The organism is Streptomyces sp. CA2R106 (genome assembly GCF_037034245.1).
Lineage (GTDB): Bacteria > Actinomycetota > Actinomycetes > Streptomycetales > Streptomycetaceae > Actinacidiphila.
In genome coordinates this window covers 1-112129 of the sequence record NZ_JBAGKC010000016.1, presented here as the reverse complement: position 1 = coordinate 112129, position 112129 = coordinate 1, and the positions used below count along the sequence as shown (strand labels likewise).

General features: G+C 75.1%; 104 protein-coding genes, 1 tRNA gene and 2 pseudogenes (1 of these 107 cut by a window edge). 59 read left to right on the top strand and 48 right to left on the bottom strand.

The features are described 5' to 3' along the window. Nucleotides 1–645: the 5' portion of an ACR3 family arsenite efflux transporter gene (gene arsB / locus WA788_RS22380; RefSeq protein WP_335980040.1), read on the bottom strand. The gene continues 453 nt to the left of window position 1, outside the view; the window shows 645 of its 1098 coding nt (coding positions 1–645); its start codon is at nucleotides 643–645; the stop codon falls past the left edge of the window. Beyond that, nucleotides 642–1040, bottom strand: coding sequence for an ArsR/SmtB family transcription factor (locus WA788_RS22375; RefSeq protein WP_335980039.1), 399 nt, complete (start codon nucleotides 1038–1040; stop codon nucleotides 642–644). Before WA788_RS22375 ends, arsB begins: the two co-directional genes overlap by 4 nt. A gap of 79 nt (nucleotides 1041–1119) precedes the next feature. On the opposite strand from WA788_RS22375, the gene WA788_RS22370 reads away from it, so the two are divergent. Then, entirely contained in the window at nucleotides 1120–1554 is a 435-nt protein-coding gene (locus tag WA788_RS22370; RefSeq protein WP_335980038.1) for an ArsI/CadI family heavy metal resistance metalloenzyme, read from the top strand. Between the two features lie 320 nt (nucleotides 1555–1874). Here WA788_RS22370 and WA788_RS22365 read toward each other — a convergent pair whose 3' ends face one another. Together WA788_RS22365 and WA788_RS22360 are read right to left on the bottom strand one after the other, a co-directional pair. After that, on the bottom strand, nucleotides 1875–2810 hold the full coding sequence (locus WA788_RS22365) for an NADP-dependent oxidoreductase (protein ID WP_335980037.1): 936 nt from the start codon (nucleotides 2808–2810) through the stop codon (nucleotides 1875–1877). A gap of 115 nt (nucleotides 2811–2925) precedes the next feature. Beyond that, a complete protein-coding gene (locus tag WA788_RS22360) occupies nucleotides 2926–3834 on the bottom strand; it encodes a dioxygenase family protein (RefSeq protein WP_335980035.1) in 909 nt (302 codons plus the stop codon). 139 nt (nucleotides 3835–3973) lie between these two features. Between WA788_RS22360 and WA788_RS22355 the strand changes: the two genes are divergently transcribed. The 3 genes and pseudogenes from WA788_RS22355 to WA788_RS22350 all read left to right on the top strand — a co-directional run. Next, entirely contained in the window at nucleotides 3974–4447 is a 474-nt protein-coding gene (locus WA788_RS22355) for a MarR family winged helix-turn-helix transcriptional regulator (RefSeq protein WP_335980033.1), read from the top strand. Beyond that, nucleotides 4444–4611, top strand: a pseudogene (locus WA788_RS36090) (NUDIX domain-containing protein); the annotation flags it as partial. The gene WA788_RS22355 and the pseudogene WA788_RS36090, both read left to right, overlap by 4 nt. Nucleotides 4612–4614: 3 nt before the next feature. Next, a pseudogene (locus tag WA788_RS22350) lies at nucleotides 4615–4818 on the top strand (transposase); the annotation flags it as partial. Here WA788_RS22350 and WA788_RS22345 read toward each other — a convergent pair. The 3 genes from WA788_RS22345 to WA788_RS22335 all read right to left on the bottom strand — a co-directional run bounded on the left by WA788_RS22345 (nucleotide 4805) and on the right by WA788_RS22335 (nucleotide 7842). Beyond that, on the bottom strand, nucleotides 4805–5365 hold the full coding sequence (locus WA788_RS22345; protein WP_335980031.1) for a hypothetical protein: 561 nt from the start codon (nucleotides 5363–5365) through the stop codon (nucleotides 4805–4807). The pseudogene WA788_RS22350 and the gene WA788_RS22345 overlap by 14 nt on opposite strands. 109 nt (nucleotides 5366–5474) lie before the next feature. Next, entirely contained in the window at nucleotides 5475–6512 is a 1038-nt protein-coding gene (locus tag WA788_RS22340; RefSeq protein ID WP_335980028.1) for a hypothetical protein, read from the bottom strand. A gap of 106 nt (nucleotides 6513–6618) precedes the next feature. Next, nucleotides 6619–7842, bottom strand: a complete 1224-nt coding sequence (locus WA788_RS22335; protein ID WP_335980027.1) for an ROK family protein — start codon at nucleotides 7840–7842, stop codon at nucleotides 6619–6621. Between the two features lie 17 nt (nucleotides 7843–7859). On the opposite strand from WA788_RS22335, the gene WA788_RS22330 reads away from it, so the two are divergent. Together WA788_RS22330 and WA788_RS22325 are read left to right on the top strand one after the other, a co-directional pair. Continuing rightward, entirely contained in the window at nucleotides 7860–9317 is a 1458-nt protein-coding gene (locus WA788_RS22330; protein ID WP_443034080.1) for an MFS transporter, read from the top strand. Between the two features lie 81 nt (nucleotides 9318–9398). Next, on the top strand, nucleotides 9399–10175 hold the full coding sequence (locus WA788_RS22325; protein ID WP_335980025.1) for a maleylpyruvate isomerase family mycothiol-dependent enzyme: 777 nt from the start codon (nucleotides 9399–9401) through the stop codon (nucleotides 10173–10175). 45 nt (nucleotides 10176–10220) lie between these two features. On the opposite strand, the gene WA788_RS22320 is transcribed toward WA788_RS22325, so the two are convergent. After that, nucleotides 10221–10610 carry a MarR family winged helix-turn-helix transcriptional regulator gene (locus tag WA788_RS22320; RefSeq protein WP_335980023.1) on the bottom strand — a complete coding sequence of 130 codons (390 nt, stop codon included), beginning with the start codon at nucleotides 10608–10610 and terminating at the stop codon, nucleotides 10221–10223. Between the two features lie 85 nt (nucleotides 10611–10695). Between WA788_RS22320 and WA788_RS22315 the strand changes: the two genes are divergently transcribed. Both WA788_RS22315 and WA788_RS22310 read left to right on the top strand, forming a co-directional pair. Next, nucleotides 10696–12210, top strand: coding sequence for an MFS transporter (locus WA788_RS22315; protein ID WP_335980020.1), 1515 nt, complete (start codon nucleotides 10696–10698; stop codon nucleotides 12208–12210). 234 nt (nucleotides 12211–12444) lie between these two features. Continuing rightward, the gene (locus WA788_RS22310; RefSeq protein WP_335980017.1) at nucleotides 12445–12918 is read left to right on the top strand and encodes a DUF6332 family protein; all 474 of its coding nucleotides are present in this window, start codon (nucleotides 12445–12447) and stop codon (nucleotides 12916–12918) included. 33 nt (nucleotides 12919–12951) lie between these two features. On the opposite strand, the gene WA788_RS22305 is transcribed toward WA788_RS22310, so the two are convergent. Beyond that, complete coding sequence (locus tag WA788_RS22305) at nucleotides 12952–14265, bottom strand: geranylgeranyl reductase family protein (RefSeq protein ID WP_335980015.1); 1314 nt, start codon at nucleotides 14263–14265, stop codon at nucleotides 12952–12954. A 143-nt stretch (nucleotides 14266–14408) separates the two neighbouring features. On the opposite strand from WA788_RS22305, the gene WA788_RS22300 reads away from it, so the two are divergent. Then, on the top strand, nucleotides 14409–15821 hold the full coding sequence (locus WA788_RS22300; protein WP_335980013.1) for a dipeptidase: 1413 nt from the start codon (nucleotides 14409–14411) through the stop codon (nucleotides 15819–15821). Between the two features lie 74 nt (nucleotides 15822–15895). On the opposite strand, the gene WA788_RS22295 is transcribed toward WA788_RS22300, so the two are convergent. The 4 genes from WA788_RS22295 to WA788_RS22280 form a co-directional block, all read right to left on the bottom strand. Next, nucleotides 15896–16930 (bottom strand): NUDIX hydrolase, encoded by a 1035-nt coding sequence (locus WA788_RS22295; RefSeq protein WP_335980012.1) that lies wholly within the window; start codon nucleotides 16928–16930, stop codon nucleotides 15896–15898. A 146-nt stretch (nucleotides 16931–17076) separates the two neighbouring features. Beyond that, nucleotides 17077–17988 (bottom strand): DUF2797 domain-containing protein, encoded by a 912-nt coding sequence (locus WA788_RS22290; protein WP_335980010.1) that lies wholly within the window; start codon nucleotides 17986–17988, stop codon nucleotides 17077–17079. 238 nt (nucleotides 17989–18226) lie between these two features. Further along, the gene (locus tag WA788_RS22285) at nucleotides 18227–18736 is read right to left on the bottom strand and encodes an ATP-binding protein (protein ID WP_335980139.1); all 510 of its coding nucleotides are present in this window, start codon (nucleotides 18734–18736) and stop codon (nucleotides 18227–18229) included. Nucleotides 18737–18970: 234 nt separating this feature from the next. Continuing rightward, a complete protein-coding gene (locus tag WA788_RS22280) occupies nucleotides 18971–19897 on the bottom strand; it encodes a LysR family transcriptional regulator (RefSeq protein WP_335980008.1) in 927 nt (308 codons plus the stop codon). A gap of 189 nt (nucleotides 19898–20086) precedes the next feature. Between WA788_RS22280 and WA788_RS22275 the strand changes: the two genes are divergently transcribed. The 7 genes from WA788_RS22275 (at nucleotide 20087) to WA788_RS22245 (ending at nucleotide 25944) form a co-directional block, all read left to right on the top strand. Then, entirely contained in the window at nucleotides 20087–20779 is a 693-nt protein-coding gene (locus WA788_RS22275; RefSeq protein WP_335980006.1) for a type 1 glutamine amidotransferase domain-containing protein, read from the top strand. A gap of 101 nt (nucleotides 20780–20880) precedes the next feature. Then, the gene (locus tag WA788_RS22270; protein WP_335980005.1) at nucleotides 20881–21396 is read left to right on the top strand and encodes an SRPBCC family protein; all 516 of its coding nucleotides are present in this window, start codon (nucleotides 20881–20883) and stop codon (nucleotides 21394–21396) included. Between the two features lie 79 nt (nucleotides 21397–21475). Further along, nucleotides 21476–22348, top strand: coding sequence for an alpha/beta fold hydrolase (locus tag WA788_RS22265; protein ID WP_335980003.1), 873 nt, complete (start codon nucleotides 21476–21478; stop codon nucleotides 22346–22348). 87 nt (nucleotides 22349–22435) lie between these two features. Further along, nucleotides 22436–23194, top strand: a complete 759-nt coding sequence (locus WA788_RS22260; RefSeq protein ID WP_335980001.1) for a molybdopterin-dependent oxidoreductase — start codon at nucleotides 22436–22438, stop codon at nucleotides 23192–23194. Further along, the gene (locus WA788_RS22255) at nucleotides 23175–23849 is read left to right on the top strand and encodes a cytochrome b/b6 domain-containing protein (protein ID WP_335979999.1); all 675 of its coding nucleotides are present in this window, start codon (nucleotides 23175–23177) and stop codon (nucleotides 23847–23849) included. Before WA788_RS22260 ends, WA788_RS22255 begins: the two co-directional genes overlap by 20 nt. Nucleotides 23850–23980: 131 nt before the next feature. Beyond that, complete coding sequence (locus WA788_RS22250; protein ID WP_335979997.1) at nucleotides 23981–25390, top strand: hypothetical protein; 1410 nt, start codon at nucleotides 23981–23983, stop codon at nucleotides 25388–25390. Nucleotides 25391–25557: 167 nt separating this feature from the next. Next, the gene (locus WA788_RS22245; RefSeq protein WP_335979995.1) at nucleotides 25558–25944 is read left to right on the top strand and encodes a hypothetical protein; all 387 of its coding nucleotides are present in this window, start codon (nucleotides 25558–25560) and stop codon (nucleotides 25942–25944) included. A 69-nt stretch (nucleotides 25945–26013) separates the two neighbouring features. Here WA788_RS22245 and WA788_RS22240 read toward each other — a convergent pair whose 3' ends face one another. The 6 genes from WA788_RS22240 to WA788_RS22215 all read right to left on the bottom strand — a co-directional run bounded on the left by WA788_RS22240 (nucleotide 26014) and on the right by WA788_RS22215 (nucleotide 33187). Continuing rightward, complete coding sequence (locus WA788_RS22240) at nucleotides 26014–26850, bottom strand: DeoR/GlpR family DNA-binding transcription regulator (protein WP_335979994.1); 837 nt, start codon at nucleotides 26848–26850, stop codon at nucleotides 26014–26016. A 79-nt stretch (nucleotides 26851–26929) separates the two neighbouring features. Continuing rightward, nucleotides 26930–29386: a right-handed parallel beta-helix repeat-containing protein gene (locus tag WA788_RS22235; protein ID WP_335979992.1), complete on the bottom strand. Its 2457-nt coding sequence runs from the start codon at nucleotides 29384–29386 to the stop codon at nucleotides 26930–26932. Nucleotides 29387–29539: 153 nt separating this feature from the next. After that, nucleotides 29540–30118 (bottom strand): Rv1733c family protein, encoded by a 579-nt coding sequence (locus WA788_RS22230; RefSeq protein WP_335979991.1) that lies wholly within the window; start codon nucleotides 30116–30118, stop codon nucleotides 29540–29542. 94 nt (nucleotides 30119–30212) lie between these two features. After that, nucleotides 30213–31040, bottom strand: coding sequence for an MOSC domain-containing protein (locus WA788_RS22225; protein WP_335979989.1), 828 nt, complete (start codon nucleotides 31038–31040; stop codon nucleotides 30213–30215). 55 nt (nucleotides 31041–31095) lie between these two features. Further along, nucleotides 31096–31680: a DUF6643 family protein gene (locus WA788_RS22220; protein WP_335979988.1), complete on the bottom strand. Its 585-nt coding sequence runs from the start codon at nucleotides 31678–31680 to the stop codon at nucleotides 31096–31098. A gap of 337 nt (nucleotides 31681–32017) precedes the next feature. After that, nucleotides 32018–33187: a glycosyltransferase gene (locus WA788_RS22215; RefSeq protein ID WP_335979986.1), complete on the bottom strand. Its 1170-nt coding sequence runs from the start codon at nucleotides 33185–33187 to the stop codon at nucleotides 32018–32020. A 137-nt stretch (nucleotides 33188–33324) separates the two neighbouring features. Here WA788_RS22215 and WA788_RS22210 point away from each other — a divergent pair, with 137 nt between their 5' ends. Continuing rightward, complete coding sequence (locus tag WA788_RS22210) at nucleotides 33325–34080, top strand: glutamate racemase (RefSeq protein WP_335979985.1); 756 nt, start codon at nucleotides 33325–33327, stop codon at nucleotides 34078–34080. A gap of 45 nt (nucleotides 34081–34125) precedes the next feature. Continuing rightward, nucleotides 34126–34677, top strand: a complete 552-nt coding sequence (locus WA788_RS22205; RefSeq protein WP_335979984.1) for a hypothetical protein — start codon at nucleotides 34126–34128, stop codon at nucleotides 34675–34677. Between the two features lies 1 nt (nucleotide 34678). On the opposite strand, the gene WA788_RS22200 is transcribed toward WA788_RS22205, so the two are convergent. Then, nucleotides 34679–35797 carry an O-antigen ligase family protein gene (locus WA788_RS22200; RefSeq protein WP_335979983.1) on the bottom strand — a complete coding sequence of 373 codons (1119 nt, stop codon included), beginning with the start codon at nucleotides 35795–35797 and terminating at the stop codon, nucleotides 34679–34681. A 188-nt stretch (nucleotides 35798–35985) separates the two neighbouring features. On the opposite strand from WA788_RS22200, the gene WA788_RS22195 reads away from it, so the two are divergent. After that, on the top strand, nucleotides 35986–36510 hold the full coding sequence (locus WA788_RS22195; RefSeq protein WP_335979981.1) for an NUDIX hydrolase: 525 nt from the start codon (nucleotides 35986–35988) through the stop codon (nucleotides 36508–36510). Between the two features lie 96 nt (nucleotides 36511–36606). Beyond that, the gene (locus WA788_RS22190; protein ID WP_335979979.1) at nucleotides 36607–36894 is read left to right on the top strand and encodes a hypothetical protein; all 288 of its coding nucleotides are present in this window, start codon (nucleotides 36607–36609) and stop codon (nucleotides 36892–36894) included. A gap of 73 nt (nucleotides 36895–36967) precedes the next feature. On the opposite strand, the gene WA788_RS22185 is transcribed toward WA788_RS22190, so the two are convergent. From WA788_RS22185 to dhaK, 3 genes are all read right to left on the bottom strand, one after another. Further along, on the bottom strand, nucleotides 36968–37453 hold the full coding sequence (locus WA788_RS22185; protein ID WP_335979978.1) for a PTS-dependent dihydroxyacetone kinase phosphotransferase subunit DhaM: 486 nt from the start codon (nucleotides 37451–37453) through the stop codon (nucleotides 36968–36970). Beyond that, nucleotides 37450–38127: a dihydroxyacetone kinase subunit DhaL gene (dhaL, locus tag WA788_RS22180; protein ID WP_335979976.1), complete on the bottom strand. Its 678-nt coding sequence runs from the start codon at nucleotides 38125–38127 to the stop codon at nucleotides 37450–37452. The genes WA788_RS22185 and dhaL overlap by 4 nt, the downstream gene beginning before the upstream one ends. 82 nt (nucleotides 38128–38209) lie before the next feature. Continuing rightward, a complete protein-coding gene (gene dhaK, locus WA788_RS22175; protein ID WP_335979974.1) occupies nucleotides 38210–39202 on the bottom strand; it encodes a dihydroxyacetone kinase subunit DhaK in 993 nt (330 codons plus the stop codon). Nucleotides 39203–39563: 361 nt separating this feature from the next. On the opposite strand from dhaK, the gene WA788_RS22170 reads away from it, so the two are divergent. From WA788_RS22170 to WA788_RS22160, 3 genes are all read left to right on the top strand, one after another. After that, nucleotides 39564–40103, top strand: coding sequence for a hypothetical protein (locus tag WA788_RS22170; RefSeq protein WP_335979972.1), 540 nt, complete (start codon nucleotides 39564–39566; stop codon nucleotides 40101–40103). A gap of 93 nt (nucleotides 40104–40196) precedes the next feature. Next, nucleotides 40197–41360, top strand: coding sequence for a sensor histidine kinase (locus WA788_RS22165; protein WP_335979970.1), 1164 nt, complete (start codon nucleotides 40197–40199; stop codon nucleotides 41358–41360). Next, the gene (locus WA788_RS22160; RefSeq protein ID WP_335979969.1) at nucleotides 41357–42085 is read left to right on the top strand and encodes a response regulator transcription factor; all 729 of its coding nucleotides are present in this window, start codon (nucleotides 41357–41359) and stop codon (nucleotides 42083–42085) included. The genes WA788_RS22165 and WA788_RS22160 overlap by 4 nt, the downstream gene beginning before the upstream one ends. A gap of 100 nt (nucleotides 42086–42185) precedes the next feature. On the opposite strand, the gene WA788_RS22155 is transcribed toward WA788_RS22160, so the two are convergent. Together WA788_RS22155 and WA788_RS22150 are read right to left on the bottom strand one after the other, a co-directional pair. Continuing rightward, the gene (locus WA788_RS22155; RefSeq protein ID WP_335979967.1) at nucleotides 42186–44813 is read right to left on the bottom strand and encodes an ABC transporter permease/substrate binding protein; all 2628 of its coding nucleotides are present in this window, start codon (nucleotides 44811–44813) and stop codon (nucleotides 42186–42188) included. Then, the gene (locus WA788_RS22150; RefSeq protein ID WP_335979965.1) at nucleotides 44806–46137 is read right to left on the bottom strand and encodes a quaternary amine ABC transporter ATP-binding protein; all 1332 of its coding nucleotides are present in this window, start codon (nucleotides 46135–46137) and stop codon (nucleotides 44806–44808) included. Before WA788_RS22150 ends, WA788_RS22155 begins: the two co-directional genes overlap by 8 nt. Before the next feature lie 433 nt (nucleotides 46138–46570). Here WA788_RS22150 and WA788_RS22145 point away from each other — a divergent pair, with 433 nt between their 5' ends. Continuing rightward, nucleotides 46571–47131 (top strand): signal peptidase II, encoded by a 561-nt coding sequence (locus tag WA788_RS22145; RefSeq protein WP_335979963.1) that lies wholly within the window; start codon nucleotides 46571–46573, stop codon nucleotides 47129–47131. 19 nt (nucleotides 47132–47150) lie between these two features. Here WA788_RS22145 and WA788_RS22140 read toward each other — a convergent pair whose 3' ends face one another. Then, complete coding sequence (locus WA788_RS22140; RefSeq protein WP_335979961.1) at nucleotides 47151–47381, bottom strand: hypothetical protein; 231 nt, start codon at nucleotides 47379–47381, stop codon at nucleotides 47151–47153. Nucleotides 47382–47471: 90 nt separating this feature from the next. Beyond that, nucleotides 47472–48419 carry a GlxA family transcriptional regulator gene (locus tag WA788_RS22135; RefSeq protein ID WP_335979959.1) on the bottom strand — a complete coding sequence of 316 codons (948 nt, stop codon included), beginning with the start codon at nucleotides 48417–48419 and terminating at the stop codon, nucleotides 47472–47474. A 336-nt stretch (nucleotides 48420–48755) separates the two neighbouring features. Here WA788_RS22135 and WA788_RS22130 point away from each other — a divergent pair, with 336 nt between their 5' ends. Then, on the top strand, nucleotides 48756–49241 hold the full coding sequence (locus tag WA788_RS22130; protein ID WP_335979957.1) for a hypothetical protein: 486 nt from the start codon (nucleotides 48756–48758) through the stop codon (nucleotides 49239–49241). A gap of 2 nt (nucleotides 49242–49243) precedes the next feature. Further along, nucleotides 49244–49546 carry a DUF3817 domain-containing protein gene (locus WA788_RS22125; RefSeq protein WP_335979955.1) on the top strand — a complete coding sequence of 101 codons (303 nt, stop codon included), beginning with the start codon at nucleotides 49244–49246 and terminating at the stop codon, nucleotides 49544–49546. On the opposite strand, the gene WA788_RS22120 is transcribed toward WA788_RS22125, so the two are convergent. Both WA788_RS22120 and WA788_RS22115 read right to left on the bottom strand, forming a co-directional pair. Further along, entirely contained in the window at nucleotides 49533–50501 is a 969-nt protein-coding gene (locus WA788_RS22120) for a GNAT family N-acetyltransferase (RefSeq protein WP_335979953.1), read from the bottom strand. The two genes, WA788_RS22125 and WA788_RS22120, sit on opposite strands and share 14 nt — an antisense overlap. After that, complete coding sequence (locus tag WA788_RS22115; RefSeq protein WP_335979950.1) at nucleotides 50494–51114, bottom strand: XRE family transcriptional regulator; 621 nt, start codon at nucleotides 51112–51114, stop codon at nucleotides 50494–50496. The genes WA788_RS22120 and WA788_RS22115 overlap by 8 nt, the downstream gene beginning before the upstream one ends. Before the next feature lie 140 nt (nucleotides 51115–51254). Between WA788_RS22115 and WA788_RS22110 the strand changes: the two genes are divergently transcribed. The 5 genes from WA788_RS22110 to WA788_RS22090 all read left to right on the top strand — a co-directional run bounded on the left by WA788_RS22110 (nucleotide 51255) and on the right by WA788_RS22090 (nucleotide 56989). Then, a complete protein-coding gene (locus WA788_RS22110) occupies nucleotides 51255–52481 on the top strand; it encodes a benzoate/H(+) symporter BenE family transporter (RefSeq protein WP_335979948.1) in 1227 nt (408 codons plus the stop codon). A 216-nt stretch (nucleotides 52482–52697) separates the two neighbouring features. Beyond that, nucleotides 52698–53195, top strand: a complete 498-nt coding sequence (locus tag WA788_RS22105; RefSeq protein WP_335979946.1) for a fluoride efflux transporter FluC — start codon at nucleotides 52698–52700, stop codon at nucleotides 53193–53195. Further along, entirely contained in the window at nucleotides 53192–53566 is a 375-nt protein-coding gene (gene crcB / locus WA788_RS22100) for a fluoride efflux transporter CrcB (RefSeq protein ID WP_335979944.1), read from the top strand. Before WA788_RS22105 ends, crcB begins: the two co-directional genes overlap by 4 nt. Nucleotides 53567–53688: 122 nt before the next feature. Further along, nucleotides 53689–54591 carry an oxygenase MpaB family protein gene (locus WA788_RS22095; RefSeq protein WP_335979942.1) on the top strand — a complete coding sequence of 301 codons (903 nt, stop codon included), beginning with the start codon at nucleotides 53689–53691 and terminating at the stop codon, nucleotides 54589–54591. 256 nt (nucleotides 54592–54847) lie between these two features. After that, the gene (locus WA788_RS22090) at nucleotides 54848–56989 is read left to right on the top strand and encodes a serine/threonine-protein kinase (RefSeq protein ID WP_335980137.1); all 2142 of its coding nucleotides are present in this window, start codon (nucleotides 54848–54850) and stop codon (nucleotides 56987–56989) included. A 32-nt stretch (nucleotides 56990–57021) separates the two neighbouring features. Here the strand turns inward: WA788_RS22090 and cpt are convergent, their stop codons facing one another. Next, nucleotides 57022–57576 carry a chloramphenicol phosphotransferase CPT gene (cpt, locus tag WA788_RS22085; protein WP_335979941.1) on the bottom strand — a complete coding sequence of 185 codons (555 nt, stop codon included), beginning with the start codon at nucleotides 57574–57576 and terminating at the stop codon, nucleotides 57022–57024. A 68-nt stretch (nucleotides 57577–57644) separates the two neighbouring features. Between cpt and WA788_RS22080 the strand changes: the two genes are divergently transcribed. Beyond that, the gene (locus WA788_RS22080) at nucleotides 57645–58493 is read left to right on the top strand and encodes an endonuclease/exonuclease/phosphatase family protein (protein WP_335979939.1); all 849 of its coding nucleotides are present in this window, start codon (nucleotides 57645–57647) and stop codon (nucleotides 58491–58493) included. A gap of 43 nt (nucleotides 58494–58536) precedes the next feature. On the opposite strand, the gene WA788_RS22075 is transcribed toward WA788_RS22080, so the two are convergent. Next, nucleotides 58537–59127, bottom strand: a complete 591-nt coding sequence (locus WA788_RS22075; RefSeq protein ID WP_335979938.1) for a DUF4865 family protein — start codon at nucleotides 59125–59127, stop codon at nucleotides 58537–58539. 54 nt (nucleotides 59128–59181) lie between these two features. Further along, complete coding sequence (locus WA788_RS22070) at nucleotides 59182–59757, bottom strand: isochorismatase family protein (protein ID WP_335979936.1); 576 nt, start codon at nucleotides 59755–59757, stop codon at nucleotides 59182–59184. 268 nt (nucleotides 59758–60025) lie between these two features. Here WA788_RS22070 and WA788_RS22065 point away from each other — a divergent pair, with 268 nt between their 5' ends. Further along, nucleotides 60026–60265, top strand: a complete 240-nt coding sequence (locus WA788_RS22065) for a DUF397 domain-containing protein (RefSeq protein ID WP_335979934.1) — start codon at nucleotides 60026–60028, stop codon at nucleotides 60263–60265. Nucleotides 60266–60333: 68 nt separating this feature from the next. Here the strand turns inward: WA788_RS22065 and WA788_RS22060 are convergent, their stop codons facing one another. Beyond that, nucleotides 60334–61041 (bottom strand): maleylpyruvate isomerase family mycothiol-dependent enzyme, encoded by a 708-nt coding sequence (locus tag WA788_RS22060; RefSeq protein WP_335979932.1) that lies wholly within the window; start codon nucleotides 61039–61041, stop codon nucleotides 60334–60336. Further along, nucleotides 61038–61691, bottom strand: a complete 654-nt coding sequence (locus tag WA788_RS22055; protein ID WP_335979929.1) for a pyridoxine/pyridoxamine 5'-phosphate oxidase — start codon at nucleotides 61689–61691, stop codon at nucleotides 61038–61040. Before WA788_RS22055 ends, WA788_RS22060 begins: the two co-directional genes overlap by 4 nt. 49 nt (nucleotides 61692–61740) lie before the next feature. On the opposite strand from WA788_RS22055, the gene WA788_RS22050 reads away from it, so the two are divergent. The 3 genes from WA788_RS22050 (at nucleotide 61741) to WA788_RS22040 (ending at nucleotide 65970) form a co-directional block, all read left to right on the top strand. Further along, a complete protein-coding gene (locus tag WA788_RS22050) occupies nucleotides 61741–62361 on the top strand; it encodes a CGNR zinc finger domain-containing protein (RefSeq protein ID WP_335979926.1) in 621 nt (206 codons plus the stop codon). Nucleotides 62362–62702: 341 nt separating this feature from the next. Continuing rightward, nucleotides 62703–65426 carry an ATP-binding protein gene (locus WA788_RS22045; protein WP_335979923.1) on the top strand — a complete coding sequence of 908 codons (2724 nt, stop codon included), beginning with the start codon at nucleotides 62703–62705 and terminating at the stop codon, nucleotides 65424–65426. 43 nt (nucleotides 65427–65469) lie between these two features. Continuing rightward, nucleotides 65470–65970, top strand: a complete 501-nt coding sequence (locus WA788_RS22040; protein ID WP_335979921.1) for a hypothetical protein — start codon at nucleotides 65470–65472, stop codon at nucleotides 65968–65970. 119 nt (nucleotides 65971–66089) lie between these two features. On the opposite strand, the gene WA788_RS22035 is transcribed toward WA788_RS22040, so the two are convergent. Both WA788_RS22035 and WA788_RS22030 read right to left on the bottom strand, forming a co-directional pair. Then, complete coding sequence (locus tag WA788_RS22035; protein ID WP_443034079.1) at nucleotides 66090–68087, bottom strand: N-acetylmuramoyl-L-alanine amidase; 1998 nt, start codon at nucleotides 68085–68087, stop codon at nucleotides 66090–66092. A gap of 320 nt (nucleotides 68088–68407) precedes the next feature. Further along, nucleotides 68408–69487, bottom strand: coding sequence for an aminoglycoside phosphotransferase family protein (locus tag WA788_RS22030; RefSeq protein ID WP_335979920.1), 1080 nt, complete (start codon nucleotides 69485–69487; stop codon nucleotides 68408–68410). Nucleotides 69488–69715: 228 nt separating this feature from the next. On the opposite strand from WA788_RS22030, the gene WA788_RS22025 reads away from it, so the two are divergent. Then, nucleotides 69716–71257, top strand: a complete 1542-nt coding sequence (locus WA788_RS22025; RefSeq protein WP_335979918.1) for a DNA-binding protein NsdB — start codon at nucleotides 69716–69718, stop codon at nucleotides 71255–71257. A 97-nt stretch (nucleotides 71258–71354) separates the two neighbouring features. On the opposite strand, the gene WA788_RS22020 is transcribed toward WA788_RS22025, so the two are convergent. From WA788_RS22020 to WA788_RS22010, 3 genes are all read right to left on the bottom strand, one after another. Next, on the bottom strand, nucleotides 71355–72833 hold the full coding sequence (locus WA788_RS22020) for a PP2C family protein-serine/threonine phosphatase (protein ID WP_335979917.1): 1479 nt from the start codon (nucleotides 72831–72833) through the stop codon (nucleotides 71355–71357). Between the two features lie 392 nt (nucleotides 72834–73225). Further along, on the bottom strand, nucleotides 73226–73804 hold the full coding sequence (locus tag WA788_RS22015; protein WP_335979915.1) for a GNAT family N-acetyltransferase: 579 nt from the start codon (nucleotides 73802–73804) through the stop codon (nucleotides 73226–73228). Beyond that, nucleotides 73801–75069 carry a helix-turn-helix transcriptional regulator gene (locus WA788_RS22010; protein WP_335979914.1) on the bottom strand — a complete coding sequence of 423 codons (1269 nt, stop codon included), beginning with the start codon at nucleotides 75067–75069 and terminating at the stop codon, nucleotides 73801–73803. Before WA788_RS22010 ends, WA788_RS22015 begins: the two co-directional genes overlap by 4 nt. A gap of 192 nt (nucleotides 75070–75261) precedes the next feature. On the opposite strand from WA788_RS22010, the gene WA788_RS22005 reads away from it, so the two are divergent. From WA788_RS22005 to WA788_RS21985, 5 genes are all read left to right on the top strand, one after another. Then, nucleotides 75262–75684 carry an ATP-binding protein gene (locus WA788_RS22005; RefSeq protein ID WP_335979913.1) on the top strand — a complete coding sequence of 141 codons (423 nt, stop codon included), beginning with the start codon at nucleotides 75262–75264 and terminating at the stop codon, nucleotides 75682–75684. Nucleotides 75685–75822: 138 nt separating this feature from the next. Continuing rightward, nucleotides 75823–75922 (top strand) — tRNA-OTHER (locus WA788_RS22000). Between the two features lie 97 nt (nucleotides 75923–76019). Next, complete coding sequence (locus tag WA788_RS21995) at nucleotides 76020–76901, top strand: helix-turn-helix domain-containing protein (protein ID WP_335979912.1); 882 nt, start codon at nucleotides 76020–76022, stop codon at nucleotides 76899–76901. Then, nucleotides 76898–77413 carry a DUF6907 domain-containing protein gene (locus WA788_RS21990; RefSeq protein ID WP_335979911.1) on the top strand — a complete coding sequence of 172 codons (516 nt, stop codon included), beginning with the start codon at nucleotides 76898–76900 and terminating at the stop codon, nucleotides 77411–77413. Before WA788_RS21995 ends, WA788_RS21990 begins: the two co-directional genes overlap by 4 nt. Continuing rightward, nucleotides 77410–77676, top strand: a complete 267-nt coding sequence (locus tag WA788_RS21985) for a helix-turn-helix domain-containing protein (RefSeq protein WP_335979909.1) — start codon at nucleotides 77410–77412, stop codon at nucleotides 77674–77676. Before WA788_RS21990 ends, WA788_RS21985 begins: the two co-directional genes overlap by 4 nt. Nucleotides 77677–77915: 239 nt before the next feature. Here WA788_RS21985 and WA788_RS21980 read toward each other — a convergent pair whose 3' ends face one another. After that, complete coding sequence (locus WA788_RS21980; RefSeq protein ID WP_335979908.1) at nucleotides 77916–79340, bottom strand: HEAT repeat domain-containing protein; 1425 nt, start codon at nucleotides 79338–79340, stop codon at nucleotides 77916–77918. 450 nt (nucleotides 79341–79790) lie between these two features. On the opposite strand from WA788_RS21980, the gene WA788_RS21975 reads away from it, so the two are divergent. The 3 genes from WA788_RS21975 to WA788_RS21965 are packed head-to-tail and all read left to right on the top strand — an operon-like array spanning nucleotide 79791 to nucleotide 83043. Continuing rightward, a complete protein-coding gene (locus tag WA788_RS21975; protein ID WP_335979906.1) occupies nucleotides 79791–80912 on the top strand; it encodes a glycosyltransferase family 4 protein in 1122 nt (373 codons plus the stop codon). 32 nt (nucleotides 80913–80944) lie between these two features. Then, nucleotides 80945–82138: a glycosyltransferase gene (locus WA788_RS21970; RefSeq protein WP_335980133.1), complete on the top strand. Its 1194-nt coding sequence runs from the start codon at nucleotides 80945–80947 to the stop codon at nucleotides 82136–82138. Continuing rightward, entirely contained in the window at nucleotides 82135–83043 is a 909-nt protein-coding gene (locus WA788_RS21965; RefSeq protein ID WP_335979905.1) for an SGNH/GDSL hydrolase family protein, read from the top strand. The genes WA788_RS21970 and WA788_RS21965 overlap by 4 nt, the downstream gene beginning before the upstream one ends. A 419-nt stretch (nucleotides 83044–83462) precedes the next feature. Here the strand turns inward: WA788_RS21965 and WA788_RS21960 are convergent, their stop codons facing one another. The 3 genes from WA788_RS21960 to WA788_RS21950 are packed head-to-tail and all read right to left on the bottom strand — an operon-like array spanning nucleotide 83463 to nucleotide 85794. After that, nucleotides 83463–84332 carry a biotin-dependent carboxyltransferase family protein gene (locus WA788_RS21960; protein WP_335979903.1) on the bottom strand — a complete coding sequence of 290 codons (870 nt, stop codon included), beginning with the start codon at nucleotides 84330–84332 and terminating at the stop codon, nucleotides 83463–83465. After that, nucleotides 84329–85021, bottom strand: coding sequence for a 5-oxoprolinase subunit B family protein (locus WA788_RS21955; protein WP_335979901.1), 693 nt, complete (start codon nucleotides 85019–85021; stop codon nucleotides 84329–84331). The genes WA788_RS21960 and WA788_RS21955 overlap by 4 nt, the downstream gene beginning before the upstream one ends. Next, nucleotides 85018–85794 (bottom strand): LamB/YcsF family protein, encoded by a 777-nt coding sequence (locus tag WA788_RS21950; protein ID WP_335979900.1) that lies wholly within the window; start codon nucleotides 85792–85794, stop codon nucleotides 85018–85020. The genes WA788_RS21955 and WA788_RS21950 overlap by 4 nt, the downstream gene beginning before the upstream one ends. A 225-nt stretch (nucleotides 85795–86019) precedes the next feature. Between WA788_RS21950 and WA788_RS21945 the strand changes: the two genes are divergently transcribed. From WA788_RS21945 to WA788_RS21935, 3 genes are all read left to right on the top strand, one after another. Then, the gene (locus WA788_RS21945) at nucleotides 86020–87492 is read left to right on the top strand and encodes a hypothetical protein (protein WP_335980131.1); all 1473 of its coding nucleotides are present in this window, start codon (nucleotides 86020–86022) and stop codon (nucleotides 87490–87492) included. A gap of 93 nt (nucleotides 87493–87585) precedes the next feature. Next, complete coding sequence (locus tag WA788_RS21940; protein WP_435136866.1) at nucleotides 87586–88470, top strand: hypothetical protein; 885 nt, start codon at nucleotides 87586–87588, stop codon at nucleotides 88468–88470. A gap of 136 nt (nucleotides 88471–88606) precedes the next feature. Then, nucleotides 88607–93256 (top strand): hypothetical protein, encoded by a 4650-nt coding sequence (locus WA788_RS21935; RefSeq protein WP_335979899.1) that lies wholly within the window; start codon nucleotides 88607–88609, stop codon nucleotides 93254–93256. A 30-nt stretch (nucleotides 93257–93286) separates the two neighbouring features. Here WA788_RS21935 and WA788_RS21930 read toward each other — a convergent pair whose 3' ends face one another. Continuing rightward, nucleotides 93287–93691 carry a hypothetical protein gene (locus WA788_RS21930; RefSeq protein WP_335979897.1) on the bottom strand — a complete coding sequence of 135 codons (405 nt, stop codon included), beginning with the start codon at nucleotides 93689–93691 and terminating at the stop codon, nucleotides 93287–93289. A gap of 189 nt (nucleotides 93692–93880) precedes the next feature. Between WA788_RS21930 and WA788_RS21925 the strand changes: the two genes are divergently transcribed. The 4 genes from WA788_RS21925 to WA788_RS21910 all read left to right on the top strand — a co-directional run bounded on the left by WA788_RS21925 (nucleotide 93881) and on the right by WA788_RS21910 (nucleotide 98219). Continuing rightward, complete coding sequence (locus WA788_RS21925) at nucleotides 93881–96637, top strand: sensor histidine kinase (RefSeq protein WP_335979896.1); 2757 nt, start codon at nucleotides 93881–93883, stop codon at nucleotides 96635–96637. Further along, entirely contained in the window at nucleotides 96634–97056 is a 423-nt protein-coding gene (locus WA788_RS21920; RefSeq protein WP_335979893.1) for a roadblock/LC7 domain-containing protein, read from the top strand. Before WA788_RS21925 ends, WA788_RS21920 begins: the two co-directional genes overlap by 4 nt. Before the next feature lie 35 nt (nucleotides 97057–97091). Next, the gene (locus WA788_RS21915; protein WP_335979891.1) at nucleotides 97092–97508 is read left to right on the top strand and encodes a DUF742 domain-containing protein; all 417 of its coding nucleotides are present in this window, start codon (nucleotides 97092–97094) and stop codon (nucleotides 97506–97508) included. Nucleotides 97509–97619: 111 nt separating this feature from the next. Beyond that, on the top strand, nucleotides 97620–98219 hold the full coding sequence (locus tag WA788_RS21910; RefSeq protein ID WP_335979890.1) for a GTP-binding protein: 600 nt from the start codon (nucleotides 97620–97622) through the stop codon (nucleotides 98217–98219). A 72-nt stretch (nucleotides 98220–98291) separates the two neighbouring features. On the opposite strand, the gene WA788_RS21905 is transcribed toward WA788_RS21910, so the two are convergent. Further along, nucleotides 98292–98681 (bottom strand): DUF962 domain-containing protein, encoded by a 390-nt coding sequence (locus tag WA788_RS21905; RefSeq protein ID WP_335979889.1) that lies wholly within the window; start codon nucleotides 98679–98681, stop codon nucleotides 98292–98294. Nucleotides 98682–98821: 140 nt separating this feature from the next. Here WA788_RS21905 and WA788_RS21900 point away from each other — a divergent pair, with 140 nt between their 5' ends. The 5 genes from WA788_RS21900 to WA788_RS21880 all read left to right on the top strand — a co-directional run bounded on the left by WA788_RS21900 (nucleotide 98822) and on the right by WA788_RS21880 (nucleotide 103855). Then, entirely contained in the window at nucleotides 98822–99742 is a 921-nt protein-coding gene (locus WA788_RS21900) for an NUDIX hydrolase (protein ID WP_443034078.1), read from the top strand. Beyond that, a complete protein-coding gene (locus WA788_RS21895; protein WP_335979887.1) occupies nucleotides 99739–100890 on the top strand; it encodes a molecular chaperone DnaJ in 1152 nt (383 codons plus the stop codon). Before WA788_RS21900 ends, WA788_RS21895 begins: the two co-directional genes overlap by 4 nt. A 102-nt stretch (nucleotides 100891–100992) precedes the next feature. After that, a complete protein-coding gene (locus WA788_RS21890; RefSeq protein WP_335979885.1) occupies nucleotides 100993–101919 on the top strand; it encodes a hypothetical protein in 927 nt (308 codons plus the stop codon). Between the two features lie 49 nt (nucleotides 101920–101968). After that, nucleotides 101969–103219, top strand: coding sequence for an adenylosuccinate synthetase (locus tag WA788_RS21885; protein WP_335979883.1), 1251 nt, complete (start codon nucleotides 101969–101971; stop codon nucleotides 103217–103219). Nucleotides 103220–103228: 9 nt separating this feature from the next. Beyond that, nucleotides 103229–103855: an NUDIX domain-containing protein gene (locus tag WA788_RS21880; RefSeq protein WP_335979882.1), complete on the top strand. Its 627-nt coding sequence runs from the start codon at nucleotides 103229–103231 to the stop codon at nucleotides 103853–103855. Here WA788_RS21880 and WA788_RS21875 read toward each other — a convergent pair. Further along, on the bottom strand, nucleotides 103849–106170 hold the full coding sequence (locus tag WA788_RS21875; RefSeq protein WP_335980128.1) for a glycoside hydrolase family 31 protein: 2322 nt from the start codon (nucleotides 106168–106170) through the stop codon (nucleotides 103849–103851). The genes WA788_RS21880 and WA788_RS21875 overlap by 7 nt on opposite strands. Before the next feature lie 409 nt (nucleotides 106171–106579). On the opposite strand from WA788_RS21875, the gene WA788_RS21870 reads away from it, so the two are divergent. Together WA788_RS21870 and WA788_RS21865 are read left to right on the top strand one after the other, a co-directional pair. Continuing rightward, a complete protein-coding gene (locus WA788_RS21870) occupies nucleotides 106580–108604 on the top strand; it encodes an acetoacetate--CoA ligase (protein WP_335979880.1) in 2025 nt (674 codons plus the stop codon). Nucleotides 108605–108734: 130 nt separating this feature from the next. Then, nucleotides 108735–109733, top strand: coding sequence for a hypothetical protein (locus WA788_RS21865; protein ID WP_335979878.1), 999 nt, complete (start codon nucleotides 108735–108737; stop codon nucleotides 109731–109733). 103 nt (nucleotides 109734–109836) lie between these two features. On the opposite strand, the gene ptsP is transcribed toward WA788_RS21865, so the two are convergent. Both ptsP and WA788_RS21855 read right to left on the bottom strand, forming a co-directional pair. Further along, nucleotides 109837–111507: a phosphoenolpyruvate--protein phosphotransferase gene (gene ptsP, locus WA788_RS21860; protein ID WP_335979876.1), complete on the bottom strand. Its 1671-nt coding sequence runs from the start codon at nucleotides 111505–111507 to the stop codon at nucleotides 109837–109839. A gap of 4 nt (nucleotides 111508–111511) precedes the next feature. Then, entirely contained in the window at nucleotides 111512–111961 is a 450-nt protein-coding gene (locus WA788_RS21855; RefSeq protein ID WP_335979874.1) for a PTS sugar transporter subunit IIA, read from the bottom strand. Nucleotides 111962–112129: the final 168 nt, after the last annotated feature.

The following is a 112129-nucleotide window of genomic DNA, read 5'->3' as shown; positions in this document are numbered from 1 at the left end:
CCGTTCGCCGAGCCGGCGGGTGAGGTAGCCGGCGGCGAGCGGAACGCCGAGGAAGACCAGCACGCTGCGGGTGAGGGTCCACACCGAGACGTCAAGGCCGGTCTGCCGCAGGCCGAGCCACCCCGGGAACACGGTGAGGTAGAACCAGCCCAGCAGGGAGAACGCGAGGACCTGGAAGACGGAGTTCAGCGCGACCAGGACCGCCGCGGCCTCGCGGTCGCCGCACGCGAGGTCGTTCCAGATGACGACCATCGCGATGCAGCGGGCCAGGCCCACGATGATCAGGCCGGTGCGGTAGGCGGGCAGGTCCGGCAGGAGGAGCCAGGCCAGCGCGAACATCAGGGCCGGGCCGGCGACCCAGTTCAGCAGCAGCGACGGCACCAGCAGGCGTCGATCGCGGGTGACCGCGCCGATCCGGTCGTAGCGGACCTTGGCCAGCACCGGGTACATCATCACCAGCAGCCCGAGCGCGATCGGCGCGGACACCCCGGCGACGGTGGCGCCGGACAGCCTGCTGCCCAGGCTCGGCACCGCACGGCCCAGGCCGATTCCGGCGGCCATCGCGGCCGCGATCCAGGCGGCCAGGTAGCGGTCGAGGAACGACAGCCCCTTCGCCACGCCCCCGCGGGCCGAAGGGGCGCTCACCGGGCGCTTTCCGGGACCGCGGGCAGCGGTTCGCCCGCGGGGCGGGTGAGGAGGGCGGCGAGGCGGTCGGTGGTGGCGGGCAGGGGGCGGTAGTAGACCCAGGTGCCGCGGCGTTCGCTGTCGATGAGGCCGGCCTGCTTCAGCAGCTTGAGGTGGTGCGAGATCGTCGGCTGCGACAGGTCGAACGCGGGGGTCAGGTCGCACACGCAGACCTCGCCGCCCGCCCGCGAGGCGATCATCGACAGCAGCCGCAACCGGACCGGGTCGCCCAGCGCCTTGAAGACCGCCGCCAGCTCGGCCGCCTGCTCCTCTTCCAGCGGCGCGGTCAGCAGCCCGGGGCAGCATCCGGCGCCGCCGTCGTCCTGGCCCAGCACCACCAGCTCTTGATTCGACATGCTTCTATATTGACGTCCTTCGATCTACGGCGCAAGCTTGTATCGACAGATATCAATACATGCTGATGGGAGTCCCGCCATGTCCCGTGCTCAACTCGCCCTGCGCGTCAGCGACCTGGAGGCGTCGATCGCCTTCTACACGAAGCTCTTCGGCGCCGAACCGGCCAAGCGGCGCCCGGGCTATGCCAACTTCGCCCTCACCGAGCCCCCGCTCAAGCTCGTCCTGATCGAGGGGGAGCCCGGCCACGACACCCGCCTGGACCACCTCGGCGTCGAGGTGGAGTCCACCGAGCAGGTCGACGCCGCCACCACCCGCCTGAGGACCGTCGGCCTGGCCACCTTCGAGGAGGGCGACACGTCCTGTTGCTACGCCCTCCAGGACAAGGTCTGGGTGCACGGTCCGGGCCGGGAGCCCTGGGAGGTCTACGTCGTCAAGGCCGACGCCGACACCCTCGGCGCGCGCGTCGACGGCCCGCGTGCCGCCACCGGGGACGGCTGCTGCGCGGGGACCTGACCGGCGGCGGGGGCCGCCGCCGCGCGGGCTCGGACGTTCAGGCCGCCGCGGCGGAGGACCGCCAGCACTCCGGGCAGCCACTCCGGCTACCGAACAAGCTGTTCCTTGGCCTCCGGCCGCGGGCCGGCCTGTGGAGCCGTGCCCGGAGTCGCGTCCGCATGCCATCCTCTCTGGTCAACGTGGTCGCGCGTCGCTGCGAGGACGCCGACGCACCCTGCCCGCCGCCGGTGGCGCGGAGCGGATCTCCTTTCTCGCCGGTGGGACGAGAAAGGAGATCCGGTGGTGTCGGCGGCGGGGCGGGCGGTGCGGGACCGTGGGGGTCAGGGGGCGAGGATGACCGTCTTGCCGGGCAGTCGCCCGGCGGCGGCGTCCTGGTGGACGGCGGCGAGCTCGGTCACCGGGCGGCGGGCGGCCACGTGGACCCGGAGCTTGCCGGCGTCCACCTTGGCGGCCAGCTCGGCCAGCTGGGCGCCGTCGGGGCGGACCCACAGGTTCGCGTTGCGCACGCCGCGGGCGGGGTCCTCGGGAATCGCGCCACCGCTGCTGGCGGCGACGCCGCCGTCGGCGACGTAGTCCGTCAGCCGCGCGAGGTCTTCCGGGGAGTGCCGCACGTGGTTCACCACGACCTGGAAGGGACCGCCCACGGCGGCCGGGCCGGCGGCGAGGTCGAGGGGCTCGACGACGCGCTCCGCGCCGTAGCCCAGGAGGCGGTCGGCGTGCTGCGGGCCGTCCACCGCGGTCACGTGCGCTCCCGCGTCGACGGCGAGCTGCACCACGATGCTGCCCACCGCGCCTGCGGCCCCGTTGACCAGGACCTTCTGACCGGGCTTCAGCTCGGCCAGTTCGAACACCGTCTGCCAGGCCGCGAGGCCGGTGAGCGGCAGCGCCGCGGCGTCGGCCAGGGCGAGGGTCTTCGGCGCCGGTGCGATGGAGTCGGCCGGGACGACGGCGTACTCGGCGGCGCCGCCGGCGGTGTCCAGGGGCAGCATGGCCACGACATGGTCGCCGACCTCCAGGTCCGTCACGCCCGCGCCGAGTTCGGTGATGGTGCCCGCGAGGTCGATCCCGGTCACGTAGGGGAGGGGGGTCGGCATGAGCTCGGCCAGGTGGCCGGCGCGGATGTGGTCATCGACCGGGTTGAACGAGGTGGCCGCGACCCGGACCAGCACCTGCCCGGCGCCGGGAACGGGCCGGTCCACGTCTTCGAAGCGCAGGACCTCGGTGCCGCCGAACTCGTGGAAACGCATGGCCTTCATGAGGGTTTTCTCCTGGGTGTGTTGATGCCGTCGCCGCGGATGGGGCGATGGGGCGATGGGGCGATGGGGCGATGGGGCGTGAGGGTGGAGCACGTCGACCGGGGTGTCGAGGTGTTCAGGTCAGTTGCAGCGACCGGGTCGAGTTGCCCATCACCATGCGGTCGATGGTGCTGATCGCGCTGCTGGGGTCGTCGGCTGCGCCGAGGGAGCACAGCAGCGGGACGAAGTGGTCGGCGGTGGGATGGGCGATGTCGGCGCCGGGCGCCTTGCCGCGGTAGTCGATGAGGGCGTCGGCGTCGCCCCGGGAGAGGGCGTCGACGGCCCACGCGTCGAAGGCAGTGGTGGCGGCGGCGAGTTCCGGCCGGCGGAAGACGGCGAAACTGTGGGTCATGAAGCCCGAGCCGAGCACGAGGATGCCTTCTTCGCGCAGGGGCCGCAGCCGCGCGCCGAGGCCGAGCAGGTCGTCGGCGTCGAGGCTGGGCATGGATAGCTGCACGACGGGGACGTCGGCCGCCGGGTACATGGCCATGAGCGGGATGAAGGCGCCGTGGTCGAGGCCGCGGCCGGTGAACTGGTGCACCGGCGTGGGGCCCATCAGGCCCGCCAGGCGCCGGGCCAGGTCGGTGGCGTCCGGGGTCGCGTAGGGGAGGGTCTTGTAGCGGGGGTGGAAGCCGTTGAAGTCGTAGTGCAGCGGGGTGCCGGCCGCAGCCCCGGAGATCGCGACCGGCGCCTGTTCCCAGTGGGCCGAGACGACGACGATGGCCCGCGGTTTGGGCAGCGACCGGCCCCAGTCGAAGAGGGCATCGAGCCACTGCGGATCGTCGAGGGTGAACGGGGCCCCGTGGCTGACGAAGAGGCTGGGCAGGGGTCCGTCCGACGGCTCCCACATCCTCTGCTCGCGTGCCTGGGGCAGGACCCGGGCGAGCAGGTCGTCGTACGCCGCGGCGGGTCCGCGTGATGCGAGAGGCGAGGTCAGATTGGTTGCCGGCGGCACAGTGATCAGCTCCTTGACTTGCCTGGGCAAGCGATTTTCCTTGCCGAGGCAAGTGAGAAGATACTCCGAAAGGAGTTGCCCAGGCAAGTGATGTCACTTGACCGGGCAAGTGATCACGGGGTTGCCGAGGCATGTGACGTGGGTTGCCTGGGCAAGTACGATGGGGTTCATGGACACGCCGTCACCCTGGCTCGACGACGAACAGCAGGCCCTGTGGCAGGCGCTGCTGACAGTCGTGATCGCCCTCCCCGCGACCCTCGACCGCCAGTTGCAGCGAGACGCGGGTGTCTCCAACTTCGAGTACGGGGTGCTGGCCCGGCTGTCCATGGCGGATGAGGACACGATGCGGCTCAGTGAGCTGGCCCGGGACTGCGACAGCACCCAGCCGCGCCTGTCGAAGGTCATGGACCGCTTCGAGACCCGCGACTGGGTCACCCGCCGCCCCGACCACGGCGACGGCCGGTACACCCTTGCCACCCTCACCGACGCCGGCCGGCAGAAACTCGCCGAGAGCGCGCCCGAACACGTCGCCCAGGTCAAACGGCTCGTGTTCGACCCACTCACCGCCGCCCAGCGGCGCCACCTCACCACCGCGCTCACCCGCATCGCCGCCACGCTGCGCCAGGAACTCGACAGGGGGTGAGCGCCGCCTCGGACGGAAACCTCTCGCCAGGCACGAACCTCCTCCTCCCCTGGGCGGAACCGTGTTGCGGGCGGCGCCCGGCGGCGGGGATCGAGGCGGGGGAGGCCCCGCGGGCCGCGCTGCGCCGGGAGCTGCGGGAGGAGGCCGGGCTCGTGGTGGGGGTCGATCCGAAGAACGTCCCCGGATGCGTCGTCCTGCCCCGCCGCTGGGTTGTGGAGCGCTCCCACGCCTGGATCATGCACGCCCGCAGACACGCCCGCGACTACGAACGCCTCATCCAGCACTCGGAATCGCTGATCACCTGGGCCGCCATCACTCACATGCCCCGTGGGAGCGTTGATGCCCCGCCGAACGCAGCTAGCGTCGGGTGGCAGTACGCCGGCCTTGCCGGCGCTGCCGTCCAAGGAGAGCTGTCTGCTCGGACTTGAGGCGTGCGAAGTTCTCGCGGGCGTAGGCGCGTATCGCGGTTGCCGGGAACGCGCGTGGTGGGTGCTCGATGGTCAGGTCCCCGCATTCCCATTTCGCGGCGGACAGTTCGTGCCAGGCTGCGTGCGCGTAGACCTCCAAAAGGAGGGGGGACATTTCGGCTTCGTCCATCAGGTCCGCTTTGGTGTTGACGAGGTCGCGGATGGCGCGGTGAGTGGGCAGGAAGACGGTGTTGATCCACAGCCGCCATTCGACCTGCTCGTCCTGGTGGGACAGCGGCTCGCGTCCTTCGGGGCGGGGGTGCTTCTCGCTGAAGGCTTGATACAGACGGCTGTTGACCTCAACCAATGCGAGAAGCGGCCCGTAGAACTCGGAGAGCTGGCGGTTCACCCGCGCCAGCCGTTCCTGCCGCTGCGTCAACCGCAGGCTGTTGAAGTAGGTGACGAGGTACCCGGCGAAACCTGCCGTGATGGTGACAACTACTGCGCCCATGGATGGCAACGCTAACGTCTGACAGACGCCTGGGACATGGCGTTGCAAGGCGTTCGGCGGCTCACCGGGCGGCCGGTGAACGGGCCTCCCCGCAGCGGGAGTTCGCCGGCTACGCGTGGATGCCGGGGTTGGCGGCCATGACGTCCTCGGCGGTCCCCCACAGGCGGGGCAGGAAGCGCAGGGTCCGCTGGGCGCCGGCCAGGAGGTCCGCGGTGGAGGTGATGCCGAGGTCGGCGACGGCCGCGCGGAAGGCGGGGGACAGGGCGCGGTGCAGGCCGGGGGCGTCCGCCGCCAGGATCGTGTGGCAGCGGGCGAACGTCGCGATGATCCAGAAGACGGCTTCGCGGTGGTCGCCGCGGTCGATGAGGTCGCGGCTGCCGTCGATGGCGATCGGGCGGGCGGCCGCGGTGATGTCGCTGCTGAAGAAGAACGGGGTGCGGGCCGCGGCGGCGGTGGCGTCGAACGTCTCGGCGAGCGCGGCCAGATGGTGCCGGACGCGCTCGGCGGTCAGCTGCCGGCAGCCGAGGAGGTCCAGCAACTCGGGGTAGCGGCCCGGGAGTCCGTGGTCGGCGAGGGCCGCGCGTGCGGCGGGGTAGCGCAGCCGCACCGTCGGGTTGCGCAGCGCGGCGGCCAGCAGGACGTGGGTGGTCACGCCGGTGGGGAAGAGCCAGGACGTCACCTGCTGGTGGAAGGGCGCGGCGGGGTCGAGGGCCGCGAGGCCGGTCTCGATCCGCCGGCGGGCGTCCTCGCACCTGCGGCGGACCCAGGGCAGCGCGGCGAACCGCGCCGCGATGTCGGCGTGCAGGGCGCGCAGGTGCCCGGTGGGGTCGTCGATGACGGTGTCGGTGCGGAAGCTGCCCGCCAGGTGGTACGACCCGAGGACGCCGTCGGCGGTGGCGAGCAGCGACCAGGGCAGGTAGCTGACTTCCAGGAGGACACCGTGGTGGCGGAGCTTGCCCGGCTTGGCCGGCGGGTCGTCCGCGGCGGTGACGACCACCACGTCGACGTCGGAGGACGGTGCCAGCTCGGCGCCGTCCGGCAGCCCGACCGTCGAGCCGCTGAAGTACGCCCCGCGGAAGCCCGCGTCCGGCCGGGCGTACCGCTCGACCCACGCGGACGCGGCGGACCGCCCCCTGCCCACGTTCACGTCGTCCCCTCCTCCCGCGCCCCCGCCCGAGGCCGCACCACAGTACGGGCTCAGGCTGCTCCGACGAAGCGGCCGGAGCGCGCGTCACCCTGCCGGGCCAGGGCGGTCAGGAGCTGAGCGCGCCCAGCGGGTCGTCCAGCACCGGCTGCCACGCCAGTTCCGCGGCGCCGACCAGCCCGTTGTGCTTGAGCTCGCACGCCAGCAGGGGCACGCTCCCGCTGCGTCCCCACAGGCTGCGGTCGGCGACCACGGCCCGCAGCCGGTCGGGGTCGGCGTCGAGCAGGTGGCCGTGGAGGCCGCCGAGCAGGATGCGGTCGGGGTTGAGCACGTTGACCAGCCCGGCCAGGCCCGTGCCGAGGCGGTCGATCAGGGTGTGCGCGGCGCCGCGTACGGCCGGGTCGTCGTACTCCGCGCGCAGCAGGTCGCGGCTCTGCTCCAGCAGCGAGACCTCCGGGCCGGCCGGGCGCCCGGCGGCCTCGAGGAAGGCGAGCGGGTCGGCCTCGACGTCGAGGCAGCCGCGCGAGCCGCAGTGGCAGGGGCGGCCGTCCGGCCGGACGGTCAGGTGGCCGACCTCCAGGGCGAGCCCGGAGCTGCCGGTGTGCAGGCGGCCGTCGAGCACCAGGGCGCCGCCGACCCCGCGGTGGCCGGAGGCGACCACCAGGAGGTGCTGGGCGCCGCGCCCGGCGCCGTGGCGGTGCTCGGCGAGCGCCGACACGTTGACGTCGTTGCCCACGAAGCAGGGCACCGGGCGGCCGGTGGGGCCGGTGATGCCGGCCTTGGCGACCTGCTCGGTGAACACGCGCCGCACGGGCGCGCCCGCCGGCCACGCCAGGTGCAGCGGGTTGAGCGCGGTGCCCTCGGGCTCGGCGACCGCGGACGGCACGGCGAGCCCCGCGCCCACGCACACCCGCCCGTGGGCGCGCAGCAGTTCCGCGCCGGCGGCGACGACCTCGCCGAGGACGTGCGCCGGGTCGGCCGGCACGGTCATGGAGCCGGGCGCGGTGGCCACGGTCCCGCCGCCGAGGCCGACCAGCGCGGCGCGGAACCCGTCGGCGTGCACCTGCGCGGCGAGCACGACCGGCCCCTCGGGGGCCACCTCCAGCCGGTGGGAGGGGCGGCCCTGGGCGCCGGAGGGCCCGGTCGGCCGGGTGTCGACCCGGATCAGGCCGAGTGCTTCGAGTTCGGCCGCGACGGCGCCTGCGGTGGCCCTGGTCACGCCCAGTTCGGCGGTGAGCAGGGCGCGGGTCGGGGCGCGGCCGGTGTGCACCAGGCCGAGCGCCGGACCGAGCGCGCCTCGGCCGCGCTCAAGCCTTGTCCGAATCTGTGTCACCAATCTATTCTCACTTTGTGCCGACGCTGAACAAAATAGGGACGGCGCTGTCCCGATCCCACCACACATTCGCCGCCGATCCGGGCCTGCGGGCCCTGCGCGTCGCGGTCACCGTCTTCTTCGCGGTCGACGGTTTCCTCTTCGCCGGGTGGGTGGTGCGCATCCCCGCGATCAAGGCCCAGGTCGGCGCCTCGGCGGGGCAGTTGGGGCTGGCCCTGCTGGGGGTGTCGGTCGGCGCCATCGCCACGATGGTGCTCACCGGGCGGCTGTGCCGCGTGTTCGGCAACGAGCGGGTGACCGTCGCGACCGCGGCCCTGCTGGCGGTGAGCGTGGCCCTGCCGCCGCGCACCCACTCCGCCCTCGCCCTCGGGCTGGTGCTGCTGCTGTTCGGCGCGTCCTACGGCGGCCTCAACGTCGCGATGAACAGCGTCGCGGTGGACCTGGTCGCCGCGCTGCGCCGCCCGGTGATGTCCAGCTTCCACGCCGCCTACAGCCTCGGCGGGCTGCTCGGCGCGGGCATCGGCGGCCTGCTCGCCTCGCACCTGTCGCCCGCCACCCATCTGATGCTGCTCACGCCGATCGGCTTGTTGACGGTCCTGTTCGCGGGGCGGGTGATGCTGGCGCACCGGATCGGCCACGCACGCGTGACGGCGCCCGCCGCCCGGGCCGAGGCCGCACCCCGTCCGGAGGCGGCCGGGTCTGCCGGGACCGTCGGGACCGGCAACAGCGGTACAGCGTACGGCGATACGGCGCACGGCGGAACGGTCCGCGCCGATCCGGTCCCCGGCGGGTCCGCCGGCGGCGGGCGGCGCACGACGGCGCCAGGGGCCGTACCGGAGGCCGTACAGCGAGCCGTGGCCGAGGCCGCGGCGGAGGGCCCACCGGCGCGGGCCGGTGCGCGCGGTGCGGCGGCCGGGCACCGGACCGCCCTGCTGGTCGCCGTGTTCGGCCTGATCGCGGCGTGCTCGGCGTACGGCGAGGGGGCGCTCGCCGAGTGGGGTGCCCTGCACATCCAGCAGGACCTGCACAACGGGCCCGGCGTCGCGGCCGCCGGCTACGCCTGCGTCACCTCGGCGATGACCCTCGGGCGGCTGTCGGGCACCGCGCTGCTCACCCGCCTCGGGCAGAGCCGCGCGCTGGTGCTCGGCGGCCTGACCGCCTGCGGCGGCATGCTGGTGGGCGCGCTCGCGCCGGTCACGGCGCTGGTGATGGTGGGCTTCGCGCTCACCGGGCTCGGTCTGGCGAACCTCTTCCCGACCGCCATCGCGCGTGCCGGGGCGCTGACGGGCGCCGGCGGGGTGGCCGCCGCCTCCACCCTCGGCTACGGCGGGATGCTGCTCGGCCCGCCCTCGATCGGCTTCCTGACCGACGCCGTCGGCCTGCCGACCGCGCTGACCACGGTCTCCGTGCTCGCCGCCGTCGCCGCGGTGATCGCCTGGTCGGTCCGGCACACCTCGCCGCCGCAGACGGCCTGACCTACGGAAACCGGGTCCTCGAAGGGCTCCCCCACGGCGGCGCGCGGTTGACGGGCGGCGCTGGAGCCGCACAATTCCCTTGTGGAGAACACCGAGTTCGTCGAGACGCTGCGCCGTGAGGGACCGCTGCTGGCCGGGGCGGCGCGGCGCGCGGGCCTGGACGCGCCCGTGCCCGCCTGCCCGGGCTGGCAGGTGCGCGACCTGCTGCGGCACACCGGGGCGGTGCACCGCTGGGCGGCCGGGTTCGTGGCCGAGGGGCGGACCGAGCCGGTCGGGATGGACGAGGAGGCGGCGCCGAGCGGCAAGGGCGCCGACGGCAGTGGGGACGACGGCGGCGAACTCGCCGACTGGTATCTGCGCGCGCACGCGCGGCTGGTGGAGGTGCTGGCCGCAGCCCCGGCGGACGTGGCGTGCTGGACCTTCCTGCCCGCGCCCTCGCCGCTGGAGTTCTGGGTGCGCCGCCAGGCCCACGAGACGGCCGTACACCGGGTCGACGCCGAGTCCGCCGCCGGCCTCGCCCCGGCGCCGATCGACCCTGCCTTCGCCGTGGACGGTGTGGCCGAGATGCTGCTCCGCTTCGAGCTCAAGGGCCGCAAGCGGGCGCGCAGTCCGCAGCCCCGCACCCTGCGGGTCCGTGCGGACGACGTGGCGGGGGACCCCGGCTGGACGCTGCACTTCACCCAGGAACCGCCCCGCGCCGAGCGCGGCGGCCCGGACGGCCCAGCCGACTGCGAAGTGAGCGCGCCCGCCGCCGAGTTGTACCTCGCCCTGTGGAACCGCCTCCCGCACGACCGCCTCACCCTGCGCGGCGACCGGTCCGTCATGGACCTGTGGCACGCCTCGGGCGCCGCGTCCTGAGCCGCGCCTTGAGGAGCGGAAGCGGGACGGGCCCGGCGGGACGGCTCAGGACTTGACGAGCATCCGCTCCAGGACGGCGCGGTGGTGGGGGCGGGCCTGCTCGTAGCGCCTGCGGCCGGCCGCGGTGATGGCGACCTTCACCCCGCGCCGGTCCTCGCTGCAGGTGCCGCGGTCGACCAGGCCCTCCTTCTCCAGGCGGGCCACCAGCCGGGACAGCGCGCTCTGGCTGAGGTGGACGCGGTCGGACAGCTCCTGCACGCGGAAGGAGCAGCCGTCCTCCGCGTCGCCGGCCAGTACGTCCAGCACCTCGAAGTCGCTGGCGCCGAGTCCGTACTGATGCAGCTCGCGGTCGATCTCACAAGCCGTACGGGCGTGAACAGCGAGGATGTCCCGCCATTCCTGCACGAGCGCGCGCTCACCCTTGTCGCCGGTCATGGCGCCACGGTAGCAGAAAACGGACGATTATGCACGAGCAATTAATGCGCTTGCATTGGATGCGTATGCATGTACTCTTCTCGGCATGACCTCTCCGTCATTGCCGTCCCCTACCGTCCCCCGCCACGACGAGCGATGGAGCGCCCTGCAATGGGGCACCCTCCTCGTGCTGTGCGCCGCGCTCTTCCTCGACGCCCTCGACGTCTCGATGGTCGGCGTCGCGCTGCCCTCGATCGGCAGCGACCTCCACCTGTCCACGTCCTCGCTGCAATGGGTCGTCAGCGGCTACATCCTCGGCTACGGCGGCCTGCTGCTCCTCGGCGGCCGCGCGGCCGACCTGCTCGGGCGGCGCCGCGTCTTCCTGATCGCGCTCGCGGTCTTCGCCGTCGCCTCGCTGCTCGGCGGCCTCGTCGACTCCGGCGACCTGCTGATCGCCACCCGCTTCGTCAAGGGCCTCAGCGCCGCGTTCACCGCGCCCGCGGGCCTGTCCATCATCACCACGAGCTTCGCCGAGGGCCCGGTCCGCAACAAGGCGCTGACCATCTACTCCAGCTGCGGCGCCACCGGCTTCTCGATGGGCCTGGTGCTCTCCGGCTTCCTCACCGAGGCCGGCTGGCGCTGGACGATGCTGCTGCCCGCGCCCGTCGCCGTGGTGGCCCTGGTCGCCGGGCTCAAGCTGATCCCCAAGTCGCCGCGCGAGAAGGCCGGCGGGCGGGGCTTCGACCTCCCGGGCGCCGTCACCGGGGCCGGGGCCATGCTGCTCCTGGTGTTCACCGTGGTCTCCGCGTCGTCCGCCGGGTGGGCCTCCGCCCGCACCCTCGGCTCCTTCGCCGCGGTCGCCGCCCTGCTCGCCGCGTTCACCGCCATCGAGCAGCGCTCGTCCCACCCGCTGGTCCGGCTCGGGGTGCTCCGCGACTCCCGGCAGGTGCGCGCCAACCTCGGCGCCGCCACCTTCTTCGGGTCCTACGTCGCCTTCCAGTTCCTGGTCACGCAGTACCTCCAGAACATCCTCGGCTACAGCGCCATGCAGACCGCGCTGGCGTTCCTGCCCGCGGGCTCGCTGGTGGCGATCCTGTCCACCCGGATGGGGCCGGTCGTCGACCGCTTCGGCACCCCGCGGGTGATCGCGGCCGGCTTCACCTCCCTGGTCATCGGCTACGTCCTGTTCCTGCGGCTGAGCCTGCACCCCAGCTACGCGGCCGTCATCCTGCCGTCGATGCTGCTGCTGGGCGCCGCCTTCGCCACCGCCTTCCCGGCGCTGAACATCCAGGCGACCAACGGGGTGCGCGACGAGGAGCAGGGCATGGTCTCCGGGCTGCTGAACACCTCCTTCCAGGTCGGCGGCGCGATCTTCCTCGCCGTGGTCACCGCGGTGGTCACCTCCGGCGCGAGCGGCCACGCCGCCAGCCCGCAGGAGACCCTCGACAGCTACCGGACCGGCCTGTGGGTCGTCACCGGCGTCGGCTTCGCCGGGCTGCTGCTGACCCTGAGCGGGCTGCGCCGGCGCCGTCCCAGCTACGGCATCCTCGTGGCCTCCTCCGAGACCGAGGCGGCCCGCGCCGCCGAGGACGACGGCAGCCGGGTGACCGTACGCGACTGACCCGCAAGACCGTACGCGACCGAACCACCGGAGCGTCCCCACGGACGTCCCGGCACGACCGGCCGGCCCCGCGCGAGGAGGGAACGCGCGGGGCCGGCCCGTTGTTGTCACCGGCGGCCGACCGCCGGGCGCAGCACGCGCCTTCGGGGGAACGCGGCCGGACCGTACGCCGTCTACCGCCGTGCCGGCGCCATGGGCAAGGGGCGGGCGGCGCGAGCGCAGGGGGAGGCGGACATGAGGAACACCGGGAACAGGGCCGGCAGCGGCGGGCACGGGCTGACCGGGCGCCGGACCCAGGCCGAGCGCGAGGCCGCCGCGGTCGAGGCGATGTACGCCCTGGCCACCGCCGCGGTGCTCGGCGCGGCCGGGTTCGTGGTGGCGGCCGCGCCGGTGCTGGCGGGCGCGGTGCGCGACACGTGGCTCGGGGCCGCGGCGGTCCTGGCGGCCGGGCTGTTCTTCGGCCGGGTCGTGCTCACCCTGCACCGCTTCGAACGCCGCACCCGGCAGCAGCGCCGGGCCGCGCCGCCCGCACCGGCGCTCCTCCCGCGCGGCTACGGCGGCGGCCCCGGCGACACGGCCGCCCCTGACACGGCTGCCCCTGACACGGCCGCGCCGCTCGTACCGCTGGTCACCCCGCACCGGCCGCGGCGGGTGGTGCGGCAGGCCGCCCGCAGCGGCGGCGAGCGGCGGGCCGACCGGCCCGGCTGAGCACCCGCCGGCCCGGCCCCCCCGCGCGTCCGGTCAGGTGCGGTCGACGGCGTCCAGCGCGCGGCGGGCGAGGGAGTGCGTACGCACCAGCTCGGCCAGCGACCGCTTGCCGCGGGTTATCCCGGCGAACGCCCGCCAGGCCGGCGGGAAGGTGGTGAGCGCCGCGTGCAGCAGCCCGGGGCGCCGCTCGAACAGCGCCAGCATCCGCCGCCCCACGCCCATCTCGACGCCCAGCCCCGCCTTGACCGCGAAGGCGTAGTTGAGCGCCTGGCGGCGCGCGTCCACCGCGTCATGGGCCTCGGCGATCCGCACCGCCCACTCGCCGGCCAGCCGGCCGGAGCGCAGCGCGTACGAGATGCCCTCGCGGGTCCAGGGCTCCAGCAGCCCCGCCGCGTCGCCGCAGACCAGCACCCGGCCGCGGGAGAGCGGCGAGTCGTCGGCGCGGCAGCGGGTCAGGTGCCCGGAGGAGACGCTCGGCTCGAACCCGGCAAGGCCCAGCCGGGCCACGAAGTCGTCGAGGTAGCGCTTGGTGGCGCCGCCGTCGCCGCGCGCGGAGATCACGCCCACGGTCAGCGAGTCGCCCTTGGGGAAAACCCAGCCGTAACTGCCCGGCAGCGGGCCCCAGTCGATGTGCACCCGGCCGGCCCAGTCCTCCGCGACCGACGCGGGCACCGGGATCTCCGACTCCAGGCCCAGGTCGACCTGGTCGAGCTTCACCCCGACATGTGCTCCTATCCGGCTGGCACTGCCGTCGGCGCCGACCACCGCGCGGGCGTAGACGGTCTGCTCCTCGCCGCGCCCGGCCCCCGCGCTGCCGGTCACCACGACCGCGACCGTACGGCGGTCGGGCACGCCCGGGCCGTGCTGCTCCACCCGGGAGACGGTCACCCCGGTGCGCACCTCGGCGCCGGCCTCGCGCGCGGCGTCCACCAGCCCGGCGTCGAACTCCGGCCGGTTGATCAGGCCGAAGAGCATCTGGCGCGAGCGCTTGGTGCGGGTCAGCCGGCCGTTGAGGCTGAAGGTCACCGCGTGCACGCGGTCGCGCAGCGGGAGTTCGAAGCCCGGTGGCAGCGAGTCCCGGGACGGCCCGATGATGCCGCCGCCGCACGTCTTGTAGCGCGGCAGCTCGGCCTTCTCCAGCAGCAGGACCCGCCGGCCGGTCACTGCCGCCGCGTGGGCCGCCGAGGCGCCCGCCGGTCCCGCGCCGACCACCACGACGTCCCAGACCGGCTCGGTCCCGTCGTTCTCCGCACTGCTGCCCTGGGCCGGCTGCTCACCGCTCACGTCGTTTTCGCTCCCGCTCGCCACGCTCGGCTGTCCTCGCTGTTCAGCGCTGTCCGCAAGCATCCTATTGCGCCCGTGGCCCAGGGCTCGCTGTGGCACCATCGGCAGCGGCCCGCCGGCCCCGGCGGGGGCGCCGGTCTGCCGGTGCCTGTCACGCTTTGCCGGCGTTCGTCCGGCCGTGCCGCCCGTCCCTACCAGGAGCGTTCATGTCGTCAGATCCGAAGTCCGAGGCCCCGCAGCCGTCCGAGCCGCAGGCTGAGCCGTCCGGCCCGCTGGCCGGCACCGTCGCGTCGCTGATGCCCCGCGCCAGGACCGAACTGGCCGAGCTGGTGTCCTTCGCGTCGGTGGCCGACGAGCGGCAGTACCCGCGCAGCGAGTTGCGGAAGGCGGCGGACTGGATCGCGGCGGCGCTGACCGCGGACGGCTTCGAGGACGTCGCCCTGCTCGACACGCCGGACGGCACCCAGTCGGTCTACGGCCTGCTGCCCGGCCCGGCCGGCGCGCCCACGGTGCTGCTGTACGCGCACTACGACGTGCAGCCGCCGCTGGACGAGGCGCAGTGGCTGTCCCCGCCGTTCGAGCTGACCGAGCGGGACGGCCGCTGGTACGGGCGCGGCGCGGCCGACTGCAAGGGCGGCCTGCTGATGCACCTGACCGCGCTGCGGGCGCTTCGCGCGCACGGCGGTGTACCGGTCAACGTCAAGGTGATCGTGGAGGGTTCGGAGGAGCAGGGCACCGGCGGCCTGGAGCGCTACGCCGAGGCGCACCCCGAACTGCTCACCGCGGACGCCATCGTCATCGGCGACACCGGCAACTTCCGGGTCGGCCTGCCCACGGTCACGGCCTCGCTGCGCGGCATGGCGATGGCCGAGGTGCGGGTGTCCACCCTCGCGGGCAACCTGCACTCCGGGCAGTTCGGCGGGGCCGCCCCCGACGCGCTGGCCGCGCTCATCCAGATGCTCGCCTCGCTGCGCGACGCCTCCGGCGCGACCACCGTGGACGGCCTGGACAACACCGGCGAGTGGACCGGACTGGCCTACGAGGAGGCCGACTTCCGCAAGGACGCCAAGGTGCTCGACGGGGTCGGCCTCGTCGGCGGCGGCGCCATCGCCGACCGCCTGTGGGCCCGGCCGGCCGTGACCGTCCTCGGCATCGACGCCCCGCCGGTGGTCGGCGCCACCCCGTCCGTCCAGGCGGAGGCCGGCGCCCTGGTCAGCGTCCGGGTGCCGCCCGGCACCGACGCCGCCGAGGCCGCGGAGGCGCTGGAGAACCACCTGCGCGCGGCCGCGCCGTGGGGCGCGAAGGTGCGGGTGGAGCGGCGCGGCAGCGGCCAGCCCTTCGCCGCCGACACCGCCAGCCCCGCGTACGCCTCGATGTCCGCGGCCATGCGGGAGGCGTACGGCCAGGAGATGGCGATCGCCGGCCAGGGCGGTTCGATCCCGCTGTGCAATACCCTCGCCACCCTCTACCCGTCCGCCGAGATCCTCCTCATCGGCCTCAGCGAGCCGGACGCGCAGATCCACGCGGTCAACGAGAGCGTCTCGCCGCAGGAACTGGAGCGCCTGGCCCTGACCGAGGCGCTCTTCCTGCGCCGCTACGCCGCCGCCCGGGCGAACTGACCCGTCCGCGCTCCCGCGGCGCGCCCGGCACCCGCGGAACGGGGCCGGGCGCGGCGCGGCCGGTCGGCGGCCGGTCAGCGGGCGGGCTGGCCGGCGGCGAGGTTGAGGGCGCGGCCCTGTTCGCGGGCGCGCAGCGCCCAGCGCAGCCGGTCCAGCCGGATCGGGGGCAGCAGTCCGGCGGCCTCGTCCTCGGTGACGAAGCGCCAGCCGCGCAGTTCGGTGTCGGGCAGCAGCAGCCGGCCGATGTCGGACGAGGGCATCCGGCCGCCGTCGAAGAGCAGGCGCAGCCCGCCGTGGCCCGGCGGCTGGGGCGGTTCCCAGTCCACGACGAGCAGTTCGAGGCCGCCGGTCAGCTCGATGCCCAGTTCCTCCGCGACCTCGCGGTGCCCGGCCCGGACCGGCGACTCGCCGCGCTCGACGATGCCGCCGGGGAACTCCCAGCCGGGCTTGTATGTCGGGTCGACCAGCAGCACGCGGTCGGCGTCGTCGAAGAGCAGGACACCCGCGGCCACCGTCTCCGCGCGCGGCTCGGGCGTCTGCACGATGCCGCACACACCCTCGCCGCGGCCGACCGCCTCGGCGACGGCCACCGCGGTCTGCCGCGGGTCGAGCCCCGCGGTGTCGACGACGTACGCGTCGCCGGTCAGCCAGGGCAGCGCCGCGGTGTAGTCGGCGATACGGTCCAGTGCCCAGCGGCGGGCGGCGTCGTCGGCGCCCGGCTCGCCGGGGTGTTCGGCCCGGGCGGTGATCCGGGCGCGCAGGATCGTTTCTCCCGGGTCGAGCAGGATGTGCCGCACCTCGATGCCGCGGGCCGCGAGCGCGCCGAATATCTCGTCGCGGTGCTCCTGGCGCAGCAGCGTCATCGGTGCGACGAGCACCCCGCCGACCTCGGCGAGCAGCGAGGCCGCGGTCTCCACCACCAACCGCCGCCAGATCGCCAGGTCCTGGTAGTCGGTGGCCTCCTGGAGCCGCTTCTCCGGCAGCAGTCGGCGCAGGCACTCGCCGAGCACCTCGGGCTCGTACAGGGTGCTCTCCGGTACCAGGTCCAGCATTTCGCGCGCCGCGCCGGACTTGCCGGCGCCGAACGCCCCGTTCACCCAGATGATCACGGTGCCCCCTTCTCCGTAGACCCCTACGAATTGCCCGGAACTTCGGGCCCGGCAAACGCGCCCGGTCACGTGGTGAGACCCGCCCGGTCCACCGCGCGCCCGCGCAGGGCCGGCGCACGGTGTCCGGCGCGCCGTCGGAAGAGCGGTCAGAACAGGGCCTCCGGCAGCGGGGGAGGGGAGCGCAGCGGCGCGGTCGGGGCCGGGGCGGACACCGCCGGGTCCTGGTCGGCGGCAGGACGGCGCAGCGGCCAGCCCGCCGCCAGCCGCGCGTCGAAGAGCAGCGGGCCGCCGGGCGTGTCCAGGTACACGTCGTGCCCGGCGACCGCGCGGACCGTGCCGGCCAGGGCGTGCCCGGGCAGCAGCGCGGTGACCTCGGCGGCCGGGGGAGGGGGCGGCGGGTCGGCGGCGAGCCCGAACAGCCCGGCGTGGTCCACGCAGCGCGGCTCCGCGAGGGCGAGCGCTTCCGGCAGCCGGTCGCGCAGGGCCGTGACCCGCGCGTGCAGCCGCGCCACTTCCGCGGCGCGGTCCGCCGGGCCCGGCAGCCGGTGCCGGGCCGCCCGTTTGGCCGGGTCTGCGACCCGGTCCGGCACGCCGAGGGCGGCGCCCAGCACCGATTCGGTGCGGCGTGCCGCCATCAGGGGGCCCTCGCCGAGGAAGGCGAAGCACACCGCGGCCTGCTCCAGCAGACGCAGCCGCCCGCGGGCCGCCGCGGTGATGCCGACCTTGAGCAGGCCGGGCCCGAAGTACGCCAGGTACACGCGGTACGGCCGCGGGTCGTCCGGCACGGTGTCCGCGGCCACCGACGACCTGCGGTCCAGCGCCCCGCACTCCTCGCACTGGTCGCGCCGCGCGGCCGGCGGCAGTTCGGCGCCCCGCGGGCAGGGGACGGCGCGGTCCGCGCGCCACACGCCCGCGCAGCGCCGGACCGCGGCGGCGTCCAGCGCCAACCGCAGCTCGGCGCCGAGCGGCAGCGGGCTCGCACGCCGGCCGTACGAGGGGTGCCACCACGTCCAGCGGGCGCCCTCCTCCCGCCAGCCCATGCCTGTGCTCCGCCACATGCCTCCACGGTAGGGCGAGGGTGTGACAACGCCGCCGGCCCGCCGGACGACAACGCCGCCCGCCTCCCGCCCTCCTGCCGGACGACAACGCCGCCCGCCCGCCGGACCGGCCGCCTCCTCCCTGCTCACGGGAGGCGGCGGCCGGTCCGGCGCTCACTTCTGCGGTGCATGCCCGCGGCTGCGGTGGGGCGGGGTCGGGCCGCTCGGGCCGGTCGCGTCCGGCGGGCCCGGCGGGCGGTCAGGCGACCGAGGCGACGGCGAGTTCCGGGGCCGCGGTCGCCGCGGTCTCCTCCAGCGGGACCGTGACGGACCGCAGCGGGACGAGCTTCGGCTGCTGGGTGGGCGTGCGCAGCACGAACCACACCACCTTGCCGCTCTCGTCGGGCAGCAGGTCGGTGCCCCAGCTGTCGCACATCGCCTCGACCATCGCCAGCCCGCGGCCGGTGGTGGCGGTCGGCTCCATCGGCTGGAGGTGCGGCAGCCGGGTGTCGTGGTCGGTGACGGCCACGGTGAGGCGGCCGGGCACCAGGGTGAGCTGCACCGCGCACTGCTTGTCCGGACGCGCGTGCCGGTGCACGTTCGCCAGCAGTTCGCTGATGCCGGTGGAGGCCGCGTCGACGAGCGACTCCACCCGCCAGTAACGCAGTTGGGCCGACACGATGCGGCGGATCTGCTGGATGCGGTACGGATGCGCCTCGAGTTCGAGTGCGCACTCATGGCGTACCGGGTCGGTCTGGTCGGATTGCATGATCACGGCTGCGACTCCCTCCGCGGTGGGGCCGGCGCCCTGCGGGGCCGGGATGCACCGCTCCGATGGGAACACTTGAGCGGGAATGCGTAGAGTGACTGCGGCAGTACTCCGTGATGCGTAATCAGGTTCACCCGTTGTGGGGGCGGGCGCAACTCGGAGTCTTACGGCGCCTTTACCGCCCGCCCGTCCGGAGCGCCCCCGCACCCGCGGCCCGCCGGCGCGGCCCCGGCGCTACCAGGCGGCCGCGGCCTGCCGCAGCCGGTCCTGGACGCGGCGCACGTCGGGATGGGTGTCGGCGCCCGGCCGCCGGACGAGGAAGAGGGTGTTCAGCGGCGGCTCCGCTGGGTCGTGCAGGAGCGCCAACCGGCCCGTGTCCAGGTACTCCTGGCACAAGGAGCGAGGCAGCACGCTGTATCCGGCGCCCGCGTTCACCGCCGACAGCACCGCGTACAGGTTCGGCACGGTGACCGCCGGGCGGGCGCCGAGCGGCCGGCCGAAGACGGTGCGCCAGTAGCGCCGCACGATCGGCAGGTCCTCGGCGTACGCCACCAGCGGGACCTCGCGCAGCGCCGCGCACAGGCCGTCCCCGCCGGTGCGCGGCGGCAGGCGCCCGGCCCAGGCGGGGGCGGCGACCAGGACGTACTCCTCGTCGGCGAGCGGCACCGACTCCAGGGCCCGGCCGCGCGGGCGCCGGGTGGCGATCACCAGGTCGTGCCGGCCCGAGCGCATCTCCTCCAGCAGCGGTTCCGGCAGCCCCTGGGCGACCCGGAGCCGTACGCCGTCGGCCGTCAGCGGGGCCAGCGCGGGCAGCACGCGTACGCACAGCAGCTCCGACGGCCCGGCCAGCCGGACCGGCGCGGCCACGGCGCCGGTCTCCGCCAGCGCGGCCAGGGCGTCCAGCGGTCCGGCCGCCTGCCCGGCCAGCTCGTGCGCGTACGGCGTGGGCTGCGCGCCGCGCGGCAGGCGGGTGAACAGCTCGCGGCCGGTCTGCTGCTCCAGGGCGCGGATCTGCGCGGTCACCGTGGGCTGGGAGAGCCCGAGGCGCGGCGCGGCCGCCGTGAAGGAGCCGGTCCGGTACACCGCCAGGAACGTCCGCAGCAGGTTCAGGTCCGCGTGTGGCGGCAGCTGCTTGCCGTCGGCCGGTATCGGGTGCCCCATGGCCGCCACCGTAACAATCGGCGGCATCGGAGTTCCGATGGCGGACATCGGCGGACCGATTGGTTGCCGGATGGCGTTTCGGCCTACGGTCGAAGAGGCAGCCCGTCGGCCCCGGCGCCGACGCGGGCGGCGGCCGCCCCGGCCACGGCGGCGGCAGCAGACGGCACATCGAGGACACGGGAGAGACACGTGGCGAAGATTCTGTTCGTGATGACCGGAGCCGACCGGTGGACGCTGGCCGACGGCACCGCCCACCCCACCGGCTACTGGGCCGAGGAGGCGGCGGTCCCGTACGAGATGTTCCGGGCCGCCGGCCACGAGATCGCCGTCGCCACCCCGGGCGGCGTGGTCCCGCCGGTGGACGGCGCGAGCCTGGCGCCCGCCGTCAACGGCGGCGCGGACAACGCCCGCCGGGTGCGGGACATCCTGGACGGCGCCCCGGAGTTCGCGGCGCCGATCGCCCTGGCCGACGCGGATCTGGAGGGCGTCGACGCGGTCTACGTCCCCGGCGGCCACGGCCCCATGGAGGACCTGGCGGTCGACGCGGACTCCGGGCGGCTGCTGACCCGGGCCCTGGAGCGCGGCCTGCCGGTGGGCGTGGTCTGCCACGGCCCGGCCGCGCTGCTCGCCGCCGTACGGCCGGACGGCACCAACGCCTACGCCGGCCACCGGATCACGGCCTTCACCAACGCCGAGGAACGCCAGGGCGGACTGGCCGACCAGGCCAGGTGGCTGCTGGAGGACCGGCTCAACGCGGCGGGGGTGGAGGTCTCGGTCGGCGAGCCGTGGGCCCCGCACGTCGAGGTCGACCGCAATGTCGTCACCGGCCAGAACCCGGCCTCCTCCGGCCCGCTCGCGGCCGAACTCCTCAAGAAGCTCTGACCGCGCCGCGCCGCGCCGAGAACCGCTGAGCCAGCCGCGCTGACCGAGCCGCCGCCGGCCGAGAACCGCTGACCCACCGCACGACCGCGAAGGACCCCGTCATGACCACGCAGAACGCGATCAACTGGCCCGAGAAGTACCTGCCCGGCACCGGCGACAACTTCGTCTCCAACGAAGTCGTCGTCAGGGGCGTGACCGCCGCGCAGGTGTGGCGCCTGCTCACGGACACCTCCACCTGGGAGTCGTACTACGACAACGTCGCCGACATCTCCTTCCCCGACGGCGGCGGCCCGGTGCTCGCGGACGGCCGGGACTTCCGCTTCGGCACCTTCGGCTTCCCGCCGCTGGCCGCCCGGGTCGTGGAGTTCGCCGCCCCCGCGGCGGGCACGCCCGGCCGGCTGTCCTGGACCGCCCGGCAGGACGGCGGCCCCGATGAGCGGCTCGACGTGCTGCACGCGTGGCTGGTGGAGGACCTCGACGGCGGGCGGGTCCGCGTCCTGACGCAGGAATCCCAGATCGGCCGGCCCGCCGCGGAACTGGCCGGGCAGGTGCCGAACCCGATGCTCAACGGCCACCAGGCGTGGCTCGACGGACTTCTCCGCGCCGCCGCACGGTGACAGCCCGCCGCACCGGGGCGTACCTTGCCCGGCACGGGGCCGACCGGGGCGCCGCCGGACGGGCAGGGGGAAGCGCCAGGTGGGCACGGTAGCCGTGGGCGGGGTCACCATCGGGTACGACGACAGCGCCGGGGAGGGAGACGCGCCCGGCGGCGGCAGCACCGGGCCGGTGCCGCTGCTGCTCGTCCACGGGCACCCCTTCGACCGCACGATGTGGGCCCCGCAGGCCGCCGCGTTCGGCGCCGCGCGCCGGGTGGTCGTCCCCGACCTGCGCGGCTACGGCGCGAGCACCGTACAGCCCGGCCGCACCGGACTCGACGTGTTCGCGGGCGACCTCGCCGCGCTGCTCGACGCGCTCGGCATCCCGCGGGCCGTGCTGTGCGGGCTGTCCATGGGCGGCCAGGTGGTGCTGGAGTTCCAGCGCCGGTTCGCCGGGCGCGTGGCCGGGCTGGTGCTCGCCGACACCTTCGCGCAGGCCGAGACCGAGGCCGGCCGCAAGGAGCGGTACGACCGGGCCGCGGTGCTGGAACGCGACGGCATGGCGGCCTACGCGCACGGCGTGCTGGACTCGATGGTCGGCCCCGCGACCGTACGCGACCGCCCCGAGGTGGCCGCGCACGTGCTGCGGATGATGCTCGGCGCGCCACCGCTGGGCGCCGCGGCCGCTCTGCGCGGCCGGGCCGAACGCCCCGACTACACCCCGACGCTGGCCCGGATCGCGGTGCCCACGCTGGTGGCCGTCGGGCGCGACGACGTCTTCACACCCGTCTCCGACGCGCGGTTCCTGCACGAACACATCGCCGGCTCGCGGCTGGTGGTCGTCGAGGGCGCCGGGCACCTGCCCAACCTGGAGCAGCCCGCCGCCTTCGACGCCGCGCTGGCCGACCTGCTCGCGGCCGTCGACGCGGCAGCCGACGGGGCAGCCGACGGGGCCGGGCCGGGCGGGAGTTGACGGGCCGCGGCCCGCCGCCGGTGTGAGGAAGGACGGAATCGGCCGCCGCCACTGGCTTTCGGCACCTGCGCGTGCTCGAATCGTTGCATGGACAACCAGACGGCCGGGCCCGCGGCGGACGCCGCGCCCGGCCCCGAGGACGGCCGCGGCACGCCGGTCGGGCGGCGGGTGGTGCTGGGCATGCTCGGCCTCGGCGCCGCGGGCGTCGCGGTCGGCGGCGCCGTGCAGGGCCGGCTCGACTCGATCCTCGCCTCGGTCAGCGCGAAGGACCCGACCGGGGTGACCGGACTGCTGCCCGGCGGTGGCGGTTTCCGGTTCTACTCCGTCTCCGACTCCATCCCGCACCGCGGCGAGAGCGACTACCGGCTGACCGTCGGCGGCCTGGTGGACCACCCCGCCTCCTACGCGCTCGCCGACCTGCGCGCGCTGCCCCAGGTGCGGCTGGTGCGCGACGTGCAGTGCGTCACCGGCTGGCGGGTGCCGAAGACCGCGTTCTCCGGGGTGCGGCTGTCCACCCTGCTCGACGCCGCGGGCGTGAAGTCCCCCGGCGCCGCGGTGCACTTCACCTGCTTCGACGGCGTCTACACCGAGAGCCTCACCCTCGCCCAGGCCCGCCGCAGCGACATGCTGGTGGCCCTGACCATGAACGACAAGCCGGTCACCGCCGCCCACGGCGGCCCGGTGCGCCTCTACGCGGCCCCGATGTACTTCTACAAGTCCGCGAAGTGGCTGTCCGGCATCACCGTCACCGAGCACGTGCAACGCGGCTACTGGGAGCAGTACGGATATGACGTCGACGGATGGGTCGGAAAGTCCAACGGCCGCCATGACGCGCCGACGTCGTGACCGCCCGGCCCCGCCGGGCACGGTACGGCGCTTCACCCGCGCCGAGACCTGGGTGCACCGCACCCTGAACACCCTCATGGCGGTCTGCGTGGCCAGCGCCGCCTGCCTGTACTTTCCGCCGCTCGCCGAGATCGTCGGCCGCCGCCGGCTGGTGGTCACCGTCCACGAGTGGTCCGGCATCCTGCTGCCGGTGCCGCTCCTGCTCGGCCTCGCCTCGCGCGCCTACCGTGCCGACACCCGGCGGCTGGGCCGGTTCTTCCCGCACGACCGGGCCTGGCTGCGCACCGCCCTGCGCGAGCGGCGCCGCGACCGGCTGCACGCGGGCAAGTTCAACGCCGGCCAGAAGCTCTACGCGGCCTTCGCCGTCGGCGCGGTCCTGGTCATGCTGGGCACCGGGCTGCTCATGTGGTTCCCGCGGCTGAGCCCGCTGGTGTGGCGCACCGGCGCCACCTTCGTGCACGACTGGCTCGCGCTGCTGGTGGCCGCCGTCATCACCGGGCACGTCTGGTTCGCCGCCGCCGACCCCGAGGCGCGCCGCGGCCTGCGCACCGGCCGGGTGGAGCGGGCCTGGGCCCGCCGCGAGCACGCCCTGTGGCGCACACAGCCGCCCGCCCCGGGCGAGGGCGCGCAGGACCGGGCCGAGGACGCCCGCTGACGGTGCTCCCGCCGCACCGCGCGCCCCCAACTGCCCTGGTTCCGCCGCCCGTTCCGTTCCGTTACAGCCAGGACACCGTACGGCCGCCGGACAGCCACCGGGGTTTCGCCGCCCGCACCTAGCGTCACCGCATGACCACGTCGCAGTTGACGAGCCGAGGGGCCGCCGGGCCGGCCGAGCCCGAGGCGCGGTCGACACCGCCCGCCGCCCCGCCCGAGCCCTACCGTGCCCGCCGCCGGCTGCGGCTGCGGCTGACCGGCCCGGGCCTGCTCGGCGCCCGCGCGGCGCTGGCCGTCCTGCTACTCGCCGCCCTGTGCGCCACCGCCGTGATCGGCGCGGTCACCGTCCGCGGCGACACCTCGCGACTGCGCACGACGGTGTCCGAACGCGCCGCCGTCGCTGCCCAGTTGAGGTTCGCGCTGGCCGACCTCGACGCCCAGCACGCCGACACCCTCGCGCCCGGCATGTCCGCCGACGGCAGCGGCGCCTACGTCGGCAACCAACTCGAAGCGCTCATCACCGCCCAACAGCGGCGCACGGAAGTCAGCGACGCGCTAAGGCAGTTGAGCGGCGACAGCGCCCACAGCGACCAGATGGGCGCACTCCTCGACGGACTGAGCCGCTACGACGACCTCAGCGGCCGCGCCGCCTTCGTCGACGAGCAGTCGCCCGACCGCCTGGCCGGCCACCCGCCCGCCGTCACCGTGGCCATGAACGCCCAAGCCGGCGCCGTCATGACGCAGACCCTGCTGCCGACGGCCGACAAGCTCGCGGCGGACTACCGGCAGCAGGCCGGCCGCGCCGCCGCGAAAGTGCACACCGACACCCGCCGCTGGATCGCCGTGGTCGGCGCGCTCGGCGCCGCCGCCCTGCTCTTCCTGCTGTGGTGGCAGCGCGAACTGGCCCGCGCCTACCGGCGGTTGCTCAGCCCGCCGCTGGTCGCCGCGACCGCCGCGGTGCTCGCGGTGTGCCTGGCCGGCACCGTCGCCCTCAGCTCCGGCGCGGGCGCCGCGGGCACCGCCGACAGCCAGGGGCTGCGGCCCTGGTCCCGGCTGGCCGAGGCGGGGGCGGTGGCCGCGCAGGCGGCCGCGGCCGAGAGCCGCTGGTTCGTGCAGGGCGACGACCTCGGCCGCAGCGACGCGGCCCGCTACACCGCCCTCACCAAGCGCCTCGACACCCTGCTGGCCCCCGACGGCTACGCCACCGCCGCCGAGCGCCCCGCCTACGAGGACGTCCTCACCCGCTACCGCCGCTTCCGCGCCGACGACACCGCGCTGCGCCGCCTGAAGGACGCCGGGCGGACCGACGAGGCGGCGGTGCTGCTGACCACCGTCGGCCGCGGCGACATCGCCTTCGACTTCTGGGACTTCGCGACCACCCTGGACCAGCTCGCCGCCCGCCGCCTCGACGACTTCGCCCACCACGCCGGCGACGCCCGCGGCGCCCTCGGCGGGTGGCCGGCCGTGCCGGCGGGCGCGCTCGGCGCCGCCGCGGCGCTGGTACTGCTGGCGGTCCGGCCGCGGCTGGCCGAGTACCGTTGAGCGACGGCCCCGGGCCCGCCCGGCACCCCGGTTTTCCGGGCCGCTGCCGGAGCCCGCGCCACCGGGCGCCGCACGAACGTATATTGGATCGAAGCCGTACCGCCTGGGGGAGGCGTGCAGCCCGGCACCTCACCCCGGCCGTCCTGGACGAGATGAGAGCCCGCCCGATGACCACAGACTCCGCGCCCACCCCGGAAGGGGAGTCGTCCATCCCGGACGAGGTGTGGGAACAGTTCCTCTCCGACAACGAGCGGGACATCCGCGCGTCCGCGCCCAAGGAGCCGTCCGCGCGCGCCCGGATCGTCGCGCGCCGGCTGCGGGAGCAGCAGGAGCAGGCCGCCGCGCAGGGCGGTCGGCGGCGCCGCGGCCGGCGCAGGACCGCGGCCGCACCGGCCGACACCTCCTGGCGGACCGGCCGCACCGACGAGGGCGACCGGCGGACGCTGCGCCGCGGCCGGCTGCGCGGGGTGGCCGCTGTGCTGCTGCTCGTGGTGGTCCTGCTGGTGGTGCTCTCCCCGAGCCACGCGTGGTCGCTGGTCACCGGCAACGGCTGAACCGGCAGCGGCTGAACCCGCTGCGGCCGCGGCCGGCCCGGCGGCCATCCGGCCCGCGCGCCGCCGCGGTCAGTCGGCGGCGGGCGGGGCGGGCTCGCCGGCCACGATCAGGTCCGGCAGGTGCTCGGCGATCTCCTCGCGCAGCACCTCGGGGATGCCCGCGTCGGTGACCAGGGTGTCCACGTCCTCCAGGGCGGCGAAGGAACTCAGGCCCACCGTGCCCCACTTGGTGTGGTCGGCGATCACCACCACGCGCCGCGCGGAGCGGACGAACTGGCGGTTGGTCTCGGCCTCCGCGAGGTTCGGCGTGGACAGCCCCGCCTCCACCGAGATGCCGTGCACGCCCAGGAAGAGCAGGTCGAAGTGGAGCGACTGGATCGCCCGGTCCGCGACCGGCCCGACCAGCGTCTCGGACAGCGTCCGCATCCCGCCGGTGATCACCACGGTCGCCGCGCCGGCGCCGTGGGCGCCGCCGGCCGTGCGCTGCCCGGACTGGAAGACGTCCGCGACCCGCACGGAGTTGGTCACCACCGTCAGGTCCGGCACGTCCAGGAGCTGCTGGGCCAGTGCGTAGGCGGTGGTGCCGCCGGCCAGCGCGATCGCGGCGCCCGGCGGCACCAGGGTGGCGGCCGTCCGCGCGATCGCCTCCTTCGCGCCCAGCTCCAACCCGGACTTCGCCTCGAACCCCGGTTCGTGGCTGCTCGGCTCCACCACCGGCACCGCGCCGCCGTGCACCTTCTCCACCACGCCTTGGCGGGCCAGCGCGTCCAGGTCGCGGCGGACCGTCATGTCGGAGACGTTCAGCCGGCGGGTCAGCTCGTTGACCCGCACACCGCCGCGCCGCCGGACCTCGTCCAGGATCAGGGCCCGGCGCTGCTCCGCGAGCAGGTTCTGGTTGTCGCTCACCCGTGACCTCGTCCCGTCCGTGAGGTTGTCCTATGGGCCGACCGCTTATCTTAGGCCGACTCCACCGCCGGGTCAGCCGTCACGTCAGGTTGGGGAGATCTTCGGGGTACAGCAGCTGGAGTTCGTCGTGGGTGGGATCGTCGACGTGCGCCATACGGACCGCGTGCCGCTCGATCATGCCCTCGAAGGTCTGGCGCGCGGTACGGCCGTTGCCGAAGGCGGGACCCTTGGGGATCGCGCTGAAGTACTTCAGCAGCGCCTCGGCGGCGTCGTCGCCGAGCCGGTACTGGTGCTCGGTCGCCTGCGCCTCCACGATCTGCAGCAACTCCTGCGCGGTGTAGTCGCCGAAGGTGATCGTGCGGGAGAAGCGGGACGCCACACCCGGGTTGGAGGCGAGGAACCGCTCCATCTCGGCGGTGTAGCCGGCCACGATCACCACGACCGCCTCGCGGTGGTCCTCCATGAGCTTCACCAGCGTGTCGATCGCCTCGCGCCCGAAGTCGCGCCCGGCGTCCTCCGGTGCGAGCGCGTACGCCTCGTCGATGAAGAGCACCCCGCCGCGCGCCCGGTCGAACGCCTCCTGGGTGCGGATCGCGGTCGAGCCGATGTGCTCGCCGACCAGGTCGACCCGGGCGACCTCGACCAGGTGCCCGCGCTCCAGGACGCCGAGCGACGCCAGGATCTCCCCGTACAGCCGCGCCACCGTGGTCTTGCCGGTGCCGGGGGAGCCGGTGAAGACCAGGTGGCGGCGCGGTGAGGGCGCCTTGAGCCCGGCCTGCTCCCGGCGCCGCCCGACCGAGATCAGGTCGATCAGGGTGCGCACCTCGCGCTTGACGCTGTCCAGGCCGACCAGCGCGTCGAGGTCGCCGAGCACCACGTCGCTCTCCCGCGTGGCCACCCGCACCGGCGCGTCCTGCGGCGGCACCTCGGCCGGCCGCTGCGCCGGGACGCCGCCCAGCAGGCCGTACGACTGCGTGCCGGTGCTCAGCGCCCGAGCCGGCGGCGTACCGTCCGCGGCGGACCCGCCGGCGGTGTGCGCCGCGGACGGTACGGGCGCGGGCAGGTCGTCGGTCGCGGCGCGGTCGCTGGTGCAGTCCTCGGTGACCGGGCCCGGCTCGGCGAACTCGTAGCCGCCGCGGGCGCACCGCTCGGTGCGGCAGCGGGTCAGGTGGGAGCGGCAGCCGTCGATGATGTGGAAGCCGAAGCCGCGGCTGCCGACCACCCGGCAGCCGGTGAAGGCGCCGCGCCCGCCGGCCGAGACGTACACCCCGGCCTCGGCGGGGTTGGTGACGGTGCAGCGCTCCAGCGCCGGGTCCGCGCCCTTGGTGACGATCACCCCGGTCGCGGTGTCGTCCACGGTCACCTGGGAGAGGGTGCCGCCGCTGCCGTGGTCGCGGAACCACGCGCCGGTGGCCGCCTCCTTGATCCGGCAGTCGTCCAGCTGCACGCTGGCGCCGTCGCTCACCGACACCGCGGTGTTGCGGATCTGCGTGAAGTCGCTGTCCACGACGTCCGCGCGCGAACCGCGGTCCAGCACGAACAGCGCGTCCGGCACGTCGTGCACCCGGCAGGAGTCCAGTATCGTCACCGCGCCGTCGCTCACCCACACCGCCGGGTAGTCGCCGGTGCTGTCGTGGATCTCGCACTGGTTGGCGTCCGCGCGGGTGCCCGGGTCCCAGACCGACAGGCCGTTGCGGCCGAAGCCGCGGATCGTGCTGCGGGTGAGGGTCAGCACCGAACGGGCCCGCAGGTCCACCGCGTTCTCGGGGATGTCGTGGATGACGCAGTCGGACATCGCCAGCACCGCGTCGGTGTCCAGGGTGATGCCGTCGCCGGTGGTGCGGTGCACCTGGCAGTCGGTGAACTGCCCGCTGCCCTGCGCCGACAACTGCACGCCGGTGCCCCGGACTTCGAAGACCTCGCAGCTCACCGCCTCCAGCGAGCTGCCCTCGCCGGTGACCGACAGGCCCGCGCCGGTGGCGTGGTGGACCCGGCAGCGCTCCAGCCGCGGGGTCGCGCCGCCGCGCACCGCGAAGCCGTTCTGCCCGGCGGAGACCACCTCGCACTCCTCGAACAGGCCGCCCGCGTCCTCCAGCAGGCTCACCCCGACCCCGGCCGGGTTGTCCACGGTGCAGCGCCGTACCGTCGGCCGGGCGCCGTCGCGCACCTCCAGGCCGACCGCCGAGCGGGTGCTGATCCGCACCCCCGACAGCTCCGGGGCGCCCGCCTCGACCAGCAGCGCGGCCGACGTGACGTCCTGGCACTCGACCACCAGGTCCTGCACCAGCGCGGCCCCCCGCAGCGTGAGCGCCACCCCCGAGGTGGGGGCGAGCCGCACGGTGCCGGGCCCGTCCGCGCAGCGCAGCGTCACCGCGCGGTCCACCAGGAGGTTCTCCCGGTAGGTGCCGGCACCCACCGAGAGCACGTCGCCGTCGCCGGCCGCGTCCAGCGCGGCAGCAAGGGTCTCGTACTCGCCTGTGCGGCGGCGCCACCGAGAACTGCTCGGATTGGTCACCTGCACCACGCCATGTGCCATCGGGCTGCTCAGCCCCCACCCTCTTGCGTCGCCGACCGGGGATCAAACCGTAGCGCGGCCGGAGGCATGCTGGTGACGCGCGGCCACCCGGTGGACATCGTAACGGGCTTGCGGCAGCGCGCCGGTGGGCGGTTTCGCGCCCCCGCGGACGGGTCAGCCGCCGGCGCCGGCGCGGCCCCAGTCCTGGCCGACCCGGGCCCACTCGCGCGCCCAGGACTCCAGCCGGCGCAGCATCAGCCGCCACATCAGCAACTGGCGGGAGAGAACCAGCAGTCCGGCCGCGGCCGACCCGGCGGCGACCCCGGCGAGCACCGCGTGCGTGCCGGCGGTGGCGGAGTCCAGCGGCGGCGGCGCCAACCTGCCGGCGCGGTCGGTCCAGACCTTGATCCGGCCCTGCTGGAGCACCTCGATGTCGGAGGAGACCGTGGCGGTCCGCGTGCTGCCGTCGGGGCCGGTCCAGCGCAACTGCTCGGTGGGACGCGTCTTTGAGCCGGACGCCTTGTCGCGCGCGAGGGTCGCGGTCACCAGGGTGCGCTCGGCGTGCTCGGTGGCGACCTCGTGGCTCAGCACGCGGCCGACCGATCTGTCCGCCCACCAGCCCAGCAGCGGTGTCGCGCACAGGGCGACGGCGAAGAACAGCGCGAGCCATGTCTCGACCACGTCCGTGCGCCGGCGCAGCGGATTGCGCCGCCAGCGCCATCCGCGCACGGTGCCTGTCGTGCGACCCTTCATCGGCGGCCACCCCCTTCACACCCATCAACTACCGCAACCGGCGCGGTTCAATGCACGCCCTTTCCGCGGGGGTGCGGAAAAGGCGGGTGGAACGTCAGTCCACCACGCTCAACGCGTCGCCGACGTGCAGGGTTCCTGACGACTCGGGCACGAGGTTCTGGCCGAAGACCAGCCGGCCGTCGAGGTTGCGGTGCCGGCCCAGGGAGCGCAGCGGCTCGCGGCCGCGGACGCCGGTGCGCTGGTCGGTGGTGGTGATCACGCACCGCCCGCAGGGCTTGGGCACGCGGAAGACGACCTCGCCGATCCGGACCCGCTTCCAGCCGTCCTCGGCCCACGCGGCGGTGCCGTCCACGACGGCGTTCGGCCGGAACCGGTCCATCGGCAGCGGGCCCTCCTTCGCCCGGTCGCCCGCGGCGATCAGCTCGTTGAGCGCGTCGAGCGACGCGGTGGTGGTGACCAGCAGCGGGAAGCCGTCGGCGAGGCTGACGGTCTCGCCGGGCACGGCGTACTCGGGCGCGATCGGCCGGCGCAGGTCGGGCCGGTCGAGGTGGACCAGCCGCACCGGGGTGCCGAGGTAGCCGGTGAACCACCGCGCGGCGGCGTCGCCGGCGGCGCGCACCTCCAGCGATCCGGCGAAGATCCGCGCGGTCTCCAGCGGGCCGGGCGGCGGCACGTCGACATGCAGGGGCGCCCGGCCGGGTGCGGACAGCCGCAGCCCGCCGCGGTCGTCGAGCGCGGTGTCCACCAACGCCAGCCGGGCGTCCTCACGTTGCGTGACCGCCTTGCCGGTGGCGGCGTCGACCAGCATCCAGCGGCGGTCCCCCGCGAGCCCCCACGGCTCCACGACCGCCGCCGGCGTGCTGGTGGCACGCATCGACTTGACCGGGTAGAGGTGCAGCGCGCTGACGGTGGGCATGGTCATGCGACCATCGTGCCATCCGGTCAGCTGCCGCCCGCAGCCCGGCCTGCTGTTGGGCTCAGCCCTGGTAGTAGCCCCCTCCGGGCTGTGCCGGCGGGACGCCGAGGCCGAGGTTGCGGCGCTGGTAGTTCTCCTCCGGGTGCCCGACCGGGCCCTGCCGGGGCGCCATCGGCCGCGGGGGTGCCGGGCGGGCCGCCTGGTAGCCGGACGGCGACGCCTGCTGCGGTTGCGCAGGGTAGCCGCCGTAGCCGTTGGCCGGCGCCGGGCGCTGCATGGCGGCCTGCTGCGGCGCATATGCCGCGGGCTGCTGCTGGTAACCCCCGCCCTGGTACCCGCCCGGCCCCTGCTGGTGCTGCGGCTGGGGCTGCTGGTGTTGCTGGCCCATCTGCCCCGCCGGGGCCGAGGGGCCGGCCGGCAGCGCCGGGAGCGCGGCGGGCAGGGCAGGCAGATTCCCGCTGCTGCCAAAGGAGTTGTAGCCGCCGGAGTCGTACGAGGGGTACGGCGCGGGCACGCGGATGGGGGCGATCTGCGGGGTGCCGCGCTCGGCCACGAGGCTGTCGTAGATCGGGGTGTCCGGGAAGGACGCAGACGAAGGGTAGTAGCTGCCGTAGCCGCCACCGTACGAACCGCGGGGGGTGGTCATGGGCCATAAGTTAAGCCCACGATGTGGTCGTTGGGGAGACCGATTGGATGGTTGTTTTGCGTGCTGTGAGTGACCTTGGTTCATTAATACGAGCGAATCCCCGGAAAACGGTCACCATCTCAGGATGTGATCAGGTAAAAGCCTCGTTTCCCGGGTGTGCCGCGCGGGTGCTCCGCCGCTCCTGACGATACGTCAACAAGCCCGCACGCAGGGCGGAGAGCGCCGGACGGTACGGTTGAGGAGGCGGTCGCGCGGCCGTACGGCCACGCCGTACGCCGCCGGTCCGCCGTGCCCTCACGCCTGCGCCGGTCCACCGCCTCCGCACGCCCGCCCGCCGTCACACGGTCGCGTCGGGCTTCGCGTAGGTGCGGCCCTTCCACGCCGCGCCCCGGCCGCGGTAGTGCTGCACCGCCGAGTCCACCGTCATCAGCAGGTACAGCGCCGCGGTGTACGGCAGCAGCGGGGCCAGCGCCCACGGCTGGCCGTAGTAGCGCAGCATCGGCAGATAGGTCCCCGCCATCACCGCCCACGCCGCCGTGCCCAGCACGCACAGCGGCCACGCGCCCGCGACCGCCCCGCCGACCGCCGCGACCGGCGGCACCAGGTAGATCAGCGCCAGCCCCAGCACGGTCCCCGCCAGCACCAGCGGATTGTGCCGCAGTTGGGCGTACGCGCTGCGCGCCACCATCCGCCACAGCTCGGCCAGGTCCGGGTACGGGCGCACGCTGTCGACCTGCTCGGCGAGCCCGAGCCAGATCCGCCCGCCGGACCGCTTCACCGCGCGGGCCAGCGCCACGTCGTCGATCACCGACTGCCGGATCGCGTCCGGCACGTCCGCCGCCTTCGCCGCGGACGCCCGCAGCAGCACGCACCCGCCGGCCGCGGCCGCGGTCCGCCCGCGCGGGCGGTTGATCCAGCGGAAGGGGTAGAGCTGCGCGAAGAAGTACACGAACGCCGGGACGATCAGCCGCTCCCACCCCGTCTCCACCCGCAGCCGGGCCATCTGGGAGACCATGTCCAGGTCCTCGCCGACCGCCGCCTCCACCAGGGCCCGCAGGCTGCCCGGGCGGTGCGCGATGTCCGCGTCGGTGAGCAGGAAGTACTCCGCGCCGGTGCGCTCACCGGCCAGCGCCATCCCGTGCCGCACCGCCCACAGCTTGCCGGTCCACCCCTGCGGCGGCTCGCCCGGGGAGGTCACCGTCAGCGGCAGCGCGCCCGGCCGCGCGCCCAGCTCCCGGGCCAGCTCGCCGGTGCCGTCCGTGCTGCCGTCGTCCACCAGGAAGACCTCCGCGCGGCCCGGGTACTCCTGGGCGAGCAGCGAGGACAGGCTGATCCCGATCACCTCGGCCTCGTCCCGCGCCGGCACCACCACGGCCACGTCCGGCCACGCCCGCACCGGCGCGCGCCCGCCGCCCCGCGGCAGCCGCACGTCGGTGCGCCAGAACCCTCCCTGCCCCGCCAGCAGCCACACCCACGCCACCAACGACACCCCTGCGATCCCAGTCATCACGCTCACCCCCGCAGTCTGCCCGAGTTCCCGCCCGGCGCCCGCGCGGGGCACCTCCTGCGGCGCGCCCGGGCCCGCGCGGCGGTGCGGGCCGCGGCAGCGGCAGCGCGTCGCGGGGGAGCGCTTAGAGTGGTGGCGTGAAGATCGGCTTGGTGGATTCGGGTGTCGGGCTGCTCGCCGCTGCCGCGGCGGTGCGGCGGGTGCGGGCGGACGCCGACCTGGTCCTCGCGTCGGACCCGGCGGGCATGCCGTGGGGCCCGCGGTCGGCGCAGGACGTCGCGGCGCGGGCCCTGGACTGCGCGCGGGCCGCGGCCGCCTACGGGCTGGACGGCCTGGTCGTGGCGTGCAACACCGCCTCGGTGCACGCGCTGCCCGCGCTGCGGGCGGCGTTCGAGCCCGGGCTGCCGGTCGTGGGCACCGTCCCGGCGATCAAGCCCGCGGCGGCCGCCCACCGCGAGGTGGCGATCTGGGCCACCCCCGCCACGACCGGCAGCAGCTACCAGCGCGGCCTGATCGCCGAGTTCGGCAACGGCGCCCGGATCACCGAGGTGCCCTGCCCCGGGCTGGCCGACGCGGTGCAGCACGCCGACCAGGACGCCGTCGAAGCGGCGATCGCCGCGGCGGCGGCCCTCACCCCGTCGGCGGTAAGCGCCGTCGTCCTGGGATGCACCCATTACGAACTCGTCGCCGACCGCATCTCCGCCGTCCTACCGGGCGCCGCGCTGTACGGGTCCGCCGACGCCGTGGCCGCCCAGGCCCTGCGCAGGGTGGCCGCCACGCCCGGCGGCGGCACCCTCGAGGTCCTCCTCAACGGCCGCCCCGCGCCCCTGCCCGCCGCCGCCCTCGCCTACCCCCAGGGCGCCGCCCTGGCCGTGACGGCCGCCACGGCCTGACGTCCGGACGGTGCCAGGCGCGCCGCGGGTGGGTACGCTGCGGGCATGACGCACGCTCCCCGGCCGGAGACCGGCGCGTCCCGTGTGTGGACGGGCCGGGCCCGCAACCGTATGCAGTGGGTTCCCGCTGCCGTGGGCGCCGCCTGTGTGGCGCTCGGTATCTCCCTGGCGGTCGAGGGCCCCGGCCCCACCGCCAGCCTCGTCCCGCTCGTGATGTCGGTGGTCGGCTGCCTCGCCGTGGGGCTGCTCGTCCTCTTCGGCACCGTGGCCTTCACCCACGTCCACGTCCGGGTCGACCGCGAGGCGGTCCAGGTGCGCTGCGGGCACATCGGTGTGCCGCGCCGCCGCATCCCCATGGGCGAGGTCAGCGGCGCCCGGCTGGCCCCGGTGATCAGCCCCCGCTCCTGGGGCGGCTGGGGCTACCGCTGGCGACCGGAGAAGGGCACGGCCGTCGTCGTACGGCGCGGGCCGGGCATCGTCATCGACCTCGGCGGCGGCCGCTGGTTCACGGTGACCGTCGACGACGCCGAGGGCGCGGTGCGCGCCATCCGCGAGATGCTCGGCCTCGCCGCGCCCCAGGACCCCGCCGGCCGCTGAGTCAGCCCGCCGGCGCCGGCCAGGGCCGGGAGGTGGCCACGCCCGCCAGGAGGCCCGCTGCCGAGGTGACCGCCGCGTAGCTGAGCACATGGTCCACGGTGGCGAGCAGGCCGAGCCCGGTCAGCGCGGCGGCGGCGGTGAGCACCGCCGGAGTGGAGCGCGGGGAGCGCCACAGCGCGCACAGCGTCCACAGGTACGCGCCGCCGAGCAGGACCACCCCGGGCACGCCCTGCTCCGCGGCGAGTTGGAAGGGCGCGGACTGGGGGGTCTGCGCGGTCGGGGTGTCCGAGGGCAGCGGGGTGCTCTCCTCCGCGAAGCGCCCCGGCCCGACCCCGCGCAGCGGATGCCGTTCGGCCAGCTTTACCGCCTCGTGCCACAGCGCCACCCGCGGCTGGGTGAGCTGCCCGGTCAGCGACTGCGACAGCCCGCCGGGCAGCGCGTCGACCGCGGTCGCGTAGCTGCCGCCGACCGCCAGCGCCGCGGCCAGCGCCAGCCCGGCCAGGCCGGTCAGCCGGTGCCGCATCCGGGCGGCGGCCAGCGAGCACAGCACGACCGCCACGCCCGCCGCGAAGGCCGCGGACGACCCCAGCAGCAGCGCCGAGAGCGCGCAGGTCAGCGCCAGCAGCCGCAGCAGGCTCCGCCACACCACCGCCGGCAGCCGCCAGAGCGGACCGGTGACGCCCCAGGCCGCGCAGCAGGCCGCTCCGGCGGCGAGGACGAGCAGCGCGGCGTCGGCGTTGGCGTAGCCCAGCGGCGGCGCGCTCCCGCCGCGGGAGAGCCGGCCCGCCGGGACCAGCACGAGCGCAGGCACGGTCACCGCGCCCGCGGCGAGCGTCAGCTTCGGCAGCATCGCGCCGAGCACCCGCCCGGCCGCGTATCCGGCGGTGACCGCCAGCAGCGCGAGCAGCGCGCCCTCCGGCCGGGCCGCGCGCCCGCCGGCGCAGACCACCGCCCAGACCGCGCAGCACGCCAGCACGGCCATCCCCGCGGCGTCCACCCCGCTCGCCGACGGCCGCCGCTCCTGCCGGGCCTGCCGCAGCGGCCGCCCGCCGGGGCGCGGCCCCGTGGCGCGGCCCGTGCGGCCGCCGTGCGGCGGCGCGCCGCCGGTCGTCGTGTCCATCCCCGACCCCCTGCCGCCACGCGGACGCGACGGTGCCGCCGCACCCGCGTTCCCCGCGTGGGCGCTGTTGTCCGGATCACCGTAACGGGTGACGGCCCACCCTGTGGACACGTCGCACAGGAAGCTCTTCGAGCGCGTGAAACCTGGTGCTGATGTGGCGTTCACCTGGCATCTCGTAGGCTCGGGGCATGGCGACTCCCAAGTTCATCCAGGACATCCGCGGCAAGGCGGGGAACGTTCTCCTCCTGCTGCCCGGCGTGGTCATGGTGGTGTTCGACGACCGCGGCAGGGTGCTGCTCAACCGGCGTACCGACACCGGCCGCTGGGCGCTGATCAGCGGCATCCCCGACCCGGGCGAGCAGCCGGCCGAGAGCGCGGTACGGGAGATCCAGGAGGAGACCGGTGTCTCCGCGGTGGTCGAGCGGGTGCTGAGCGTCTTCAGCAACGAACCGGTGGTCCACGGCAACGGCGACCGCGCGCAATACATCGACATCGTGCTGCGCTGCCGGGCGGTGGGCGGCGAGGCCCGGGTCAACGACGACGAGTCGCTGGACGTGCGCTGGTTCGCACTGGACGAGCTGCCGCCGCTCGGGCCGATCGCCCGCGGCCGGATCGAGGAGGCGCTGCGCGACGAGCCGACGTGGTTCGCGCCCGCCCCGGCGCCGCCGGTCGACCCGGCCCCCGGGACCGCCGCCGCGGGCCTGCTTCCGTAAGCGCCGAACCCCCGCCCGGCCAGGGGGCTTTGTCAGTGCTTGGCGGTAAAATCGACAGTGTTCGAAAGCGTGGGCCGACGCCTCAGGAGGAAGCCGATGGCCGCTGCCGCACTGCCCCTGGACCACCGCCGACAGACATCCCCGCCGCTGGCCGCACTGCCGAAGAAGCCGCTGCCCGCGGGCCTGCCCCGCGAGTGGTATGTAGCACACAACCGCCGTCTGAAGACGATGCGCCTGACCATCGCCCTGCTCGACTCGGGGGTCTACGAACCGGCCCAGGCCGGAAACGGGAGGATACGCCGCACCGCCGAGCGGATCGGCGTCCACCCGCCGTCCGACATCACCTGCCGCATGGTCCGCAACCTGCTCCGCTACGGGCGCTGACCGCCCGCGCTGACCCCCGCGCCGACCGGCGTGCCCCGGTGCCCCCGCCGCGTGCGGGGGCACCGGGGAACCGTCACTGCTTGCGGTAGGTGTACGCCTCCGCCGCTGCCGCCGCCACCGCGTCGAGGTCCGCGCCCGTGGACGCGGTGACGACGGCGGCGACCGCCCCTTCCAGGAAGGGGGCGTCCACCAGCCGCGCCCCGGCGGGCAGTTCCTCGTCGGCCAGCAGCGCCTTCACGGTGAGCACCGCGCTGCCGAGGTCGGCGAGCACCGCCACGCCCGCCCCCCGGTCGACGCTGCGCGCCGCCGAGGCGATTAGGTCGGAGCTGGTGCCGAGCCCGCCGTCCGGGCCGCCGCCGGCCGGGGCGAGCGGGACCTCGCCGCCGCCGCTGAGCGCGGACGCCAGATCGGCGACGGCGTTCGCGGCCGCGGCGCTGTGCGAGACCAGCACGATCCCGACCAGCGCCTGCGCGGACTCCCCGCCGGTGCCGGTGCTTGCGCCGGTGTCAGTGCTGCCAGTGCGGTCAGTGCGGTCAGAGGTGTCGGGGCTGCCGGTCATGAGGAGGACGCCTCCCTTGCGGTGTCGGCGAGCGCGGTGAGCAGGAGGGCTGCCGAGGTCGCGCCCGGGTCCTGGTGGCCGATGCTGCGGTCGCCCAGATAACTCGCCCGGCCCTTGCGGGCCCGCAGCGGGGTGGTCGCCACGGCGCCCTCCTCCGCGGCCCGCGCCGCCGCGGTCAGCGCCACCGCGGTGCCGTCACCGGCCGCCAGCGCCGCGCCGAACGCGTCCAGCGCGGGCACCAGCGCGTCCACCATCGTCTTGTCCTGCGGCACCGCCCCGCCGAGCTGGCACAGCGCCTCCACCCCGGCCGCCAGCCCGTCCCTCAGCTGCGCCGCGGTGACCGCCGGCGCCTCGCCCAGCGCCTTCCCGGTCCGCCGCAGCAGCGTCCCGTACAGCGGGCCGGAAGCGCCGCCGACGGTGCTGATCAGCTGGCGGCCCACCGCGACCAGCACCCCGCCGGGCGTGTCCGGCGGCTCCTGCTCGATCGCGGTGCGCGCGGCGAGGAATCCGCGGCGCATGTTGCTGCCGTGGTCGGCGTCGCCGATCGGGGAGTCCAGCTCGGTCAGCTGGGCGGCCTCCCGCTCGATCACGGTCGTCGCCGCGTCGAGCCATCGGCGCAGCAGGGCCGCGTCTATGTCGGCCGGCAGTTCGGGCTGTTCGGGCACGGCGTTCATACGGTGAGCCTTTCCACGGTGGGTCGAACCGGCACGGCGCGCGGTGCGCGCCCGCGGACCCGGCGCCGGCCGGGCACCGCGGTCAGCAGCCCCAGCGCAGCGCCGGGGTCGACACGGGCGCGTCCCACAGCCGCAGCAGCTCCTCGTCGGCCTGGCAGATCGTCACCGAGGCACCCGCCATGTCGAGCGAGGTCACGTAGTTGCCGACGAGGGTACGGGCCACCGCGACCTTGCGGGCGGCCAGTACCCGGTGCACCTCGGCCGCGAAGCCGTACAGCTCCAGCAGCGGCGTCGCCCCCATGCCGTTGACCAGCAGCAGCACCGGCGCGTCCGGGCGCAGGTCCTCCACGACCGCGTCCACCGCCACGTCCGCGATCTCGCCCGAGGTCATCATGGCGCGGCGCTCCCGGCCCGGCTCGCCGTGAATGCCCACGCCCAGCTCCAGCTCGCCCTCGCCCAGGTCGAAGGTGGGGCCGCCCTTCGACGGGGTGCTGCACGCGCTGAGCGCCACCCCGAAGCTGCGGGAGACCTCGTTGACCCGGTGGGCGAGGGCCGCGACCTGGTCCAGCGGGGCGCCCGCGTCGGCCGCCGCGCCGGCCAGCTTCTCCACGAACAGCGTCGCCCCGGTGCCGCGCCGGCCGGCGGTGTAGAGGCTGTCGGTCACCGCCACATCGTCGTTGACCAGCACTTTCGCCACCTGCACGCCTTCGTCCTCGGCGAGCTCGGCGGCCATGTCGAAGTTGAGCACGTCGCCGGTGTAGTTCTTCACGATGAACAGCACGCCCGCGCCGCTGTCCACGGCGGCCGCGGCCCGCACCATCTGGTCCGGCACCGGCGAGGTGAAGACCTCGCCCGGACAGGCCGCGGTGAGCATGCCGCGCCCGACGAAGCCGCCGTGCAGCGGTTCGTGCCCCGACCCGCCGCCCGACACCAGCCCGACCTGCCCGTCGTACGGCGCTCCGCGGCGGACGATCACCCGGCGCTCCACGTCGACGGTCAGGTCGGTGTGCACCGCAGCGAAGCCCCGCAGCGCGTCCGGGACGACGGTCTCCGGTACGTTGATCAGCATCTTCACGGGAATCTCCTCGCCAGGCCGGCAGCCAGGGCAGCCGCCTGTGTCGTAGCAGGTCAGAGGCTGGGTCAAGGGTGCTGGGTGACGGCGTCCCGCGGGTGTGCGCGGTGCTGCGGCGCGGCGGGTCCGGGTACGCCGGGGCCCGGTGCGCAGGTCACTCGTCCGGGCGTGCGATCCATGCCCTCCAGTATCCGCCGGTGATCGGAAAACGTCACGACGTGGAGCGCGGTCCGCATCTCCACCCGATCTCCACCCGGATCTCCACCCGGGGGTGGATCGCCCGGCCGGGAGCGGCGCCTAGCGTGCGGGTGTCGGCGGCATGCCGTGCGGTGTGCCGGTGGAAACGCACGTGGGAGGGCCCGGGATGAGCCCCTTGGACATCGTCTTCCTCGTGTCCGGCGTCGGCTACGTCCTGGCCCGCCGGACGCTCGGCGAGGCGCCGCACGCCGGGCTGCCGCTGGTGGCGCCGGTGGCACTCGCCTGCGAGGGCCTGATCTCGCTGAGCGGCGCCCACCCGACCGGCCCGGCCGCGGCCACGGCCGCACTGGCCGGGGCGGGCTGCCTGCTCAGCGTCGCCGTCGGGCTGGCCCGCGGCGCGGCCGTACGGATCGGCGAGCGGGACGGCGCGCCCTGGCTGCGGTACGGCTCCGGCGCGCTGCTGCTGTGGCTGCTCGACGCGGCGCTGCACACGGCGCTGGCGCTGCTCGGATGGTCCCGGGGCGTGCTGCTCGCGGTCGGGCTCGGCATGGTGGCCGAGACGCTGGTGGCGCTGCACCGGGCCGCGCGCTGCGGCCGTACGGCGCCCGGGGCGCCGCACGATCCGCATGACCCGCACGACCTGCGCGCCCCGGATGGCGGGAGGGCACCGAGGGCGCCGGTGCCACCGTTCCGTCGGCGCTGGTAGCTTTTCGCAGCAGCTGGCCGGCAGGCCGCTCGACCGGCTGATCAGCAGACCGGTCGGCCGGGCGCCCGGCCGACCGCGGGAAGAGAGCTTCAGTTGCACCGACTTCGCGCCACGGCCCACTGGCTCGCGCAGGACAACAACCTCCTCCAGCTCTTCATCAGCGGCACCGGCATCGCGGTGTGCGCGGTGCTGGTCCACCCGCGCGGGACGTCCGGCACCGGTCTGGTGGTGCTGTGCCTGCTCGTCCTCAACTCGCTGCTGCTGACGATGCGGCTGATCCCCGAGGGGGCGCTGTCGCCCGGGCCGCAGACCGCGCTGCTGTGCTTCGGGGGCGTCGCCGCGGCCGCGCTGATGAGCCAGGACCACTCCGGGGCCGCCTCGCTCTTCGCCTTCTACCTCGCCGGCCACGCCGGGTTCCGCCTCGAACGCCGCCGCGCGCTGGCGGTCGCCGCGGCGACCGCCGTGATGTGCGCGGCCGTACGGCTCTTCCCGATCGGCAGCGACCCCGGCGAGGTGCCGTGGTACCTGGGGGTGCTGGCCGGAACCACCGTGCTGGTCGGCATCTCCAACCGGCTGCACGCCGAGTCGCTGCGCTCGGCGCGCTCGGCCGCCGAGCAGGCCGAACTGGCCGCGCGGGCCGAGGCGCGCGCGGAGGCCCTGGCCGAACGCGCCCGGATCGCCCGCGACGTGCACGACGTGCTCGCGCACTCGCTGGCCGGGGTCAACATGCAACTGGAGGTCGCCGACGCGCTGTTGGAGTCCGGCGCCGCCGCCGAGGCCCGGCAGGCCACCCAGCGCGCGCAGAGCCTGGTGCGCGCCGGGCTGACCGAGGTCCAGCGCACCGTCCGAGACCTGCGTGAGGACGCGCTGCCGCTGCTCGACACCCTGCGCTCCATGCTCGGCTCGATCCCCGGCACCGGTACGCTGACCCTCGACGGTCCGCCGCACGAACTGCCGGTCCGGCCCGCCCAGGTGATCGTGCGCTGCGCCCAGGAGGCGCTGACCAACGCGCACAAGTACGCGCCCGGCGCACCGGTCCGGCTGCACCTCGCCTACGGGCCGGAGGCGACCACCTTCGAGGTGGTCAACTCCGCGCCGCCGGACGGCTCCCGGCCGCTGGCCGGCGCCGGCAGCGGCATGGGGCTGGTCGGGATGCGCGAGCGCGTCGAGCTGGTGGGGGGCACGGTGACGGCCGGACCGATCGTGGACGGTGACGACGCGGGAGGTTGGCAGGTGCGTGTGGTGATACCGGCATGAGCGGCCGCGACCCGGGCCGGGTGGGCCCGCAGCCGTACGGGGGCGGGGCGGAGCGCGGCGAGCAGCCGGTGCGGGTGGTCGTCGCCGACGACCAGACCGCGATCCGCGAGGCGCTGGCGGTGGTGCTCGACCTGCAACCGGGCCTCGAGGTGGTCGCCACGGCGCGCGACGGCGGGGAGGCGGTGACCGCCGCGGAGCAGCACGCCCCCGACGTGATCCTGATGGACCTCAACATGCCGCGCACGGACGGCGTGGAGGCGACCCGGCTGATCTCCGAACGCTTCCCGGACGTCGCCGTGGTGGTCCTCACCACGCTCGCCGACGAGCAGTACATCCTCGCCGCGCTGGGCGCCGGGGCGCGCGGCTATCTGACCAAGGAGTCCGGCCGCGAGGACATCGCGCGCGCGGTGCGGGCGGCCGCCGCCGGGCAGGCCGTTCTCGATCCGGCGGTCCAGGAGCGGCTGCTGGCGGCCGCGGTGAAGAGCGCGGCCCCGGTGGAGCAGCCGCTGGCCGGGCTCGCCCCCGACCTCACCCCGCGGGAGGTCGAGGTGCTCACGCTCATCGGCGAGGGGCTGACCAACCGCGGTATCGCCGAGCGGCTGGTGGTCAGCGAGGCGACGGTGAAGACCCACGTCAACAACCTGTTCGCGAAGGCGCATCTGCGCGACCGGGCGCACGCGGTCAAGTACGCGTTCGTCCACGGGCTGGTGAAGGCCCGTGGATGAGGTCGGGGACAAGGCGGCGTAGGGCGGCGGGCGCGCCAAGGGGCCGGGGACACGCGGTACGTGTCCCCGGCCCCGTCAGCCGCTGCCGCCGGAGGCGGCGTCAGCTCGTGCCGACCGGTGCCATCTGGTCGACGATGTCGGGGTTGTCCTTCACCCACTTCTTCACGCCGTCGGTGGTCCCGCCCTGGCCGGCGGCCTGGATGTCGGCTTCGAGCGAGCTGAGCTGGGACTCGCTCATCTTGAAGTTCTTCATCCAGGTGGTGACCTGGGGGATCTTGGTGGCGCTGTTCTTGTTCGCGACGTTGTGGATGGAGTCGCTGGCGCCCCACAGGCCCTTGGGGTCGGTGAGCTTGGTCAGCTTGTAGGTGCTGTAGGCCCAGTGCGGCGACCACAGCACGACCGCGACGGGCTTCTTCTGGTCGTAGTCCCGCTTGAGTTCGGCGAGCATGCCCGCGGTGGAGCTGGCGACGAGCTTGTACTCCTTGTCGAGCCCGTAGCCGGGCAGGACCTTGGTGCTGAGCAGCTTCATCTCGCCCGCGCCGGGCTCGATGCCGATGATCTTGCCGCCGAACTGCGAGGACTTGCCCTTGAGGTCCGCCATCGACGTGACGCCCTTGACGTAGGACGGCACGGCGATCTCCAGGGACGTCTGGTCGTACCACTTGCCCAGGTCCGACAGCTGACTGCCGTACTGCTTCATGTAGGAGGCGTGGGTCGTCGGTAGCCAGGTGTCGGTCAGGTAGTCGAAGTTGCCGTTGGCCAGGCCGGTGTAGGCGGCGCCGGGGTCGTAGGTGTTGACCTGCGTCTTGTAGCCGCGCTCGTCGAGGACCTCCTTCCAGAGGTTCGCCGAGGCGATCGACTCGTCCCAGTTGAAGTCGCCGATCTTGACCGTCTGGCCCTTGCCCACGTTCGTGGCGCTCGACCCGGCGACCGGTGCCATCTTGTCCACGATGCCGGGGTTGTCCTTCATCCACTTCTTCACGCCGTCGGCGGTCCCGCCCTGGCCGGCGGCCTGGATGTCGGCTTCCAGCGAGCTGAGCTGGGACTCGCTCATCGTGAAGTTCTTCATCCAGCTGCTGACCTGGGGGAGCTTGGCCGCGCTGTTCTTGTTGGCGATGTTGTGGATGGAGTCGCTGGCGCCCCACAGCCCCTTGGGGTCGCTGAGCTTGGTCAGCTTGTAGGTGCTGTAGGCCCAGTGCGGCGACCACAGCACGACCGCGACGGGCTTCTTCTGCTCGTAGTCGCGCTTCAGCTCCGACAGCATGGCCGCGGTGGAGCTGGCGACGAGCTTGTACTCCTTGTCGAGCCCGTAGCCGGGCAGGACCTTGGTGCTGAGCAGCTTCATCTCACCGGCGCCCGGCTCGATGCCGATGATCTTGCCGCCGAACTGCGAGGACTTGCCCTTGAGGTCCGCCATGGACGTGACGCCCTTGACGTAGGACGGCACCGCGACTTCCAGCGAGGTCTGGTCGTACCACTTGCCGAGGTCGGTGTAGCTGCCGGCGTACTGCTTCATGTACGAGGCGTGCGTGGTGGGCAGCCAGGCGTCCGTGAGGTAGTCGAAGTTGCCGTTGGCCAGGCCGGTGAAGGCGGCGCCGGGGTCGTAGGTGTTGACCTGGGCCTTGTAGCCGCGCGCGTCCAGGACTTCCTTCCAGAGGTTGGCCGAGGCCACGGACTCGTCCCAGTTGAAGTCGCCGATCTTGACCGTCTGGCCCTTGCCCACGTTCGTGGACGCGGTCGTCGGCGAGGAGCTGTCGCTGGTGCCGGAGAAGGCGCCGATGCCGCCCGCGACCAGTGCGAGGACGACCACCGCGGACAGGCCGATCGCCGGGCGCGGCCGGTAGTTCAGCACCTTCAGGCCGTGCGTGGCGCTGCGGGCGCGGGCCAGGGCGCGGCGGCCCAGCGGCGAGACCTGGTCGCCGAGCGCGCCGGTGATCCGGTCCAGGTAGATGGCGAGCACCACCACGGAGATGCCGCCCTCGAAGCCCAGGCCGATGTCGACCTGGCTGATCGCGCCGAAGACGGTGGAGCCCAGGCCCTCCGCGCCGACCATGCCGCCGATGACGACCATGGACAGCGCCAGCATGATGACCTGGTTGACGCCGGCCATGATGGTCGGCAGCGCCAGCGGCAGCTGGACGCGCAGCAGGGTGCGGGACGGCGGGGTGCCGAACGCCTCGGCCGCCTCGACCAGTTCGGGATCGACCTGCCGGATGCCCAGCTCGGTCATGCGCACGCCGACCGGCATCGCGAAGACGATGGTGGCGATGACGGCGGGCACCGTGCCCAGGCTGAAGAAGATGATCGCCGGAATCAGGTACACGAACGCGGGCAGCGTCTGCATCACGTCGAGCACCGGGCGGATCAGCACGCTCGCGGCGCGCCGCCGCGCGGCCCAGACACCCAGGGGCACCGCGATCACCAGCGCGATCACCGCGGAGACGACCACCAGGGACAGCGACTGCATCGCCTCGTCCCACTGCGCGACGGAGTCGATGAGCGCGAAGCCCACGAAGGCCAGCACACCCGCGGTCAGCCCGCGCATCCACAGCGCGAGCACCGCGAGGATCGCGGCCATCAGCAGCGGTGACGGGCCGCCGAGCGCCCACTCCACGCCGTTGTACATGCCGTTGACGATGTGGCTGACGAAGTCGAAGAGCCAGGACAGGTGGTGGGTGAGCCAGTGGACGACGTCCTCGGCCCAGTTGCCGAAGTGGAGCCTAGGCATGGGTGGCCTCCTTGCCCTCGGCGTCGTCACCGTCGTCGGGGCTGCCGCTGCCGCCGCTGTCGCCGCCGTCCGGTCTGTCCGGGCCGTCCGGCGCGGGGCTGTCGTCCAGCGCCACGAAGTCCGGCAGCCGGTGGCTGCCGGTGTCCTCCTGGCCCTCGCCGAGCGCGGCGAGCAGCGTCACCCGGGGGATGACGCCGGTCAGCCGGCCGTTGTCGTCGAGCACCGCGAGCGGCAGCTTCGACTGCGAGGCGGGGGTGAGCAGCTCCGACAGCGGAGCGTCGGCGTGCGTGGTGACGCAGTCGGTGTCCATCAGGTCGCGTACGGTGCCCTCGGCCTTGCGCAGCGCCTCGGTCACCCGGCCCTCGGTCACCGTGCCGACCAGCCGGCGCCCGCGCTCGACCACGAAGGCGGCGGACGCCTGGTCGGTGCGCAGCGCGCGCATCGCGGCGCGCGGCCCGTCGTTGGGGCTGACCATCACCCGCGGCTCCTCCATGATCGAGGCCGCGGTGAGCACCCGGGAGCGGTCGACGTCCTGTACGAAGCTGGCGACGTAGTCGTTGGCCGGGTCGGTGAGGATGTCCTCGGCCGTGCCGATCTGGACGATCCGGCCGTCGCGCATCACCGCGATCCGGTCGCCCAGGCGCATCGCCTCGTTGAGGTCGTGGGTGATGAAGACGATCGTCTTGTGCAGCCGCTGCTGGAGCTCCAGCAGCTGGTCCTGCATGTCGCGGCGGATCAGCGGGTCCAGCGCGGAGAACGACTCGTCCATCAGCAGCAGGTCGGCGTCGGTGGCGAGCGCGCGGGCCAGGCCGACGCGCTGCTGCATGCCGCCGGACAGCTCGTCGGGCCAGGACTGCTCCCAGCCCTCCAGGCCGACGAGGGACAGCGCCTCGGCCGCCTTCGACTCGCGCTCCTGGGCCGGGCGGCCCTGGACCTCCAGGCCGTAGGCGGCGTTCTCCAGCACGCTGCGGTGCGGGAAGAGCGCGAAGTGCTGGAAGACCATGCTGATCTTGCGGGAGCGCAGGTCGCGCAGGGCCTTCGCGGACAGGCCGGTGAGGTCCTGGCCGTCGAACATCACCCTGCCCGAGGTGGGCTCCAGCAGGCCGTTCAGCATGCGCAGCAGGGTGGACTTGCCCGAGCCGGACAGGCCCATGACGACGAAGATCTCGCCCTGCTCCACTGCGAAGGAGGCGTCGATCACCGCCGCGGTCGTGCCCTCCTCTCTCAGTTCCGCACGGTCGGCTCCCTCCTGAAGCCGCCGGATACCTTCCTTCGGCTTGCGGCCGAAGACCTTGAATACGTGCTCGATGACGAGCTGTGACACGTTTGCCTCTCGGGGCAGGGGACAGGCCGAACCCGAGGGCCGTCGGAGCGCGGCCGGCGGGTTCCTCACGAAACTAACCGGCGGCGAACCGGGTGTCCTGGGGCGGCGACCGCCCCCTGGATGCGGACCCTCTGGTTCGCGTCGCCGCCTACCCCGTGCCGTGCACAGTGCAAACAACTTCGGAAAAGCCGGTGGCTTTTGTCCTCTTGTGTCCAGATATGAAGACCCGTTTATCGTGACCGGATCGTGCTTCTTATGACATCGATCCGCAGGCTGGCAACTGTTGACCCGGCCTTGACCAAGTGTTAACGATTTCTGTGGCAATTCTGTGGGCGTAGAGTGCGTGAGGGTGAACGTTCAGCCATTGCACGGGCATGGACACGGGCATGGACATGGACGCGGGCAGGGGCACCGGAGCGCACGGAGGCGGCCGATGGCGGACAGCGCGGACACGGCGGACAGCGCGGGTACCGCGGACACGGCGGGCGGCGTGAGCGGTACGGGGCGGGGCGGCTCGCCGCGGCGGGCGCTGTGGATCACGGCCGCGGCCGGGCTCGCGGTCGACCAGGTGACGAAGGCCGTCGCCGCGGTCACCGTGGAGGGCCGGCAGCCGGTGCACGTGCTCGGCGGCGGCGTGACCCTCACCGCCTTCCGCAACCCCGGCGCCGCCGGGTCCTTCGCGCCGCACGCCACCGTGGTCTTCACGGTGCTGGCCGCCTGCGTGCTCGCCTTCATCGCCTGGGCGTCGTCGTCGGTACGCTCGACCGGCTGGGCGGTCGGCCTCGGCCTGCTCTTCGCCGGGGCCGGCGGCAACCTCACCGACCGGCTCTTCCGGCACCCCGGCTTCGGCCGCGGCGCGGTGCTCGACTTCCTCCAGGTCGGCCACTCCGGCATCTTCAACCTCGCCGACCAGTGCGTGACGTTCGGCGCGCTGACGATCCTGGTGCAGACGTTCCGCGGCGTGCCGATGCGGGCGGACAGCCCCGCGCACTGAGCGCCGTCGGGAGGCCTCGTCAGGAGGCGTCGTCCGGCACGGTCCACACCTCCGGGCCGCCGCCGTGCCAGACGAACAGCTCGGGGTCGTCGAGGCTGACCTGGTCCGGGTCCAGGCCCGCCCGGCGCAGGAACTCCAGCAGGTCACGCGGTCCGCGGGCCACCCCCAGGGACTCCCGGCCGACCCGTATCCGCCGGCCGCCGGGGGTCGGCGGCTCCACGATCACCTGCGTTCCGTGTTCCGCGTCCATGCCCTCCAGCCTGCCCACCCGCTCCCGTCTTCGCACATCGGTACGTTCGCACATCGGTACGAGGGAAAAGGGCGGGCGCCGCGGGCGGTGTCAGCGCCGGGCACCGAAGGCGCGCCGGTACGCCTGGGGGCTGACGCCGGTGGTGCGCTTGAAGCGGTCGCGGAAGGCGGTGGGGGAGCCGAAGCCGACCTGCGCGCCGATCCGCTCGACGGTGTGCGGGGTGGTCTCCAGCAGGTGCTGGGCCTGCCGGACCCGGGCGCGGTGCAGCCACTGGAGCGGGGTGACCCCGGTCTGGTCGCGGAACCGCCGGATGAGGGTGCGGGTGCTCATGCCGGCCCGGGCGGCCATGTCGGCGAGGGTCAGCTCGCGTCCGAGGTCCTCCTGGAGCCAGGCGAGCAGTGGTTCCAGCGCGGCGCCCTGCGGGCTGGGCGGGTAGGGGCGGGTGATGAACTGGGCCTGGCCGCCCTCGCGTTCGAGCGGGACCACGGACAGCCGTGCGGCGTCGGCGGCGACCGCCGAACCGTGGTCGGACCGGATCATGTGCAGGCACAGGTCGAGACCGGCGGCCGCGCCCGCGGAGGTGAGGATCTGGCCGTTGTCGACGTACAGCACGTCGGGGTCGACCTCGACCTGCGGGTAGGTGGCGGCCAGCAGGTCGGTCACCAGCCAGTGCGTGGTCGCGCGCAGGCCGTCCAGCAGGCCGGTGGCCGCGAGCGGGAACGCGCCGGTGCAGATGGAGGCGATGCGGGTGCCGCTCGCGGCGGCGGCGCGCAGCGCGTCGCGGACGGCGGGGCTGATCGGCGCGGTCGGCACGGCCGTACCCGGCACGACGACCGTGTCCGCGCCGGCGAGCGCGTCCAAGCCCCAGCGCGCGGTGAGGGTGAAGGCGCCCGCGTCGACCTGGGGCCCTTCCGCGCAGACGCGGACCCGGTACGGCGTCCGCCCGTCCGGCAGCCGGGTGCGGGCGAACGACTCCAGCGGCGTGGACAGGTCGAACGGAATCACCTGGTCCAGCGCGAGTACGGCGACGGTGTGCATGGCGCGAACATACCCCGTCGAATTACGGGCTGACGGGGCCGGACGTCCCTTGACGCGTGCAGATACCCAGCTCAGGCAGTACAGGACGCCGGAGCACGGGTGTTGGCGAGATCCCGTTGGAAGGTGGCATTGGTGCCACTGGAGCGGCGCCGGCCGGCACCTTAGCGTCAGGGGCGAACCGGCCCGACCGGCCCCCGCACCCGAAGGAAGCTCCATGCGCGTCCCGTCCGCCCTGCCGTACCCCCTCGCCGCCCCCGCCCCGACACCGGGCGGCGCTGACCCGGGCGGCGCGGCGGCCGCGCGTCGCCCGGCGGCCGGGAGCGCGGGGCGCCGGCCGTGACCAAGTTCCTCCTCTCCCTGCACGTCCTCGCGGCGCTGCTGAGCATCGGCCCGGTCGCGGTGGCCGCGAGCATGTTCCCCAGGACCCTGCGCGCCGCCCGGCCCGCTGCCGACGGCACGGCCCCCTTCGACGGCGACCGGTCCGTCGCGACCCTGCGGCTGCTGCACCGCATCTGCCGCGTCTACGCGGGGATCGGCGTCGCCGTGCCCGTGCTGGGCTTCGCCACCGCGAGCAGCCTGGGCGTGCTGGGCAGCGGCTGGCTCATCGCGTCGATCGTGCTGACCGCGGTGGCCGCGGCCCTGCTGGCGCTGCTGATCCTGCCGGCCCAGGAGCGTGCCCTCGAGGCCGTGCCGTCGGCCGGGGCGGCTCCGCTCGGATCGCTCGCCGGGCAACTCGCCTCGCTCACCGGCGTGTTCAATCTGCTGTGGGCGGCGGTCACGGTGCTGATGATCGTCCGCCCCGGCTCGACGACGGGAGCGTGAGCATGCGGACGCCCGCCCTGCGCGTCGCCGCGCGCGTCGAACTCCTCTCGCTCCTCGTCCTGCTGGCGAACCTCGCCACGGTGCACCTCAAGGCGGTCTCGTCGCTGGTCGGCCCCGCGCACGGCTGCGCGTACCTGTTCGTGGCCGTGGCGACCTGGCGGCTGCGCGCGGCCGACCGCGGCACCAGGGCCGTGGCGTTCGTGCCCGGCGTGGGCGGGCTGCTCGCGCTGCGCCGGCTCGCGGCGGCGGACGGTGCGGACCGGGGGGAGGGGGCGGCCGGTGCGGCCGGGGTCAGCTCTCCGTGAGGGTCCTGGCGTAGACCGAGCAGCTGCGCCGCACCCGCATGCCGAGGTGCTCGTACAGCGACAGGGCGCCGGTCGCGGAGTGGGTCCACAGGGTGCAGCCGCGGCGCCCGCGCCGGTGGAAGGCGCGGAACGCCTCCCGCAGCAGCACCCCGGCGATGCCCCGGCCGCGGTGGTCGGCGCGTACCGCGAGCCGGTCGACGTAGCCCTCGGCCGATCCGGGTACGTCCAGGGCCACCAGCGCGCCGACCATCTCGCCGCCCGCGAACGCCACCGGTGACATCGCGGGCGCGAACGCCGCCTGCTCCACGGTGAGCCGGGCCCACTCCGGATACGGCAGCCGGCGCCGCTGCCAGCCCTGGAACGCGTCCTCCACCAGCCGGTGCGCGGCGTGCCCGTCCCCGGCGTGGAACGGCCGTACGGTGACGCCCGCCGGCGGATCGGGCACCTGCGGCTCGTCGGGCACCTCGATGCCCAGCAGCCACTGCGTCACGAACGGCGCGTACCCGCGCGAGCGCAGCAGGGCGATGGCCGCCGTGTCGCCGTCCTCGGCCGGCTGCGCCAGCCGCACCCCGCCCGCCCGGCGGGCCCGCGCCTCGGTCCAGTCGAGCAGTGCGGTGCCCAACCCCCGCCCGCGGTGGGCGGGATGGACGTCCACCTCGCTGCGCCGCCCGGCGTGCACCCACGCCCGGGCCACCAGGCGGGGCCCGGGAGCGGACGGGGGCGCGTGGACCAGCAGCGTGTCGAGCTCGGGGTCGAGGCCGGGCAGCGCCAGGCGCGCGGCGACGGCCTCGGGGCCGGTCTCCGCGCGGCCGAGCAGGTCCCGCTCGCAGGCGGCGACCAGTCCGTGGATCGCGTCCGCGTCGGCGCGCGTGGCCGGGCGGGCGCGATACGGCGCGGGGAGCCGGGGGACCAGGGGGAGTGGGGGCCGCGCGGCGCCGCCGGGGGCCTCAGGCACCGGCGCCGCCCGGCAGCTCGGAGACGGGCTCGCCCGCCTCGCCCCCACTGCCCTCCGACCCGTCCCCGAGCGTGTAGCGGACGAAGAGCACCGCCTCCACGTCGCCCCGCGGCGCGCTGTACAGGTGCGGGCGGTCGGCGTGCCAGTGCGCGTACTGCCCGGGGCCCGCGGTGACCGGCGCGGCGGGCTCGCCGACCACCGCGGTGCCGTCGAGGACGTACAAGTGCTCCTGGACGCCCGGCAGATGGGCCTGCGAGTGCTGGACCGCGCCGGCCCGGATACGGAGCCGGAAGACGTCGGTGACGGCGCCGGGGCTCTCGTGCCGCTCGGTGAGCAGCGCCGTGACGACCTGCTCGGCGCCGCCGACGGGCGCCGCGCCCGGCGGTTGCGGCGCGGGCGGGCCGAGCGGATCGGCGAGCACCGAACTGAGCGGGGTGCCGAGCGCGGTGGTGAGCGCGTACAGCGTCTCCAGGGTGGGGTTGCGGCGGCCGCCCTCCAGCTCCGACAGCGTCGCCTTGCCCACGCCCGACCGCCGGGCCAGCTCCGACAGCGACAGCCGCCGCCCTTCGCGCAGGGCCCGCAGGCGCCGCCCCACCTGCTCGTTCAGCTCCATCGACCTTCCCAGCGCCGCCAGGCCGCGGCCGTAACCGATTGACGGCCGCGCTGCGCCCACTCTAGCGTTCCGTTCGCGGAACGTTCCGTATGTGGAACGGTCGCGTCCCCGCATGTTCCGACCTCCCCGGGAAGTACGCCATGTCCACCTCCGCGCCCCGCCGCGCCACGGCCCTCATACACGCGGCCGCGCCCCCGTCCGCGGTCACCGCCGGCCTGGTCACGGTGCTGGTCGGCACCACCAGCTCGGCCGCCGTCGTCCTCGCCGCGGCCCGCGCCGCCGGCGCCGGCTCCGCCGAACTCGCCTCCTGGATGCTCGCCCTGGGCGTCGGCCTCGGCGCCACCTGCATCGGCCTGTCCCTGCGCTACCGCGCGCCCGTGGTCACCGCCTGGTCCACCCCCGGCGCGGCGCTGCTGGCCACCGGCCTGACCGGCGCGTCGATGGGGGAGGCGGTCGGCGCGTTCCTGCTGTCCTCGGTGCTCATCCTCCTCAGCGGCGTGACCGGCTGGTTCGCCCGGGCGATGGCCTCGATCCCGGTGCCGATCGCCTCGGCCCTGCTGGCCGGGGTGCTGATGGAGTTCGGCACCGGGCTGTTCCGCGCCATGCACGGCAGCTTCGGCGTCGTCTTCCCGATGTTCGCCGCCTACCTGCTCGTACGCCGCTTCCAGCCGCGCTACGCGGTGCTCGCCGCCCTCCTCGTCGGCATCGCCGCGACCACCGCCGCCGGGGACTGGGGCGGCGCGGCGGGCCACATCCGCCTCACCCCCGCCGCACCCGTCTTCACCGCGCCGCGCCTCGACTGGCACACCCTGATCGGCGCCGGGGTGCCGCTGTTCGTGGTCACCATGGCCTCGCAGAACCTGCCGGGCGTCGCGGTCCTGCGCGGCGACGGGTACGACGTGCCCGTCTCGCCGCTGATCGGCTGGACCGGCGCGGCCGGCGCCGTCCTCGCGCCCTTCGGCGCCTTCGCGCTCAACCTCGCCGCGATCTCCGCGGCCATCTGCACCGGCCCCGACGCCCACCCCGACCACGAGCGGCGCTACCTCGCGGCGGTGTGGGCGGGCGTGTTCTACCTGTGCGTCGCGGTCTTCGGCGGCACCATCGGCGACCTGCTCACCGCGATGCCGCAGGAGTTGGTGCTCGGCACCGCGGGGGTCGGGCTGCTCGGCACCGTCGCGAGCTCCCTGTCCAGCGCGCTGGCGGACGGCGCGGACCGCGAAGCCGCGGTCGTGACCTTCCTCGCGACGGCCTCCGGGGTCACCCTGCTCGGCATCAGCTCCGCGTTCTGGGGGCTGCTCGCGGGGGTGTTCACCATGGCCGTCGCCCGGGTGCGCCTGCCCGCGAGGGCGGAGCGCGCCGCCGGGTGAGGCGGCCGCTGCCGGCGGTGGCGGCCCCCGCGGCACGCGGGCAGGCCGCTACCATGGTCGGTGCGGACCTCCTTTGGGCCGCACGGCGGTGGGGCCCGCCGTACCCGAACCGCGGCAAGGATGCCGCCAACGGTCCCTGCTTGCGAAGCGCACCCGCGTGCCCGCGCCCCGAGGCGCGGCCGGGTGCGCCGTACCGATGCGAGTAGGAGACTTGAGGTGGCAGAACCGCGCCCAGCCCTCTTCGAGGAGCCGGTCGACCCCGACATCGACCTGCACGTCCCCGATCAGCGCACCGAACTCGGCAAGCACCCGGCCGTGGTGCTGTCGGTGATCGCGGTCGGCGGCGCGATCGGCGCGTGCGGCCGCTACGGCGCCGCGCTGCTGTGGCCGACCGCGCACGACGCCTTCCCCTGGACCACGTTCGGGGTCAATGTGGCGGGCTGCGCGGTCATCGGCGTGTTCATGGTGCTGATCACCGACGTGTGGGCCGCGCACCCCCTGGTCCGGCCGTTCTTCGGCACCGGGGTGCTCGGCGGCTTCACCACCTTCTCCACCTACGCCACTGACATCCGCGGGCTGGCCGACCACGGCCATCCGCGGCCGGCGCTGGCCTACCTGGCGCTGACCGTGGCGGCCGCGCTGTGCTCGGTGTGGGCGGGGGCGAACGCGACCCGGCGGGTCGTGGCCGCGGTGACCGGCCGGGAGGTCCGGTGAACTGGCTACTGGTGATCGCCGGCGCGATGGTCGGCGCCCCGGCGCGCTACCTCACCGACCGCGCGGTGCAGGCCAGGCACGACACGGTCTTCCCCTGGGGCACCTTCGCGGTGAACGTCAGCGGGTCGGCGATCCTCGGCCTGGTCGTCGGCGCCGCCGCCGAGGGCGCCCTGTCCGCCCACGTCCAACTCCTGCTCGGCACCGGCTTCTGCGGCGCCCTCACCACCTACTCGACGTTCTCCTACGAGACGTTGCGGCTGGTGGAGAACCGCGGCCGGTTCTACGCGGCGGCGAACATCGCGGGCAGCCTGACCGCGGGGCTGGGCGCCGCGTTCACCGGGAGCGCGCTGGCCCAGGCGATCTGGGGCTGACCGGTCCGCGCCCTCCGCCCGCCCGACCGCGCCGACTACCGTGGACGGGGAAAGGTGAAAAGCGAACGGTGAGCGGTGAGCGGTGTACCTTGCCGCGGTCGGGCACGGCGGAGGAGGCGGCCATGCACGGTGCGGACCCGAGTTCGTACCCCAGCCCGAGCCCCGACCCCGACGCCGGGCTCTTCGGCCCGGACTCGGTGACCTGGCAACTGCACGCCGACCCGATCATGTGGATCGCCGGCATCCGCGCGCTCTACCTCCAGGCGCTGCACCCGCGCGCGGTGCGCGGCGTCGCGCAGAACTCCGACTTCCGCCGCGACGCGTGGGGCCGCCTGCTGCGCACCGCGTCCTTCGTCGGCCGCATCACCTACGGGACCGCGCCGGACGCGGAGGCGGCCGGGGCCCGTATCCGCGGCATCCACCGCCGGCTCTCAGCCGTCGACCCCGCGACCGGGGAGCGGTTCGGCGTCGACGACCCGGAACTGCTGCTGTGGGTGCACTGCGCGGAGATCGACTCCTACCTGCACGTCGCGCGCCGCTCCGGCTTCCCGCTGACCGACGCGCAGGCGGACGCCTACGTCGGTGAGCAGCGCGAGGCCGCGCGGCTGGTGGGCCTGGACCCGGCCGGCGTGCCCGGCGACACCGCGCGGCTGGCCCGCTACTTCGCCGAGGTCCGCCCCGAACTGGCCGCCACACCCGAGGCGTTCGACGTGGTGCGGTTCCTGACGGCGCCGCCGGTGCCCGCAGTGCTGCGCCCGCTGCGGGCGCTGGTGTGGCCGGCGGTCGCGGGCACGGCGTTCGGGGCGCTGCCGCCGTACGCCCACGCGCTGTACGGGCGCGACGCGCCGCCGCGGGCGGCGGCCGACCGCCCGCTGCGGGTCGCGGGGCGGCTGCTGCGGGCGGTGCCGGCCGCCGTGCGCTGGCGGCTGCCGCCCGGCCACATCCCCAAGGCGGTCGCCCGGCTCGGCCCCGACACGCGCCCCTCGGTCCGGCGTCTGCCGTCCGGCGAGCCCGAAGTGCCCTGACGCGCTGTCCCCCTTTGTCGCCCCTCCCAGCCATACTGGGGGCGGGGAAGCACCGAAGAGCACCGACAGGCACGGGGGCACGGCGCTGATGGAGGCTGGACACCGCAACGGCCAGTACGGACCCGGCGGCGCGGCACCGCCCGCCGACCGGTCCGCCGGCATGACCACCGGGATGACCACCGGTACGGACACGAGAACGGCGACAGGGACGGCGGGCGTGGGCACTGCGGAGCCGAGAGGCGGCCGCGACGACAGCATGCTGATCCAGAGCCGCTACCGGCTGCACGAACTGATCGGCCGAGGCGGCATGGGCGAGGTGTGGCGTGCGCTCGACGAGTCACTGGGCCGCCGGGTCGCCGTCAAGTGCCTCAAGCCCATGGGGCACTCCGGGGACGCCGGGTTCACCCGTGTCCTCCAGGAGCGGTTCCGGCGCGAGGCGCGGGTGGCCGCCGCCCTCCAGCACCGCGGCATCACCGTGGTGCACGACTTCGGCGAGCACGACGGGCTGCTCTTCCTGGTGATGGAGCTGCTCGACGGCCGCAACCTGCTCCAGGTCCTCGACGACGCCGGGCGGCGCCCGCTGCCGGTGCCCGACATCAGCGACATCGCCGAGCAGGTCGCCGCGGCCCTGGCCTACACGCACGCCCAGGGCGTGGTGCACCGCGACCTGAAGCCGGCCAACATCATGCGGCTGACCGACGGCACCGTGAAGATCTGCGACTTCGGCATCGCCCGGCTCGGCCACGACATCGGCTTCACCTCGCGCCTGACCGGTACCGGCGTGGCCATGGGCACCCCGCACTACATGTCGCCCGAGCAGATCGGGAACTCCGCCGTCGACCAGCGCAGCGACCTGTACTCGCTGGGCTGCGTGCTGTACGAACTGGCCACCGGCCACCCGCCGTTCGACCTCGGCGACGCCTGGTCGATCCTGGTCGGGCACCGCGACAACACGCCCGAGCCGCCGCGCGCGCAGCGCCCCGAGCTGCCGGTGGAGCTGGAGCGGCTGATCCTCGACCTGCTCGCCAAGGACCCCGACGACCGCCCGCAGGACGCCGCCGGCGTCGCCGGGCGGCTCAAGGCGATGAACGCGGCGGAGAAGGCCGCGCTGCCGCCCGGCGGCGCGGTGCCCGACTGGGCGCGACGGCTGACCACCGGACCGCAGGCCCGCTCCACCCGGCCCCGTACGGCCGCCGCCGGCGCCCGGCACGAGCTGACCGGTGCCTGGTCCACCCGCACCGTCACCGCCTCCGCCGACCCGACCGCGCTGGCCGAACTCGCCGCCCGCCAGGCCGAGGCCGACGACCTGGGCCGGATCGGCAACTGGCAGCAGGCGTACGAACTGCACACCGCCGTCGCCACCGCCCGCGACCGCGCCCAGGGCACCGAGCACCCCGACACCCTCGCCAGCCGCCACGAAGCGGCCTACTGCCTGACGCAGCTCGGCCGGGCCGAGGAGGCGCTGCGGCTGTACGCGTACGTCGCCGAGGTGCGCCGCCGGGTGCTCGGCCCCGACCACGGCGACACGCTCGCCGCGCGGCACGAAGCGGCGTACGCGCTCGGCTCGCTCGGCCGGCACCTGGAGGCCCACCAGGAGTTCTCCGAGGTGCTCGACGCCCGCGAGCGCACCGTGGGCGCGGAGCACCCCGACACGCTGCGGTGCAAGCACAACCTCGCCTACAACCTGGCGCAGTTGGGCCGCACCCAGGAGGCGTACACCACCGCGGTGGAGGTCGCCGACGCCCGGTCGCGGGTGCTCGGCCCGGAGGACCCCGAGACGCTGGGCACCCGGTTCGAGGTCGGTTTCACCCTCGGCCGCTCCGGGCGCTGGGCCGACGCGCTGGAGGTCTACCAGGAGGTCGGCGCGGTCCGCGCCCGCGTGCTCGGCCCCGAGCACCCCGCCACGCTCGCGGTGCGCTACGAGACGGGCATCTGCCTGACCCGGCTGGGCCGGGCGTCCGACGCGCTCGCGCTCTTCGAGGAGCTGGTCGCCGACCTCACCCGGACCGTCGGCTCCGGCGACGAGGAGACGCTGCGGGCCCGGCAGGCGCTCGGCGTCAACCTCGGCCGCCTCGGCCAGTGGGACCGCGCGCTGGCCGAGGCGCGCGACGTGGCCGCCGTCCGGCAGCGGGTGCTGGGCGCCGACCACGCCGACACCCTCGTCAGCAAGCGGGAGATCGCCGTCTGCCTGGGGTGGCTCGGCCGCTGGGGCGACGCGCTGGGCGTCTACCGCGAGGTCGCCGACGCGCGCGAGGCCCTGCTCGGACCGGCCCACCCCGACACCCTCACCAGCCGCAACGACGAGGCGCGCTGCCTGGAGCACCTCGGCCGCACCGAGGAGGCCCAGGCCCTCTACCGCCAGGTCGCCGCGCACGGCGACGGGCCCGAACGCCTTTAGGCCGTGTCCCAGGGGCCCCGCCGGTTCACGTTTCACGGCACGACGTGGGACGCGATCGTACGGGCGCAGGCCGCCGGGCCGGTGCGGGTGGTGTCGACCTCCAGGTCGTAGTCGACGCCGGTGTGGACGACGGCCGCCTGCCGGGCGGCCATGCCGGGCGTGCGGTCGCCGCGGGCGGCCTCGCGGGCGGCGGCGACCGCGGGCGCGCAGCGCACCCCGACCCACAGCACCCCGAGCCCGGCGGTCGCCTCGCGCCAGCGGGCCTGGGAGGCGGCGCCGCCGAGGAAGACCTCGTCGATGACCAGGTGCGCGCCGGCGCGGGCGGTCGCGGCCATGCCCAGCGCCCAGGCGTCGTCGAGCCGGCGGAACTCCTCGCCCGGCACCACCTCGCCGTCCGGCCCGAACGCGATGCCCCCGCTGCTCGCCGCCGTGCCCTCCCCGCGCATCCGGGCCGGCAGTGCCGCGACGAGCGTGTCGGTGCCGAACGTCAGCCACGGCGGGCCCGGCAGCACTTCCTGGAGGGCGCGGGCGATGCTGGTCTTCCCCGCGCTGGAACCGCCGTTGAGAATGATCACCTGAGTCGACATCCCGCCACCGTAGGCGGACCGGAAGGACGGGCCCAGTGAATTCCGACGGCACCGCAGCGATAAGGGTCATGACCTGGAACCTCTGGTGGCGGTTCGCCGGCTGGCGCGAGCGGCGCGAGGCGATCCTGCACACGCTTCAGGCCGAACGGCCGGACGTGCTCGGCGTGCAGGAGGTGTGGGCGGACAGCGGTCCGGGCGGCGAGAACCTGGCCGGGTGGCTGGCCGAGCGCCTCGGCATGCACTGGACCTGGTCACGCGCCACGGCGCAGGAGCGCTGGCACGCCCGCAACGGCGGCGACACCGGTGTCGACGTCGGCGTGGCCGTGCTGAGCCGGTATCCGTTCCTGGCGGTGGCCGAGCGCGCGCTGCCCACGCCGCCCGGCCACCGCGACGACGGCAAGACCGCGCTGCACACCCTCCTGGACGCCCCCGGCGGGCCGCTGCCCTTCTTCACCACCCACCTCGACTCCGGCCTCGCCGCTTCCGAGGTGCGCTGCGCGCAGGTCCGGGAGCTGGCCGCGTTCGTCGCCGAGCACGCCCGCGGGCCCTACCCGCCGGTCGTCACCGGCGACTTCAACGCCGAACCCGACTTCGACGAGATGCGGCTGATCCGCGGCTACCAGACCGCGCCCGCCGTCCCCGGCCAGGTGCTGCTGGACGCGTGGCGGTTCGCCGATCCGGCGCTGCCGCAGGGCACCTGGGACATCCGCACCCCGGAGGCGGTGAACTTCGGCGGCCGCCCGAGCTGCGTCGACCACATCCTCGTCGGCCCGCCGGGGCCGGACAGCCGCGGCTGGGTCCGCACTGTCCGCCGCACCGGGGACCGGCCGGTCGCCGGGGTGTGGCCCTCCGACCACGCCGCCGTCCTCGCCGAACTCAGCCCGCCGGGCCCGTCGTTGCGGCTGAGCGGCGCCTGACCGGGCCCGCCCGCCACCGGGGCGGCCGCCGTCCGCGCAGCCCTCAGGCGGGGCCGGCACCGGTGTCGATGGTGTCGAGCCCGGGGCGGGAGAGGTGCAGCACCTGGAAGCGTTCGGCGCCGGGCTCCTCGGGGGCCGCGTCCCGCCAGAGCGTGAAGTGCAGCAACTCCCAGTGCCGCGGGTCGAGCAGCAGCGCCGCGCAGTGCACGCCGGGCCGCGCCGCGTCCTCGCGCAACTGGGCGGACGCGCGGGCCGCGACCTCTTCGAGCGGTTCGTCCGCGCGCAGCGGCCGGGCCGCGCGGGTGGCGGCCGCGGGCACCTCGGCGGCGGCCGGGCCGCGGGCGAAGGCGAGTCCGGTCCAGTGCTCGACGGCCGGGCGGCCGAAGTCCGCGACCAGGCCGCGGAATCCGGGGCCGCACAGGAAGCTGTTCATCCCGTGGGCGGTGTTCCACAGGTAGAACGGGGCGTACTCGTTCACGGGCGACCCGTCGGTGCCGCGCTCCCGGATCAGATACGCCTTCAGCCCCAACCCCGGGAAGGCGTCCAGCAGATGGCCCCGGGTCTCGACGCGGCGGCGGATGACGCCCATGTCGTAGTCGGCGGGCAGGACGATGCGGTAGTTCATGCCGTGCATGGGCGGCTGCTCCTGGGGTTCGGTTCCAGCGGGCGGTCGGGACGGTCGGGGCGGTCAGGCGAAGCACACGTCGGCGCAGGCGACCACCGTGCCGAAGCGGGGGAAGTCCAGGGTCACCGAGGCGTCGTGCTCGGCCGCGGTCATGCCGGACATCGCGTCGTGGGCGAAGACCAGCCGGTAGCCGAGGTCGGCGGCGGTGCGGGCGGTGGACTCCACGCCGACGTTGGTGGCGATCCCGGCCAGCACCAAGGTGTCGATGCCGTGCGTCCGCAGCAGCGCGTCCAACTCGGTGCCGTGGAACGCCCCGATGGAGCGCTTGACCACCAGCGCGTCCGCGAGCGCGGCGACCTCCGGCACCAGGTCGCTGCCGGGCGGCTGCTCGGCCGCCCCCGAGCGCTGCGCGCGGACCGCCACCACCGGCGCGCCCGCCGCGCGGAAGGCCGCCGCCAGCCGCACCGCCGCGGTGACCACCTCCGGCCCCGGGTACGGGGCGAGCGGCAGCGCGACGAGCCGGTCCATGAGGTCGACGAGCACGAGTGCGGTACGGGCGGGGTCCAGACCCGGCGCGAGCGGGGACTCGCGCTCGGGGACGCCGCCGGCCGCGCGGTAACCGTGATCATGTGCGGTCATGATCGCGACCATACCGGCCGCGTCCGGCGTGCGGGCGGGATTCGAACAGCCATGTACGGCACGGGAGTTGGTCCGCGGACCGGGGCGCGGGTGGGCGCGGAACGGGTTCCGGGCGGCGCGCGGGGCGGGTGCGGCGAGCGCGCGCCGGGAGCGCCATACCGTATCGGGGCGGGGCCACGTGCGGGTTCCGGTATGTTCCGCAGGTCCCGGGCGACCCCGATAGTGTGGGGGCGGACGTCGATGCGGGAGATGTGGGAGGAGTCGGGACGTGGCCGAGAGCACTGCCGGACAGCCGTTGGCCAACGGGAAGAAGCCGCAGGTGGATCTGACCGGGGCGGAGTGGCTGTCCAGCAGCCAGGGCACCGGGGACGTGCAGATCGCCTTCGTGGAGGGCTATATCGCGATGCGGGACGGCCGCAACCCCGACGGCCCCGCGCTGATCTTCACCCCCGCGGAGTGGCGGGCGTTCGTGCTGGGTGCGCGCGACGGCGAGTTCGACCTGACGTGACCCCGTCCGGCGTCGCCGCCCCGTGCTCCCCTGAATGCGGGGAACGCGGGGCGGCGCCGCCGGGTCCGTCAGGGCCAGGTGCCCAGACGCGGCAACTCCGTTGCGGTCAGCGGGAGTTCCGGATGGCGACCGGCGAGCCAGGCCGCGAGGTCGGTCAGGCGGCCCGCTACGGGCAGCGGTGTCCCGGAGCCGTACGTCCGGGTGAACTCCGCGTCGGTGGCGGTGAACGTCACTTCGTAGCCGGCCGGGACGCGTGACGCGAGGAAGCCGATCAGGTGGACGCACAGGGGCGCCGGCCACTCGTGGGTGCCGTAGCCGAGGTCGGCGTCGGCGGTGTGGATCTCCAACTCCCGCCACCAGGCGAGCCCGGCGTCCCGCAGGGTGCCGTCGCGGTAGCGCACCGGCCGGTCCCAGTCGTCCGGCCCGACCGCGGACCAGGACGCCTCCACCTCGTCCAGCGCGTCCGCCAGCGCGGGCGCGAGCTGCTGCACCGGGCGCCGGTGCCCGGCCTCGATGGCGGCGTCCCGCGCGGCGCGGCCCCCGTCGTAGACCTCGATGAGCTTGCCGCGCAGCGCGTAGCGGGCCTGCCGGGCCAGGGCGAGGCCGACCCCTTCGAGGTGGGTGAGCACATGGCCGCGGGTCCAGCCGGGCAGCGGGGTGGGCCCGCGCAGTATCCCGTCGGTCAGACCCGGCAGCAGGGAGCGCAGCCGCGACTGCCCCGCGGCGAGCGCCGTGGGGAGCGCGGTGGGCAGTTCGGCGGGCGAGATCCCGGTCACGGCCACAGCAGTCCACGCTCCCAACCGGCGTCCGTACGGCGGTAGTCGACGCGGGTGTGCCGCCGCTGCTTGTCGCCCTGCCAGAACTCGACCTGCTCGGCGCGCAGGGTGTACAGCGTCCAGCCGGGTGCGACCGCCCCCGGTTCGGCGGCGATCCGTTCGGCGGCGGCGCGCACCTCGGCGTCGCGGAGCGCGAGGTCGCTCAGCGGGGTGCTCTGCCGGCCGAGCAGCGCCTCGGCGCGCGCGCCGGGGGAGCGGGCGAGGAAGTCGGCGGCGGACTCCTCGGGGCCGCCGGGGCGCACCGTGCCGCGCACCCGCACCTGGCGGGCGAGCGGCGACCAGTAGAAGGTGAGCGCCGCGGCCGGGTGGCTCGCGAGCTCCCGGCCCTTGCCGCTGCCCGCGTCGGCGGCGAACTGCCAGCCGTCGGCGGTGACGTCCTTGCAGATCAGCACGCGGGCGGACGGGTGGCCGTCCAGGCCGGTGGTGGACACGGTCACCGCGTGCGGTTCGCGCACGCCGGACCGGATGGCGGTCAGCAGCCACTCGACGAACAACTCGTGTGGGTCCGCGGGCAGTTCCGAGACGTCGAAGTCCGGCAGCTCCCCCTCGAACACCTCGATCTCGCGCAGTACCTCGCGCAGGTCGGACACGAATACCCCCTCTGCGTGTAATGGTGTGTGGCGACGATACCATTAGCCCATGCCGGTTGATCATCTTGCCCTCGCCCTCGCGGTCACCGTCCGCCACGACGGGCACGGCGGCGTCGCGGACGACCTCGCCGACCCCGACGGCCTGACCGCCTGGCTGCGGCAGCACACGGGCGCCCTGGCGGAGTACGGCTTCGCGGACGGCGGCGCCGCGGCCGACCCGGCGATGCTCGCCGCCGCCGTCGCGGTACGCACCGCCCTGCGCGCCCTGTTCGCCCGGGCGGTGCTGCCCGGGGCGCCCAGCAAGGCCGACGCCGGGCGGCTGCCCGACGCCGGCGCGGCCCTGGACGGGCTCAACGCGGCCGCCGCCCGGGTGCCGGTCACCCACCGCCTGCTGTGGCCGGCCGGCGGCGCACCGCTGGGCGGCTACCGCGTGGCCCGCGACCACACCCGCGCCGACCTGCTCGCCGCCGCCCTGGCCCGGGCCGGCATGGCCTTCCTCACCAGCCCCGACCGCACCCGGCTGCGCGCCTGCCCCGCCCCCCGCTGCGTGCGCTACTTCGTCCAGGCGCACGCCCGCCAGGAGTGGTGCAAGCCCTCCTGCGGCAACCGCGCCCGCGTCGCCCGCCACCACGCCCGCCACCGCGACCAGCCCACCGACAGCCCCGGTTGACCTCCCTCGCGCGGAGCAGCGGCAGGCAGGCGCTGGCAGGGGCGCGCCTTCGTTACGGCGGGTAACGGGGGCGCGTGCGGGGCGCACAGGAGCTTTGGCGGGGAGTGGGGCCCGGCCGCGGTGGTGGCGGGCCCGGCCCCCGTGGGAGGGTCGCGGCGGGCCGACCGGGAGGCACCGCCTCCCCGGGAACCGCGGGGCTCCACCTCGCCGGTACGCCTCCTGCCAGTGGCGTACCGGCACCGTCGTACCCCCTTACCCCACGCATCCGACGGCGTACGCTGTGAACCCACCGGACTGAGTGCGCCGGGCGCGCGCCCCGCCGGTCGGCCAGGGGAGAGACCATGGTGGGACGGACGGTCGGCGGCGCCCGCACGCTGTTCGAGCGCGACGCCGAACTGTCCGCCGTCGAGGAGGGGTTGGCCGCGCTCTGCGACCCGGCGCCCGGCCGGCGGCGAGGCGGCCTGCTGGCGTTCGCCGCCCCGGCCGGCCTCGGCAAGACGACCCTGCTCGCCGAAGTGCGCTCCCGGGCCGCGGACCGCGGCTGCACCGTGCTGTCCGCCCGCGGCGGCGACCAGGAGCAGCAGGTCGCCTTCCACGTCGCCCGGCAACTCCTGCAACCGCCGCTGGCCGGCGCCACCGAGGCCGACGTCCGGGCGGCGCTGGGCAGTTGGTACGGCATCGTGGGCCCGGCGCTCGGCCTGTGCACCGCGCAGGCCGCCGGCCAGGGCGCCGCCCCCGACCCGCAGGGCCTGCGCGACGGCCTGGACTGGGTGCTGACCCATGTCGCGGTCCAGCACGCCCCGGTGGTGCTGGTCCTCGACGACGCGCACTGGGCCGACCCGCAGTCGCTGAACTGGCTGGCCGCCTTCGCGCCCCGCACCGACGACCTCGCGCTGCTCGTCGTGGTCGCCTACCGCCCGGACGAACTGCCGCCGTCCGCCGAGGCGTTCCGCGGCCTGCCCGGCCGCGCGGGCCACCGCCCGCTGGGCCTGGAGCCGCTGACCGCGGACGCCATCGGCCGGCTGGTACGCGACCGGGTCGGCGCGCACGCCGACGAGGAGTTCTGCCGGGAGTGCTGGGCGGTCACCGCCGGAAACCCCTTCGAGGCGGTCGAGTTGGCCGTCAAGGTCCGCGACCGCGGGCTGCCGCCCGACGGCGGCAGCGTGCACCTGCTGCGGGACCTGGCGGCCGCCGCCAAGGGCAGCGGGCTCGTCGCCCGGCTGGAGCGCCTGGGCCCCTCGACGGTCCGGCTGGCCTGGGCCGCCGCCGTGCTCGGCACCGAGATCCAGCCCGCGCTGGCCGCCACCGTGGCGGGCCTGGGCAGCCAGGAGGCGGCCGACTGCGCGGACCGGCTGCGCGCCGCCCGCGTCCTGACCGGCGGCCGCACCCTGGAGTTCGTCCACCCGCTGATCGCCACCGCCGTCTACCGCGCGATACCCGGCGCGATCCGCGTCGCCCTGCACGGCAAGGCCGCCTTCGCGGTGCTCGACGCGGGGCTCGGCCCCACCGCCGCCGCCCGGCACCTGCTGGAGACCCACCCGGAGGAGGACCCGTGGGTGGTGCACCAGCTGCGCGCCGCCGCCCGGGAGATCCTGCGGGCCGGCGCCCCCGAGGCGGCCCGCGACTGCCTGGCCCGGGCGCTGCGCGAACCCCCGCCGCCCGGCGAGCGCGCCGCCGTGCGCTACGAACTCGGCTGCGCCACCCAGCTGCTGGAACCGGCGACCACCGCCAACCACCTGCGGGCCGCCCTGGAAGAGCCGATCGACGACCCCGAACTGCGCGACGGCATCATCTTCCTGCTCTCCCAGTCCCTCGCCCACTCCGACCTGATCAGCGAGGCCGCCGAGGTGGTGGCCGCCGCCGCCCGCACCGCCACCGCGCCGCGCACCCGGCTGCGGATGCAGGCCGAGCAGTTCATGTGGGACGCCTTCCGCGCCGACGAGCCCGACTCGCCCGGCCGCTCCCGCCGGCTGGCCCGCCTCGCCGACCGCCTCACCGGCCGCGACCTCACCGAGCGGTACATCATCGGCCTGCGCGCCTGGGACGCCATTTTGCGCGGCGAGCCCACCGGCACCGTCCTGCGCCACGCCGCCCGGGCGCTGCACGGCGGCCTGCCCTGGGTCGAGGAGGGCCGCGGCTTCGAGGTGCCGGTGCTCGTGGCGATGACCTACGCCTACGCCGACCGGCCCGAGCGCGCCGAGGAGCTGTTCGCCGAGGGCATCGCCGACTTCGAACGCCACGGCTGGCGCGGCGCGCACCTGTCCTTCGGGTACGTCCTGCTCGGCTACGTCCGCCACCGCTGCGGAAGGCTCGCCGAGGCCGAGGAACTGGCCCGCGACGGGCTGCGGCTGGCCGAGCGGGTCGGCCGCGGCACCCCCGTGCAGTGGTACGCCGTCGCGGTGCTCGCCGGGGTGCTCGTCGCACGCGGCCGCGCCGCCGAGGCGGCCGAACTCGCCGCCGGCTACGCCTTCGCCGCGCCCTTCCCGGCCGCCGTGACCTTCCCCGACGCCCAGGCCGTGCACGGCGAGATCCTGCTCGCCCTGGGCCGCCGCGAGGAGGCCGCCGCGGAACTGGCCGCCGTCGGGCGGCGGCTCGACGCGCGCGGCATGCGCAACCCCGGCTGGTGCCCCTGGCAGCTGCACCTCGCCCTCGCGCAGGCGCCGGACGACCCCGGGCAGGCGGTGCGCACCGCGCTCGACGCGGTCGCCAGAGCCCGGCAGTTCGGCGCGCCGTCGGCGATCGGGAGCGCGCTGCGGGTGGCCGCCGAGGTGATCGGCGGCCCGCGCGGCCTGGACCTGCTCGCCGAGGCCGTCGCCCACCTGGAGGCGTCGCCGGCCGCCCACGAGCTGGCGGCGGCGCTGGTCGCCCAGGGCACCGCGCTGCGCGCGGCCGGCCGGGGCGGCGCCGCGCAGGCCCTGCGGCGCGGTCTGGACGGCGCGGTGCGCTGCGGCGCCGACGGCCTGGCCGGCACCGCCAGGACCGAACTCGCCCGGGTGCCCGCGCCGCGCCGCCCGTCCGAGGCCGGACCGCAGGCCGCGCCGTTCGCGGCACCGCGGGAGACCTGAAACGGGCTCCCGTCAAGACCCCGCCACCACGTACGATGGCGGCATGTCCTTCCTCCGCCGCCGTAGCGCAGCCACGCCCACCGGGCCGGACTTCGATGTCCTCGCGATGGACCCGGGGGACTGGCCCGGCGACCTGGGCGCGGGGCTGCTGCCCGGCGCCGACGGCAGCTGCCAGGGCATCTACCTGCGGTACGACCTGTTCGGCGGCCGCGGCCCCTCGATGCTGATCGGGAACCTCCCCGAGGGCTCGCCGGCCCGCGAGCTGGAGGAGGGCCAGGTGCCCTTCGAGGTGGCGCAGCTGCTGGCCGCGCTCGGCAACGACGAACCGGCCGAGGTCGTCGACATCGAGGGCACCCCGGTGATGCTCGCCGACGGGCCGCTCATCGTGCGCCGGATCAAGATCTCCGAATCCCGGGTGGCCTGCGTGCAGTTCGACCGCAGCGACGGCGTCCAGGTCACCATCGCCACCTGGGACCGGCCGATCACCGAGGACCTGTACCAGCTGCTCAAGCCGCTGCCGGCGGAGATGTTCCAGGCCGGCTGAGCCGTCGAACGGGGCAGGCGCTCCGGGCAAGGGCGCTGCGTAAGGGGCGCCATCCCGGGATGGCGCCCCTTACGCGTGGCGGTCACCAGACAGGCCCGCCGCCCGGTGAAGCCGCGCGGCTACGACAGCGCGGACGGCAGCAGCGTCACGTCCGAGGCGAGGACGTACTCCACGCGGTGCCCGAGCTGGATCTCGTAGTACACGTTCGTGCCCCGCACCACCTGGTGGCTCGCGGTGTCGAAGGTGACCGAGTAGTCGTACTCGCCGTGCACCCGGCCCCCGACCACGTACCGCTGGCCGGCCGGGATCGTGTACGGCATCGGGGTCAGCGCCTGCACCGGCACCCCCGCCGGATAGGCGCTCGCCTCCGGGTAGGCGCGGCCGTAGACCGGGACGCTCGCCAGGCCCTTCTTCGGGGTGACGACCAGGCCCGTGGCGTCCACGGCCGTCGGGGCCGACGCCGGGTTGCGGAACCACGCCTTCTGGCCGAGGTACCAGATCGCCGTCCAGTCGCCCTGGCGGCCGGCGACCGCGTACTGCTGGCCGGTGGAGGCCCGGGCGCCCACGTCGTTGACGTCCGTGGTGCTCGCGCCGCCCGCGCCGTGCAGCGCGACGTCCTGCACCAGCGGGGCGTCCTGACTCGGCGCGGTGTACAGCCGCACCGCCTCGGAGCCGTGCGCCGGGCACGCCGCGCCCGCCGTGGCGCAGCCGGTGTAGGCCGGCTGGTTCGCCGCGTAGTCCGGGTCGATCGTCACCTCACCGCCCCGCGGGCCCGCCGTCGGCACCACCGGCGCGCCGAGCAGCGCCATGTAGTGGCCCCAGTCCCAGTACGGTCCCGGGTCGGTGTGCATGCCCGGCACGTAGGCGCCCGTCGGGCCCGGCACGTTGTCGTGGCCGAGGATGTGCTGCCGGTTCAGCGGCACGTCGTACTTCTGCGCCAGGTAGCGCACCAGCCGCGCCGAGGAGCGGTACATCGCCTCCGTGTACCAGGCGTCCGGGTCGGTGAGGAACCCCTCGTGCTCGATGCCGATCGACTTCGCGTTGGTGTACCAGTTGCCCGCGTGCCAGCCGACGTCCTTGACCGGCACGTGCTGCGCCACGTGCCCGTCGGAGGAGCGGACCGTGTAGTGCCAGGCCAGGTACGTCGGGTCCTGCACCAGCTTCAGCGAGGTGTCCCACGAACCCTCGGTGTCGTGGATGACGATCGTGTCGATCTTGATGTCCTGCGGCCGGTCGGCGAGGTCGTGGTTGCCGTAGTCCCCGCCGCCGGTCTCCTGGTAGGGCGCCGGCACCCACTCGCAGCCCAGGCCCGGCGGGCACTCGGCCGGCCCGGGGTCGTCCGCGCGCAGCCCGACCCTAGCCGCCTGACCGGCCGCCGGTGCCAGGCCCGGCCGCGCGGCGAGCACCACCCGCTGGCCGCTGTCGGTGGTACGCGCCTGGCCCTGCCGGATCACGTCGAACACGTCGTCGGCGAAGGAGTCCGCGGTGCCCCGGTCGTCCGCGCCGGAGTAGCGCGCGACGGCCGCGTACCAGTCGGCCGGGTCGGCGCTCAGCGGCTCGCCGAGCCGGCGCTGCTCCGCGGCCAGCAGGGCCGCGCCGCCCGCCACGTTGGCCGCCGGCCGCTCGCGCAGGTCGGCCGCCGCAAGACCGGTCAGCGCCGCCGCGCGGTCCACCGTGGTCAGGTTCGCCGGGAAGGACGCCGTGGCCGGCGCCGCCGCCTGCGCGCGGGTGATCAGCGGGCGCGAGGTGTCCCCGCGGCCGTCGTCGCCCCCGTCGCCGGTCTGCCGCACCGGATGGTCGGTGAGCGCGGTCCGCGCGTCGGTCAGGTGCATCGGCCCGTAGCCGCCGGTGACGCTCGGCACGCCCTGGTGGCCGTCCCACCGCGACTCCATGTACGACACGCCCAGCAGCACGCTGCGCGGCACGCCGTACTTCCCGGCGGCGTCGGCGAACGCCCGCTGGAGCGCGCCCGAGGCGTCGGCGTGCGCCGCGGTGCCCGTGCCGAACAGCGGCAGCAGGGCCGCCGCCGCGGCGACCGCCACCGCGGCGCGGGCCCGGCGCGCAGGTGCCGGGGCTCTTCCGGAGACGGGTGGGGGCGGGGGAGCGGAACGCGGCACGACGGCCTCCTCGAAGCGGGGTGGCGGATCACAGCTTCCCCACAGCTACCGGCCGCTCCGACGCTCCGTCAACCACCCGTATACGGCGCGTCCCGCCGCCCCGCTCCCCGCCTTGACCGCCTTTCCGGCCCGCGCCCCCACCGACCTGCCCCGCGCCACTGGCCTACACCTCTGCCCCCGCCCCGCCCCCGCCTGCCACGTTTCCCCGCCCTGTCGACAATGCGCGGGCACCCACTGCGCGGCGGGGGCGAGGCAGCCGCGGAGGGGCGGCGACGAGGAGCGTCCCGCCGGCCGGCGCGGGGCCACGGCGCTCCGACCGCTCACTGCGTGCCGACCGCCGCCCGCACCGCGCCCCGCGCCATCCCGCAGTCGTCGTGCAGCCGGCGCAGCAGCAGCCGCTGCTCCTCGCCCGCCTCGGCGGCACCCGGCGCGGCCGGACCGGTCGCCCGCATCGTCCGCTGCACGGCCGTCTCGTAGGTCCGGATCTCCCGGGTCAGCACCAGCATCAGGTTCACCAGGAAGCCGTCCCGGGCCTCCGCGCCCTGCGCCTGCGCCTGCTGGCTGATCTGCCGGCGCGCCGCCGGGTCGTCCCCGAGCACCGACCACAGCACCGCCAGGTCGTACCCGGGCAGATACCAGCCCGCGTGCTCCCAGTCGACCAGCGCCGGGCCGGCCGGCGACAGCAGCACGTTCGACAGCAGGGCGTCGCCGTGGCAGAACTGGCCCTGCGTGTGCGCCAGTCCGCGCATCAGCTTCTGCAGGTCGCCCAGGTCCCGGTCGGTGAGCAGGCCCAGTTCGTGATAGCGCCCGATCCGCGCCGCGTAGTCGATCGGCGCGTCGAACGACCCCGGGGCCGGCCGCCAGGCGTTGATCCGCGCGTACGCCGTCAGCGCCGCGCGCACATCCGTGCGGGCCGGGGTCTGCACCGGGTGGCGCTGCGGCGCGACCACCCGCCCGGGCACCCGCTCGATCACCAGGACGCAGCTGTCCGGATCGGCGGCGATCAGCCGCGGCACCCGCACCGGCGGGCGCTGCCGGACGAACGTGCGGTAGGCCGCTATCTCGTGGCGGAAACGTTCCGCCCAGGCCGGTGAGTGGTCCAGCAGGCACTTGGCGACGGCCGGCGCCCGGCCGGAGGTGCCGATCAGCAGCGCGGTACGCCCGCCGCGCCGCAGCAGCTGCACGGGCGCGAACTCGGGACAGATCCGCTGCACCGCGGCCACCGCGGTCCGCAGCTGCGCCCCCTGAGGGCCGGTCAAGTCGATTCTCCCGCCGATCGGACGGGGCCCGCCGGCCACGGTCCGCCGCAGGGCGGCCGGACGCGGGCGCAGCACCGGCTCGCCGACCGAGGGGTACGCGGGTCGGGGCGGGGCGGACACGGAGGACGATGCCGAATACATGAGTGGAAGCAGATCCCTTCGTGTGCCAACGAGTTGCCAGGGGCGCCGCCCCCGCCCCGGTACCGCACCCTGGGGAATGCGGAACCGGGGCGGGGTGGCGCGTTCCTACCTGACACCCTGGCGCGGGTGGCAGACCATCTGGCGGACCGTGGCGAACCCTGGCGAATAGTCGCGGGGCCTTTGTCACCGGGATTAGTGTCAAGGTGCCGAGGAACCTGGGGGCTTGACGTGGGCAGCGAAGCCAACACCCGACTCGCGGACCTGTTCGGTCTCACCGGATGGTCCAAGGGCGAACTCGCACGGCTGGTCAACCGGCATGCGGCGGCCATGGGCCATCCGCAGCTGGCGACCGACACCTCGCGGGTGCGCCGCTGGATCGAAACCGGCGAGTCGCCGCGCGAACCCGTGCCGCGGGTGCTGGCCGCCCTGTTCACCGAGCGCCTCGGTCGTGTCGTGACCATCGAGGACCTCGGGTTCGACCGGCGCCGGCAGGGGGGGAAGAAGAAAACCGGGGACGGCCTGCCGTGGCCGCCGGAGCGAACCGCCGCGGTCCTCACCGAATTCACGGGAATGGACCTCATGCTCAACCGACGCGGACTGGTGGGCGCAAGCGCAGCGCTCACCGCAGGTACCGTACTCAGCGCGGCCATGTACGACTGGCTGCACACCGACCCGGCTCTCGCGGCCGACGCACCCGTCCTCGACGACCCGCTCAGCGCCGATCCGGCCGCCCAGGACCTCTACGAGGCGGTCCCGGTCGGCGCCCAGGAGATCGAGTCGCTGGAGCACTCGGTGGAGGTGTTCCGCGCGTGGGACGCCTCCCGCGGCGGCGGCCTCCAGCGCAAGGCGGTCGTCGGCCAGCTCAACGAGGTCGGCGGGATGCTCTCCTACCGCCACCCCGCGCACCTGCAACGCCGGTTGTGGGGCGTGGCCGCCAACCTCGCGGTGCTCGCCGGCTGGATGTCCCACGACGTGGGCCTGGAGCCCACCGCCCAGAAGTACTTCGTGATCGCCGCGCACGCCGCGCGCGAGGGCGGCGACCGGCCGCGGGCCGGCGAGGCGCTGTCCAGGGCGGCCCGCCAGATGGTGCACCTGGACCGCCCGGCCGACGCGCTCGACCTGATGCGGCTGGCCGCGTCCGGCTCCGGCGAGCAGGCCCTGCCCCGTACGCAGTCGATGCTGCGCACCATCGAGGCGTGGGCGCAGGCGGCCATGGGGCGCGACCAGGAGATGCGCCGGACCCTCGGCGAGGCCGAGGAGCTGTTCGCCGCCGACCGCGGCGACCTGCCGACGCCCAGCTGGATGCAGAACTTCGACGAGGCCGACCTGCACGGCATGCAGGCGCTCGCCTACCGCACGCTGGCCGAGCACGACCCGTCGGCCGCCGTCCACGCCCAGGCACACGCCAGACGGGCGCTGGAACTGCGCGGCGGCGGCCACGAGCGGTCGGTGATCTTCGACCACCTCTCGCTCGCCTCCGCCTGCTTCATCGCCGACGACCCCGAACAGGCCGACAGCCACGCCCGCAAGGCGCTGACGACCATCGGGCAGACCTCCTCGCACCGCACCTGGGACCGGCTGCGCCAGATGCACACACTCACCGACCGGTACGCCGCCCTGGCGGACATCCAGGAGCTGCGCCGGGAGATCGAGGCGGTGCTGCCCAAGCAGAAGCCGGCCAAGGGGGAGGTGAAGAGCGCCCCGGCGACCACCGCGCCGCAGGACATCGCGGTGCCGAAGTCCCGTTCAGCGCGCACCCGTTCGGTGTGACGACGCCGACACGTCACACCGGGCCGCGCGCGGACCGGAGTGCTCGGGCCATGCTGCTGCCGGGGCAGGCGACCCGTCAGGCGATCCGGGCGATCCGTCAGGCGATCCGGGCGATCAGCACGCAGGCGTCGTCCGGCCGGTCGGGGAGGTCGAACTCCTCCGCCACCATGCGCAGGCAGTCCTGCGCGGAGCGGGCACCGTTGAGCAACGGCGCGATGGCGAGCAGGCGTTCGGCGCTGCCGCCGCTGGTCGGGTGGTGCGGCGCACGCTGCGGCACCAGGCCGTCGGTGTAGAGCAGCAGTATGTCGCCGGGGAACAACTGCTCGCTCGCCTGGGCGTAGCGGGCGCCCGAGGAGGCGCCGAGCAGCATGCCCTCCGGTGCGTCCAGCACGCGCCCCGTCCCGTTGCGGAACAGCAGCGGGGCGGGGTGCCCGGCCTGCGCCCAGTGCAGGACCCGCTCGGCCGGTTCGTACCGGCAGCACAGGGCGCTGCCCAGGGCCGGTTGGGCGGCGGTGTCCAACAGGTCGTTGAGCGAGGACATCAGCGCGCCGGGCGCCAGCCCGGCGACGGCCATCCCGCGCAGCGCGCCGAGCAGCATCGCCATGCCCGACGTGGCTGCCACACCGTGCCCGGTGAGGTCGCCGACCGTCAGCAACGAGGAGCCGTCGGGCAGTTGCATCGCGTCGTACCAGTCGCCGCCGATCAGACCGCTGGTCGACGCCGGGAGGTAGCGCGCGGCCAGGTCCATCGTGGTGGCGCCGCCCTCCTGCGGGAAGCGCAGGCCGCCGCGCCACGGCGGGAGGACGGCCTCCTGGAGCTCCACCGCGAGCCGGCGCTCGGTCTGGGCGATCTGCCGGTGCCGCTCCAGGGAGTCACGGGTCTCCCGCAGCACGCGCTGGCTGCGCCGCAGGTCGCTGACGTCGCGGATCACGGCCCACATCGAGATGGTGCCGCCGTCGGCGGCGAAGACCGGCTCGCCGACCATGTGCACGGTGCGCACCGTGCCGTCGGCGCGCACGATCCGGAACTCGCCGTCGATCGGCCGCCCGTCGACCAGGCAGCCCGTCACCATCTCGGTGAGCAGCTGCTGGTCCTCGGAGAACAGCCACGACGGCAGCTCGTCCAGGGTCAGCGGGCCGTCCTGCGGGGAGCGGCCGAAAATGCGGTACAGCTCGTTGGACCACTGGGCCCCGTCGGTGAGCAGGTCCCACTCGGCGCTCCCGGCCCGGCCGAGCGCGCCGACCGCGGCAGCGTCGGGCAGCGCGGCCCCGGCGAACCGCACGTCCGCCTCCCGCGCCCCCGCCGACCCGTGCGGCAGCGCCGCGACGGGCGTGTCGAGGGCGAACCCCTCGCGCAACTGCCCAAGATGCGTGCCCAGATCGTCGAGCTGGTGCACCGCCAGGTCGCACAGCGCCCGCTGCCAGCGCAGCCGCGGGTCCTCGGCGTCCGACACGCTCTCGCCGAGCACCGCGTCCACCCGGCTGCGCAACTGGCGCGCCTGGCTGATCAGTGCATCCACGGCCCCGGGGCCTGGTGGCTGTGCTGTGGGGGAATCCGCGTGCGCGGGGGACGGCATGACGCACTCCGAGGGATGTCTGCGGGCAGCCGCGGTGACGGCCGTGGCGGACGGCGGGACAGATGGACCAGTTACGACTGTTGCACAGCGAGCGATGGCTCGTAAGGGTTTCGGCGATACCCGATCCGGTGGTGCTCCTGACATATGCCCCCCGCCCACCAATCCCACCCGCCCCAACAGCGCCGCCAACCCCCCCAACCCCCCCAACCACAACGCCCCCGCACCCGGACAACGCCCCGCCGGGTCCCCTCACCCGCCGGCGCGCGGAACTGGGCGAGGTGCCCCTCTTATACACACCGCTCTACCAGTCGAGGGTCCGGCTGGGGGTACGCCTTCGACGGCCCGGCGTGGCCCGTACCCTCAGAGTGAGGGCGGCCCCGCCCCTCGCCGACTCAACCCCGTTCTGGCCGAGCAAGGACGGATGGTGCTTCAGCGGACCTGTAAGTGAGCGGTAGCTCCGTGACCATTACGGCGTACACCGGGGAGTCCGGGAACGGCTGGTCCTCCCCGACCTTCCGATAGCCCCACGACTCGTACAGGGCTTGGACCTTCGGGTGTGTCACGTCCACCAGCAGCACCGCCAGGTCTTCGTCCTGGGCGCGCATCAGGGCCCGGTGCAGCCGCTCGGAAACACCCTTGCCCCGCCATCGTGGGCGGACTTGAAGCTCGGAGAAGTGGAAGGTGCGAGACTTCTCCGGCGCCGGGTCCAGGCGCTCCCGCCACCACTCGCGTCCCTCCGTGCCCGGAGCGCCGTAGGCGAAGCCCGCCGGCTCTTCGCCGTCGTAGGCGATCACGCAGGAAAAGCCGGGGTTCTTGCCCCAGTGGTCCACGAACCAGGGGAACTTCTGATGGAACTCGTCGTCCTCGATCACGTCGGCGTACACGTCCCGCTGTACGTCTATCAACGTCTGCCGGATCGCCGGCAGGTCATCGTGGCCGTAGTAGCGCAGCTCCACGTCGGGGGTGGTCATCGGGCCCGGCTCCATTCAGATCGGTAACGGTCTTCCCACTCTCGCGCAGTCGCGAAGTCCGGCGCCAGGGTGATCAGGTCGCGGTGAAAGTCTCCGAGGTAGGACCGCATCCGGCCCGGTAGGGGGTCACCGGCCATGAGGGCGAACACCTGGTCTGCCGTGGCACATGCCTGGTCCACGTCGCGTTGGCGGAGCTGTGCAGTGGCGAGCTGGAGCGTGGCCAGAGCGCGGTTCCGGCGGAACTGCTGCGGGATGGCGGCCAGAGCCCGATGTGAGGCCGCCTCAGCGCCCGGTGCGTCCCCGATGTCATTGCGGACGTACGCGGTGATGGCCAGCAGCTCCGAGAACCCGTAGAACGCCACCCACGACGGCCTGGGGTTGTCCGTGGACGCCTTCGCCAAGGCTTCTTCCGCATACCCGAGGGAGCGCAGGGCGGCTTGCCGGTCTTCCGTCTGCGCGTGGCCGAGGGAGGTACGAGCGTGCGCGAGGGAGGCGAATAACGGGTCCCGGCGCGCGGCACGGGTCGCCTGCGCCGCCTGGGCGGCGTGCACGGCTTCGGTGAAGTGCTGTCCCTGGCGGGCCAGCATCGCGTGCAAGTTCCACACCTGTAGTTCGGCTTCGGCGGCCCCGCCCAGACCGGCGAGGTGCAGCGCCCGGTTGAGGTGGTTTTGGGCACGCTCGCCCTGGCGGGCGTCAACGGCCGACCATGCGGCGGCGGCTGTGTACTCTGCGGCCACGCCGTACAACCTCTGCCGGACGCGTTGGGAGGCCGCGCGCTGCTGCAACTCCAGTGCTTCGGCCGCCCCGGCAAGCGCAGCCTGCTCCAGGCTCTCATGACCGCCTCGGGAGTCGTCGAGAGCCGTCAGGGCGTCCAGTCTGTTGCGTAACCGGATGACATCGGAGGTGCCCACTTGGGGGCGGGCTCCGACGAAGGAGGAGATCGCTGCGGCGGCGGTACCGGTGGCGGCGGAGAAGAAGGTGCGACGCAACACGGGCTGCTCCGGTTCGGTGGTGGGGGTGGTACGTCCCGCCGGTCGAATGAAACCCAACTCTTCGACGGTACAACCGAATACTGCCTCCAGTGCCTGGCGTTGTCGAAGGTGGGGCCACCGTGTTTTTCCGGTCAGCCAGTTCCGGACTGTCCGATCGCTCACGGTCCCGTCATGTCCCGCCCCCCGTAAGTGGCCGTTGACCGCCTCGGCCAGCTCGGCCTGTGTCAGGCCCCCTTCGCTCATCGCCTGGGCGAGATTCTGGTTGTCGTCCACGGACTCAGCGTAGACACCCGGTGCGACTGGGCAGAAGGGAACGACCGGATTTTCCGGGCCCTCCGCACGCCACAGGGGGTCAGAATTTCCTCCCACACTTCAGGTCGGCGGCGTTCACTGTTTGACAGCCACCGGCGTGACGGTGGCGGACGAGGCGGGCGAGACCCGCGAATCCACGCTGACCGAGGCCACATGATGACCGTGCACACCATTGCACTCCCCCGAGGAAACCCCGGGTACTCCGAGACGCTTCCCTGTACCGCCGAGAGCGCGGAAGCCGCCCGTCGGCTGGTCCGGGCCGCCGTGTGCGCCTGGGGGATGGCCGTCCTTGCGGACGACGGCGCCCTTGTCGTCACAGAGCTGGTCGCCAACGCCAGTCAGCACACCACCTCGCGCTTGATTCGGGTCACGGTCACCCGCCCCGCGCGCGACGCCGTGCGCATTGACGTGGTTGATCGGTCGCGCACCCTGCCCCAGCCCCGGGACCCCCGCGCCGATGATGAGCGTGGACGTGGCCTCGCCCTGGTGCTCAACCTGACCGAGCGCTGGGGAGCTGACCGTCTGGCCTTCGGCAAGACGGTATGGGGAGAACTCGTCTGCGAGGCCGCCAGATGACTCGCCGGTGGGGGCCCATCTTGTTGGTTGGCTGGGTCGGCATCGTGGTGCTGGTCGGTCTGGCGTTGCTGTGCGGGGTCGAGATAGGGCTCGCCTTCGCGGGTGATCCGCCCCGCCATTAGCTGTTCCCTCGCGAATCCCCTTGTAGCTCAGTCAGGAAGAGCCCGGGCTGTTCCGCGCTTCTCCGTTCATTGCGCGGAAACGCCCGACGACTCCGGTTCGATTCCGGACAAGGGGACTTGGCGGCCCGCCGCGCCGGTCTTCCCGCGTGGATCGGTCGCACCGCACCATCACCATCACCATCACGGACGGCATCGTACGAAGGGGATTTCCGCATGGCCATGGACAACACCAGTACGGGGAGCAGCGGAAGGCGTGAACCTGCCGACTGGGAGTGGTTGTCGGCGCGGGAGTGGTATGCGAGTGAATTGGCTTATCGGCGGCAGGAGTCGGGGCTGACGCTGGTGCAACTGGCGGAGCTGTGCCTTTACGAGCAGTCGTATCTGCACCGGTTGGAGCGGGGACAGCGGTTGGGGACGGCGGACGCGGCCGCCGCGTTGGACCGGGTGTACGGAACCGGCGACCTGTTGGTGAAGTTGTGGCACCTGGCGAAGCAGGAGGCGAAGGACCGGCCGTTCGTGGGGCTGGCGGCTTTGGAGGCGGTGGCGGTCGGCATTCAGGAGTACGTGAACAGCGCGGTGCCGGACCTGCTCCAGACGCGGGCCTATGCGCAGGAGCAGGTGCGTCTGTTGCGCCTGGGCGGAGCCGAGCAGGTGGACGCGAAGGTCGCCGGGCGGTTGGCGCGGCAGGAGCGGTTGGCCGACCCGGACCCGTTGCACTACCGGGCCCTCATCGATGAAGCGGTGCTGCGCAGGAAGGCACGCGACCCGCGCACGTGGAGTGAGCAGTTGGAACATCTCGTCCAGGTGGCCCAGTTACCGCACGTGTCGCTGCACGTGGTGCCGTTCGGTGCGGGGCCGCACCAGTTGCCCGGTCCGCTGGAGTTGATCTTCCTGCCGCAGGGCCGCATGGTCGCGTACGCGCGGAGCAGTTGTGGCGGTCACGTCGTGGAGGAGCCGGAGGAGGTCGAGCCGTTGCGGCTGGCGTACGACATGCTGCGGGACGCGGCGTTGACGCCGGCGGCCTCGCTGACGTTCTTGCGCGCGCTGCTGGAGGAGCACACCGGGGGTGGGGCGGCGAAGGACATTGAGCCGTGAGCGCTGATGAAGAAGCCGCTGCCGTTGCGGAGTTACGTACCACCGGCACACCGGGTACGTGGCGCCTCACCGCGACGAACGGTGTGACGGTGTCCGGGTACTTGCCGCCGTGGGCGTACGAGGACCCGAGCGCGTCCGGCATCGACCCGGACCGTCTTCCTGTGGCCGCGTGTGATGTCGAGTTGTTCCGCTACTTCGATGACCTCGCGGGCTCGCTGGTTGGTCCCGGCGACGGCGCGGAGGAGGACGACTATGTGACGCCCTTCGCCGCGATCACCTGCCACCCCTGCGCCGAGCGCGAAGCCCCCGACCGGCCCGTAGACCCCGTCCTGACCGTCCAGGTCAGCGACACCGAGGAGACGGTCTGCGCCGATCCGGGCGAACTGGCCGCGCTCATCGCACGGTTGAAGGCCCATACGGACTACCTCGACCAGCACGTGCGGCCCACCTTCACCGCGATCTACCAGGACTGGCAGACGCACCACCACACCGCGACGGAACCACGCCCGTGAGCCGGGACGCGGCAGCCGGTGCCGTGACGGTGCGGCGCGGTCGGTGGCGTCCGAAGGAGCTTCACCACGAACCGGTGGTGGTTCGCTGGGCGAGACAGAGGGCGGGTTTGACCAAGCGGCAGCTGGCCGCAGAAGTGGGGATCTCCGTGCAGCTGATGGGCGAGATCGAATCCGGCTGGCGCAACGCCACCCCGGCCAACCTGGTCAAGATCGCCCGTGCGCTGAACTGCCCCGTGGTCGCCTTGGAGCGACGGCGCTACTGATCGGCCGTCGGCCGATGTGACGGGTCGCCCAGTCCAATGCCGGATGCGCAAGGGGCACCTCCCCAGGGGCGCGGGGAACTGCGCGCGCAACAGGCCACCGGCCTGCGGCCGGGACACGATCCGCGACCACAGCGGCGGGTGGCCGCAGGGGCGCGGGGAAGGGCCCAGCCACAACGCACCCGCACCCGGACAACGCCCCGCAGGGGCACCGCACCCTCCTCCCGCCGCCGGAGGCAGCTTCACCCCGCGCTGAGCCGCCCCCGCACTGCCGCCTGGACGTCGACTTCCTCCGCCGGATCGGCGGCGAGCCGGCGCAACTGCGCCAGCACCCGCACATCGCCGGACGCGGCCTTCCGCGCCGCCAGCTCCCGCGTGCTCTCCTCGCAGTCCCACAGGCACTCCACCGCGAACCCGGCCGCGAAGCCGGGATCGGTGGCGGCCAGCGCGTGGGCGGCCACCCCGCGCAACTGCGAGGAGGACGTCTCCCGGTAAAGATGCCGCAGCACGGGCGCGGCCCGGCACGCGGACAGCCGCCCGGCCCCTTCGACGAGCGCGTCGAGCCCGTCGGCGTCGGCCCCGCCCCCCTGCACGGCACGCCGCAGCGCCGCCAGCACCAGGTCGGCGTCGTCGCTGCCGCCGTGCCGCGCGAGGACGCGCGCGGCGGCGTACCCGAGCGCGTCAGTGCGCGCCGCCCACTCGCGCGCCCGCGCGCACGCCCCCTCGTCCGCGCGCCGCTCGAACGCCTCCAGGGCCGCGCGTACCACCCGCTCGTCCGCGCCGGACCCCTCCGCCGCCGCGGCCTCCACGAGGGCGAACGCCTCGGGGTCGCGCCGGTCGACGAGGTACCGCAGGGCCGCGGCACGCGCGGCCGAGGGCCCACCGCGGGCCGCCGCGAGGAGCGCCGGACGGTCCTCCGGCCCGGCCACGGAGGCGAGACAGCGCGCGGCGGGCTGGTCCCGTTCGAGCGCCGGATACTGCGCGAGCCCCTGCTCGGCCCACTCCAGCACGGCCGCGACACCCCACCCGGGCGCGGGCCCGGCGGACCGCATCTGCCGCTGCCAGCGGTCGAAGGACACCTGCTCGCCGGCGCGGCGCACGCGCGCCGCGGTGTCGGGGTGGGCGGGGTCCTCGGCCCACAGCTGCCACGGCCGCGGCTCGTACGCCTCGCGGACGGCGAGCGCGAGCTGCGCGTCGCCCTCCTCGGTCGCGGGGAAGCGGGCCACCACCGCGGGGCCGAGCGCGCGCAGCCCCGCCTCGCTGTCCCGCACGGCCAGCTCGTCCAGTGCCCAGGCCCAGCAGCCGCCGGTCGCGGCGTAGCGGCGCAGCAGCCGCAGCGCGTCGCGGCGGCCGTACCCCGCCAGGTGCCCCAGCACGGACAGCGCCAGCCCGCAGCGGTGCTCGTCGGGCGCGAGCAGGTCGTCGGGATGGAAGAGGTGCTGTTCGATCCCGTCGAGCGGGCCCTCCAGATCGGAGTACAGCCGCGCGTAGTACAAGGAGCGCGACTCGACCCGCCAGTCCAGGCGGGGGTCGCGCAGTACGCACTGCTCCAGGGCGGCGAGTGCCTCCGCGCGCTCGGTCGCCAGGGCATGGAGGGGCCCGTCCCCGCGTCCTCGCTGGAGGAGGCCGAGAAGGGTGCCACTGGGCGCTATGTCTGGGTCGAACATGAGGTCAGCATCCGGTGCGGGGGGTCTCATGGCAACGGGATTTCCGTGGCCAGGCGGGTCACGCCGTCCGGCATCCTTACCGGCCACCGGGCGTTTCATGCCTGGCGGCCGTGCGGACTCCCGTGGGGACGGGGCGGCGGAAGCCTACCGACTCCGGCCCCCGGCTGTCGCACCCGCTCGCCCGGCACCCTCCCGCGCGGTCCGCCCGCCCGCCGCCGTACGCGCCCTTCCTACGCGCCACCTGTGCGCCGTCCGTGCGCTGCCCGCCCGTCGCCGGGCCGCCAACAGGGCCGCCCACCGGGCCGCCGACCGGCCCACCGGGCCCGCCCCGCGGCTCCGGGTGCGCCGCCCACGGCCCGGGTGAGCTGCGAGCCCAACGCTCATGGGGCGTTCCCCTTCGGGAAAGATCCACGTGGCCCTGACAACTCCCGGTCCGGCGACAACCACCGTATGAGAGTCGCCATCGTCACCGAGTCCTTCCCCCCGGACGTCAACGGAGTGGCCCACTGCGCGCTGCGCACGGCCGAACACCTCGTCCGGCGCGGTCACGACCCTCTGGTCGTCGCCCCCGCCGGCCCCCTGGTCCCGGAACCGGGCCAGGACCCCTGCCCCGTCGTACGGGTGCCGTCGCTGCCGCTGCCGGGCTACCCGCAGGTGCGGGTGGCGCTGCCCGGCCGCCGCACCGCCGCGGCCGTCGCCGCGCACCGCGCCGACCTGGTGCACCTGGCCAGCCCCTTCGTCCTCGGCGCGCGCGGGATGGCCGCCGCCACCCGGCTCGGCGTGCCCGCCGTCGCCGTCTACCAGACCGACCTGGCCGGGTACGCCAGGACGTACCTGAGCACCGGCGAGGCTGCCGCCTGGCGCCGTATCCGCGCCGTGCACAGTGCCGCCGCCCGCACCCTGGCGCCCTCCACCGCCTCGGTGGAGGCCCTGGTCGGCCACGGGGTGCCGCGGGTGCACCTGTGGGCGCGGGGCGTGGACTCCCGCCGGTTCCACCCCGACCGCCGCGACGACGCGCTGCGCCGCGAGCTGGCCCCCGGCGGCGAGCTGATCGTCGGCTACGTCGGCCGGCTCGCCGCGGAGAAGCACGTCGAGCTGCTCGCCGCCACCTGCGCGCTGCCCGGTGTACGGGTGGTCGTCGTCGGCGACGGGCCCAGCGCACCGGGACTGCGCACCGCGCTGCCCGGCGCGGTCTTCCTCGGCCGCCGCACCGGCGGCGAACTGGCCCGGATCTACGCCTCCTTCGACGTGTTCTGCCACACCGGGCCGTTCGAGACGTTCTGCCAGACCGTCCAGGAGGCGATGGCCAGCGGCCTGCCGGTGGTGGCGCCCGCCGCGGGCGGCCCGCTCGACCTGGTCGACCACGGGCGCACCGGCCTGCTCGTCCCGCCGCTGGACGCCGCCGCCACCGCCGAGGCCGTACGGCGGCTCCAGGCCGACCCCGCCCTGCGCGCCCGCTACGGCGCCCGCGCCCGCGGCCAGGTCGCCGCCCGCACCTGGGAGGCGGTCGGCGACCAGCTCCTGGACCACTACGCCGACGTCCTCACCGACCGCCAGGCGGCCGCGGCATGAGCGGCACGAGCTCCCCGGGCACCCCGAGCGCCATGAGCTGCCCGAGCGGCGCCGCGACCGGACCGCTGCGCATCGTCCGCGTGGCCAACTTCGTGACGCCCGTCTCCGGCGGCCTGCGCACCGCGCTGCGGCACCTCGGCGAGGGGTACGCCGCCGCCGGCCACGAGCCGGTGCTCGTGATCCCCGGCGCCGAGCACTCCGACGAATCCACCCCGCAGGGACGGGTGATCACCCTGCCCGGCGTCGAGATCCCCGGCACCGGCGGCTACCGGGTGCTGGCCCGCCGCGCCCCGGTCGAGGCGCTGCTCGCCCGGCTGGCCCCCGACCGCCTGGAGGTCTCCGACCGCACCACGCTGCGCTGGACGGGGGAGTGGGCCCGGCGCCGCCGCATCCCGTCCGTGATGGTCTCGCACGAGAGCGCCGACGGCGTGCTCGGCACCTGGGGCGTCCCCGGCCCGTTCGCCCGCCGGGCCGGCGACGCCCTCAACCGCCGCTCCGCGTACGCCTACACGCGCATCGTGTGCACCACCGCGTGGGCGGCCGCGGAGTTCGAGCGGATCGGCGCGCGCAACGTCGTACGGGCCCCGCTCGGCGTGGACCTGGCCGCATGGCACCCCGCGCACCGCGACCCGGCGGTACGGCAGCGGTACGCGCGCGACGGCGAGGCGCTGCTCGTCATGTGCTCGCGGCTGTCCCCGGAGAAGCGGCCGGACGACGCGCTCGACGCGCTGGCCCACCTGCGCGCCCAGGGTGTGCCCGCGGTGCTGGTGGTCGCCGGGGACGGCCCGCTGCGCGCCCGGCTCACCGAACGGGCCCGCGCGGCGCGGCTGCCGGTGGCCTTCCTCGGCCATGTCGCGCGCCGCGCCGACCTGGCGGCGCTGCTGGCCACCGCGGACGCGGCGCTGGCGCCCGGGCCGGTCGAGACCTTCGGGCTCGCCGCGCTGGAGGCGCTGGCCTGCGGCACGCCCGTGGTCGCCAGTGCCCGTTCCGCGCTGCCGGCGCTGATCGGGTCCGCGGGCGCCGCGGCCAGGACCCCGGCGCAGTACGCGGGCGCGGTACGGCGGCTGCTCGCGGTGCCCGAGGGGGCGCGGCGCGCCAGGGCCCGGGACCGGGCCGAGCTCCACCCGTGGTCGGCCGCCGTCGCCGCGTTCCTCGCCGCCCACGGCGCATCCGCCGCCCGGCCCGCCGTTCACGCGGCCGCCGCCCTGCCGGACCCGCGGCCATGAGCACCGACGTGCCGCTCTCCCCGGCCGGCGCCGACCACCGGGGCGGCCTGCGGGCGGCCGCGCCGCGCGGCGCTTTGCGGTTCGCGGTGCTCGGGGACTCGCTGAGCGAGGGGGTCGGTGATCCGGTGCCCGGCGGCTGGCGCGGCTGGGGCGCGCTCCTCGCGGACGCCGTCGGCGAGCGGCCCGGGGCGGTGCACGTGGTCAACGCCGCCCGCAGCGGCGCCCGTTCCGGCGACGTCGCCGGACGCCAACTCGCCGTCGCCCTCGCGTGCCGGCCGCACCTGGCGTCCGTCCTCGTCGGCGGCAACGACACCCTGCGCGGCGCCTTCGCCATCGACCAGGTCGCCGCCGACCTCCACCTCACCCTCGGCGCGCTGCGTGCCGCCGGCGCCGACATCCTCACCGCCTGCCTGCCCGACCCCGGCAGCGTCCTGCGGCTGCCCTGGCCACTGGCCCGGCCGCTCGCCCGCCGCATGGCCGCGCTCAACTCCGTGGTGCACGCGCTGTCCGCGCACCACGGCGCGCTCCACCTCCACGCCGCCGACCGGCCCTGGGCCACCTCGCCCGGCGCGCTCAGCGCGGACCGGCTCCACCCGAGCGAACGGGGGCACCGCCTGCTCGCGTACGACTTCCACGCGCTGCTCGTCTCCCGCGGGCTCGCGGGTGGGCCGCCGCCCCGGCTCGAGCCCGACCGGCCTCCCCCCGGGCGCGCCGCTTCCACCTGGTGGATGGCGACGAAGGGGTCCCGCTGGGTCGCCGATCGCAGCCGTGACCTTCTTCCCGACCTCCTCCGGCTCGCCCTCGAGGAGTACCGCCACCGACTGCGCGGCAACGTCGCCCAACTCGACCTCGCCTCCCGCCACGCCACGGCCCAAGCGATCGCCTCCCTCCACCTCCCCCCGTAAAACGCCCCGGGGTTCTGCCCCGTGCGGTGAGTTGTCCGTCCGCGGGCCGGTTGCGGGCTGGTCGCGCAGTTCCCCGCGCCCTGACGGGGCTGCGCGCCGCGGAACCCGCACGTCCCCGAGGCACTCCCACCGACGCCGCACCGGCAGGTATGCACGCAGCGCACGGGGCAGCCCCCCTGGGGGCGCGGGGAACTGCGCGCTCAGCCACGACGCACCGGCGGGTATGCACGCAGCGCAGGGGGCAGCTTCCTGGGGGCGCGGGGAACTGCGCGCTCAGCCATGACGCGCCCGCGGGTATGCACGCAGCGCAGGGGGCAGCCCCCTGGGGGCGCGGGGAACTGCGCGACCAGCCACGACGCACCCGCGGGTGAGTACGTACCGCACGGGGCAGGAGGGGAGCCGCGGGGAGCCGCGCAGCGTCATGCGGAGGTGGGGGCGAAGCGTACGGGGGTCCCGGGGGCGGCTTGGCCCGCGGCAGCGACCGCTGGGGAGGGGACGACCCCGATGACGGGGTACCCCCCGGTGGTGGGGTGGTCGGCGAGGAAGACGACGGGCCGCCCGTCCGGGGGGACCTGAACCGCCCCGAGCACCATCCCTTCGCTGGGCAGCTCCTCATGGCGCACCCGGGCGACGGGCGGCCCGAGGGTGCGCAGGCCGATCCGGTTGGAGGCGGGCGAGACGGTGTAGCGCCCGCGCGCCAACGCACGGAGGGCGCCGGGCGCGAACCAGTCCGCACGGGGCCCGGGCACCAGCGGAAGGACGAGTTCGGCACCGAGCGGACCGTACGGAAGGACGTCGCAGCCGCCGGCCGGGCCGAAGCGCGCGCGGCCCAGGGGGAGTTCGGCACCGTCGACCAGCGGCGCGGGCCCCAGCCCGGAGAGGAGGTCGGCCGCACGGCTGCCCAGCACCGGGGGGAGGTCGAGCCCCCCGGCGAAGGCGACGTAGGAGCGTATCCCGCAGGTCGCGGCGCCGACGTCGAGGACCGCACCGGCCGGGACCCGGACGGGCGCGCCCCAGGCGGCGGGGCGGCCGTCCACCCGGACCGGGCAGGCGGCCCCCGTCACGGCGGCGACGAGCGGGCGGGAGGGGCGTATCGCGCAGCCGGTCACGGTGGTCTCCAGCCCCGCCGCGTCGGGGGAGTTGCCGACCAGGCGGTTCGCGAGGAGGTGCGCCGGGCGGTCGAGGGCGCCGGAGGCGGGCACCCCGAGGTGCGCGTATCCGGGCCGCCCGAGGTCCTGGACGGTGGTGAGGGCGCCGGCGCGTACGACGGCCAGCACGGCGCCGCTCACCGCATACCCGGCAGACGGACGTCCTGGCGGACGGCCCGGCCGACGTCCCGGAAGCGGACCGCGGTGCCGGGCGCGAGCAGCGCCGCCGGGTCCCGGCCGGTGTCCCACAGCACCGCGTCGGTCGTCCCGACGATCTGCCAACCCCCGGGCGAGGACCGCGGATACACCCCGGCGTACGGCCCGGCGAGGCCGACCGACCCCGGCGGTACGGCCGTTCGCGGGCTGGCCCGGCGCGGCACCGCCAACTCCGGCGGCAGGCCGGTCAGATACCCGAACCCGGGGGCGAACCCGCAGAACGCCACCCGGAAGCCGGTCCCCGCGACGGTCTCGGCCACACCCGCCGGCGACATGCCCCACAGCGCCGCGACCTCCGCCAGGTCCGGCCCGTCGAACCGTACGGGCAGCTCGACGGTGTTAGCGGCGGCGGGCGGCAGCGGCGGCACCCGCCAGCGCACCACGTCCGCCGCGAACGCCCGCGGGTCGGCGAGCCCGTCGACCAGCACCGTACGGGCCGCGGGCACCACCTCCGCCACGGCGCCCAACGCACCGGCCGCGCGGCGCCGTTCCAGTTCCGCGTGCAGCGCCTGCGCCTGCGCGCCGTCCGCCACCTCGACCAGGACGGCCGACGCCCCGGCCCGCAACGCCCGTACGGCCGGCACCCCGGCACCCGGATCGGCCGCGCCGGTCATGCGAACGCCTCCACCCGCAGCCCGGCGTCCTGAAGGGCGCCGCGCACCCGGGCGGCCAGCAGCGCCGCGCCGGGGGTGTCCCCGTGCAGGCACAGCGACCGCGCCGCGACCGCGACCGGCTCCCCGGTCAGCGCCGTCACCCGGCCGTCGCGGGCCAGCCCGACCGCGCGGGCCACCACCGCCGCCTCGTCCGCGACCACCGCGCCCGGCTCGCGCCGCGGCACCAAGGTGCCCGCCCGGGTGTACGCGCGGTCCGCGAACGCCTCAGGTATCGCGGCCAGCCCGGCCCGCTCCGCCGCCGCGAGCAACCGCGAACCGGGCAGCCCCAGCACCGGCAGCGGCCCCGCCAGCCGTATGCCCGCCACCACCGCCTCGGCCTGCTCCGCGTCGTGCACCGCCCGGTTGTACAGCGCGCCGTGCGGCTTCACATACGCCACCACCGTGCCCGCCGCCCGCGCGAACACCTCCAACGCGCCTATCTGGTAGGCCACCTCCGCCGCCAGTTCGTCCGCGGGCACGTCCATCGCCCGCCGCCCGAAGCCCGCCAGGTCGCGGTAGGAGACCTGCGCGCCGATCCGCACCCCGTGCGCGGCGGCCAGGTCGCACACCCGCCGCATCGTCGCCGCGTCGCCCGCGTGGAAGCCGCACGCCACGTTCGCACTCGTCACGACCGCGAGCAGCGCCTCGTCGTCGGTCAGCCGCCAGCGGCCGAAGCCCTCGCCGAGGTCGGCGTTGAGGTCGATCGCCGCCGGTGCCGCCGCTTGCCGCGCCATGATGATCCCCGTCCCCCCGAGTCCGCCGCGCATCGCCCGCCGATGCCCATGGCACGATCATGGCAGTTCCCGCGGCCGCGCGGCCCCCGTTGTCCACAGCCCCCCGTCCACCCCGTACGCATCCGTGCCGTTTCGTGTGTTGTCGGTGGCAGCGCCTAGTGTTGGGGGGTGACCACGACCGTCCCGCACCTTCCGCCGCAGCAGTCGCGGCAGCAGCCGCAGCCGCTGCCGGGTGCGCCGCGCCCCGCGCCGGGCCCGGCGGCCGACGAGGGGCTGGCCCGCCGGCTGCGCGCGCTGGCCTGCACCGCGCCGCTGCACGACCTCGACACCCGCAAGGCGAACCTCGCCGGGGCGTACTCGGTCTACGCGATGGCCGAAGTGGCGCTGGCCGCGATCGACCTGGTCACCCTCAACATGGACTTCGACACCGGCGCGGACCACGACCAGATAGTGGCCAGGCTGCTGCCCCGCGTCGCCGCGCAGGCCCCCGACCGCGCCCAGGCCGAACACGAGCGGGTCGCCCGCTGGGTGCTGGAGAACCTGATCAACGTCGGCAGCGCCGACCGCGGCTTCCGCGCCGTCTACGGCACGTTCGGCGCCGACGGCGCCTACGTCCGCCGGGACTACGACTTCAAGCTGATCGAGGAGGTCGCCGGCCCCGGCGGCACCGTCTACTTGCGCGCCACCGACGAGGCGGTCAACGTCCTGGTCGGCGCCCTGGACACCGACGTCACCAGCGCCCAGATCGCTGCCGAGGTCAAGTTGGAGGTGCTGATCAGCCGCGGCCGCCTCGCCGATGCCCAACTCGCCGCCGAGCAGGCCCGCTACCGCACGGTGCAGTATGCCGAGACCCTGCGCCGCACCCTGGAGGCCACCCGGCGCAACGTCCGCGCGGTCGACTGGCTGCGCCAGGTGCCCGACATGATCGCCGAGGCGCTGGACCACGTCGCCGACCGCTACCGGCACGAGAACGCGATCCTCACCAACATCCGCAAGGCGCGCGACGAGGCGGAGGAGCCCGAGCACAAGCGGCGCGCCGCCGAGCTGGTGGACATCGTCAAGGACTGCATCCGCCGCCACACCCAGCTCCAGTCCCGGCTGCTGGAGGCCGGGCCGCTCTTCCGCGCCGAGCAGGACCGGCAGGCGTTCGCCGCGCCGCCCGCCCGCGCCGGACTCGACCTGTACGGGCAGCTCGTCGCGCCGCTGCTGCCGCTGCCGGTCGAGCAGGCCTCCCGCGTCACCGACGCGTTCTTCGCCCGCGGCACCGGTCTGCGCACCCCCGGCGCCGTCCGCGTCACCGACCTGGTCGACCTGCTGCTCACCCCGCCGGCCGAACGCGACCACCTGGGCGCGGAGATGCCCGAACCGGACCTCGTGGCCACCCCCGACGACTCCCGGTTCAGCGACGAGCAGCTGGAGTCCGCGCTCGCCCTGCTCGACCTGCCGCCCGACGCGCCGCGCCGGCTGTCCGGCCTGCTCGCCGAGGCCCGCCGCCAGGACCCCGACCTGCCCTACCTCGTGGCGCTGCTGGCCATCCACGCCGCCTCGCCGCCGGTCGGCACCGCCCACCGCCAGGGCGAACCCCGGCTGCTGTTCGCGGTGGACGACGGCACTGTGCTCGACGACCCCGAGTTCGGCGGCGCCGACCTCGTCCTGGGCACCGCGCTGCTGACGGGAGGCGCCGAGCATGACGGATGACGACCCCATGTACCCGGCCGCCCCCCGGCCGCCGGCAGTCCCCACCGACCCCCGGCAGCGCAACAGTCCCCGGCAGCAGAAGGAACGCACGACGTGAGCACCGATCGGCAGGACGACCCGCGGGAGTCGGGCGAGGCGGCCGGGCCGTCCCCGATCGTGCCCGCCGACGTCGCGGACGCCGCCCGCCTGGTCGGGTTCGGCCTGCAACCCAAACTGGTCCCGGCCCGCGACACCGAGTACGCGGAACTGGTCCGCCGGCACCGCGACGACCCGGCGTTCGCCCGGATCGCCGACGCCGTGGCGGCCGGGCTCGGCCTGATCGTCCTGGAGGTCTCGCCGCGGGCCGGCATGGCGGTCGCCGCGGCCGAGGACTCGGTCTTCGCGGTCCGGATGGGCGACTACGCCCGCCGCGCCGCCTCCGACTCCGGCGACCGCTTCCTGCACGGCCTGGCCCACCTCGCCGCGGCAGCGCTCGCCTTCCCCCGTCCCGAGGACCTCGCCGACGACGGGTACATCGGCCGGATCACCGTGCACGGCGTGGACGCCTTCGTCCGGCAGGCGTGCCGCCGGCTGGAGGAGCGCGCCGACGAGAGCGGGGAGAACACCGACCCGGCCAGCGACGCCCCCGGCCTGGAGGCGGCCTGGCGCGTCTACACCCGGCGCAGCGCCACCGGCGCCACCAAGGACGCCCGGCGGCTGGCGAGTTCCACCACCGGCATCATCGGCAAGGCCGTCGCCTTCCTCGTCGACTCCGGCTTCCTCCAGCGCACGGGCGACGAGTCCGGCGGCACCTACCGCACCACCGCCCGCTACCAGCTCCAGGTGCGCGACATGGCGGGCAGCGCCGCGATGGCCGAGCTCCTCGAACTCGGCGTCGTACCGGTCGGCGACGGCACCGCCAGCCTCGTACCCGCCGCCGACGGGGAGGCAGCGGACCTCGCCGCCGACGCGGGGCTGCCCTTCCACGCCGGCACCTGACCACCGGCGCTGACCCCGACCCGCCCCCGGCACCCGACGACCTGCGCCCGTCCCCGTACCCAGCACCTCAGGCGCCCCCGACCACCCCGACCCCTCCCGATCACCCCGACCCCTCCCGACAACGAAAGCCCCCCGCATGTACGAGCTCTCCCGGCTGCGTCTCTACTCGATCGGGCCGGCCGGCGCGCGCTACGCCGACACCGTCCTCGACCTGCGCGGCGTCGGCGAGCCCGTGCCCCAACCCGCGCCCGCCCAGGGGGACTTCTTCGCCGACGAGCCGACCGGGCCGCCGCGCCGCCCCGCCCCGGCCGGTGTGCTCTTCCTGGAGAACGGCGGCGGCAAGTCGGTGCTGCTCAAGCTGATCTTCTCGGTGATGCTCCCCGGCCACCGCAACACCCTGGGCGGGGCCAGCTCCGGCGTGCTGCGCAAGTTTCTGCTCGCCGAGGACTGCGGCCATGTCGCCCTGGAGTGGCAGCACACCCTCACCGGCGAACTGGTCGTGGTCGGCAAGGTCAGCGAGTGGCGCGGCCGCCAGGTCTCCTCCGACCCGCGCAAGTTCGCCGAAGCCTGGTACTCCTTCCGCCCCGGCCCCGGCCTCAGCCTGGACTCCCTGCCGGTCGCCGAGGCCACCGCGGTCCGGCCCCCGGTCGAGGGCGCGTCCGGCGCGCGCGGCCGCCGCCGCACCATGAAGGGCTTCCGCGACGCGCTGACCGAGGCGGGCAAGGCATACCCGCACCTGGAGGTCGTCTGGGAGGAGATCCACGACCGCTGGAACGAACACCTCGGCGACCTCGGCCTGGACCCCGAACTCTTCCGCTACCAGCGGGAGATGAACGCCGACGAGGGCGAGGCCGCGGGCCTGTTCGCGGTCAAGAAGGACTCCGACTTCACCGACCTGCTGCTGCGCGCGGTCACCGACACCCGCGACACCGACGGCCTCGCCGACCTCGTGCACGGCTTCGCCGGAAAGCTCGGCCGCCGCGCGGAACTCACCGCCGAGCGCGACTTCACCGCCGGTTCGCTCGACCTGTTGGACCGGATCGTCGAGGCCGCCGCCGTACGCGACCAGGCCCGCGGCGTACACGCCCAGTCCGAGCGCCGCACCCGGGTGCTGACCCGGCGGCTGTCCGCCCGCGCTCGGCAGGAACGCGCCCGCGCCGCCGACCTCGCCCAGGACATGGCCGACGCCGCCCACACCGTCACCGACACCGAGCAGGCCAGGGCCGGCAGCGCCCGCATCGCCGCCGAACTCGCCTACCGGCACGCCTCGCTGGCGCTGGCCGGCGCCGAGAAGGGCGCCGCGGCGCTGCGCCGCGAGCTGACCGACGCCCGCACGCTGCACTCCGCGTGGCAGACCGCCGAGACGGTGCTGCGGCACCGCGCCGCCGGCGACCGGCTGGCCCGCGTCACCGAGGCGATCCGCGCCGCCGAACGCGACGCGGCGCCCGCCCTCGCCGCCCGGACCCAGGCCGCCGCCGAGCTGGTGCGGGCGCTCCAGGGCGCCGCCGTACGGGCCGAGCGGCAGGCCGACGACGAGGAGGAGCGTTCCGCCACGCTCCAGACCCTCGCCGAGGGCGCCCACCGCGACGCGACCGCCGCCGCCACCGAGGCGCAGCGCGCCCGCAGCGAGAGCGGGCACCTCGGGCAGCGGCTCGCCGAGGTCGAGCAGGAGACCGCCGAGGCGGTCCGCGCCGGGTGGCTCGACGACACCGCGCCCGACGCGGACCCGGCCCGTGCCGCGCTCGCCGCCGCCGACGCCGAGCGCACCGCGGAGACCCTGGCCAAGGCCGCCGCGGACACCGCGACCGCGGCGAGCGCCCGCGCCCGCGAGGCCGCCGCCGCCGAGGCCCGCGCCGAACTCGCCGCGGCCCGCGCCACGGACGCGCTCACCGCCGCCGCCACCGCGCAGCGCGCGGCGCTCGACGCGACCGCGCCGCTGACCACGGACGCGCGGGCGCTGGCGCTGCTCGGCCTGGGCGAGCACGCCGCCGCCGAACCGGCCGACGGCCCCGTCCCCCCGGCCGGCAGCCCCGTCCCCCCGGCCGCGGTCGGCAGCCCCGTACGCCCCGAAGGGCCGCTGAGCGCCGAGGAGCTGGACCGCTTCGCCGAGCCGCTGCGCGAGCTGGTCGAGGACGCGGTGGCCACCGCCGAACGGCAGATGTTCGAGCTGCGCACCGCCGCCGCCGACGACGCCCGCATCCTGGGCGCACTCGGTGACGGCGGACTGCTGCCGCCCGGCCCGGACGTCCTGGCCACCGTGGAGTTCCTGGGCGAGCACGGCGTGCCCGCGCTGCCCGGCTGGCGCTACCTCGCCCAGGCCGTCCCGCCCGCCGACCACGCCGCCGTGATGGCCGCGCGCCCGGAGCTGGTCGACGGGGTCGTGGTGACCGACCCGGACTCCTACGCCCGGGCCCGGGAGGCGCTGGCCCAGGCCGCGCTGCTGCCCCGCTCCACGGTCGCCGTCGGCACCGCGGCCGCCCTGCTCGCCCCGCCGCCCGCCGCCGACCACGCCCCCGACGTGTTCCTGGTGCCGCCGAACCCGGCGATGCACGACGAGATGGCCGCCGACGGCGAACGCCGGGAACTGCGCGCCCGGGCCGCCGCCCGGCAGGAGGAGATCCGCACCCTCGCCGCCCGGCTGGCGCACGACCGGGGCCTGGCCGCGCGCCTGGCGTCCTGGCGCGCGTCCTGCCCGCCCGGGCGCCTGGCGGAACTCGCCGCCGAGGTCGCCGCCGCCCAGGACACCGCCGAGGCCGCCCGCGCCGAGCTGGCCGCTGCCCGCGAGGAGCGCGCCGAGGCCGACGCGGCCGCCGCCGAGGCGGGCGCCGACCACGACGCGCGCCGCGCGGCCGCCGAGCAGGCCCGCCGCCGCGCGGACCAGCTCGCCGGGCTCGCCCACCGGCTGCGCGAGCGCGCCAACTGGCAGCGCCGCGCCCGCGAACTGGCCGCCGACGCGGCCGAGGCGGAGGCCCGCGCGGAGACCTGCCTGGACCGGGCGCGCGCCGCCGACGAGGACCGCCGGGCCGCCCAGCGCGCCTCCGACGACGCCCGCCGCACCGCGCGGGTGCTGCGCGCCGAGCGCGCGGAGATCGCCGGCGCCCCCGAGGACACCCCCGAGCCCGACCCGGACACGCCGTCCACCGTGTCGCTGCCCGCGCTGCGCGAGGCGTACCGGGCGGCCTCGCAGGTCTACGAGCAGGTCGGCGTCGGCGCGGACCTGCGCGCCGAACAGGCCCGGGCAGAGAGCACCGAGAACGCCGCGCTCGCCGAACTCGAACGCCTCAGCAACAAGGTCCGCAGCCGCGCCGCCCAGCTCCTCGAAGGACCCGACGGCGCCGACGGCCCCTCCCGGCAGGCCGCGGCCGGCCGCGCCGAACAGCTCGTACAGACCCTGGAGTCACGCCAGTCCGCGGCCAGCGAGCAACTCGGCCGGCTGCGTGCCGACGCCGAACGCCTCGCCCCCGCCGACGGCGACGCCCACGCGGAACTGCCCGACGCGCTCACCCCGCGCGACGCCGACCACGCCCAGCAGCTGCTGCGCGCCGCCAACGCCGAACTCGCCACCCACCAGGAGGAACTGGAGCAGGCCAGGGCCGCACACGCCGACATCGTCCGCGCCCACCGCGCCGCCGAGGACGCCGCGAGCGGCTTCGACGAGACCGCCGCCCTGCTGCGCGACCTGCTGCGCGACGGCCCCCACGCGGCGGCCGAGGAGGAGGAACCCGAGCCCTACCCCGGCAGCCTCGCCGAGGCACGGCAGGCCGCGGCCGAGGCCCGCCGCGGGCTGCGCGGCTGCGCCGCCGACCTGTCCGCCGCCGACACCCAGCTGCGCGACGCCTGCGATGTGCTGGTCCGGCACGCCAACGCGGTCCGCTACGAGCAGGTGCGCACCCCGGCCCGCCAGCAGATCCGGGAACTGCCCGCCTCCTCACTGCCCGAGCACGCCGCCGCCTGGGCCGCCGCCTTCGCGCCCCGGCTGCGGGTGCTGACCGACGAGCTGGGCCAGTTGGAGCGCAACCGGGACAGCATCGTGGACCGGCTGCGCGGCCTGGTCGAGTCCTCCCTCGCCACGCTCCGCTCCGCGCAGCGGCTCTCCCGGCTGCCGGAAGGCCTCGGCGAGTGGTCCGGGCAGGAGTTCCTGCGCATCCGCTTCGACGACCCCGACCACGCCCTGCTCACCGACCGGCTCGGCGAGGTCATCGACGAGGCCACCCGCGCCGCCGTCCGCAAGAACTCCGACCTGCGGCGCGACGGCATGACCCTGCTGCTGCGCGCCGTCGCCGCCGCACTCGAACCGCGCGGGGTCGCCGTGGAGATCCTCAAGCCCGACGCGGTGCTGCGCGCCGAGCGGGTGCCGGTCGGGCAGATGGGCGACGTGTTCTCCGGCGGGCAACTGCTCACCGCCGCCATCGCGCTGTACTGCACCATGGCCGCGCTGCGCAGCAACGACCGCGGCCGCGACCGCCAGCGGCACGCCGGCACTCTCTTCCTGGACAACCCCATCGGCCGCGCCAACGCCACCTACCTGCTGGAGCTCCAGCGCGCGGTCGCCGACGCGCTCGGCGTGCAACTGCTCTACACCACCGGCCTGTTCGACACGACCGCGCTCGCCGAGTTCCCGCTCGTGGTGCGGCTGCGCAACGACGCGGACCTGCGGGCGGGACTGAAGTACATCAGCGTGGAGGAGCACCTGCGGCCCGGCCTGCCGGTGCCCGACCCGCGCGGCGAGCAGGTGCACGGCGAGATCACCGCAACCCGGATGTTCCGCCGCCCCGTGGAGGCGTGAGCGAAGCGCCCCGGCCCGGCCCGCGGCTGCTCAGACCCCGCCCGGCAGCGGGCCGCCGGGTATGTGCCGCCGATGGCCGGGGCCGCGGCGGGCGGCGGCCCGCGCCGCACGGCGGGCACGGCGGCGCTCCCGCCGCAGGCCGCGCGCCGCGCTGCTCGGGCTGGACACCACTCCGTTGCGCTGGTTCCACACCTGGCGGGTGACCCACACGTCGAGCACCGCCCAGCTCGCCACGACACTGGTCAGCACCGTGGCCAGCGTCACCGGCGCGCTCAGCCAGGAGTCGCCGGCGGCCAGCAGCACACTGGCCAGCGCCTCGGTGAGCGCGACCGCACTGATCAGCACCGCCCGCACCGCGGCCGCCCGCACCGGATCGGGCATCCGCCGCGCGCCCACGGGCTGTTCCTCCCACATCGACCGGTGTTCGAACTCCATAGAAGGTGCTTGCCCCGAAACGTCCGTACGCATTCCGCCCGATCCATCACTCGAAAAGGTGGCACTTTCCAGCCAGACCCGGGTGACCCTCCGGACTCACTTTCGAGTTGCCAGTGGTGCAGTAGTAGGCTCACGCCGTTTGCACGCCACAGACCGATCCCCGTTCCGGGGTGAGACGTTGGGGAGGCCATGCGCTTTCGCGGTACGACGATCCGCCGGAAGATCGTGGCGCTGCTGCTGATCCCGCTGGTGTCCCTCACCGCCATCTGGGTCTTTGCGGCGACGATCACCAGCCGCGCGGTGTTCGGACGGCCTGATCCCCAGCGAATAGCGAACAAGGTGCTCTATCCGCTCCAGAACGCGCTGGGCAGCCTCCAGCAGGAGCGGAAGGCGGCACTGCTGTACATCGCCAACACCCGGGACTCGCAGGCGCGGACCGCCTTCGAGAAGCAGGGCCAGGTGACGGATTCGGCCATTGCCGAGATGCGCACCGACATCTCCGGCAGCGGTGTGACCAAGGACATCAACTCCCAGGCCCGCGCCCACCTCGACGCGTTCTTCTCCGGCATCGACGGCCTGACCGGACTGCGCCAGCGGGTGGACAACCAGCACATCTCCCGCGAGGACACCTACGCCGGCTACAACACCTTCGAAGCACCGGCGTTCGCGTTCTGCGACAGCCTCTACCTGATCGACAACACGAACATCGAGCCGCAGCGCACCGCCGGTATCGGCGTCATCAGGGCCGAGGAGCAGATCTCCCGCGAGGACGCCCTGATGGGCGCCGCGATCAGCACCGGCCACATGAGCCGCGACGAGCTGACCGCGTTCACCTCCGCCGTCGCCGTGGAACGCGGCTACTACGACGACAACGTACCGGTCCTGGCGAAGGCGGACCGCGCCCGGTTCGAGGCGTTCTGGCAGAGCACCGCGGGAAAGCAACTGCGCGCCGCGCAGGACGCGGTGTCGGCCGCCACCCCGACCGACGCGCCGATCGTCGCCGCGCACCAGTCCTGGCCGACGGTCGCCGGTACCGCCATCACCGACGTCAACAAGCTCGATGAGCAGGTCGTCGTCGACTTCACCGACAGCGCGGCCCCGGTGCCCACCACCCTCGTCGTGGAAGCCTCGCTGGCCGGCGGGCTCGGCCTGATCGCGGTGGTCGCCTCGCTGATCGTGTCCGTACGGATCGGCCGCGGCCTGATCCGCGACCTGACCGGGCTGCGCCGCGAGGCGCAGGAGCTGTCCGGCACCCGGCTGCCGCGCGTCATGCGCCGCCTCGCCTCCGGCGAGCAGGTCGACATCGAGACCGAGGTGCCGCGGCTGGAGTACTCCGACGACGAGATCGGCCAGGTCGGCCGCGCGCTCAACGTCCTCCAGCGGGCCGCGGTCGAGGCGGCCGTACGCCAGGCCGACCTGCGCAAGGGCGTCTCCGACGTGTTCGTCAACCTCGCCCGGCGCAGCCAGGTGCTGCTGCACCGCCAGCTCACCCTGCTCGACGCGATGGAGCGCCGCACCGAGCAACCCGAGGAACTCGCCGACCTGTTCCGGCTGGACCACATGACCACCCGTATGCGGCGGCACGCCGAGGGCCTGGTCATCCTCTCCGGCGCGTCCCCCTCCCGGCAGTGGCGCAACCCGGTGCAGCTGATGGACGTGGTGCGCGCCGCCGTCGCCGAGGTCGAGGACTACGAGCGGATCGAGGTGCGCCGGCTGCCGCGGCTGGCCGTGGCCGGGGCCGCCGTAGCCGACCTCACCCACCTGCTCGCCGAACTCATCGAGAACGCCGCGGTGTTCTCGCCCCCGCACACCCAGGTCCGGCTGCACGGCGAGCCGGTGGCCAACGGCTTCGTCATCGAGATCGACGACCGCGGCCTGGGCCTGACCCCGGACGCGCTGCTCGAGGCGAACCTGCGGCTGGCCGAGACCCCGGAGTTCGAGCTGTCCGACACCGACCGGCTCGGCCTGTTCGTGGTCAGCCGGCTCGCCCAGCGGCACAGCGTCCGCGTCTCGCTGCGCCAGTCCCCGTACGGCGGCACCACCGCGGTGGTGCTGGTGCCCTCGGCGCTGCTCACCGAGACCGGCGACGCCGACACCGGTGCGACCCGGCTGGACGCCGCCGCCGACGAGATGGCGGGCGCGGGCGCGGAGCAGCCGTACCCCGGCGACACCGAGCACACCTTCCGGCAGTGGGGGATGGACGGCGCGGGCGGCGAGCCGCACAAGGAGCACGCCGTCCACGCCGAGGAACCGCCCGCGCCGCGCCCGGCCGCCGAGCCCGCCGGCCAGACGCCGTTCGGCCTGCCGCGCCGCCGCAAGCGCACCGCGCCGGTGCTGGTCACCGACCACGGCCGCGCGGTCGGCGACCCGCAGCAGCCTGCCCGCGACACGCCCGAACCGCCCGCCGACCAGGGCGGGCACGACCGGGGCGGGCCCGACCAGGTCGAGAACACCCAGTGGCCCTGGGGCACGGGGGCACCGGCCCCGCGCGACCCGGGGCCGCCGGTGCAGGCCGTCCCGCACGACGGCGACGGCGCAGGGCCGCTGCCGACCCGCCGCGGCGGCGCCCGTCACCCCGGCCCGGCGCCGTCCCCGCAGAGCCCCGAACCGGCGGCACCGGCGGCACCCACCGCACCCGCGGCACCCGGCGCCGTACCCGGTGTCCCCTCCGGCAGCACCGTTCTCCCGCGCCGGGTCCGCCAGGCGAACCTGGCCCCGCAACTGCGGGCCGACACCACGCAGTCCGTCCGCCGGGCCGAGGAGGGCGCCGCCCGTGAGCGGACCGCCGAGGAGGTGCGCGACCGGATGGCGTCGCTCCAGCGCGGCTGGCAGCGCGGCCGTTCGGTCGACGCCGACCCCGAGCCGACGCCCCCGGCCGGCGACGACGACCCATCGACATCCGCGACACGAACCACACGAACGACACCTGAGGAGTACGGCCGATGACGGCACCATCCAGCGCGACACGCGAGCTGAGCTGGCTCCTTGACGATCTGGTCGCCCGTGTGGCCAGCATCCGCAAGGCGCTGGTGCTCTCCGGGGACGGTCTGTCCATCGGCGCGTCCGACGGGCTGACCCGCGAGGACTCCGAGCATCTGGCCGCCGTCGCCTCCGGTTTCCACAGCCTGGCCAAGGGCGTCGGGCGGCACTTCGACGCCGGCCGGGTCCGGCAGACCATCGTGGAACTCGACGACGCGTTCCTCTTCGTCACCGCGGCCGGCGACGGCAGTTGCCTCGCGGTCCTCAGCGACGCGGAGTCCGATGTCGGGCAGGTCGCCTACGAGATGGCCCTGCTGGTCAAGCGGGTCGGGGTCCATCTGGGCAGCGCGCCGCGGCACGGCGGCGGCGCGGCGCTCAGCGGCTGACCGCGATGTGTTGAATCTACGGGGGTGGACAGGTCATGACTTCTGAGCCCGGGACTTCTGACGCGTCGGCGGAGCGGTGGTTCGACGCCGCCGCCGGACCGGTGGTGCGGCCCTACGCGATGACGCGGGGCCGTACCAGCCATACCGCGAAGGCCAGGATCGACCTGATCGCCCTGGTGATCACCGGACAGGCGCCGGAGGACGGCCTCACCGCGTTCGACGACCACACCCTGTCGCCCGAACACCTCGACATCATCGAGCGCTGCCAGTACCAGGCCATCTCGGTGGCCGAACTGGCGGCAGACCTGGACCTGCCGGTCGGCGTGGTCCGGGTGCTCGTCGGTGACCTGGTGGAAGCCTCGCATGTGCACCTCCACCAGCCGGTGCCGCCGGCCGAGTTGCCCGACGTGAGCATCCTGCGGGACGTGATCGACGGCCTGCGCGCGTTGTAGGGGCGGGCCGGGCCCGCGCCCCTGCTTGAATCCTGAGTTCTGAGTTCCGAGTTGTGAGTACGCCAGCCGCGGGCACCGCCGCCCGCCCCGGTAGGGAGTAGAGAAGACACCATGGCCCTGCGCACCGAACGCCGTCCCGAGCAGCCGGCCAAAGAGCCGGTGGCGCTCAAGCTGCTGGTGGCCGGCGGCTTCGGCGCGGGCAAGACCACGCTGGTCGGCGCGGTCAGCGAGATCCGCCCGCTGCGCACCGAGGAGTCGCTGAGCGAGGCCGGCCGCCCGGTCGACGACACCGCCGGCGTCGAGGGCAAGCACACCACCACGGTCGCCATGGACTTCGGCCGGATCACGCTGCGCGAGAACCTGGTGCTGTACCTGTTCGGCACGCCCGGGCAGGACCGTTTCTGGTTCCTGTGGGACGAGTTGGCGCAGGGCGCGCTCGGTGCGGTGGTGCTCGCCGACACCCGCCGCCTCGCGGACTGCTTCGCCGCGATCGACTACTTCGAGCAGCGCGGCATCCCGTTCGCGGTCGCCGTCAACTGCTTCGACGGCGCCGAACTGCACGAGCCGCAGACCGTCCGCGAGGCGCTCGACATCGACCAGGGCGTGCCGGTGGTGCTGTGCGACGCGCGGGAGCGCGACTCGGCGAAGAAGGTGCTCATCAGTGTGGTGGAGCACGCGGCGAACATGGCGGCGCGCCAGGGCGCGGTGTAGCCGCCGACCGTCAACCCCTCTCCGTACCAGGGCACCTGACAGGCCGTCAGCCGGATTCCGGCTGGCGGCCTGTCACGTGTGCGCGGCGTCTTCCGCCTCGTCGGCCGCACCCGGACGGCCGTTCTCCGCGAGCCACTTCGCCGCGATCTCGCCGAGTTCCGCGTCCCGCCCCGCGAGCATCGTCACGATCATCCGCACGTCGCCGCGCAGCGACCACGCGGGGTGCCCGAACGTCGCCGGGTTGTTCCCCTCGATGAGGAAGTGCGCCGGCCAGGCGGTCCCGTAGCCGATGGCCGGCAGCGCCGCGGCGTACCGCAGCCGCCCGCGGGCCAGGCCGTATCCGGTGACGGCCAGCCCGGTGAGGCTGCCCGCGAGGTGCACCCAGCGGGTCGCCGCCTTGGAGTGCATCGCCACGTAGTAGGGCCAGAACTCCTCGAAGGAGCCGTAGGTCTGCTTCGTCATCACCGCACCGTAGCGCCGGGCCTGGACCGTGTCAGGAGGTCGTGCTATGTTCTTCTCATATCGAGAAACACTCATAGTGAGAACAACTCGGAGCGGGTCCGGCCGCCATGGCGCGCCCGGCGAGCGGAGGAGGGGCCGGCGTGGACGCGGCACAGTACGGGCACGGCGGCGAACGGGAGCGCCGTGAGCGGGACTTCCTCGCCGGGTACGACCCGCGCGCGTTCGACCCGATCGCGGTGACCGTCGACGTGGTCGTGCTGACCCTGCGCGAGGGGCGGTTGCACGTCCTCGCGATCGAGCGGGGCGGCCCGCCGTTCGCCGGGGCCTGGGCGCTGCCCGGCGGCTTCGTCCGGGCCGGCAAGGAGTCTCTCGACGCCGCGGCCGCGCGCGAACTCGCCGAGGAGACCGGGCTGGACGCCTTCACCCTCGGCCGGGTCCACCTCGAACAGCTCGGGTCGTACGGCCACCCGGACCGCGACCCGCGCATGCACGTCGTGTCGATCGCCTACCTCGCCTTCGCGCCCGGGCTGCCCGACGCGCGGGCCGGCGGCGACGCGGCGGGCGCCGCCTGGCTGCCGGTGGCGGCGGTCGGCGCGGCCGGTGCGGTCGCTGCGGCCGGGCAACCGGAGGCGCCGGCCCGGCGTCCCCACGAGCAGGGCCGGCCGGCCGGAACCCACGGGGGTGGTACCGGCCGCCGGCCCCCGCCCACCGCACCCGGTGAGGCGGTCCTCGCCTTCGACCACGCCGACATCCTCGCCGACGCCCTCGAACGGGCCCGCGGCAAGATCGAGTACACCCCCCTGGCGACCGCGTTCCTCGCCGAGACCTTCACCATCAGCGAACTGCGCGCGGTCTACGAGACGGTGTGGGGCGCGCCGCTGCACGCGGGGAACTTCCACCGCAAGGTGCTGTCCGTGCCCGGGTTCGTGGAGTCCACCGGGCAGACCGACACCCGCCCCGGCAGCCGCGGCGGCCCCCGGGCGCGCCTCTACCGGGCCGGCGACGCCAAGCTGCTCCACCCGGCGCTGCTGCGCCCGGACCGCGAGGCGGGCATACGGTGAGCGCCGCCGACGCCCGCCCGGCCCGAAGCGGCCCCGGCCCCGGCCCCGGCCCCGTACACGACGCCGGCGCCTCGTACGGCGCCGAGTCCGCATACGGCGCCGCCCCCGCCCCCTCGTACGGTTCTGGCGGTCGCCCGGAACCCCGCACCTTCGACGAGGCCCTGGCCGTACTCGACGGCGCCGGCCCCGCCTTCCCCGCCGACCCCGCCCGCGCCGCGGCCCACTACCGCCGGCTGGCCCGCCTGCTGCACCCGGACACCGCCCCGCCCGGCCGCACCGCGCGGGCCACCGCCGCCTTCGCCCGGCTCACCGCGGCCTGGCACCACCACGACCGGCCGGTCCTCACCGGCGCCCGCCACCGCTACCTCCTCGGCCCGCACCTGGCCGCCGGCGACCTGTGCGACCTGCGCACCGCGCGCTACGACCACGACGGGCGCCGCGGCAGCGCCGTCCTGAAGATCCCGCGGAAACCGCGCGACAACGACCTCACCGAACACGAGGCCGACGTCCTGACCCGCCTGGACACCGTTGCCGAACCCCGGCACCGCGCCTACGCGCCCACCCTCCTGGAGAGCTTCCGGCACCGCGCCGACGACGGCACCGAACTCAGGGTCAACGCCCTCGCGCCACTCGTCGGCTTCCACAGCCTCGCCGCCGTCGCCGCCGCCCACCCCGGCGGGCTCGACCCCCTCGACGCCGCCTGGATGTGGCGCCGCCTGCTCACCGCCCTGGGCTGGGCGCACCGGGCCGGGCTGGTGCACGGCGCGGTCTTCCCCGAACACGTCCTCATCCACCCCGAGTTGCACGGCCTGGTGCTCGTCGACTGGTGCTACGCCACCGCCGTCGGCACCGACGTGCCGGTCCTCATCCACCGCCACGCCGCCGCCTACCCGCCCGAGGCGAGGCAGCACGAACCCGCCTCGGCGGCCACCGACATCCACCTCGCCTCGCTCTGCGTCCGCGACCTGATCGGCCCGCGCGCCCCCGGCCCGATGCGCGCCTTCCTGCGCGGCTGCACCCTGCCGGGGCCGAGCGCCCGCCCGCAGGACGCCTGGCGCCTGCTCGCCGAACTCGACGACCTCCTCGACCGGCTCTACGGACCGCGCACCTTCCGCCCGTTCACGATGCCGGCCGCCCGAACCGCCTGAACCGAACGCGCCCGGCCCCGAAGCCGCCCGAGCCGCCCGGCCGTTCACCACCAACGCCCTTACCTGACGCCTCGTCACCTTCACACCACCAGGGGGAACACCATGGGTAGCGGAAGCTGGTCCACCAACGTCTACGACGCCGCCGAGCGCTACCGTTCGGCCTCCGGCGCGAGCGCCTTCGCCTACAGCGACCGCGTCAAGCACAGCTCCCCGCGGTCGAGTTGGACCGCGCACCCCTCGCTCGACCCGCACGGCCTCACCACCCGCGAGAGCCGCGACTCCGCCGAGCACCCCACCTCGCTCGCCATCTCCGTCCTCTTCGACGTCACCGGCTCCATGGGCGCGGTCCCGCGGGTCCTCCAGACCAAGCTCCCCGAACTCTTCGGGCTGCTGCTGCGCAAGGGCTACACCGAGCACCCGCAGATCCTCTTCGGCGGCGTCGGCGACGCCACCTGCGACCAGGTCCCGCTCCAGCTCGGCCAGTTCGAGTCCGACAACCGCATGGACGAGCAGCTCGGCAACATCCTCCTCGAAGGCGGGGGCGGCGGCCAGATGACCGAGTCCTACGAACTCGCCCTGTACGCCATGGCCCGGCACACCTCGCTGGACTGCCACGAGAAGCGGGGCCGCCGCGGCTACCTCTTCCTCATCGGCGACGAGATGCTTTACGGCAAGGTGAAGGCCCGCGAGATCCGCGCGGTGCTCGGCGACCGCGTCCAGCGGGACATCCCGCTGCCGGAGATCCTCGCCGAACTGCGCCGCAAGTTCCACGTGTTCTACATCCTGCCGACCGGCGCCGCCCACGCGGGCAACACCGAGGTCCTCACCCTCTGGCGCCGCCTGCTGGGCCAGAACGTGATCGAGCTGGACGACCTCGACGCCGTCTGCGAGACCATCGCGCTGACCGTCGGCCTCGGCGAGGAGGCCATCGACCTCGCCGAGGGCCTGGCGGACCTCGCCGACGTCGGCTCCGCCGCCGGCCCGTCGGTGGCGCGGGCCCTGGGCAGCCTGAGCAGTCCGGGCCGCTGAGCCCGCCGGGGCCCGGCTGGAATCCCCACACACGGATGAGGAGCCCGAAGTGCACACCACCGTCGTCGACCTCGGCTACGGAGACGCCGGCAAGGGCGCGGTGGTCGCGCGCCTGTGCCAGGACCGGGCCGTCACCGCCGTCGTCCGGTTCAACGGCGGCCCGCAGGCCGCCCACAACGTGGTGACCGCCGACGGCCGCCACCACACCTTCGCCCAGTTCGGCGCCGGCACCTTCCACGGCACCCCGACCCACCTGTCCCGCTTCATGTTCGTCGACCCGCTCGCCCTGGCCGCGGAGGCCGACCACCTCCGCGCGCTGGGCGTGCCGGCGCCGTACGGCCTGCTCACCGTCGACCGCGACGCGCGGCTGGTCACGCCGTACCACGCGGCCGCCAACCGGCTGCGCGAGCAGGCCCGCGGCGCGGACCGGCACGGCTCGTGCGGCATGGGCGTGGGGGAGACCGCCGCCTACGCCCTGGCCCACCCGGCCGACGCGCCCACCGCGGGCGACTGCGCCGCGCGGCCACGGCTGCTGCGCAAACTGCGGCTGCTGCGCGACCGCCTCAGCGACGAACTCGGGCCGCTGGCCGCGCCGCCGGTCGAGGACTGCGCGGCCGCGTTCGGCGCGTTCGCCGGCGCCGTCGCCCTCACCGACCACGCGCACCTCGCCGCCCTGGCCCGCGGCGGCCCCCTGGTCCTCGAGGGCGCCCAGGGCGTGCTGCTCGACGAGTGGCACGGCTTCCACCCGTACACCACCTGGTCGACCACCACCTTCGCCAACGCCGACACGCTGCTCGCCGAGGCCGGCGCGCCCGAACCGGCCCGCCGGCTGGGCGTGGTGCGCACCTACACCGTCCGGCACGGGCCCGGCCCGCACGTCACCGAGGAGCCGGAGCTGGCCGCGGCGCTGCCCGAACCGCACAACGGGCACGGCCGCTGGCAAGGCGCCTTCCGCGTCGGGCACTTCGACGCGGTCGCGCACGCGTACGCCGTCGAGGTGTGCGGGGGAGTGGACGCGCTGGCCCTCACCCACCTCGACGCGCCCCCGCGCTGCCCCTCGCTGCGGATCTGCCACGGCTACGCGATCGAGGGGCAGTTGGTCGAACGCCTCCCCGTCGGGGCGCCCGGCGACCTCGACCGGCAGGCCGCCCTCACCCGCCTCCTGCTGGGCGCGCACCCCGCGGTGTGGTCCACTCCGGAGCACTGGCCGACGGCGGTGGGCGCGCTGCTGGGCGCCCCGGTGGTCCTCGAGTCCCACGGCCCGGCCCGGCAGGTGCTGACCGAGGCCACGGTCGGATAGGGTCCGCGCGTGCCTTCCGACCCAGCAGCCCGCGAAGTCCCCGAAGTCCCCGAAGCCCGCGGTGCCGCCGAAGCCGCCGACGTCCCCGCAGAGCCCGCCGCGGCGGCCGCGTCCGCGGGGGCCGGCACCCCGCGCCGCCGCGACGCGCACTGCTCCACCTGCGGCGCCCCCTACCCCGCCACCGCCGCCTGGCCGCGCACCTGCACCGCCTGCGGCCACACCGCCTACCGCAATCCGCTGCCCGTCGCGGTCTGCCTCCTGCCGGTCCAGGACGCCGACGGCACCGGCCTCGTCGTCATCCGCCGCACCATCCGGCCCGCGCTCGGCACCCTCGCGCTGCCCGGCGGCTTCGTCGAGGTCGGCGAGACCTGGCAGCAGGCCACCGCACGGGAGTTGGGGGAGGAGACCGGGATCACCGCCCGCGCGGACGACGTGCGGCTCGCCGACGCGCTGACCGACACCGACGGCGGCTACCTGCTGCTGTTCGGCCTGCTGCCGCCCCGCCCGCTCGCCGAACTGCCGCCCTCCGCCCCGACCGACGAGACCGAGGGCTACGAACTGCTGCGCGCACCGGCCGAGTTGGGCTTCCCGCTGCACACCCTCGCCGCCCGCCGCTGGTTCGGCGGCAACTACTGAGGCACCCCGCGCACCCGCACGGCGTAACCGACCTCGCCGCCGCCCTCCCGCTCCACCACGACCCGCTCCTGCGCCCAGCGCGACACGAACCGCTCCCGGCGCGGTGCCGCCCACCCCTCCGGGTCGCCGACAGCCACCTCACCGCCCCCGCCCCGGCCCGGCCGCGGCGCCCACGCCTCCAGCTCCACCGCCCCGCCCTCCCCGGCCACCGGCAGCACCGCACCGGCCCTGGCCAGCACCGGAACCCGGCCCAGCGGCGCCGCCAGCCGCACCGTCGAACGCCCCCGGTACGCCGCCCCCGTGGCCGTGTCGTGCCACAGCCCGCGCGGCAGCCGCACCAGCCGGCTCGTCGCCCCCTCCACCAGCACCGGAGCCACCAGCAGCGCGTCACCCAGCAGGAACGCGTCGTCGCACTCCCGCAGCGCCCGGTCACCCGGCGACTTCCACCACAGCGGCCGCACATACGGCGCGCCCGTACGGTGCGCGACCTGCGCCAGGGTCTCCAGGTACGGCAGCAGCCGCTCCCGCTCCCGCAGCGCCTCCCGCGCGTGCCCCAGCACCTCCGGGCCGAACCGCCACGGCTCCCGCGCCCCCGCTCCGAGCACCGAACGCGTACGGAACAGGGGCAGGTACGCGGCGAGTTGGAACCACCGCAGATACAGCTCCGGCGACGGGGTGCCGTCGAAACCGCCCACGTCGGGCCCCGAGTACGGCACCCCGCACAGCCCCATCCCCAGCACCAGCGCCAGCGACGCCCGCAGCCCCTCCCAGCCCGTCGCCACCTCGCCCGACCAGGTCCCGCCGTACCGCTGCATCCCCGCCCACCCGGACCGCGAGACGAGGAACGGCCGCGCCTCGGGCCGCAGTTCGCGCAGACCTTCGTGACCGGCCCGGGCCATCGCCAGCCCGTAGACGTTGTGCGCCTCGCGGTGGTCGCCGCCCCGGCCCTCCAGCGCGTGCCGGGCCGACAGCGGCAGCGTCCGGTCGCCGAACGCCGTGAAGGACGCCGGCTCGTTCCTGTCGTGCCAGAAACCGGCGAAGCCCTGCGCCAGGCGCTCCGCGTACAGCCCGCCCCACCACGCCCGCGCCGCCGGATCGGTGAAGTCCGGGAAGACCGCCTCACCCGGCCGCACCACCCCCCGCACCTCCTGGCCCCGCGCGTCCCGCACGAACGCCCCCGCCGCCGACCCGCTGTCGTACGCCGCCAACCCCGGCTCCGCCTTCACCGCCGGGTCCACGACCGACACCAGCCGTATCCCCTGCCCGCCCAACTCCTTCGCCAGGCCCGGCAGATCGGGGAAGGGACGCGGATCGGCGGTGCGGACCCGGTGCCCGTCGAAGTGGTCGACGTCCAGGTGCAGCGCCGACAGCGGCAACTCCCGCTCCCGGTAGCCCGCCGCGATCCGCAGCGCCTCCTCCTGGCTGCCGAAACCCCACCGCGCGTGGTGGTGGCCCAGCGCCCAGCGCGGCGGCACCGCGGGCCGCCCGGTCAGCGCCGTCCACCCCGCCAGCACCCGGGCCGGCGTCCCCGCGATCACCCAGTACCGCAGCGGCCCGCCGTCCATCCGCAGCCGGCTGATCCCCTGCTGGTCCGGGCCCGACCCGGCGCCCTCCCGCCCGTCCCACAACGCGACCTCGCCGTCCCAGGTGTTGTCGTGGAACGCCAGATGGCAGCTCGCGTCCGCGACCACCAACTGCACCGGCATCGTCACCGACAGCGGATCGTCCCCCGGCCCGAACACGCCCCTCGGGCCGGTGTTCCACAGCCGGTACCGCCCCGTCCGCAGCACCGGACCCGCCGCCCGCCCGCCCAACCCGAACACCCGCGCGTCGGCCGGCAGCCGCGCCCGCTGCTCCCAGCGCGGCGCGTGGCCCGCCACCGGCCCCGCCGCCGGGTCCTGCCACGACGGCGGCCCCTCCGACCGCAGCAACAACCCGCCCGGCGTACGGAAGTCCACCGCCCCGCGGTCCGAGATCCGCACCGTGATCCGCTCGGACACCACCCGCCACCCCGCGCCGTCCGGCTCCAGCACCGCCCGCGGGTCGGCCGGCGGGCCGTCCCCGGCCAGCGCGTACGACGGCAGCGGCTCCGCACCGTCCCACCCGCAGAACACCGCACCGCCCGCCGCCACCCGCACCCGCAACCACGCCCGCGCGAACCGCACCACCCCGCCACCCGGCTCCGGCACCGCCCCCACCACCAGCCCCGGCGTACGCGTCCGCTCCGGCCCCGGCACCGGCAGGTCCCGCGCGTCCAGCGCGCGCCGCCGCCGCGCCGCCCGTACCGCCAACCGCCCCCGCGCCGAGCCCAACATCCCCGCCGCCCGCACCAGTTCGGCGCCATCCGACCGCCCCCGCCGCAACACCGCCCGCAGGTCCCGCACCCCTCCCACGACCTCCCCCCACACCGCACCCAGCAGATACCCAGCGTCCATGCCCCCACCCTCCCACCGGCCCGGAAGACCGCGCCGCTCGTTCAGCCGCTGTTCACCTCGACGATCATGCCCGGCCCCCGGAGGCGACCGCGCACCGCGTCCCGCCACCCCACGCGCCCCACCCGCCCCGCACCCTGCGCCGTCCGGTGCGACCCGCCCCACACCCGCAAGGCCACCCTGGCGTCCAAGACGATCACGTGGCATCGTCCTGCCCAGTCCCCAGGCGACGGACGCCCGTCCCGGGTACCGACCCACCGACGCAACGACGCGTACCGTCCGGGAGCCGCCCATGACCACCACGCCCGAGCCCGCCGCCAGCACCCCGGAGCCGCTGTGGCGCCCGAGCCCCGAACGGATCGCCGGCGCCCGGCTGACCCGCTTCCACCACTGGGCCGCCCGGCAGCACACCGCCCCCGCGCCCACCGGCACCGACCCCGTCGCCGACTACGCCGCCCTGCACGCCTGGTCGGTGCGCGCACCCGAGGAGTTCTGGCGCGCGCTCACCGAATGGTTCGACGTCCGCTTCTCCACCCCCGCCGACACCGTCCTCGCCGACCCCGCGATGCCCGGCGCCCGCTGGTTCCCCGGCGCGCGGCTCAACTACGCCGAACACGCCCTGCGCCCCGCCCAGGACCCCGAGCGCGCCGAACAGCCCGCCCTCATCCACCTCGACGAACGCCACGAACCGGCCACCGTCACCTGGGCCGGACTCAGCCGCCAGGTCGCCTCGCTCGCCGCCGAACTGCGCCGCCTCGGCGTCACCCCCGGCGACCGCGTCAGCGGCTACCTGCCCAACACCGCACACGCCGTCGTCGCCCTCCTGGCCACCGCCGCCGTCGGCGGCGTATGGACCTCCTGCGCCCCCGACTTCGGCGCCCGCAGCGTCCTGGACCGCTTCCGGCAGGTCGAGCCCGTGGTGCTCTTCGCGGTCGACGGCTACCGCTACGGCGGCAAGTCCCACGACCGCACCGCCACCGTCGCCGAACTGCGCGCCGAACTCCCCACCCTGCGCGCCACCGTCCACATCCCCCTCCTGGGCACCGCCACCCCCGAAGGCGCCCTGGAATGGGACGCGCTGACCACCCAGGACGCCGAACCCGCCTACGAACAGGTCCCGTTCGACCACCCGCTGTGGGTGCTCTACTCCTCCGGCACCACCGGCCTGCCCAAGGCCATCGTCCAGTCCCAGGGCGGCATCCTGCTCGAACACCTCAAGCAGACCGGCCTCCACCTCGACCTCGGCCCCGGCGACCGCTTCTTCTGGTACACCTCCACCGGCTGGATGATGTGGAACTTCCTCGTCTCCGGCCTGCTCGCCGGCGCCGCCATCGTGCTCTACGACGGCGCCCCCGGACACCCCGACACCGCCGCACAGTGGCGCGTCGCGGAACAGACCGGCACCACCGTCTTCGGCACCTCCGCCGCCTACGTCATCGCCTGCCGCAAGGCCGAGGTGCACCCCGGCCGCGACTTCGACCTCTCGGCGGTCGGCTGCGTGGCCACCACCGGCTCCCCCCTGCCCCCCGACGGCTTCCGCTGGCTGCACGACGAGGTCGCCGCCGACCTGTGGATCGCCTCGGTCAGCGGCGGCACCGACGTGTGCAGCTGCTTCGCCGGCGGCGTCCCCACCCTGCCCGTGTACGTCGGCGAACTCCAGGCCGCCTGCCTGGGCACCGACCTCCAGGCGTGGGACGCCCAAGGACGGCCGCTGACCGACGAGGTCGGCGAACTGGTCGTCGCCAACCCGATGCCCTCGATGCCCCTCCGCTTCTGGAACGACCCCGGCGACGCCCGCTACCGCGACAGCTACTTCGCGACCTACCCCGGCGTATGGCGGCACGGCGACTGGATCACCCTCACCTCCCGCGGCACCGTCGTCATCCACGGCCGCTCCGACTCCACCCTCAACCGCCAGGGCGTCCGGATGGGCTCCTCCGACATCTACGAAGTCGTCGAACGCCTCCCCGAGATCGCCGAATCCCTCGTCATCGGCGTCGAACAGCCCGACGGGGGCTACTGGATGCCGCTGTTCGTCCGCCTCGCCCCCGGCGCCTCCCTCGACGACGCCCTGCGCGACCGCATCCGCACCGCCCTGCGCACCCAGCTCTCCCCGCGCCACGTCCCCGACGAGGTGATCGCGGTCCCCGGCGTCCCGCACACCCTCACCGGCAAACGCATCGAGGTCCCCGTCAAACGCCTCCTCCAGGGCACCGCACTCGACAAGGCGGTCAACCCCGGCTCCGTCGACGACCTCGACGTGCTCCGGTTCTACGAGCGGCTCGCCGCGGAACGCACCGCGACCGACCCCGCGTAGCCGCCGCCGACTCCGGCACCCCGCCCGATTGTCAGTGGGTGCGACTACGGTGAGTGATCAGTGGTGGTCGAGGCGGCACAGCCCCGGCCACCACCGACCCTGCCGACACGCACCCGCACCGGGGGAAGACATGCCACCCACCGCCGACCACACCGGCCGACCCGACCAGCACCGCGCCCGCCCCGACACCCGCGCCCGCACCGGCGACCCCACCCGACCCGACCAGGCCCGCACCCCCACCCGGCCACCCCGCACCGGCCGCCGTGGCGCCCCATCCGGCCGCGGCCGGCAGCGCCGCGCCCTGCGCCGCGAAGCCCCCACCGTCGTCTCCCTGCTCCTCGACGAGCAGGACTTCACCGCCATGACCCGCCACCGAAGCTTCCCCTTCGACGACTACGGGCAGTATCTGCACCACCTCGACGGACTCCTCCGCGGCCTGCACGCCCAAGGCACCCACGTCGCCGTCACCCACTTCGACCCCGACGCCTACGACTCCTACTGCCACAGCACCCGCAGACCACCCGACACCCCCGACACCCGCACCCACTACGTCGCCGAGGCCACCACCACCGGACCCACCATCCCCTACGCCCGCCAGCCCGTCGACGACCTGCGCGCCGCACTCGCCCGCGAAGCCGACCGCCGCGCCGTCTGGCAGCGCGCCACCGACCTGCTCGCGACCGCCGGCCCCTGCCCCGACTGCGGCCGGCACTTCTCCCACTGCGCCTTCGACGACGCCTCCGACACCCTCATGAACCTCCTCGACGCCGTCGGCCCCGGCGACCAGCACGTCGTGTGCAGCCTCCCCACCGACGACGGCCCACCCCTGCCCGCCGCCCTGCTCACCCACACCGCACCAGGCGGCGAACCCCACTTCGCCGAGGCCGACGCCCTCGTCCTGTGCACCGTCATGGCCGCCGCCACCGTCACCGGCCGCACCGCAGGACTCGTCGTCCGCACCCTCACCCCCGACGGCGACACCGTCCGCGGCTGGGAACTGCGCGACGGCACCCCCGAACCCCTCACCGAAGCCGCCGTCTTCAACGCCTACTGCACCGACCCCGTCACCGGCGACCCCATCCCACCCGAACCCGGCGTCCGCTACGCCCCCGGCATCCCCCTGCCCTGAGCAGAACCGCAAACGAGGACCGGTGGCAGGCCGGCAGACCCGACCACCTGCCGACCCGCCGCCGACCGCCCCACCCCACCCCTCCACTCCGCAACTCGCCCGACTACTCGCCCGACAACACCGCCTGCGCCGCCCGCCGGGCGTCCTCCGCGCTGTCCGTCGCCCGCGCCGCCACCGCCGCCCGCTCACACTGCGCCAACGTGCACCTCGCCAACGCCGCCCGCACATACGGAATCGACGCCGCCCCCATCGAAAGGCTGGTGACCCCCAACCCCGTCAGCACACACGCCAGCAGCGGATCGGCCGCCGCCTCACCGCAGACCCCGCAGCTCTTCCCCTCCGCCCGGGCCGCCTCCGCCGCCGAAGCCACCAGGTCCAGCAGCGCGGGCTGCCACGGGTCCTGCCACCGCGCCACCGCACCCACCTGCCGGTCCGCCGCGAAGGTGTACTGCGCCAGGTCGTTCGTCCCCAGCGAAAGGAACTCCACCTCCTTCAGCACCGACCGCGCCCGCAGCGCCGCCGACGGAATCTCCACCATCGCCCCGAACTTCGCCGCCAGCCCCGCCGCCCGGCAGGCGTCCGCGAACGCCTTCGCGTCCCGCCGGTCCGCGACCATCGGCGCCATGACCTCCAGGTGCACCGGCAGCCCCTCCGCCGCACGCGCCAGCGCCCGCAACTGCGTCGCCAGCACCTCCGGGTGCTCCAGCAGCGACCGCAGCCCCCGCACCCCCAGCGCCGGATTCGGCTCGTCCGCGGGCGTCAGGAACTCCAGCGGCTTGTCGGCACCGGCATCCAGCACCCGCACCACCACCCGCCCCTCCGGAAACGCCTCCAGCACCTGCCGGTACGCCGCCACCTGCGCCTCCTCCGACGGCGCCGCCACCGAGTCGTCCAGGAACAGGAACTCCGTACGGAACAGCCCCACCCCCTCCGCCCCCGCCGCCACGGCACCGGCCACGTCCCCCGGCCCACCGACGTTCGCCAGCAACGGCACCCGGTGCCCGTCCGACGTCGTCCCCGGCCCCGACGACGCCGCCAGCGCCGCCTTCCGCTCCGCCGCCTCTGCCGCCAGCGCCTCCCGCTGCTCCTCGCCCGGCTCCACGAACACCTCGCCGGTGCTCCCGTCCACCGCCACCACCACCCCCTCGGCCAACTCCACCGCACCGGGCAGCGCCACCACCGCCGGCACCCCCAGCGCCCGCGCCAGAATCGCGCTGTGGCTGGTCGGCCCGCCCTCCTCCGTCACGAACGCCAGCACCAGCGCCGGGTCCAGCAGCGCCGTGTCCGCCGGCGCCAGATCCCGCGCCACCAGCACATACGGCTCGTCGCTGTCCGGCACCCCCGGCATCGGCACCCCCAGCAGCCGCGCCACGATCCGGTTCCGCACGTCGTCCAGGTCCGCCACCCGCCCGGCCAGATACGCCCCCGCACCCGCCAGCAGCGCCCGGTACGCGGCGAACGCGTCGTACGCGGCCCGCTCCGCCGTGCTCCCCACCGCGACCCGCCGCTCGATGTCCGCCATCAGCTCCGGGTCCTGCGCCATCATCGCCTGCGCCTCCAGCACGGCCTGGGCCTCGCCACCGGCGAGCTGCCCGCGCGCGTTGAGGTCGGCGGCGACCGCCTCCACCGCCTGCCGGGCCCGACCCTGCTCACGGGCCGCGTCGCCCGCCCTGCCCTGCTTCGCCGGCGGCTCCAGCACCGCGGTGCCCATGTGCCGTACCTGACCGATGGCCACCCCGTGGCTGACCCCGACGCCCCGCAGCGTTGTCTGCATCGCCCTACTTCCAGTCGAAGAGAGTGTCGCCCGCGGCGACCTCGCCGTCACGGACGACGCCGCCCAGCGCCCTGCCGGTGGCCTGCAACGCGATCACCGGGCACACAGGCGACTTGCCGCCCGCCTCGATCGCGGCGGGGTTCCACCGCACGACGGGCTGGCCGCGGCCGACCGTGTCGCCCTTGGCGACCAGCACCTCAAAACCCTCGCCGTTCAGCTGCACCGTGTCGATACCCAGGTGCGTCAGCACTCCATGCCCCTCGTCGTCCACCACGACGAAAGCGTGCGGGTGCAGGGACACGACGATGCCGTCCACCGGAGACACCGCCTCCGCGGGCTCGCGCACGGGGTCCACCGCTGTGCCCGGGCCGACCATCTCACCGGAGAACACGGGGTCGGGTACGGCGTCGAGCCCGATGACCCGGCCGGCCATCGGCGACGAAACAGTCGTCATGTGCAGCACTCCTCGGTGCGGAGGTCAGGGTGGACCATGACCCCCCGTCACCGGACGGCCGATGGCTACAGCAGCCTAAGTCATACCAAGTACGGATCTGGCGCCCCGTCACCCGGGGGACCGCCACCCCCGATTTGCTCCACCCGAGGCCGGTCCAGTAGGTTGGCG

What these genes read in the sequence shown, in the direction of transcription:
- WA788_RS22375 (WP_335980039.1), bottom strand. Translation starts at nt 1,040, where the DNA reads ATGTCGAATCAAGAGCTGGTGGTGCTGGGCCAGGACGACGGCGGCGCC.
- WA788_RS22370 (WP_335980038.1), top strand. Translation starts at nt 1,120, where the DNA reads ATGTCCCGTGCTCAACTCGCCCTGCGCGTCAGCGACCTGGAGGCGTCG.
- WA788_RS22365 (WP_335980037.1), bottom strand. Translation starts at nt 2,810, where the DNA reads ATGAAGGCCATGCGTTTCCACGAGTTCGGCGGCACCGAGGTCCTGCGC.
- WA788_RS22355 (WP_335980033.1), top strand. Translation starts at nt 3,974, where the DNA reads ATGGACACGCCGTCACCCTGGCTCGACGACGAACAGCAGGCCCTGTGG.
- WA788_RS22345 (WP_335980031.1), bottom strand. Translation starts at nt 5,365, where the DNA reads ATGGGCGCAGTAGTTGTCACCATCACGGCAGGTTTCGCCGGGTACCTC.
- WA788_RS22320 (WP_335980023.1), bottom strand. Translation starts at nt 10,610, where the DNA reads ATGACCGGCGACAAGGGTGAGCGCGCGCTCGTGCAGGAATGGCGGGAC.
- WA788_RS22315 (WP_335980020.1), top strand. Translation starts at nt 10,696, where the DNA reads ATGACCTCTCCGTCATTGCCGTCCCCTACCGTCCCCCGCCACGACGAG.
- WA788_RS22310 (WP_335980017.1), top strand. Translation starts at nt 12,445, where the DNA reads ATGAGGAACACCGGGAACAGGGCCGGCAGCGGCGGGCACGGGCTGACC.
- WA788_RS22305 (WP_335980015.1), bottom strand. Translation starts at nt 14,265, where the DNA reads ATGCTTGCGGACAGCGCTGAACAGCGAGGACAGCCGAGCGTGGCGAGC.
- WA788_RS22300 (WP_335980013.1), top strand. Translation starts at nt 14,409, where the DNA reads ATGTCGTCAGATCCGAAGTCCGAGGCCCCGCAGCCGTCCGAGCCGCAG.
- WA788_RS22290 (WP_335980010.1), bottom strand. Translation starts at nt 17,988, where the DNA reads ATGTGGCGGAGCACAGGCATGGGCTGGCGGGAGGAGGGCGCCCGCTGG.
- WA788_RS22285 (WP_335980139.1), bottom strand. Translation starts at nt 18,736, where the DNA reads ATGCAATCCGACCAGACCGACCCGGTACGCCATGAGTGCGCACTCGAA.
- WA788_RS22280 (WP_335980008.1), bottom strand. Translation starts at nt 19,897, where the DNA reads ATGGGGCACCCGATACCGGCCGACGGCAAGCAGCTGCCGCCACACGCG.
- WA788_RS22270 (WP_335980005.1), top strand. Translation starts at nt 20,881, where the DNA reads ATGACCACGCAGAACGCGATCAACTGGCCCGAGAAGTACCTGCCCGGC.
- WA788_RS22260 (WP_335980001.1), top strand. Translation starts at nt 22,436, where the DNA reads ATGGACAACCAGACGGCCGGGCCCGCGGCGGACGCCGCGCCCGGCCCC.
- WA788_RS22255 (WP_335979999.1), top strand. Translation starts at nt 23,175, where the DNA reads ATGACGCGCCGACGTCGTGACCGCCCGGCCCCGCCGGGCACGGTACGG.
- WA788_RS22250 (WP_335979997.1), top strand. Translation starts at nt 23,981, where the DNA reads ATGACCACGTCGCAGTTGACGAGCCGAGGGGCCGCCGGGCCGGCCGAG.
- WA788_RS22245 (WP_335979995.1), top strand. Translation starts at nt 25,558, where the DNA reads ATGACCACAGACTCCGCGCCCACCCCGGAAGGGGAGTCGTCCATCCCG.
- WA788_RS22235 (WP_335979992.1), bottom strand. Translation starts at nt 29,386, where the DNA reads ATGGCACATGGCGTGGTGCAGGTGACCAATCCGAGCAGTTCTCGGTGG.
- WA788_RS22230 (WP_335979991.1), bottom strand. Translation starts at nt 30,118, where the DNA reads ATGAAGGGTCGCACGACAGGCACCGTGCGCGGATGGCGCTGGCGGCGC.
- WA788_RS22225 (WP_335979989.1), bottom strand. Translation starts at nt 31,040, where the DNA reads ATGACCATGCCCACCGTCAGCGCGCTGCACCTCTACCCGGTCAAGTCG.
- WA788_RS22220 (WP_335979988.1), bottom strand. Translation starts at nt 31,680, where the DNA reads ATGACCACCCCCCGCGGTTCGTACGGTGGCGGCTACGGCAGCTACTAC.
- WA788_RS22215 (WP_335979986.1), bottom strand. Translation starts at nt 33,187, where the DNA reads ATGACTGGGATCGCAGGGGTGTCGTTGGTGGCGTGGGTGTGGCTGCTG.
- WA788_RS22205 (WP_335979984.1), top strand. Translation starts at nt 34,126, where the DNA reads ATGACGCACGCTCCCCGGCCGGAGACCGGCGCGTCCCGTGTGTGGACG.
- WA788_RS22200 (WP_335979983.1), bottom strand. Translation starts at nt 35,797, where the DNA reads ATGGACACGACGACCGGCGGCGCGCCGCCGCACGGCGGCCGCACGGGC.
- WA788_RS22195 (WP_335979981.1), top strand. Translation starts at nt 35,986, where the DNA reads ATGGCGACTCCCAAGTTCATCCAGGACATCCGCGGCAAGGCGGGGAAC.
- WA788_RS22190 (WP_335979979.1), top strand. Translation starts at nt 36,607, where the DNA reads ATGGCCGCTGCCGCACTGCCCCTGGACCACCGCCGACAGACATCCCCG.
- WA788_RS22185 (WP_335979978.1), bottom strand. Translation starts at nt 37,453, where the DNA reads ATGACCGGCAGCCCCGACACCTCTGACCGCACTGACCGCACTGGCAGC.
- dhaL (WP_335979976.1), bottom strand. Translation starts at nt 38,127, where the DNA reads ATGAACGCCGTGCCCGAACAGCCCGAACTGCCGGCCGACATAGACGCG.
- WA788_RS22170 (WP_335979972.1), top strand. Translation starts at nt 39,564, where the DNA reads ATGAGCCCCTTGGACATCGTCTTCCTCGTGTCCGGCGTCGGCTACGTC.
- WA788_RS22160 (WP_335979969.1), top strand. Translation starts at nt 41,357, where the DNA reads ATGAGCGGCCGCGACCCGGGCCGGGTGGGCCCGCAGCCGTACGGGGGC.
- WA788_RS22155 (WP_335979967.1), bottom strand. Translation starts at nt 44,813, where the DNA reads ATGCCTAGGCTCCACTTCGGCAACTGGGCCGAGGACGTCGTCCACTGG.
- WA788_RS22145 (WP_335979963.1), top strand. Translation starts at nt 46,571, where the DNA reads ATGGCGGACAGCGCGGACACGGCGGACAGCGCGGGTACCGCGGACACG.
- WA788_RS22140 (WP_335979961.1), bottom strand. Translation starts at nt 47,381, where the DNA reads ATGGACGCGGAACACGGAACGCAGGTGATCGTGGAGCCGCCGACCCCC.
- WA788_RS22135 (WP_335979959.1), bottom strand. Translation starts at nt 48,419, where the DNA reads ATGCACACCGTCGCCGTACTCGCGCTGGACCAGGTGATTCCGTTCGAC.
- WA788_RS22125 (WP_335979955.1), top strand. Translation starts at nt 49,244, where the DNA reads ATGCGGACGCCCGCCCTGCGCGTCGCCGCGCGCGTCGAACTCCTCTCG.
- WA788_RS22115 (WP_335979950.1), bottom strand. Translation starts at nt 51,114, where the DNA reads ATGGAGCTGAACGAGCAGGTGGGGCGGCGCCTGCGGGCCCTGCGCGAA.
- WA788_RS22110 (WP_335979948.1), top strand. Translation starts at nt 51,255, where the DNA reads ATGTCCACCTCCGCGCCCCGCCGCGCCACGGCCCTCATACACGCGGCC.
- WA788_RS22095 (WP_335979942.1), top strand. Translation starts at nt 53,689, where the DNA reads ATGCACGGTGCGGACCCGAGTTCGTACCCCAGCCCGAGCCCCGACCCC.
- WA788_RS22090 (WP_335980137.1), top strand. Translation starts at nt 54,848, where the DNA reads ATGCTGATCCAGAGCCGCTACCGGCTGCACGAACTGATCGGCCGAGGC.
- cpt (WP_335979941.1), bottom strand. Translation starts at nt 57,576, where the DNA reads ATGTCGACTCAGGTGATCATTCTCAACGGCGGTTCCAGCGCGGGGAAG.
- WA788_RS22080 (WP_335979939.1), top strand. Translation starts at nt 57,645, where the DNA reads ATGACCTGGAACCTCTGGTGGCGGTTCGCCGGCTGGCGCGAGCGGCGC.
- WA788_RS22075 (WP_335979938.1), bottom strand. Translation starts at nt 59,127, where the DNA reads ATGCACGGCATGAACTACCGCATCGTCCTGCCCGCCGACTACGACATG.
- WA788_RS22070 (WP_335979936.1), bottom strand. Translation starts at nt 59,757, where the DNA reads ATGACCGCACATGATCACGGTTACCGCGCGGCCGGCGGCGTCCCCGAG.
- WA788_RS22050 (WP_335979926.1), top strand. Translation starts at nt 61,741, where the DNA reads ATGCCGGTTGATCATCTTGCCCTCGCCCTCGCGGTCACCGTCCGCCAC.
- WA788_RS22045 (WP_335979923.1), top strand. Translation starts at nt 62,703, where the DNA reads ATGGTGGGACGGACGGTCGGCGGCGCCCGCACGCTGTTCGAGCGCGAC.
- WA788_RS22040 (WP_335979921.1), top strand. Translation starts at nt 65,470, where the DNA reads ATGTCCTTCCTCCGCCGCCGTAGCGCAGCCACGCCCACCGGGCCGGAC.
- WA788_RS22030 (WP_335979920.1), bottom strand. Translation starts at nt 69,487, where the DNA reads ATGTATTCGGCATCGTCCTCCGTGTCCGCCCCGCCCCGACCCGCGTAC.
- WA788_RS22020 (WP_335979917.1), bottom strand. Translation starts at nt 72,833, where the DNA reads ATGCCGTCCCCCGCGCACGCGGATTCCCCCACAGCACAGCCACCAGGC.
- WA788_RS22015 (WP_335979915.1), bottom strand. Translation starts at nt 73,804, where the DNA reads ATGACCACCCCCGACGTGGAGCTGCGCTACTACGGCCACGATGACCTG.
- WA788_RS22005 (WP_335979913.1), top strand. Translation starts at nt 75,262, where the DNA reads ATGATGACCGTGCACACCATTGCACTCCCCCGAGGAAACCCCGGGTAC.
- WA788_RS21995 (WP_335979912.1), top strand. Translation starts at nt 76,020, where the DNA reads ATGGCCATGGACAACACCAGTACGGGGAGCAGCGGAAGGCGTGAACCT.
- WA788_RS21980 (WP_335979908.1), bottom strand. Translation starts at nt 79,340, where the DNA reads ATGTTCGACCCAGACATAGCGCCCAGTGGCACCCTTCTCGGCCTCCTC.
- WA788_RS21975 (WP_335979906.1), top strand. Translation starts at nt 79,791, where the DNA reads ATGAGAGTCGCCATCGTCACCGAGTCCTTCCCCCCGGACGTCAACGGA.
- WA788_RS21970 (WP_335980133.1), top strand. Translation starts at nt 80,945, where the DNA reads ATGAGCTGCCCGAGCGGCGCCGCGACCGGACCGCTGCGCATCGTCCGC.
- WA788_RS21965 (WP_335979905.1), top strand. Translation starts at nt 82,135, where the DNA reads ATGAGCACCGACGTGCCGCTCTCCCCGGCCGGCGCCGACCACCGGGGC.
- WA788_RS21955 (WP_335979901.1), bottom strand. Translation starts at nt 85,021, where the DNA reads ATGACCGGCGCGGCCGATCCGGGTGCCGGGGTGCCGGCCGTACGGGCG.
- WA788_RS21950 (WP_335979900.1), bottom strand. Translation starts at nt 85,794, where the DNA reads ATGGCGCGGCAAGCGGCGGCACCGGCGGCGATCGACCTCAACGCCGAC.
- WA788_RS21935 (WP_335979899.1), top strand. Translation starts at nt 88,607, where the DNA reads ATGTACGAGCTCTCCCGGCTGCGTCTCTACTCGATCGGGCCGGCCGGC.
- WA788_RS21930 (WP_335979897.1), bottom strand. Translation starts at nt 93,691, where the DNA reads ATGGAGTTCGAACACCGGTCGATGTGGGAGGAACAGCCCGTGGGCGCG.
- WA788_RS21925 (WP_335979896.1), top strand. Translation starts at nt 93,881, where the DNA reads ATGCGCTTTCGCGGTACGACGATCCGCCGGAAGATCGTGGCGCTGCTG.
- WA788_RS21920 (WP_335979893.1), top strand. Translation starts at nt 96,634, where the DNA reads ATGACGGCACCATCCAGCGCGACACGCGAGCTGAGCTGGCTCCTTGAC.
- WA788_RS21915 (WP_335979891.1), top strand. Translation starts at nt 97,092, where the DNA reads ATGACTTCTGAGCCCGGGACTTCTGACGCGTCGGCGGAGCGGTGGTTC.
- WA788_RS21910 (WP_335979890.1), top strand. Translation starts at nt 97,620, where the DNA reads ATGGCCCTGCGCACCGAACGCCGTCCCGAGCAGCCGGCCAAAGAGCCG.
- WA788_RS21905 (WP_335979889.1), bottom strand. Translation starts at nt 98,681, where the DNA reads ATGACGAAGCAGACCTACGGCTCCTTCGAGGAGTTCTGGCCCTACTAC.
- WA788_RS21890 (WP_335979885.1), top strand. Translation starts at nt 100,993, where the DNA reads ATGGGTAGCGGAAGCTGGTCCACCAACGTCTACGACGCCGCCGAGCGC.
- WA788_RS21875 (WP_335980128.1), bottom strand. Translation starts at nt 106,170, where the DNA reads ATGTTGGGCTCGGCGCGGGGGCGGTTGGCGGTACGGGCGGCGCGGCGG.
- WA788_RS21870 (WP_335979880.1), top strand. Translation starts at nt 106,580, where the DNA reads ATGACCACCACGCCCGAGCCCGCCGCCAGCACCCCGGAGCCGCTGTGG.
- WA788_RS21865 (WP_335979878.1), top strand. Translation starts at nt 108,735, where the DNA reads ATGCCACCCACCGCCGACCACACCGGCCGACCCGACCAGCACCGCGCC.
- ptsP (WP_335979876.1), bottom strand. Translation starts at nt 111,507, where the DNA reads ATGCAGACAACGCTGCGGGGCGTCGGGGTCAGCCACGGGGTGGCCATC.
- WA788_RS21855 (WP_335979874.1), bottom strand. Translation starts at nt 111,961, where the DNA reads ATGACGACTGTTTCGTCGCCGATGGCCGGCCGGGTCATCGGGCTCGAC.